Consider the following 108,182-nt stretch of genomic DNA (forward strand, 5'->3'; position numbering starts at 1 on the left):
GGGGCTTTGCCGATCTGGCGCAGCACATTGGTGGCGCCAGTGGAGCCGGAGCCCAGGCTGCGGATGTCGACACCCTTGAGCCAGCGGCCCGCCAGATAGCCACTGGGGATCGAGCCCAGCAAGTAGCCCGCCAAGAGGCAGAACAGGGGTGTTTGCAGCAGCGGATTCAAAGCAGGTCGTCCTCGAGGGCCAGTTCGGTGGGGCTGCCGGCAAAGGCCAGCCACACGGGGAATTGAAGGATCGGGATCTCCACGGCCGGTTCGGCCGCATCCACCACGATGAAGGGCAGCTCACCGCGTTCTTCGAGCCGATCGGCTCGTTCGATCAGGGCATCGGGCCGCTCGAACAGCACAATGCCGCTGTTGGGGCCGAAGTCTTCGCGGCTGAGGCCCAGGCAGTCCTGCAGGCCGCGGCGCCACTCACCCAGCCGTTCGGGGCTGCTCGCCAGCACCAGGGTTTGGAAACGCTCGCCGTAGAGATCCCCAAGGATCGAGACGGCTGCCGCGGTGATCAGGGCGTTGCGGTTGCGGCTGCCGCTGCTGGGCTGGGCGCCGCGGCCGCCTTGGCTCAGGAACCAGTCATCGAGTAGGGCGGCGCCCGATGTTTCCAGGCTGCGGCGCAGCTTCCAGGGGTCAGCATAGAAATCGGGCTGGCCCTGAAAGCTCTGCAGCTGCTCCCGGATCAGGGCTTCATCGGCACTGAACAACCCCGCAGCAGCGGCAGCTCCAGCGGCGGCAACAGGAGCAGCCTCCGTGGCTGCCTTCGTCGCGGCTTCCAGATCAAGCGGCGAGGGCTGCACCACGAGCGGTTGCACCACCAGCTCCATTTGCTCGGCCGATACGGCCAGCTCCTGAAGAGCACCCACCAGATAGTCCTGGAAGCCCTTCACCCGCCGCGCAATCGAATCGGATTGGCCAGCGAAGCTGCTGTTGATCTCCTTCTGGAGTTGATCGCGGCGGCTGCTCAGCTCGCTGATCTCCGCTTCCAGCGCTTGGCGCTGCTGCTCAAGTTCGCGTAGGGCCAGGCTTTGCCAGCTGGCCTGCTCGGCGGCGGCGGCGGCGGCAGCGGCAGCTGGGCTCGGCGATGGGTTTGGGGTGTGGTCAGTCATCACGGGGCGCTCACGTGGCGGTTGAGCTCTTCGCGCAGGCTGGTGGCATCAAACAACACAGGCAGAAAGTGAATGCTGCGCTGTTCACGGAAATAGAACAGCACCGGCACCGGGCCCCAGAACAGCGACCAAGTCAGCCATTCGCTGTAGGGGAAGCGGCGCAGCACCGTGGCGCCTCGCCACACCAGCAGCGCATCGGTGGTGAACTGAAGGCGCAGGATCTGGCTCTGAATCAGCAGAAACAGCCCAAACAGACTCACCACCAGCGCTAGCCAGACCGTGAGCAGAAGGGCTGCTACGCCCAGCGCGATCACCGCCAGGGGCAGCCAAATGCGCGGCGCCAGGATCACGCCTTGATCAGGATCGGGCTGCGGGGTTTGGGAGGAGGTCATTCGCCGAAGAGCAGCTGGGTGAGCACCACATCGACCAACGACACGGTGACCAGAATCATCACAACAGCCCCTGTGGTGCTGGTGCCCACTTCCTTGGGGCCACCACGGGTAGTGAGGCCCCAGCCGCAGGAGATCACGGCGATCTGCAGGCCGAACACCACAGCCTTGAGCAGCATCGCCGGGAGATCCGATGGCTCCATCCAGGTGCGCACGGAGTTCCAGAACACAGCGGGCGGGATCTGGTAGATCATCGTGCTGCTCACCTGTCCCGACCACACCGCCACGGCGAAGAACACCAGGCATTGCACCGGCGTCATGATCAACATCGCCAGCACCCTGGGCACCACCAAGTACTGCACCGGATCGGTGCGCAGCATGGTGATCGCATCGATCTGCTCGGTCACCTTCATGGTGCCCAGCTGCGCGGCATAGGCCGTGGCCACCTTGCCCGTGACCAATGTGGCCGTGAGGATCGGGGCGATCTCCCGTGAGAGGCCTAGGGCCAAAATGCCGCCCACGGTGGCGCCGGCCCCCTGGTTGGTGAGCTCAGCTGCCACCTGAATGTTGAACACAGTGCCGGCGGCTAGGCCCGTGATGATCACGATCAGGAAGCTGCCAGGCCCGGCCTCCATCATTTCGGCCATTAGATCGTTGATGCCCACCCGGCCCTGAGCTAGAGCCGCCATGGCCTGACCACCGATCAGGCAGCTCTCCCCAAGTCGGGTCAGCCAGCGGGGGCGTAGCCAGGTGGGAAGACGGCGGCGGGGCATCAGAGACATCGGAAGGGGTTCAGCTGGCGCTGGGGTGGTGCTGCAGATGCAGAGTCTTCTCAGGCCAGCGGCGCATCACCACAAGCCCCAGAACCACCAGAACTGCAGGAATGATGCCCATGCAGAGGCGAATGGCCACCAGGGCGCTATCGGGTTGCAGCATGCCGCGCGAGGCCACATAGCCGCTGAGGCTCATCAGGTTGCCGAAGAAGAAGAGGGCGAAGCTGATGCAGATCTTCTGGGTGAACACCATCCAGGCGCTGTATTGGCCGGCTGGTTTCTCGGGGTCGGCGTCGATCGCGTCGGGCAAGAGCGCCCAGGGGATCAAATAGGCCGTGGAGGCGCCCAGGCCCACCACCATGATCGTGATCAGCAGCAGCGATAGCCGCACCCCATTGCCGAGCGACCCCAACGGTGTGATGGCGGCATCGAGCGGAGCCAGCACCATGGCGCCCAGGCAGCCAGCCACCCACAGGCCGCTGCCCAAGAGCAGGGCGCGGATCCGTCCTCGCTGGTGGGACACAGCCGTCCACACTTGCAGGCCAACGAGGGTGCTGATCTGGAAGGGCAGCAGGATCCAGTTGCTCCAACCCTCCGGCACCCGCATCACCACAGGCAGGTAGATCAGCGCAGCGGTCTGCATGATCTGGAGTGCACACCAGAGCAGCAGGTAAAGGCCCAGCACCCGCATGAAGCGGCCGTTGCTGCGGACCCGCTTCAGCAGGCGCCGGGTGGTGCCGCTCTGGGCCGTCGGTTGCTGGCAGTGGCGGGCGGCGGGCGCGATGCCCCAGGCACAGAGCAACGTGCACACCGTGATGATCAAGCCGGAGAGCACGCCCACCTGCCAGTAGCTCTCTGGGTTCTGGTGGTCGCGCAGCAGCACGCCTCCCAGCACGATCCCCACGAGCCCGGCGGTGATCGAGCCGGTGAATCGGGCCATGTTGAGCCGCGTGCGCAGCGACACCTCGGTGGTGAGCTCCGCCGCTAGGGCCGCGTAGGGAAGATTCACGCAGGTGTAAAGGCTGTTCGCCAGCACCGACACGGCCACGAACACCCAGAAGCGCACCCAGTCGCTTCCAGGCGGCAGCCACCACATCAGAGCCATCGCGATCCCGAGCGGCAGAGCGCTGCCCACCAGCCAGGGCAGGCGGGGCCCCCAGCGGCTTTGGGTTTTGTCGCTCAGCCAGCCCACGATCGGGTCGTTCACGGCATCCCAGAGCCGGGCCAGCATCAGCACCAGGCCCGCCATCCAGGCCGGTAGGCCCGCTGCTGCGGTGTAAAAAATGAAGAGGTAGAAGCCAATCAGCGAGGCGGCCATGCCTGTGCCGGCATCGCCGAGGCCGTAGGCCATCAGCAGCCTCAGACGGCTGGCCCCCCTGAGGCTGGCAGCATCGAACGGAGCTGCTGGGGCTTCAGAAGGGACGGCAGGCAAGGACACTGTTCCGAACGCAGGTCATAATGCTGCAACCGGCGTGAAACCAAGAACACGCCAGTCCAGCGACGAGCGCATGGTGCGTTTGTACTGCTGCGGGCTTAGTTTAGTGGTAAAACCTCAGCCTTCCAAGCTGATGATGCGGGTTCGATTCCCGCAGCCCGCTTCTCCTCGTTTACAGCTGATGGCCCTCCATCAGCGGCTTCGCAGCCAGCAGCACCAGGCTGCGGCTGCCGATTGGAATGCTGCTGCCCACCGCATCCGGTGGGTGTGCTGGTAGGTCGTCACCCGGAAGCTGATGGGTGTCGATCACGCGGCACCAGCCGCTCGGGCTGGTCGGAATCTCGAAGCTCAGGTCCTGGTGGTAGGCGTTCATGCCGCACCAGAGCAGGGGGCCGCGGTCGCGGTCGTTCAGGCTCCAGGCCAGGGTGTGTGACCAGTTGGCCCAGTCGGGCTGACCCAGCTTCACGCCATCCCATTGGCGCAGCAGGTGTCCGGGTTGATCGAATCGCAGCGCTTTGCCGGCTTCCGCGTGGGGAATCTCCGGGTTGAGCAGATCCGCCAGGTGATGGCGCAGGTGGATTAACCGCCGCACAAACAGCTTCAGGGCCAGATCGCCCTCATCGGGCTGCCAGTGCATCCAGCCGAGCAAGTTGTTCTGGCACCAGGCGTTGTTGTTGCCTCCCTGGCTGCGGCGCACCTCATCACCCATCAGCAGCATCGGCACGCCAGGGCTGAGCAACAGGGTGCTGAGCAGGTTGCGCAGCTGGCGGTTGCGGAGGGCCTGCACGGCTGGATCGCTACTGGGACCCTCCGCTCCGTGATTCCAGTTGTTGTTGTGGTTGTCGCCGTCGCGGTTGTCTTCGCCATTGGCCAGGTTGTGTTTCCGGCTGTAGCTCACCAGATCAGCCAGGGTGAAGCCGTCGTGGGCAGTGAGGAAGGTGATGCTGCGGCCCAGTAGGGCCGGGATCCCTCCAAAGAGATCCGGGCTGCCGGCGATGCGCTGCCCCATGGGCCAGCAGCTGCGCTCATCTCCTTTCCAGAAGCGGCGCACATCGTCGCGGAAGCGGCCGTTCCAGGCGCCGATGCGCCGGGCGGGGAAGTCGGCCAGGCGGTAAAGGCCTCCGCAATCCCAGGGTTCGCTTACCAGCTTCAGATCGGAGAGTTCCGGATCGGCCTCGATCTCTTCAAACAGCGGTGGCTGATCGAGGGGGGCTAGGTCCTCGCCTCGGCTCAGGGCGATGCCGAGATCGAATCGGAAGCCATCCACCCCCAGCTCCAGTGCCCAGCAGCGCATCGATTCGAGGATCAGGCGGCGGGCATGCGGGCGGTTGGCGGCGATCGAGTTGCCGCAGCCGCTCACATCCAAGTAGTCGCCCTTGGCGTTCTGGTGGTAGTAATTGCGGTCATCGATGCCGCGCCAGCTGAGGGTTGGACCCGCCTGGTTGCCCTCACAGGTGTGGTTGTACACCACATCCACGAGCACCTCTAAACCCGCCTGGTGGCATGCCGTGACCAGCTGTCGCACCTGCTGGCGGATCTCTAGGGGGTTGTTGCCCTGCTGATAGGCGTGGTGGGGCGCCATCCAGCTCAAGGGGCTGTAGCCCCAGTAGTTGAGTCGCCCCGCCGGCGCATCGTGGGGGTCGAAGGCCATCACCGGCAGCAGCTCCACCGTGGTGATGCCCAGCTCCTTGAGATAGGGGATGGTTTCGATCAGGCCTAGATAGGTTCCGCGAGCGCTTTCGCTCACTGGGCTGCCGGTACCGCGGCTGAAGCCCCCCACGTGCAGCTCGTAGATCACCGTGCGCTGCCAGCTGTGGCGGGGTCGGGGTGCGGCGCTGAAATCGAAGCGGTCGCGCTCGGTAACCACCCCCTTCAGGCAGCTCGCAGTGTTGGGTATTGCACCGATGGCATCCATCCGCCGGTAGACATCCCAGCCCGTGATGGCACGGGCGCAGGGATCGAGCAGCAGCTTGGACGGATTGAAGCCGTGGCGTCCTGGCTGCAGGGGGCCGAACACCCGATAGGCGTAGCAGCAGCCAATGCCGATCCCTTCAACTTCGGCGTGCCAGATGTCGCCGGATCGGTGCCGGTGATCCAGCTCCACCACCTGTTCGGGCTCAGGGGCATTGCCGTTGGCAAACAGCAGCAGCTCAACCCGTGTGGCCATCGGGGCAACAAGGGCGAAGTTCACCCCATGGCCCGTGGCGATCGACCCGAGGGGCCAGGGTTGTCCCAGTCGGATCGTGCGCAACGGATCCCGGTGGCCTCTGCCACAAGCTAGGTGGAGTTGGTGCGTTCTGCCCTGCATGTCACGGCTCCAAGCACAAGCCACCCCGGCAGGGCGTTCGCCCCGGCAAGTGCAGACCGGGCTTTGGTTGTTCGCTCCCAGTCGCGAAAGCCAGGGGGGCAGTGCCTGGTGGCTTGAGCCGGCCAGCGGCCACGGTGCCGGTGTGTTGATCGATTGCCCCGCCTTCAACGAAGCCAACCTGGCGTTTTTGCAGGCGCGCCCCGCTGGACGGATTGTGCTGACCGGTCGGGAAGGCCATGGCCGCCTGCGCCGGTTTCAAGAGGCGCTGGGCTGGCCGGTGCATGTGCAGGAGCAGGAGGCCTACCTGTTGCCTGGGGTGCAGCAGTTAATCCACTTTTCTGCTGAGTCAGAGCTTGAGGCTGGCCTGAGGTTGCTGTGGACGCCGGGCCCCAGTCCTGGTTCGGCGGTGTTGCTGGCAGCAGAGGAGCAAGAACGGCCCTCGCTGCTCTTCTGCGGCCGCTTGCTGAGCCCGGTTGCTCCGGGGTGTGCGGCGCCGCTGCGCACCCGCCGCAGTTTTCATTGGGGGCGCTGGTTGCGCAGTCTCGAGCGGCTCCGAGTTTGGCTGCCGCCTGATCAGCCCGATTGGCTGGCCAGTGGCGCCGGTCTCGGGGCCCTCAGGGGTGAGGCATTGGTGCCCTCAGCCCGGCGGTTGATCGATCAGATCAACCTTCAGGCGTTGGAGGCGGAGGAAGCCGTTTAGGCGGCGACTGATCCTCGATCGAGGGCCGTCACGGTCGTCAAAGTGGCAAAACCTTGGCGCTAGAAGGGGTTCGATGGTTGCCGGGCCTTGCGAACCCCCATACCATTGGCGCGCTGAACCCAGTGGCGGTCGGTGTTCCCGAGCCGCCCGGCTGCTACTGACCCAGAGGCTTCCCACTCCGATGAACAAAGCTGACCTCGTCAACCTCGTTGCTGCCCGCACCGAGCTGACCAAGACCGACGTGGCCCAAGTGGTTGATGCCGCTATCGACACCATCATTGATTCGGTGGTGGAAGGTAAGAAGGTGTCGATCCTGGGCTTCGGTTCCTTCGAACCTCGCGAGCGCTCCGCCCGTCAGGGTCTGAACCCCAAGACCGGCGACAAGATCAAGATTCCCGCCAAGCGTGTGCCTGCCTTCACTGCCGGCAAGATGTTCAAGGACCGCGTGCAGGGCTGATCGCCCCTTGGCGATCTCTGCAGCATTCGACCTCACAAGCGGCCGGCAGGCCGCTTTTTTGTTGCCCTGCCTTCGCGGCATGGGCCCGTGAAGGATGCTGAACGGGCCCATGCATGCCCAACTTGCTGTGTTGCCTGAGCATCTGCAGCGCCAGTTGTCTGCTCCCAGGGGATGCCGCGGGCGCTATGCCCCATCCCCAACGGGGCGGTTGCACCTCGGCAACCTGCGCACCGCCCTGGTGTCATGGCTGATCACGCGCCTGCAGGGTGGAGAGTGGCTCCTGCGCATCGATGATCTCGATACCCCGCGCAACCGACCCGGGGCTGAGGCCTCCATCCTGCGTGATCTCACCTGGCTGGGGCTGGGCTGGGATGGTCCGCTCATTCGCCAGAGTGAGCGGCGGGGGCTTTATTCCTCCGTGCTCTCCAGCTTGCGCCGCACTGGGCAGCTCTACCCCTGCCGCTGCAGCCGCCGCATGCTGGCGGATATTTCGGCCCCGCATGGCATCACGCCCGTGTATCCGGGCTGGTGCCGTTACGGCGGCGCTGATTGGGGGCTTCGGGATGGGCGACTACCCAGCTGGCGTTTGCAGCTCAATCCAGGCTCGCTCTGCTGGCCGGAGCCGCTTGCCACGGCCACGGGTGGGCAGTGCTGCCTCGATGCCCAATCGCAGGTGGGTGATGTTGTGCTGCGCAGAGCCGATGGCTTCATCGCCTACCACCTAGCCACGGCCGTTGATGAACTAGCCCTAGGCATCAGTGATGTTGTGCGTGGCGATGATCTTGTCCAGGCCACAGCGCCGCAGCTGGCTGTGATGCAGGCCTTGGAAGGGCAGTCACCCCGTTACTGGCATTTGCCCCTTTGGCGCGACGGAAACGGGCAGCGACTCTCCAAGCGCGATGGGGGGCTTGATCTCGATGGCCTGCGTGCTCAAGGGTTGGATGCGGCGGCCGTGGTGGGGCGTATGGCCGCCACTCTGACGCTCGTGAATCCCGGCAGCCGCCTCAGCAGCGCGGAACTGCTGCAGGCGCTCAGCCTCGATCAGTTGCTGGCTGCGCTTGCCGGCTGCTCGCCCTGAAGCCTTAAGGAAGGCTTTGGGATCAAACGGGTGAAAACTCCCCAGAGTGATCCCACTGATCGCAACCCACCATGAACAGCCCTCAGCGAGGAGCGCAGCCGCCAAGGGGCGAATCCTGTCCCTGCTGCGGAGGGAGCGGAGTGCTGCGCACCGAATCGGCTGGTTACCGCACCTGCTTGTCGTGTCTTGGGCAGGGGCAGCCCCCAGTGTTTGAGAGGGTGTTTGGCGTATCGGATCCTGCCCTGTCGCCGGAGCTAGACCTCTGTCAGCGCCTGCCCAAAGGGCTCCGCAGCGACATCAGCGCTTCGACTTCTGGCGCCAGATGAAAAAGGCGGCGGTGGCTACGACCACCAACAAGGGGGCCGCGGTCAGCAGCAGCAGTGCAACGGCGGTCCAATCGGTGTACATCGCTGTCAGGCTGAGAAGCGCCAGCCATCATCTCAGGTGCAGCCGCATGCCCACCATGCTCCGCGTCCTGTTGTCGCTCACGGTGCTCCTTGCGGCCTGGCCTGGCTATGCCGGGGTGGAATTCACGGATTGTCAGCCGGCCCCCGGTGGTGGCGTCACGTGCAACACAGAGCCCACCGGCAACACGTTGATGGACGATGAGGACGCCCGCTACGGCCTGTTCAACGAGGCCAGCCCAGGCTGGTCCGAGTACGACCCCTACGAGGGCTACGACGACATGTTTGGCGGCAACTGGACCTGATTCAGCTCAGGCGGGTGACCGCCTGGAAGAACACCAGGCACACCAGCCAGGCCAGCAAGAGCGACCATCCCACGCTGAGCAAGGTGAAGCTCAGCCGTTTGGATTCGCTTCGGATCACCGCCACCGTGGAGAGGCAGGGGGTGTACAGCAGGGTGAACAGCATGAAGCTCAACGCCTGAGGCCAGCTCACATCAGCGGCGATGGCCAGACCCAGCGCCCCAGGATCACCTTGCCCATAAATCACGGCCAGCCCCCCCAGCACAATCTCTTTGGCGATGAAGCCAAACAGCAGGGCTACCGCCAGCTTGGGGTTGATGCCGATTGGCGCCAGCACTGGCTGGGTGAAGCTGCCAAGCCGGCCGGCCAGGCTTGCGTTCGATGCGGGATCGACGCCCACCGGCAGATTGTTGAGTAGCCACACCGCCACCACGCCCAGGACGATGAAGCGGCGTGACCACAGCCAGAAGTGCTTCACTTCGCTCCAGGCGCGGCTGGCCATCTGGCCGGCTGTGGGTAAGCGGTAGGGAGGAAGTTCCAGAACAAGCGGTTCGTTATTTGGGAACCGGCCGCGAAAGAGCAGGGCTGTGAGCAGCGCTGCCGCGAAGCTGATCAAATACAGCCCAAAGATCACCAGGCCGCCAAGGCGGGGCGGGAAGAAAACCGCCGACATGAAGAGGAAAACGTTGAGGCGCGCCGAGCAAAGCGAGAAGGGAATCACCAGCATCGAGAGCAGCCGCAGGCCCCGATCGCGCATCACCCGCGTGCCGAGGATGGCCGGCACGTTGCAGCCGAAGCCCATCAGCGAGAGCACGAAGCTGCGGCCATCGAGGCCGAGCCGCTCCATGAAGGCGTCCATGAGATAGGCCGCTCGCGAGAGGTAGCCGCTGTCTTCGACCACGCCCATGGCCAGAAAAAAGAGCGCGATCACCGGCAGGAAGGCCATCACCGTGCCCAGGCCCTGATACAGCCCTTCCAGCAGGAATCCCTGCACCAGGGTGGGCAGGGGCGCCAGTAGGGGCTTGAGCACCAGTTGCCCGAACTGATCGAGCAGAGCTGCCAGGCCTTCCTGCGCGGGCACTCCAACGGCATAGATGACCTGGAACATCAAGGCCATGGCCAGGAAGAACAGCGGCAGCCCCAGCACTGGGTGAAGCAGCACGGCGTCAAGGCGTCGGCTGCGGCTGTCGCGCCATCGTCCCGGCAGGGTGACGCAGCGCTCAACCAGCTGAGCCATGGCGCCATCAAGCGCGGCGTCGGCGGCGGCCAGACGTTCCTCCAGCTGTTCAGGCACGGCGGCTTCCCTCCCATGCCCCGCCTCCAACTGCGTCAGCAGGGTGTGTTGCAGGGCGTCGAGGCCTTGTCGATATTTCGCGCTCAGGGTCAGCACCGGTTGTGCGAGTGCCTCGCCCAGCAGTGGGGCGTTGATATGGACCCCGAAGCGGGCCGCTTCGTCCGCCATGTTGAGGGCCAGCACCGCGGGCAAGCCCAGCTGTTGCACCTGCAACGCCAGCCTCAGCTGCCGGTCGAGTTGGCTGGCGTTGAGCACCACCAACACCAAATCCACGGGGGTGCGCTCGAGGAAGCGGCGCACTACCGCCTCGTCGTCACTGTGGCCGCGTAGGTCGTAGATGCCTGGTAAATCGACCAGCTGGAGGGTGCGCCCCGCCAGCTGCAGATCGGCTTGCATCAGATCAACTGTGAGGCCGGGCCAGTTGCCGATCTGTGCGTGGTGGCCGGTGAGCCGGTTGAACAGGGTCGACTTGCCCGTGTTGGGCATGCCGAGTACGGCAATGGTGCTCATGCGGCCAGGCTCACCCGAGCGGCTTCGCGGCGGCGCAGCATCAGTTCGGTCATGCCCACGCGGACGTGCAACGGGCCCGACCACCAGCCCCGCCGGAGCACCTGCACCGCTTGCCCTGGCCGTAAGCCAAGCGCTTCGAGTCGCTGCCTCAATCCCGCATCCGCTGCGAGCGACTCCACCGTGGCGGTTGCGCCTGTGGGCAGATCCACCAGCCAGGCCGATGCAGCCATGGCACCTCGCTATTGCGAATGAGTTGCAATATCCTATGTGTGAAGAGGGCGGCCGACTTGCCGGAATTGACTACCGTGTGACAACCATGCTTTCTGTGTGAGCCGGTGCTCCATTTCTGGTAGCCTCACCTCGATCCGGCCCACCCCCACGACTGCACCCAGCCAGAGCGCTACGTGATTCAGGTGCAGGCCAGTGGGGCCTTCCTTGCGATTGCGGCGGATGGCCAGGCGCTGGTGGAGGTGGCAGAGCCGGAGCTGGCTCATCTGTTTCACGCCCATGAAGCGGCCCTGCGCGCCGCCAAGGAGCTCAACGCCGAGGGACGTGGCCCTGTGGATGTGATGAAGGTGGAGCTGGATGTGAGTTGATCGCCAGGCTCCGTAGGATCCGCCCCTGCTTGCCGACCCTGCGTCTGCCCTGATGGAGCTCACCTACCGCCCCCGTCGTCTCCGCCGTTCGCCTGCTTTGCGGGCGATGGTGCGTGAGACCTCCCTTAGCGCGGCCGACTTCATCTACCCGCTGTTCGTGCACGAGGGGGCTAGCAACGAGCCCATCGGCGCCATGCCCGGTTGCCAGCGCTGGAGCCTCGAGGGGCTGGTGCAGGAAGTAGGCCGCGCCTGGGATCTGGGCATCCGCTGCGTGGTGCTGTTCCCGAAGGTGGCGGACGGACTGAAAACCGAAGACGGCGCCGAGTGCTTCAACGAGGGCGGTTTGATCCCCCGGGCGATCCGCCGTCTCAAGGAAGTGCATCCCGGCATGGCGATCATGACCGACGTGGCCCTTGATCCCTATTCCTGCGACGGCCACGACGGCATCGTGAGCGGTGAGGGCGTGGTTCTCAACGATGAAACGGTGGCGATCCTCTGCAAGCAGGCCGTGGCTCAAGCCCGCGCCGGTGCGGATCTGATCGGCCCCAGCGACATGATGGATGGCCGCGTCGGCGCCATCCGCGAAGCCCTCGATGAGGAGGGCTTCGAGCACGTTGGGATCATCAGCTATACGGCCAAATACGCCTCTGCTTATTACGGGCCCTTCCGTGAAGCCCTGGATTCAGCGCCTCGTGCCACGGCTAGCAAGCCGATCCCCAAAGACAAATCCACCTATCAGATGGATCCGGCTAACGCCCGCGAAGCCATCACCGAGGCCCAGCTCGATGAGCAAGAAGGCGCCGACATCATGATGGTGAAGCCTGGACTGGCTTACCTCGACATCATTCACCGCTTGCGCGAGGAGAGCGAGCTGCCGATCGCGGCTTATAACGTGAGCGGCGAATACGCGATGGTGAAAGCAGCCGCTGAAAAAGGCTGGATCGATGAGCGTGCCGTGGTGCTGGAAACCCTGCTCTGCTTCAAGCGCGCCGGCGCCGATCTGATCCTCACGTATCACGCCTGCGATGCGGCCGAATGGTTGCGTCAGGGTTGAGCTGAGTTCTGCGGCAGCACGGTTGGCGTGGAGCCCTGGGAGTGCGATCCTCCTGGGGCACCGGCAGCCGTGTGAGGTTCGATGGCCCGTTATCTGCTGCTGTGGGTGCACGGCCCCTGGGTGGCGGCGACTCTGATGGCGCTCTTGGCCCTGCGCCTGCTGTTGGCCGAGGATTTCAGCTTGCATGGCCATGGCTGGGGCCTGCTCGGCAGCGCCGCGATCTGTTTTTCGATCGGCTGCGTTTGCAAAGTGTCGTGGGTGCTGGCGCAGCTCAACCGCCGCCGCACAGCGGCTGAGCAACAGCTTGAGCACCTGGTGCTGCACTGAGCGCTGCTGAGATGAGTCGCTCCTCGGTGCTGTTGATCATCGGCATTCCCTGGGCCACGGCGGTGGCGGTGGTGCTGATGGTCACCAAGATCCATGCCAACAGCGGCCGGGTTCACTGGGGCCTGCTGGGCAGCGCCTGCATCTGCTTTTCGATTGGCTGCCTGGCGCGCACCAGCGTGGGGCTCCACGATCTGGCCCAGGCGGCCCGGCGGGAGGCTGCCCCGCCGGTGACTGAGCAAGGCCCCGCAAAGTGATGGTGCGCGTCCGCTGGGCTGGGCTGCTCTGGGCCGCTCTGATGCCGATGGGGCCTCTGGTGGATCCAGCCAGGGCGTCACCTCCCACGGCCTCAAGCGGCCTGCCACCGTCGCCGGGTTTGCTGCGTTCGCTGGCCGCCTTTGAGCGCGATCTCCAGGCGTTGGATGGGGCGCTCAGTCCTGGTGCCGTTGCGCCTGAGCGTGCCTTCGATTTGGCGGATCCAGCCCTGCGCGCTCCCGACCCGGCTGCCTTGCCCCTCTCGGCCTCAGCTGTCGATCAGGTTCAAGAACGGGTGCTCTCCTTGGCGCAGGCCCTGGAGGTGGCGGTGGCTAACAATCCAGAGCTGGCTGAGCGGCGCGCCCAGATCGCCCAGATGCGTGGCCTCAAACGCTCGGTGCTAGGGCGCTTCTGGCCGCGGCTCGGGCTCAACCTGGGTGGCGCGTTCTCCCAGCGCAGCGACACCAACCTGGTGCTGCAGGACAACGCGGGTCTGTATCCCCCCACGTCGCCGTTTCTGGTGGAGCCGGACGGCTGGAGCCGCATCCAGACCAACCGCGGCAGCGGCTGGGGCAGCCTCGATATGGATTGGGAGCTGATCAGCTTCGAGCGGGGGGCCGCCCTGGCTGAACAGGATCAGCGCCTCTCGGCAGCCCTGCGCCAGTACGGCGATGCCCTGCGGGAGTTGCAACTGAAGGTGAGCGAGGCGTACTACGGCCTGCAGCTCGCTGAGCAGTTGCTCCGCATCCGTGAGGCGGTGGTGCGCAATGACAGCCTGGTGCGCGACCAGGTGGCGGCGCTCAAAGGTGCTGGCCTGGTGCCGAGGCTGGATCTGTTGCGGGCGGAGGCGGCGCTGCAGCAAAGCCGCTTCCGCCAGGAGCAGGCCGAGGCCATGCGCCTCAGCCGCCGCCAGGCCCTCACCAATTTGCTCAACGTGGCCTTTGGCACGCTGCTGCTGGCTGAAACGCAGGTGGAGCTGCAGCCGGCCTGGCCCTTGCCGCTGGATGCAACGGTGCTGGCCGGCCTGCGCGACAACCCTTCGCTGGAGCAGCTCGCGGCGGAGCGCAATGCGCTGATGCGTCAGGCCGATCGCCGCCAGGCACAGTTGCTGCCGAGTTTGAACCTGTTTGCCGCCGGAGGCGGTGGCACGGATGTGATCACCAAGCCGGTGATTGACCTCGAGGGCTGTTGCTCCGCGACGAACATCCCCCAGCTCTCCGGTCAGAGCGCCGATTGGGTGGCCGGCCTGCGTTTGCACTGGCGTTTGTTTGATGCCGGGGTGTCGAGCGGAGCCGCCCAGGCGAGTCGCGCCGCCGCCGAGGCGGTGCTGCAGCGGCTGGCCCGCCAACGCAACCAGATCCGCCAGGAGCTCGAAACTGCCTTCTACGACTACCGCGCGTCGCTCAGCCAGCTGGCCGCCGCGGAGGCCTCTTACCGCGCCTCCCGGGAAGCCTTCCGTGATGCCCGCGCCCGCTACCAGCTGGGCCTGGCTGATTACACCGACGTGAGTGAAACGATCACCCTGCTCACCCGATCGATGGAGGGCATCGCCGAATCCACCACCCTCGCCAACCTCAGCTACGCCCGCATGCTGCGGCAACTGCAGCCGGTGCCCGATCAGCCGCAGCAGGATCTCACCCTGCCGATCACGCTGCCGGCGGCTCTGGTGCAGCAGCTGCAGCCTCAGCCGTAGCGCGGCGTTGGATCAGCCGCTGGCGCAGAGCGAGGCTGCGCCAGCCGAGCAGCACCAGCAGGGCGATGAACCAAAACCACACCTCCGGGGCGTTGCTCTGCAGCAGCACCACCAGAAACAGCACCTCCAAGGCGAGAAAGGGCCATTCCCGTTTCATGGCAGCGTGCCCTCCTGGCGCCGGCTGGGTTGATCCTGCTGCCGGTCGAGCCGGGGGGTGCGGTAGGTGCCGGTGAGATCGCGCAGGATCGGCAGCAGATAGCTCACCGGTGTGCGCCATTCCACGTAGGCGTGCGCCTTGAGGGTGAGGCCTTCGCGAATGGGAAACACGCTGCTGCCGTTGGAGAGGGTCCAGCGGTAGCCGTCGTCGCTGTTGGGCTTGGGGCGCAGCTTGATGCTGCTGCGGATCACCGGGCCACTGGCCACCAGCGACTGGGCCAGGGGCGGGTTGCCCATGGTGGTGTTGATGTCTTCCGGGGTGGCCGGCAGCAGGCTCACCCGTTCCACCACACCCTGAATCCCACCGAAGCGACCGCGCTGCTGCCAGTCGGGCACCACCTCAATGCCCTGGCCGTGCTGCAGACGTCGGGCATCGGCGGGGTGGAAGTAGGCGATGGCCTGGAGGGCTGGGGGTGGTTCGTTGGTGTCTGTGGCGGCGGATGAGCCCAGGGTGCCCAGGCGCTGCCCCGGTTTCACCGTTTGGCCGCGGATCACCTGCAGATCGAGGATGCTGCCGTCGCGTTTGGCGGTGAGGTTGCCCTCGTATTGGAGGCGGGCCTCGCTCACGCGCACTTCACGGCGGGTGTTGTCGATGCGGAAGCGCCGCTGCTGCTGCTCGGTGTCGATGTCGAGCTTCACCTTGGTGTAAGCGCTGATCACATCCTTTTCGCGGATGGTGAGCTCATCGAGCTCCACTTGCAGCTGGGTGTTGCGATCGGAGGTGGCCACCACCTCCTGGCCCAGGGGGGCCACCACGTCCGTTTTGGCGAGGTGGGCGAAGTCGGCCACTTTCTGGGCATAGGTGCCCTGCAGGCTGCGCACCCGTTGCCGCTCCCGTTCCAGCTTCCGTAGGGCTGTGTCGCGCACCTCGCGGGCTGCCGCCAGCCGGATCGCGTCGCGGCGGTTCAGGTCGCTGTTGATCTGCTCGAGTTCGCGCAGGTCGCGCTCCTGGCGTTCCAACTGCTTTTCCAGCGCCGGCTGATCGAGCACGATCAGCAACTGGCCTTTGCGCACTCGATCGCCCACCTTCACGTTGAGCTCGCGGATCTGACCTTCAGCGCGGCTGTCGAGCACGGTGGCGCCGCCAGGCACGATCACCACCCCGCGGCCGACCACCTCGGTGGGCACCGGCCAGAACAGAGCCCAGAGCGCGGTGAGGCCGCCGACGCTGATCAGGCTGAGCAGCACCTGACCATCGGGATCGGCGGCCTGCTGCTGCGCCCAGCCCCGCAGGCTCAGGAGGGATGGCTTGAGGTTCAACGCTGGCATCGCACCCGCACCATCATTCCGGCCCACCCGCGATTGCGCACGACGGCGTTGACAATGGAAGGATCGTTGACGTCTGTCATGTCCTCCACCCACCGACTCGGCCATGTCGCCCTGCGGGTGCAGGACATGGACCGCGCCAAGGCTTTCTATCTGGGGCTGGGGTTAAGGCTCACCTGGGATGCCCACGACTGGTGCTATCTGCAGTGGCCCCACAGCGGGGAAGGCATCGCCCTGCTGAGCCCGGACTACCGCGCCGCTGGCCCCCACTTCGCCTTCCACTTCCAGGAGCGGGGCGAGGTGGATCGGATCCGCGAGCAGCTGGTGCAGCAGGGGCACAGCTGCGGTCCGGTTCACGACCACCGCGATGGAACCGCCTCCTTCTACATGCAGGATCCGGAAGGCAACTGGCTCGAGATGCTCTACGAGCCAGCTGAGGGGCTGCCCTCCAATGTGGGCGTGGAACCGATCGCCGTGGGTCGCGCGTGACGGTTGGGGGTTCTGTGCACGCGCCAGCTGCTCTCCTTGGAGATCCAGAGCCTGCCGCCGCTGCGAAGTCGCAACGCCTCCCTTCCCTCACCCTGAGCCCGATCCAGCTCGAGGCTCTGGAGCTGCTCGAGTGGCGCCGGCTCGGTGAGCACGTGGCGGGCTTTGCCGGCACCACGGCTGGGCGCAGCCTCTGCCGGGAGTTGCCCTTGGCCCCCAGCCTTCAGGTCAGCCAGCAGTGGCTAGCCCAAACCGGTGAACTGTTGGCCCTCGATGGCCTCACCGAAGGTGGCCTCAGCTTTCAGGGGGTGGCAGACCTGCAGCGCACCGTGCAGCTCTGCGCCAAAGGTGGCGTGGCTGGGGCTGATGAACTGCTGGATGTGGCCACCACCCTGGCGGCGGCCCGGCGCCTGCGCCGCCAGATCGATGATGCGGAGCTGCGCCCCGTCACCACAGCGATGGTGGAGGGATTGCGCACGCTGCCGGAGCTCGAGCAGCGCCTGCGCTTCTGCATCGAAGACGGCGGCCGTGTGGCGGATCGAGCCAGCCCGCCTCTGGCCCAGCTGCGCCGTCAGATCGCCTCCGCTCGCCAGGAGCGCCGCGATCGCCTGAATGATCTGCTGCGCCGTTACGCGGCCGTGTTGCAGGACAACGTGATCGCCGAGCGCAATGGCCGGCCGGTGTTGGCGGTGAAGGCGGGCTTGGCCGGACAGTTGCCTGGCCTTGTGCACGACAGCTCCGCCTCCGGCAGCACGGTGTTTATCGAGCCCCAGGCCGTGATTCCCCTGGGCAATCGGCTGCGGCAGCTCGAAGGAGAAGAGCGCGAAGCCGAGCGCGCGGTGCTCCAAGAGCTCAGTGCGCTGGTGGGCGACGAGCAAGCGGCGCTGGAGCATCTCCAGCAGGTGCTGCTCCAGTTGGATGCAGCCTTGGCCCGGGCCCGCTACGGCGCCTGGTTGGGGGCGGTGCGGCCGGAGCTGGTCGCCGATCCGCTGGCACCGTTGCGGCTGGAGGGGCTGCGACACCCCCTGCTGCTCTGGCAGGAGCGCCGCGACGGTACCCACCCTGTGGTGCCGGTGAGCGTGCGGGTGCATGAGGGCTTGCGGGTGGTCGCGATCACAGGCCCCAACACCGGCGGCAAAACCGTGACCCTGAAAAGCGTGGGCCTGGCGGCCCTGATGGCCCGTGCCGGTTTGTTCTTGCCTTGCAGCGGCACACCGCAGCTGCCCTGGTGCGCTCAGGTGCTGGCCGATATCGGTGATGAGCAGTCGTTGCAGCAAAACCTCTCCACCTTCAGCGGCCATGTGCGCCGCATTGCCCGGATCCTGGAGGCCTTGCCCCCAGCCGCTGCTGATCTCGGGGCTGCTTCAGGTGCCTCACTGGTGTTGCTCGATGAGGTGGGGGCCGGTACCGATCCCACCGAAGGCACGGCCCTGGCCATTGCCCTGTTGCGCCAATTGGCGGAGCGGGCGCGGCTCACCATCGCCACCACTCACTTCGGTGAGCTCAAGGCCCTCAAATACAACGACGCCCGCTTTGAAAACGCCTCCGTGGCCTTCGATGTGGAGACCCTCTCGCCCACCTATCGCCTGCAATGGGGTATCCCAGGGCGCAGCAACGCCCTGGCGATCGCCAGCCGCCTGGGGCTTGATGGCCAGGTGCTGGAGGAAGCCCAACAGCTGTTGGCTCCCCGTGGTGAAGGAGAGGTGAATCAGGTGATTGCCGGCCTGGAAAACCAGCGGCAGCGCCAGCAGGAGGCGGCCGAGGAGGCCGCGGCGCTTCTAGCCCGCACTGAGTTGCTGCACGAAGAGCTGCTGCAGCGCTGGCAGCAGCAGAAGGAGCAAAGCGCCGAACTGCAAGAGCAGCGCCGTCAGCAGTTGGAGCGCTCGATCCGCGATGGCCAGAAGGAGGTGCGGCGCACCATCCGGCGCCTCCGCCAAGGCCGCGATCTGGATACCGCCAGCCTCGGCGAAACGGCCCGCCGCGCCGGCCAGCGGCTCAAATCCCTGGAGCAGCAGCACCGGCCTCAGCCCGAACGGCGTGATCACAAGGGTTGGCGTCCGGCGCTGGGGGATCGGGTGCGGGTTCTCTCGCTGGGCAAGGCGGGGGAGGTGCTGGCGCTCTCCGCTGATGGCCGCGAACTCACCGTGCGCTGCGGCGTGATGCGCCTCAACCTCGAGCTCTCGGCGATTGAGGGCCTCAACGGCGAAAAGCCCGCTCCGCCGGAGGTCAGCAAGCCTCAGGTGCAGGTGCGTAGCCGTCAATCCTTTGGTGGTCGCAGTCCGGATGTGCGCACCGAGCGCAACACGGTGGATGTGCGCGGCATGCGGGTGCATGAAGCCGAGGCGGCGGTGGAGGAGGTGCTGCGCAGCGCCAACGGCCCCACTTGGGTGATCCATGGCATCGGCACGGGCAAGCTCAAGCGGGGCCTACGGGCTTGGCTCGATGGGCTGCCTTATGTGGAGCGGGTCAGCGATGCCGAGCAGGGTGATGGCGGCCAGGGCTGCAGTGTGATCTGGCTGAAATGAGCTGGCAGTGATGGCCCGCCCCTGGGCTCAACCCAGCTCAGGCAGCACCGGCTCCCGCCTAGGCGCAGCAGCCGGCTTCGGCCTGGGGATGGCCTCGCCGGCTTGATCAAACAGGCGCCAGCCCTGAGGATCCACCTCCAGGTGAATGCTCTGGCCGGGCACAAGCTGTTGATCGGGCTCGGCCCGTAGCTGCACCAAGTGATCCCCCTCCAGCAGGCGCGCGGTGAGCAGTTGCTCGTTGCCCAGCCCCTCCACATGGCAGATCTCGGCCGCCAGATTGCGGTTAGTGGCAGGCGCCAGCTTCAGGTGCTCGGCCCGCAGGCCGCCGCTGAGCAGTTCGCTTCCACCCTTGTGCTGCCATTCCAACAGCGCCTCCGCCATCGGCCCCTCCGGTGTAAAGCGGCGGCTGCCAAGTTGGAGTTGGCCGGCTCCCACACTGATCATCGGCAGCAGGTTCATCGGCGGGCTGCCGATGAACTGGGCCACAAACAGGTTGCTGGGCCATTGGTAGAGCTCGGCGGGAGTGCCGAGCTGCTGGAGATGGCCGCGGTTGAGCACGGCGATGCGGTGGCCCATCGTCATCGCTTCCACCTGGTCGTGGGTCACGTAAACCGTGGTGGTCCCCAGCCGCCGCTGCAGCTCCACGATCTGGGCGCGGGTGCCGGTGCGCAGCTTGGCGTCGAGGTTGCTGAGCGGTTCATCCATCAGGAACACCGCGGGCTGGCGAGCGATGGCCCGGCCCAGGGCCACGCGCTGCTTCTGGCCGCCAGAGAGCTCCTTGGGCAGGCGATCGAGCAGATGGTCGAGCTCGAGCGTGGCGGCCACGTCCTGGATCCGCGCTTCGATGCGGGCTTCGCGGCTGGAGGCGATCTGCAGAGGGTGGGGCAGGCCGCGGCTGGCCTGGTGCAGGCCGTCTTGCAGTTGCTGCAGGGGGGTGCGCCGGCGTTGACGGCGCAGGCCGAAGCCGATGTTGCCTGCCACGTTCAAGTGGGGATAGAGCGCGTAGCTCTGGAACACCATCGCCACATCCCGCTGGGCGGGCCGCAGCCCGGTCACGCAGCGATCCCCTACGAAAATGTCGCCGTCCGTCGGGGCCTCCAGCCCTGCCAACAGGCGCAGCAGGGTGCTTTTACCGCAGCCGGAGGGGCCCACTAGCACCAGGAACTCACCATCGGCGATCTGTAGATCCACCTGGCGGAGCACCTGCACGGGCGCACTGCCCCGCCGTGGTGGGTAGGTCTTGCTGACCTGCTGGAAGCGAACCTCTGCCAAGACCAGGCCACACGGCGGCTCGATCCTAGGGTTGGTCAAATGCAGTTCATTGATCAGGCCCGCATTGCGGTGCGGGCTGGCCGCGGCGGCGACGGCATTGCGGCCTTCCGCCGGGAGAAATATGTGCCGGCCGGCGGCCCTTCCGGCGGCGATGGCGGTCGTGGTGGCGACGTGTGGCTGGAGGCCGATCCCAACCTCCAGACCTTGCTCGACTTCAAATACAAGCGCCTGTTTGAAGCTGTGGATGGCCGTCGCGGCGGCCCAAACAAGAGCACTGGGGCCAGCGGCGATGGGCTCACGATCAAGGTGCCCTGCGGCACCGAGGTGCGTGATCTGCGCACGGGCATCCTGCTGGGCGATCTCACCGAACCGGGCGAGAAGCTGTTGGTGGCGGTGGGCGGCCGGGCCGGCCTTGGCAATGCCCATTACCTGAGCAACCGCAATCGCGCTCCTGAGAAGTTCACCGAGGGCCGCGATGGCGAGGAGTGGAATCTGCAGCTTGAGCTCAAGCTGCTGGCCGAGGTGGGGATTATCGGCTTGCCTAATGCCGGCAAGAGCACACTGATCTCCGTTCTCTCAGCGGCCCGGCCAAAGATTGCCGACTACCCCTTCACCACCTTGGTGCCCAACCTCGGCGTGGTGCGCCGTCCCACGGGCGATGGCACCGTGTTTGCCGACATTCCCGGGCTGATTGCCGGTGCCGCCCAGGGGGCTGGGCTGGGCCATGATTTCTTGCGCCACATCCAGCGAACGCGCCTGCTGATCCACCTCGTGGATGCGAGCTCGGAGGATGTGGTGCGTGACCTGCAGGTGGTCGAGCAGGAGCTCGCCGCCTATGGCAATGGGCTTGATGAGCGGCCATGCCTGGTGGCGCTCAACAAAACAGAGCTGCTGCTCGACGACGAACTGGAAGAGCGGGTCAAACAGGTCAGCGACCACTGCGGCCAACCTGTGATGGCGATTTCCGCCGCCACGTCACACAATCTCGACACATTGCTGGCTGCAACCTGGAAGGAGCTCGGGATCTGAGGCTCGTTCCAGGTGCGTGCCACTGGGGAACGACTCAGTCGTCGTAGACGAGGCACTCAGGCGCGTCGGGATTGAGGTCGCAGAACACCTCGAGCGGAGAGGGGTCTTTCTTCTCCTCAGGGTGATGCGTCTTGTATTCCTCAAGGCTCTTCACCTCTTCTTCGAGGTGGCGAACCTTGCCCTGATCGCCGGCAGCGCGCGCCGCTTCGATCTCGGTTTTGTCCTTGGCGATGTGGTCGTCGATCGTGGTCATGGAGGAGGCCGGATTGTTCAGGCCGCTCGACGTCCCGCACACCATACGGGCTATGCGCCATGCCGGTCGCGCTTTGTGGTGGGCTTCTGATTTCGGCCTGTTGGTGTGCTCCGCGGCGCCATCAGTGTGGTTTTGCTAGGGAAGGATCACAAGGCTCCTGGGGCCATGACACGCATCCGCCAACGCCGCGATCGCCATTTCATCGACGATCAGAGCCGTCTCTATTGGATCAATGGTCCGGAGCATCACTGCTACCTCTCCGAGCAACGCCAATGGCGATCCGGCCTGACCTTTGAAGAGGTGCTCGAGTGGAAGCAGTGTGCTCCGAGCGGCCTGGTTAGCCAGCGGTTCCCTTCGCTCCAGGCGGCCTGTGAAGCTTTTGAACACCACCAGGTGCAGTGGTCGCTAGATCTCTACCTCCGCCGCATGGGCGATGAGATGGCCCTGCAGCGCGGCGTTGACGACTACAAACCAACTGCCCTTCAAGACGAAGAGCAGCGCACGGGCTGTCTGCGCCGCCAACCCTGGCTCGGTGCCGAACCCAGTCGCCCCCCCCGCTGTGAACTCAGCGCCCGGCCTGCCTCCTGCCGGCCTGCGACGCCGGAGCTCCCCCATCAGCTGCGCCGGCGCCGCAGCAGTGCGCTCAACCCGCCAGTTCGCTGAGCTCCAGCCAGCGCTCCTCGCCGCGGACGATGCGCTCCAGGAGTTCGGAGAGTTCGCCGCTCAGGGCTTCCAGGGCGGCGTAATCGCTGCCGCCAGCAGCTAGCTGGGCTTCTAGAGCGCCCCGCTGTTTCTCCCAGCGCGGCAGCTCTGCATCGAGCTTCTCCAGTTCACGGGATTCTTTGAAGCTGCGGCGGCGGTTCTTGGTTGGGGCCGCGGCGGCTGGGGGCGGTTCGGCCGTGGGGGCGGCGGTGGTGGCTGAGCCGCCGCTTGTTGTGCTGCTCAGGGTCTGCTGCCGCTCGAGATAGCTGCTGTAGTTGCCTTCAAAACGTTGCAGCCTGCTCCGCTCGAAGCAGAACAGCCGATCCACGGTGCGATCGAGGAAGTAGCGGTCGTGGGACACCACCACGACACAGCCTCGGAAGTCTTCGAGGAAGTCTTCCAGCACGGTGAGGGTCTGTACGTCGAGGTCGTTGGTGGGCTCATCCAGCAGCAGCACATTGGGGGCTTCGATCAGCAGCCGGCAGAGGTGCAGCCGCCGCCGCTCGCCGCCGGAGAGCTTGCTCACTGGCTGGTGTTGCTGCGCCGGAGGGAACAGGAAGCGCTCCAGCAGCTGGGATGCACTGAGGCTGGAGCCTTCCAGTTCCACTGTGCTGGCTGCCTCTTTCACAACATCGATCACCTTGCGCTGACGGCCGGCCGCATCGGTGCTTTCGAGCACGTTGTGGCTGTGTTGATCGAAGTAGGCGAGTTTCACCGTGCTGCCCAGCTCGATCCTGCCGGCCTGGGCCGTGCGTCGCCCGGCGATCAGATCGAGCAAGGTGGATTTCCCGGAACCGTTGGGGCCAATGATTCCCACCCGATCTTCCGGGCTGAAGTCGTAGCTGAACTCCCTGAGCAACGGGTCGGCACCGCTGGCCTGGTGGGCATCGGTGGCCCACACCGAGAGCCCGTCGGCTTCGATGGCGCGCTTGCCCAGGCGTCGTTGATTGGTGGCCAGGCTCAGCTGACCTTTGGCCTGCCGCTTGGGTTGCTCTTGCATGGCCTCGATCCGCTGGATACGGGCCTTCTGTTTGGTGCTACGTGCTTTCGGGCCGCGCTTGAGCCATTCCAATTCCCGGCGCAACACGTTGCGCAGCTTGGCTTCGCTCGCTGCTTCGGAGGCATCCTCTTCCGCCTTGCGAGCCAGGTAGTAGGCGTAGTTGCCGCTGTAGCTGCGGGCCTCGCCCCGGTCGACTTCCACGATCCGGTTCGTCACCTGATCCAGCACATAGCGGTCATGGGTGATCAGCACCAGGGCGCCGCGGAAGCGTTGCAGGTAACCCTGCAGCCACTGGATGCAGTCGGCATCGAGGTGGTTGGTGGGTTCATCGAGCAGCAGCACATCCGGATCCGCCACCAAAGCCGCCGCTAGCGCCAGGCGTTTGCGGTAACCCCCGGAGAGATCACCCACGCGGCGCTTGGTGTCGCCGATGCCGAGCCGCTGCAGCACTTCACGGATCTGCTGCTCCAGATCCCAGGCTTGGCTCTGATCCATCCGAGCGTTGAGATCGCCCAACTCCGCCAGCAGGGCCGTGTCGTCGTCGCCCTTGGCGTGGGCGAGGGCGAGGGCGTCGCTCACGGCGGTGTACCGCCGCAGCAGCTGCATCTTTTCGCCGCTTTCGGCGAACACCTGCTCGAGCACACTGCGCTCCGGATCCATCTCCGGCTCCTGGCTCACCAACACAATGCGGGCCTGGGGCAGCACGCGCCGTTCGCCTGACCCGGGCGGCTCTAGCCCAGCCAGCACCCGCATCAAGGTTGACTTGCCAGCTCCATTGGGGCCGATCAGCCCGAGACGCTCCCGCTCGCCCACATGCAGGCTGAGGCCATCAAAGAGGGTGCGAATGCCGTAGTCCTTGCGGACATCCACCAGGCTGATCAAACTCACGAACCGGGCTGCTGCCGCTGAGCGTCCAGATAAGCAAACACGCTCTTGTCGCCCACATCCGCCGCTGCCGGCATCGGGAACTTGCGCAGGGTGAGCACTAGTAGCAGCGCTGCTTCAAGCCCCATCAAGCTGCCGCTCACTGCCGTTGGCAGTAGCCCCATGAGGCTGCCCAGTAGAGCCAGGGGCAACAGCAGTGTCACCCCGATGGCTTCCGGCCTGCGGAAGCAAAAGAATTCCTTGAAGCCGATCCCGGCAAGTGCTGCGAAAAAGGGCCCGATCGCCCAGATCCAGCGGGGATTGTTGGCTATGGCCTCGGCCATGCCGTTGGGCCCCGCGTTGAAGGCCAGCGCTGCGAAGCCCAGGCAGCCCACCAGCCAGAGCAGTTGGAGGGCTCGGTGCAGTGGCCGCAGATAGATGTGGATCCAGCGCAGGGCCAAGCCCACCCCGATTAGCAGGGGAGGCAGCCAGGGCCAGAGCGAGGCCCCGCCGAGTTGGCGCCACTGCAGCAGCAGCCCTACCTGGGCCAGCGCTGCGGTGAACAACGCCAGCCTGTAGCTGAACACCTCTCGTTCGTCATCGGCCGTGATGCTGTACGGCCCGTACGCCCCTTCAAAGTTGGTCATCCCTGCACCTGCCCCTGCACCAGTGTGGCTAGCGCGGGCCCCGCCGGCACGATCCCTGATGGGTGCAAGGGAAAAAGCGCCCCGAAATAATCCTGCCGCCAGGCCTGATCGCAGCAGGTGGCAGCAACGCCAGGCAGAGCGAAAAAGCGCTGGCGCCAGCGCCACAACGCCGGGAATTGCCACAGCGGCCGGCGCGAGACGCCGAACAACGGCGCATAAACCAGCTCCAGCCGGATCAGTGTGGGGAAGAGCTGCACATCCGCCAGGCTCACGTCGCCCCCCGCGAGCCAGGACTGTGCACCCGCACCCTGCAACGCTGCTTCGGCTTGATCGAGGGCCGCAAACAAGGCGGTTTCAGCCCGGTCGTAGGCGTTTTGGTTGCGGGCAAAGCCGCAGCGATACACCCCGTCGTTGACGGCGCCTTGAAACAGATCACGCCAGGGCTGGATGGTCCTGATGCGCTCAGGTGGCGCCAGATCCACGCTCCCATCAGGCGCGGGCCACTGGTTGAGCAGCTCGATTAGCCGAGCGCTCTCGCTTAACACCACCTGAGCGCTGGGGCGATGCACGAGCACCGGTACCGTTGCCCGCTGCTGCGTTGCGGCCCCTGAGCGGCGGTAGAGGTCTTGCAGGGTGCTGCAGCCCAGAAAGGGCGTTTGGAAGCGCCAGCGTCCTGCTTCGGGATCCGGCTCCACCACCAGCAGTTCGATGGAGTCCTGCAGCTGGCGGAGGGTCCACACCAGCCAGGCCCGATGGGCCCAAGGGCAGCTGCGACCCACGATTAACACGTGTTGAGACGGCTGGGCAGCGTCGGTCGGGAGGGGAGGCAGGGCGGTAAAGGCAGCCTTGGGTCGGGTGTAGTTGCCGTTGGCATCGGCGGGGCCCAGGCCTCCCATCAGCCGCTGCCATTGCCAGTGCCAGCTGGCGCGCGCCGCTGCCACCACGGCCGGGGGAATCGCCATCGCCCTCATCGCTGCATCACTGCCAGGCTGACGCAGTGAGCAAGAGGCATCCAGCGATGGGCCAGGCACGCGTGCTGGTGGTAGCAGCCACCCATGGCAATGAGCGCAATGCCCCTTGGCTGATGGAGCAGTGGCGCCGCCAACCGCAGCTGTTGGATCGAGCAGGCCTTGATCTGCAGCTGGAGATCGGCAATCCCGAGGCTTTCGTCGCTAATCGCCGTTACATCGAGCGGGATCTGAACCGCTCCTTTGCTGCCGAGCTGCTGGCCGATTCCTCCCGCACCGAGCTGGAAATTCAGCGAGCCCGAACGCTGCTGGCAGCGTTCGGGCCTGAGGGCCGCCAGCCCTGCACGGTGGCACTGGATCTGCACAGCACCACCAGTGCCATGGGGAACTCCCTGGTGCTCTACGGGCGGCGTCCGGCTGATCTGGCGCTGGCGGCGGGGATGCAGGCGCGGCTCGGTTTGCCGGTTTATCTGCATGAGGCCGATGCGGCCCAAACCGGCTTTTTGGTGGAGCGTTGGCCGGCTGGCCTGGTGGTTGAGGTGGGGCCGGTGCCGCAGGGTTTGGTGAGCGCCACGATCTGCCGTCAGACCCAGCTGGCCCTGGAAGCGGCTTGCGACACCCTGGCGGCCGCGGCGGCCGGGCGGCTTCGATTACCCCAGGGCCTGCAGGTTCACTTGCATCAAGGCAGCCTCGACCTACCGCGTCTCACTGATGGCACACCATTGGCTGCTTTGCATCCCCAGCGACAACACCGCGACTGGCTGCCGCTGCAGCCGGGTGATCCGCTGTTCTGGCAGCTGGATGGGGCCGGGGAGCGCTACAGGCCCGAGGTCTTGGAGTTGGGCTCAGAGGCCCGTTGGCCAGTCTTTATTAATGAGGCGGCCTATGGGGAAAAAGGGATCGCCCTAAGCCTCTGCCGGCGCGAGCGTTGGAGTTGTGATCGCAGCTGGGTAGAGGCCCTAGGCAGCCTGGTTCAAACGGCAGGGCCGTTGTAGACAACTTCAGTCACCGTGCGGCCATCGGGACTGATCAGGATCTCAGTGGTGAAGCTTGGGGGCTTGCCCAGTTGCTGCCAGCCCGGTGCGCCGCCGTTGAAGCGAAAGAGAAAGCCCGCGCTGTTGTTTTCCACCAGGCAACTGCCACCACTGCCACCGGAGCTGAACATGCAGGCCGCGGGCACATAGACGCTCAGTCCGCCATTGAGAGTGATGGCGGTGTTGCGAGCCAGGTTCATCGCGCGCTGCCGGGCAGGTGCCTGCTGCTCCAGTTGATCGATGCGCTCAAGGCTTGCTCCCACGCCCTGCGCGAGGGAAGCGGTGGTCCCAACACTGCTGAAGCCGAGGAGCAAGCAGGCGAGTGGAGAGAGGAGTTTCATGGTTGTGGTGGTGTTGAGTGCTCAGCCGCAGGCCCAGGTGCCCTGTTCTTTGGTGCAGGGCAGATCGCTGCTGGTGCCGTCGGCCCAGTAGATCCGCAGGCGGTCATCGTCGCTGCCCATGCGGAAGGTGAGTGACTTCACTGGCCCCGCCGGAGGTTTGCCGGCTTGATCGGCAGTGTTGCGGGCTCCGGGACTGGCCTGCCGTTGCTCCAGCTGCTGCAGGCGCAGTTCAACCCGATCCAGCCGCTCGCTCTCGGCGGATGGACCGCTCTGGCAGCCCGCCAGCAGCAGCGCGGCAGCCAGGGAAACAGCGGGAAGGCGCATGGCCCTGAATGAAGAGAGGCAACTCCTAGCAGCGATCTGGAGGAAAAACCAGGCGCCTCATCACCGCGGCTGATGGCACCGATCAGCACTGCTGTGGATCTGCTGCCGGGTTCAAGCCTTAAGAGCGCGTCACACGGCGCAAACATCCGTTACATTGGAGTTTGGCAGGACGGGTTACCGCCCTGTCCTTCCTTCCCGCTCGACAGCGGGTCCGATTTCGGGCCTTGCCGCTGAGCATTACGTATCCCGTACTCATGACCACCACTCTCCAGCAGCGCCAAGGCGCTTCTGCGTGGAACCAGTTCTGCGAGTGGGTCACCAGCACCGACAACCGCCTCTATGTGGGTTGGTTCGGCGTTCTGATGATCCCCTGCCTGCTGGCAGCCACCATCTGCTTCATCGTTGCTTTCATCGCAGCTCCCCCCGTCGACATCGACGGCATCCGTGAGCCTGTGGCCGGCAGCCTGATGTATGGCAACAACATCATCTCCGGCGCTGTGATCCCCAGCAGCAACGCCATCGGCCTTCACTTCTATCCCATCTGGGAAGCCGCCAGCCTCGACGAGTGGCTGTACAACGGCGGTCCTTTCCAGCTGGTTGTTTTCCACTTCCTCATCGGCATCTACGCCTACATGGGTCGTGAGTGGGAACTCTCCTACCGCCTGGGTATGCGCCCCTGGATCTGCGTTGCTTACAGCGCACCCGTGGCTGCTGCCTCTGCTGTGTTCCTGGTGTATCCCTTCGGTCAGGGCTCCTTCTCGGACGCCATGCCCCTGGGTATCTCCGGCACCTTCAACTACATGCTGGTGTTCCAGGCTGAGCACAACATCCTGATGCACCCCTTCCACATGCTTGGTGTGGCTGGTGTGTTCGGTGGCTCCCTGTTCTCCGCCATGCACGGTTCGCTGGTGACCTCCTCCCTGGTGCGTGAAACCACCGAGAGCGAGAGCCAGAACTACGGCTACAAGTTCGGCCAAGAGGAAGAGACCTACAACATCGTGGCTGCCCACGGTTACTTCGGTCGCCTGATCTTCCAATACGCCTCCTTCAACAACAGCCGCAGCCTGCACTTCTTCCTGGCTGCCTGGCCTGTGGTCGGCATCTGGTTCACCGCCCTGGGCGTGAGCACGATGGCCTTCAACCTGAACGGTTTCAACTTCAACCAGTCCATCCTGGATTCCCAGGGCCGTGTTCTGAACACCTGGGCTGACGTGCTGAACCGTGCAGGTCTGGGTATGGAAGTGATGCACGAGCGCAACGCTCACAACTTCCCCCTCGACCTGGCTGCTGCAGAAGCCACCCCCGTGGCACTGACTGCACCTGCCATCGGCTGAGGTTGAACCTCAATCAGATTCAACCTTGGTTGAATCGGAAGGCCCCCGCGTAAGCGGGGGCTTTTTGTTGGTTGGCTTGGTTGATCAGCGAGGCAAGGCCTGGGCCAGCACGGTGGTGAGGGCTGTATCCACACTCAAGGTGCGTACGCCAAGGTGCACAGGGTTTGCAATCACCGACAGCGCCAACTGCACCTCAAAGGGCACAAAGCCGCCTTCCGGGCCGATCATCACCACGGCACGCTCGGCTGGTGTGTCTGCCAGCGATCGCGTGGCCCCCATCTCCGCAATCCAACAGGGGCGGCCGGCGCAGATGCTGCTCAGCTCGTCTTCCACGAATGGGCGAAAGCGTTTGTGTAGATGAACCTGCGGGGCAAGAGTGTCTCTGGAGCGCTCCAGCCCGGCTTGCAGGGCTTCCGCCACCTTGCTCGGCCGTAGCAGTGGGCTCTGCCAAAAGCTCTTTTCCACTCTGGCGCTGTTGATCAAGTGGAGATGCTCCACGCCAAATTCTGCGCACTGCCGCAGGATGCGGCGCAGCATCTTCGGCCGGGGTAAGGCCATCACCAAATCGAAGCGATGGCGCGGTGGCGGCGGATCTGAAAGCTGAATCCGCAGCGTCACGCTGCTTAGGTCCAAGCTTTCGATCACCCCAGTGCCGCACTCTCCTCCCAGCAGGCCCACGTGGAGTGCGTCTCCCACCTGCGCTTTGAGAACCGTGCGGATATGGGTCGCGCGGTGATCGCTCACCATGGCCAGTTCAGCGTCGAGCCAGTCGTCTGCGCGCAGAAGAATGATGTTCATCGGTGGTGCAGCTCAGAGGCCGATGTCTTCAGCCCACAGCTCAGGTTTTTGCTGTTGAAGCCGCTGCATCAGCTGCTCGCACAATGGATCATCCAGGCAGTTCACACCGATCCCGGCTTCGAGCAGCCAGGCTTCCGCGCCCTGGAAACTGTGCCGTTCTCCGATCAGCACGCGCCGAAAACCAAGCAACACCGCTGTCCCCGCACACATCGGGCAAGGGGAGAGGGTGGTTACCAGCGTGAGCTCGCGCCAGTCGCGCCGCCGGCCCGCATTGCGGATGCACTGGGTTTCGCCATGGCTCGTGGGATCGCCCATTTGCACCCGCTGGTTGTGCCCACGCGCCACGATCGTGCCGTCTTCTTGAGCCAGCACTGCACCGATCGGAATACCTCCCTCCTGCCAGCTTTGTTCTGCTTCCTCGCGGGCCTCCCGCATCAGCATCTGCATCGTGCTGTGATTCATGGCTCGAAGCGGATGGTGATGCTCGTGTTGTAGCAACGCCTTCGCTCTCAATCAGCTGATCGAGAGAATTGGGGTCTGCCGCAACCGAAACGAAAGGCTCAGCTTTCAATGCTTACAAGCTGTTTGCCAATGAATTCTGTTGAAAAAGCCGGTGACTGGATTTGAACCTGCGACCTACTGATTACGAATCAGTTGCTCTACCACTGAGCTACACCGGCAGCCGCATCAAATTAGCATTCAGGCTGTTGCGCCCATCGGGCTCACTGCATGGCACCAGAGTCCCGTGAGCCCCTTGATCCAGCGCTGCGAGCCCGCTTGCTTCAGGAGGCGAAAACACCATGGCGTGGCTTGCGGCGCGCCCTCTGGCTCGCGTTCACAGCCTCTGCGGCTGTGGGGCTCGCCACCATGGCCCTACGTGCTTCTTCGGGTGATGCCGTGCCGTTGAGCGATCTAGGAATCCAGGTCGGAGCTCTTGTGCTCTTCGGCGGATTGCTCTGGCGTGATCGCAACCCCAGCATCGACGACGGTGGTGTCTGAAGCAGCATCCCCGCCCTGGACATCGATGGCATCCTGCTCGGGTTCGGCAGGATCGGGTTGATCGACGGCGACATCCCCGAGATCTGCATGTGGGAGGTTTGACGCTTCGTTGATATCGCTGCTCTCGTCGCTCGCAATCGGCTCTGGGCTTGGCTCAGGTTCGATCTCTGCTGCGGGGGCTTCCTGCGGCGTGGGCGGCACTTCAAGCGTGAGCGGCGGCAAGAGCAGTAGTGGAAGTCCAGCATTGAGGCGTGTTTCGCCAGCATCAACCTGGGTGAGCGGCAGGGTTTGCTCCACCAACAACGCTGGTCTGGTGAGCATCCACACCGCCTGGATGAGTTGCTGCCATTGCCACAGCATCAGCGCCAGCAGTGGCACGCTCACCAGCAGCACCACCAGGCGCGGGCTGGCGGAAAGGGGGGACCAAGCCCAGGCCAAGCCTGCGTTGGCGTCGGCCCACCACAGCATTGGCAGAAGCAATGGCGCCCCAGCAACCGCCAGGAGCTTGAGCGGCAGAGCCCCTTGCAGGGCGCTGAGGCGGAGCTGTTCGGGCCGGCGGCCCCGCATGGGCACTTGGGCGAGCAGCAGCGACCAGAGATCGGGTGGCAACCTCCAGAACAGGGCCGCCGGTGCCAGTGCCCCCAAGGCCCAGGCGAGCACCCGTTCAAATCCCGGGAAGGGGCCAGGGTCGGCACCTGCCAGAACCAACAGCAGGAGCAGCGCCTCGAGCGGCAAGGCGGCGAGCCCCAGGAGCTGGAGCCACAGCAGGGGTTCGCGTCTTGCCGGATTCACGGGGTGCGGCTGCAGATCAGGTGCTTAGTGTGCGGCGCTGTGTGACCAGTTTGTAGGCCTCAACGCGATCGCCTTCTTGCCAGTTGGCGAAGCGATCACAGCCGATGCCGCACTCGAAGCCGGTGGCCACTTCCTTCTGGTCGTCTTTGCCGCGGCGCAGGGAGTCGAGGTCGCCCTCGTAAACCTTTTCCTTGCCACGCCAGACGCGCACCTTGCAGTTGCGTTGCAGCTTGCCGTTGGTGACGTAGCAGCCAGCCACGGCGCTCTTGCCGATGGTGAACACCGCGCGCACTTCGGCTTCGCCGAGGCCCTCCTCTACCAGCTCGGGTTCCAGTAGGCCTTCCATGGCCATCTGGATGTCTTCGAGCAGCTTGTAGATCACGTCGTAATCGCGCACATCCACGCCGGTGGCATCAGCGGCGCGCTTGGCGCCCGGTGCCATCGAAGTGTTGAAGCCAACAATCACAGCGCCGGATGCAGCCGCCAGGTCCACGTCGGTCTCGGTGACTTCGCCCGGTGCCGAGAGCAGCACCCGCACCTGCACCTCTTCTCGAGGCAGCTGCTCGAGCGAGCCCAGGATGGCTTCCACCGATCCCTGCACGTCGGCCTTGAGGATCAAGTTGAGCTCCTTGAGTTCGCCTTCGCTGGCCTGGCCTGACATCGACGCCAGCGACACACGGCGCGAGGCCATCTGCTGGGCCAGACGGGTGGCGCGGGCTTCGGTGGCGCGATCGCCCACCACGGCGCGGGCCGATTTCTCGTCGGGGTAGACCTCGAACTCATCACCGGCGGTAGGCACTTCGCTGAAGCCCAGAGCCTCAACGGCGTAGGAGGGGCCGGCTTCTTTGACGCGCTTGCCGTTGTCGTCGACCATGGCGCGCACCTTGCCCAGGATCGGGCCAGCGGCGAGGACGTCGCCGGTGTGCAGGGTGCCGTTCTGGATCAGCAGGGTGGCGACGGGTCCCTTGGCCTTGTCGAGATGGGCCTCGATCACGGTGCCCTTGGCCATGCGGTCGGGGTTGGCCTGCAGGTCTTCCACTTCGGTGACGAGCAGGATCATCTCGAGCAGCTTGTCGATGTTCTCGCCCTTGATGGCGCTCACCGGCACCATCACGGTGTTGCCGCCCCAGTCTTCGGCCACGAGTTCGTGGGAGGAGAGCTCCTGCTTCACCCGATCCGCTGAGGCGCCTTCCTTATCGATCTTGTTGATCGCCACCACGATCGGCACCTTGGCGGCGCGGGCGTGGCTGATGGCTTCCAGGGTCTGGGGGCGCACGCCGTCATCGGCGGCCACCACGAGCACGGCCACGTCGGTGACCTTGGTGCCTCGGGCACGCATGGCGGTAAACGCTTCGTGGCCCGGGGTGTCGAGGAAGGTGATCTTGCGCTGCTCACCAGCGTGGGGCACTGCCACTTGGTAGGCACCGATGTGCTGGGTGATGCCTCCGGCCTCGCCGGCGGTGACCCGGGTTTTGCGGATGGAGTCCAGCAGGCTGGTTTTGCCGTGGTCCACGTGGCCCATCACGGTCACCACGGGTGGGCGGCGGATCAGGTGAGCCAGGTCGCTCTCCTCGATCATGTCCACTGTCTTGGCGGCAGCGGCCTCCACGTCGTCTTCGAGCACCGGCACGCCGAACTCATCCGACACCGTCTCGATCGCGGAGAGATCGAGGGTCTGGGTGACGGTGGCGATGATGCCCTTGAAGAAGAGGCTCTTAATGATCTCGGAGCTGTCGACGCCGAGGCGATCGGCCAGCTCTTGCACCGTGAGGTTGCCCTCCGGTACCACGAGCATTTCTGGACGCTGTTGCTTGGCCTCGCGGGCTGCGCGCAGCTCCATGGCGCGGCGGCGCTGGCGCTGACGGGTGGTTTCTTTCTTGCGCTTGCGGGTAACCGCGGTGGGCTTGCGGTGGGTGGGGGTGGCGCTCTTCGGTTTGGCTGGGCGGGCCAGGGAGGCCTGCAGCACCATCGCTTCTTGTCCGCCGGCGTAACCGCCGGTTTCCGCCGTCAGCGCATCGTCGTTTTCACCAATGATGTGAACTTTCTGGCGCTGCTTCTGCGGAGAGCGGCTGCGCAGTGCCTCCAGCTTGGCGCTGTCATCCCAGTCCGGACGGCGGGGACGCCCACCGGCAGGAGGCTGTGGAGCACGGAAGTTTGGACGGCGTGGTGCCGAGGGTGGTGTGGCCGTTGGGCGTGCAGCATCGGTGCTGCCGGGAGCGCCGGCGGCTGCCGGTGCGCCGGGCCCACCCGGACGGCGCGGCGGTGCTGCAGCCGGGCGTGCACCGGGCTTTTGGAGCTGCATCAGCTCGCCAGGCGCCACCGGCTTGCGCATGCCTGGCATGCCGGGTCTTGTGGGAGGTGCGGGGCGGTTGCCACCGCTGGGACCGCTCACATCGCGGCGGATCGGTTTGCCAACCAGTTCCACCTGAGGCCGTGCCGGTGGTGCGCCGGGCTTGGCGCCCCGCACGGGGGCCGGGGCCCCGGGGCGTGTGGGCATGCCAGGTCGTTGGCTCAGGGACGGACGACCGGACGGAGGAGCGGGGCGACCACCCCCCTGACCGCTTTGGGGGCGACCCACCAGCTGAGGCTTGTTGCCGCCACCGGCGCCGGGGCGGGTGGGCGCTGGCGCGCCAGGACGCTGGGGTGCAGCTGCAGGCCGCGGTGGCGGCGCTGCAGGACGTGCCGGCGCAGCAGCGCTTGGGGGAGCAGGCTTGCGGGCCGGCGGGGCACCTGCGGGAGTCTTGGAAACAATCGCCGGGGCGGGCCGGGCAGGAGCCGGAGCGCTGGGGCGGGCTGGTGCACCCGCGGCCGGCTTGGCTGCCACGGGGCGTGCAGGAGGGGCTGAAGGAGCAGCAGGCCGCGCTGGGGGCGCCACGGGCTTGGCTGCCTTGGCTGCTGGGGCTGCAGGACGAGGCACTGGAGCCGCGGGGGCAGCCGGGCGTGACGGTGCTGCTACCGGCTTGGCTGCTGCAGGTTTGGTTGCTGCAGGTTTGGCCGGGGCCGCCGGTGCGCTGGCGACCGGTTTGGGTGCCTGGGGAGCCGCGGGGCTGGCGGCGGGTGCTGTGGGCGCTTTCTTCACGGAGAGGATGGCCTTCTGCGGCGGAGCTGCAGGCGAGGGCGCGCTCGCTGCCTGGGAGCCATTGCCGCCACTCTTAATCAGGTTGCGGATGCGGGCTGCTTCGTCGTCGCTGATGGAGCTGCTATGGCTCTTCGCGGCGATCGCGAGCTTCTCGGCGGCATCGAGCACGTCCTTGTTCTCAAGGCCCAAGTCCTTGGACAGCTCGTAAATCCTGACTTTGCCGCTGCTGGTCATTCAGTGCTCCAAAGGGTCGGTGCCAACGGGTGCCACCGGGCCTCCACACACGGTGAGGCCAACATTCATCTTGCCTCAGAGCCTGCGGATGAGGTGGCGTGCAGGCGCTGCTCCAATGCCGCGTAGATGGAATCTGCAACGTGGCAACGGAGGCCCTTCTGCAGTTTCTTGCGGCGTTTGGCTTCCTCAAGGCAGCTCTCGCTGGGGCAGAGGTAGGCCGACCGGCCCATGCCCTGATCGAGAGCGAGGCCTCCGTCCGCCAGGCGAATGACCCGCCAGAGCTGCTGTCGATCGAGCAGCTGCCGGCAGGTCACGCAGCGCCTGAGGACGCTGCGCTCACTCACCGGGCTCCTTCCTCGTCGTCGTTCGATACCGCCTCCACCGTCTCGGCGGCGGGTTGTTCGCTGCTCTCCTCAGTGCTCTCCTCAGCGACCTCTTCAGCCACGCTGTTCGCGTAGTCCGCCTCGTTGTAGCCAGCGTCTGCGCTGTAGTCCTCCTCGTCTTCCGGCAGGGGATAGAGCTCACGCAGGCGCGCATCTTCCTCGGCGCGGAGGGCCTGTTCGGCCTCCAGCCGCGCCTCGGCTTCGGCCTGCAGGGCTTCCTCCTCCTGGCGCTGGGCGATCAGCTCTGAGACCTTCTCGTCTTCGGAGGATTGGTCGTATTCGGTGCTGTTCTTGATGTCGATCTTCCAGCCGGTCAGGCGTGCGGCCAGGCGCACGTTCTGGCCCTCGCGGCCGATGGCCAGGCTGAGCTGATCGGGTGGCACAAGCACGTGGGCGTGCTGGCCTTCAGGGTCCACCAGACGAACAGCTTCCACGCGCGCCGGGCTGAGGGAGTTGGCGATGTATTGGCCGGGATCTTGTGACCAGCGGATCACGTCGATCTTCTCGCCGCGCAGCTCGTTGACCACCTGCTGGATGCGGGAGCCGCGGGCGCCGATGCAGGCACCCACCGGATCCACTTCGCGCTCCACAGAATCCACGGCCACCTTGGTGCGTGGTCCCACCGAGCGGCTGGGGGGATTGGCCTCGCGGGCCACGGCCACGATCCGCACCGAACCCTCCTGGATCTCGGGCACCTCGTTTTCAAACAGGTACACCACCAGGCCGGCATTGGCGCGGCTCACGAACAGCTGAGGACCGCGGCGGGGCACCTCGCTCACCTCCTTGAGGAACACCTTGAAGGTGGCGTTGGCCCGGTAGTTGTCGTTGGGGAGCTGATCACGGCGGGGTAGCTCGGCCTCTACCTCGGGGCGACCTAGGCCGCTGCTCACGGCCATGATCACGCTTTGGCGCTCGAAGCGGATCACGCGGGCGGTGAGCACCGGATCCTCCAGATCCGCGAACTCCTCCTGAATCATGCGGCGCTGCTGATCTCGCAGCTTCTGGGCCAGCACCTGTTTGGTGGTGGCGGCGGCCATTCGGCCGAAATCTTCTTTCTCCGGGGTGACATCGAGCACCACCGTGTCGCCCACCTGAGCATCCTCGGCCACCTGCATCACCTCAGCCAGGGCGATCTGGTGGTCTTCGCTCTCCACGTCCTCCACGATGATCTTGGAGGCGAGCACCCGATAGCCCTCCTCATCGAGATCCAGGGCTACATCGAAGTTGGAGAAGTAGTCCTCCTCGAAGGGGTCTTCGCTGATGCCCAGGTACAACGTGCGGCGATACCGCTCGTAGCCCTTGAGCAGCGCCTCGCGCAGGGCCGATTCCACCACCTGGGCGGGCAGCTTTTTCTCTTCGCTGATGTCCTCGATCAGGTTCGACAGACCGGGGAGCAGAACCAGGGCCATGGGGTGAGGGAGAAACGGGTGAGTCGGGGAGGGGCGGGTTAGCCCTCAGTGGGGGTGGTCAGGCGCACGGCAATCACGTCGGCGCGAGGGATGCGAACCGTGCGGCCGCGCACATTGATCTGCACGCTGTCGTCGGTCCGCTCGAGCAGAAGGCCTTCCCGTTCGGCCTCGGCCCCGGTTTTGGCATCGCGGCAGCGAACACAGACCGGAAATCCGCGAAAACTGCGGAAGTCACGGTCATCGTTCAGTGTTTCAGCAATGCCTGGGCTGCTGATCTCCAGAACATAAGCCTCCTCAATCAGTCCCGCAGCTTCGAGCGCATCGTCCAGCAGGCGACTGAAGCTGGCGCAGTTGTCGAGGTTCACATCACCGCCATCGGCCAGACGCAGCTGCACTTGCAACGTCATCGGAATGCGGTGGGTGAGCAGCTGCACGCCACACACCTGAAACCCGGCTTCGGCGGCAGCCTGGCTGGCCAGGCGCTCTAGATCGGGAATGAGGGGATGAGGCAAGCCAGATCGCTGTTGGGGGACGGGGCGACCCGTCCGGCACCTGCAGGGATCTGCAACCTGACTGGTCGCTGGTTCGAAAACCGACGAGCAGTGAGGGGTGCCCGCCGGGCACGCACTGACCCTAGAGGATCAGGGTCTGATTCTCTGGCGCTGCCTCAGCCGCCCAGTGAACTGAGGTCGACTGCAGGCGGCTCCATGTAGGCATCACCAGGCTTCTGTTCGCCGCGCAGGGTCGGGTCTTGGTTGAGGCACTGGGCTTTCTGCTCATCCGTGCGCAGGTATTGGCACACACGCGCCCAGAGCTTCGAGCGGGTGGAGGGCCCGCCCTGGCTGAAGTGCACCAAGTCGATGCCGCCCGCCATGCCCTGGATCTCCACCTGGCAGAGGGAGCAGCGTTGGCGGGTGCCTGGAGGGATTGCAGCCATGCCAGCCATGCGCAGAGCAGGCAACTTAGATCCATCGCTGCGGCACCAGGTTGTTGATCCGCGTTCTTCAGCTCAGTGATCCCCATCTGCTGGCCGACCCATCCGGCCGATGCCGCGGCCGGATGGCTCTGGCTGGGCTGCGCCATGGCTGGCAGCAGGCTTGCGCGCAGCTGGAGCGCCCCCCCGACTGGCTGCTGATCAGCGGAGATCTCTGCCAGGACGAAAGCTTTGGCGGCTATGTGCGCCTGCGGGAGTTGCTGGAGGAGTGGGGCGTGCCGGTGGCCTTGCTGCCCGGAAATCACGACCACCCGTTGCTGCTGCGGGCTGCCCTGGGGCGTTGGGCTTCGGTCGCTCCGTCCATGGTGCCGCTGGGCGCCTGGCAGCTGCTCTTGCTCAAGAGCCATCGCCCCGGATCGGTGGGGGGCTGGATCGATGCCGCGCAGCTGGACTGGCTGCAGCACCAGCTCGAGGCGGCCCGTAGGCCTGTGCTGGTGGCCCTGCATCACCCGCCGCTGCCCATCGGCAGCGCAGATCTGGATCCGATTGCCTTGCAACAGCCCGAGCGGTTGCTGGAAGTCCTTCAGGCGGCTCCCTGGGTGCGCGGGGTGGTGTTTGGCCATGTCCATCAGCACTGGCAGGGCAGGGCAGGTGTGCTCCCGCTCTGGGCCTGTCCCTCCACGCTCGCTGCCTTCAAGGCTGTGCAGCCCTGTCCGCTTGGCCATGCCGATTGGCCCGGAGGGCGTCTGCTTGAGCTGAGGCGTGATGGGGGCATCACCACTGAGCTGTTGCGTTGGCCGCCCCATGAGCCTGCCTAGCCTGCGGCGCAACCGCCTGGGCCTTGTGCGTCGCCTTCTCGCTCTGCCGCTGGTGCTGCTGTTGAGCCTCTGGCTAGCGGCGCCGGCCTGGGCGGATCGCTCCTCATCCGGTCACAGCTTTGTGTCCGCGGCGGTGAAGCGGGTGGCTCCGGCTGTGGTGCGCATCGATACCGAGCGCACCGTGCCGCGTGTGGGTCTCGATCCCTCTTTCAACGACCCGCTGCTGCGGGAGCTGTTCGGCGATCAGATGCCCCATGCGCGCGAGCGGGGCCAGGGCTCAGGAATCGTGATCGACAGCAAGGGCCTGGTGCTCACCAACGCGCATGTGGTGGATGGGGCAAGCCGAGTAGAGGTGAGCTTCGCCGATGGCCGTGAGCTCGAGGGGCAGGTGCTCGGCGCGGATTCGATCACCGACCTTGCGGTGGTGAGCATTCCTGGTGGATCTGGCTTCAAAGCCGCTCCTCTGGGGGATTCCGAGGCCCTTGAGGTGGGCGACTGGGCGATCGCCCTTGGCACGCCCTACGGACTGGAGCGCACGGTGACCCTTGGCATCGTGAGCAGCTTGCATCGCAGCATCACCAGCCTCGGCTTTTCCGATAAACGGCTCGAGCTGATCCAAACCGACGCCGCCATCAATCCGGGCAACTCCGGCGGCCCGCTGATCAACGCTGATGGCCAGGTGGTGGGCATCAACACCCTGGTGCGCTCTGGGCCAGGCGCGGGCCTTGGCTTTGCCATCCCCATCAATCTGGCGAAAGGCGTGGCGGCTCAGTTGGGGAATGGTGCATCAGTGGTGCACCCCTATCTGGGGTTGCAACTGGTGCCACTCAATGCACGCCTGGCCCGTGACAACAACAGCGATCCCAATGCGTTGGTGCAGCTGCCGGAGCGCGATGGCGCACTTGTGCAGCGTGTTCTGCCGGAGAGCCCGGCCGAGAAGGCCGGCCTTCGCCGCGGTGATCTGGTGGTGGGCGCAGCCGATCAGACCGTGCTCGATCCCGGCACCCTGCTGCGCTTGGTGGAGGGTTCCACGGTCGGTGAACTGTTGCCGCTCACAGTGTTGCGCGGCAACCAGGAGCTGCAGCTCTCGATCCGGCCGGAGGCGCTTCCCAGCGCCTGAGCTACGGTCACCGGCCAGAGTGAACGGCGTGATGGCAGATCTGCAGGATCAGATGAAGCATGCGGTGGCGGCAGCGGCCACCGAGCAGATCCAAAGCGGCATGGTCGTGGGTCTGGGCTCTGGCTCGACGGCAGCCTTGATGATCAAAGCCCTCGGAGCCAAGCTCAACAGCGGCGAGCTCACCGACATCGTGGGTGTCACCACCTCCTTCCAGGGAGAGGTGCTGGCGGCCGAGCTGGGCATTCCTCTGCAGAGCCTCAATGCGGTGGATCGCATCGATCTGGCCATTGATGGTGCCGATGAGGTGGATCCCTCGTTCCAGCTGATCAAGGGCGGGGGCGCATGCCACGTGCAGGAAAAGCTGGTGGCTGTGCGGGCTCAGCGATTTGTGGTGGTGGTGGATTCCACCAAGCTGGTGGATACCCTCAACCTGGGCTTCCTGCTGCCAGTTGAGGTGATGCCCGGTGCCTGGCGACAGGTGCAGGGGCAACTGGCTGCCATGGGTGGAGATGCGCAGCTGCGCATGGCTGTGAAGAAGGCCGGTCCTGTGGTGACCGATCAGGGCAACCTGGTGCTCGATGTGAAATTCGCCGGCGGCATCGGCGATCCGGTGGGCCTCGAGAAGGAGATCAACAACCTTCCCGGTGTGCTCGAGAACGGCCTATTTGTGAACATCACCGACCAGGTGTTGGTGGGTGAGATCAACGATGGCGTTGCGTCTGTGCGTGACCTGCTGAAGCGTTGAGCTGTGCCTCGGCTCTCATCAGCTGAGCCGCAGGCGCACTGATTCGGCGTGGCTGTGCAGCCCCTCGCTGTCGGCGAGAGTGCCCACAGCCGGCCCGGTGGCTTCCAGGGCCTGGCGGTTGAACTGAATCAGGCTCGTGTGGCGCAGGAAGGTTTCCACGCAGAGGGCGCCGGCAAAACGGGCTGTACCTGAGGTGGGCAGGGTGTGATTCGGGCCCGCCAGGTAGTCGCCCACGGCTTCCGGTGTCCAGGCGCCCATAAAGATGGCGCCGGCGTGCTGGATCTGATCCGCCAGGGGCTCGGGTCGCTCTACTTGCAGCTCAAGGTGCTCCGGCGCGAAGCGATCGCTCAATCGGGCGGCTTGATCGAGGCTGTCGCACACCACGATCAGGCCCCAGTCGTTGAGGGCTTGGCGGGTGATTGCAGCGCGGGGGTGCCCGGCGAGCTGCTCTTCAAGGGCAGCCGGCACAGCGGCCGCCAGCTCGGCGCTGGTTGTCAGCAGGATCGCGGCGGCGAGGGGGTCGTGCTCAGCCTGGGCCAAAAGATCGGCGGCCACATGTTCGGCGTTGGCGTTGTGGTCAGCGATCACCAGCACCTCGCTGGGGCCCGCCAGTGAATCGATCGAGACCCTGCCATAGACGGCTTTTTTGGCGAGGGTCACATAAAGGTTGCCGGGGCCGGTGATCACATCCACCCGCGGGATGGATTCGGTGCCATAGGCCAGGGCCGCGACGGCCTGGGCTCCCCCCACCCGGTAGATCTCTTCGATCCCGGCCAAATGGGCGGCAGCGAGCACGGTCTGGTTGACGCGGCCATCGGGGCCGGGCGGGGTGACCATCACCAACCGCTGCACTCCGGCCACCTTGGCCGGAACGGCATTCATCAGAACAGTGCTCGGGTAGCTAGCCCGGCCGCCCGGCACGTAGAGGCCAGCACGCTCTACCGGCCGCCAGCGGCGGCCCAGACGCTCACCATGCACGCCGGTCACCATCAGATCAGCCGGCTTCTGGCGCTGGTGGAAATCCACGATGCGGCGGTGGGCCAAATGCAGGGCTTCCTGCAGTGGTTTGGCGGTGGCCTGCCAGGCCGCGGCCAGATCCTCGGCCGGCACGCGCAGAGGATCCGGCCGCACACCGTCAAAGCGTTCGGTCAGCTCCATCAGAGCCACATCACCCTGCTGGCGCACCTGCTCGATGATGGCGTCCACTCGCTGTGCCGCCTCCCGGCTTTGGCTGCCGCCGGTGCGTTCAGCGATTGCCTCGAGTCGTTCGCCTGCCGCTTGAACGTCGTGCAGCACGTCGATCTGCAGTGGGGCGATGTCGCCGGGGGTAGGCGCGGCGGCGGTGGCGCTGGCAGCAGTCGTGCTCATGACAGCGGGCGTTCTCCGGTCAAGCTAGTGGTCAGCCTTGCTAGAGCCGGTGGGGCTGAGGGGTAGAGTCTCTGTTTGCTGAGCCAGCGCCGTACAGCCTGTGGCCAATAACAAGTCGTCGAAGAAGCGCGTTCTGATTGCCGAGCGCAACCGTCTGCACAACCGCAGCTACAAATCCGCTGTGCGCACTCTGATGAAGCGCTGCTTCGCCGCCTGTGCCGCCTACAGCCAGGAGCCCGGCGATGCCGCAAAGGCTTCCGTGCAGACCACGCTCAACGCGGCTGTCAGCAAGATCGACAAAGCTGTGAAAGTGGGTGTGCTGCATCGCAATAACGGTGCCCATCAGAAGTCGCGCCTGAGCGCTGCGGTGAAGCAGGCTGTTGAGCCCGCTGCCAAGGCCTGATTGCACCACTGTGCGCGTCTAGGGTTCGGCTGAAGCGTTGAATCTTGATGCCATGGCTGTGGCTGTCGCGTTGGAGAGCCTTGAGGCTCCGTTAATCGACAGTCATTGCCACATCGTCTTTCGCAATTTCGATGACGACCTCGAGGAGGTGGCTCAACGCTGGCGCGATGCTGGTGTTGGCCGCCTCCTTCATGCTTGCGTTGAGCCCTCGGAGATCCCTGCTATCCGGGCTTTGGCGGATCGCTTTCCTGAGCTCCGCTATGCCGTGGGCGTTCATCCGCTCGATCCGGAGCACTGGCAGGGCGATACGCCTGCCGTACTGCGCGCTGCCGCTTTAGCCGATTCCCGCGTTGTGGCGATCGGCGAACTGGGCCTGGATCTTTTCCGTGTGAAGAACCTGGAGGAGCAGTTGGCAATGCTGCGCCCTCAGCTGGATCTGGCCGTGGAGCTGAATCTGCCGGTGATCATTCACTGCCGCGATGCCGCCGAAGCCATGCTCACTGAGCTGCGCGGGCGGGCTGGTCGGGGTGCTTGTCCGCGTGGGGTGATGCATTGCTGGAGTGGCACTCCAGCGGAGATGGCGGGCTTTCTGGAGCTGGGTCTGTACATCAGCTTCAGTGGCAATGTGACCTTTCCCAAGGCCACCGATACCCACGCCTGCGCCCAGTTGGTGCCTGCTGAGCGCTATTTGGTGGAAACCGATTGCCCGTTTCTGGCGCCGGTGCCGCGACGGGGAAAACGCAACGAACCGGCGTTTGTGGCGGCGGTCGCCGAGCGGGTGGCGTTGCTGCGCGGTGAAACGCTGCAGGCGGTGGCTCGTCAGAGCACCAGCAATGCCTGTGCGCTGTTTGGGCCAGCTCTTCACAATGTATGATGTTTCATTGGCCTGGCAGCGGGTTGTGGTTTATCCGAGCCCTCTGCAGCCTGAAAGCGCTCGCCAGAGTTCTGGTGCGCCTGCCCATCCCTTTGGTGCTGTTGTCTTTCCGGTGCGAGTTGTCGTTGCCTCCTGGGTTGAAGCGAGCTGAATAGGTCTGCCGGCGGGCCAGCCCCTCCTCCCCGGAGAGGTTGGCCCTGTCGTCTGTCAATGCCGTCCGTCGCCGCGAGCGCCGGGCCGTGCTCATCGCTCGCTTCAACACCCATCAGGCTCTGCTCGCTTCAGGCCCCGTCGTTCCGTCCAACCCGTTCCTGCAGGTTCCCCGCATGAGCAGCGCGATCCAGGTCGCCAAGACCGCCACTTACCTGCCCGATCTGGTGGAGGTACAGCGCGCGAGCTTCAAATGGTTTCTGGAGAAGGGCCTGATCGAGGAGCTGGAGAGCTTCTCGCCGATCACCGATTACACCGGCAAGCTGGAGCTGCACTTCATCGGTAGCGAGTACCGCCTGAAGCGCCCCCGCCACGATGTGGAAGAGGCCAAGCGTCGTGACGCGACCTTCGCCTCGCAGATGTATGTCACCTGCCGTCTGGTCAACAAGGAGACCGGCGAGATCAAGGAGCAGGAAGTGTTCATCGGGGAACTCCCCCTGATGACCGAGCGCGGCACGTTCATCATCAACGGCGCTGAGCGCGTGATCGTGAACCAGATCGTGCGTTCCCCCGGTGTCTATTTCAAAGACGAGCAGGACAAGAACGGCCGTAAAACCTTCAACGCCAGCCTGATCCCCAACCGCGGCGCCTGGCTGAAGTTTGAAACCGACAAGAACGACCTCCTGCACGTTCGCGTCGATAAGACCCGCAAGATCAATGCCCACGTGTTGATGCGGGCCATCGGCCTGTCGGACAACGACGTGCTCGACAAGCTGCGGCACCCCGAGTACTACCAGAAGTCGATCGAGGCCGCCAACGACGAAGGCATTGCCTCGGAAGACCAGGCCCTGCTGGAGCTCTACAAGAAGCTGCGTCCGGGTGAACCGCCCTCGGTGAGCGGTGGTCAGACCCTGCTGCACAGCCGCTTCTTCGATCCCAAGCGCTACGACCTGGGTCGGGTTGGTCGCTACAAGATCAACAAGAAGCTGCGTCTCACCATCCCCGACGCCACCCGCACCCTCACCCCTGAGGACGTGCTGAGCACGATCGATTACCTGATCAACCTCGAGCTCGATGTGGGCGGCGCCACCCTCGATGACATCGACCACCTCGGCAACCGCCGCGTTCGCTCCGTGGGCGAACTGCTGCAGAACCAGGTGCGCGTGGGCCTGAACCGCCTCGAGCGGATCATCAAGGAGCGCATGACCGTTGGTGAGACCGAGAGCCTCACCCCGGCCCAGCTGGTGAACCCCAAGCCCCTGGTGGCAGCGATCAAGGAGTTCTTCGGCTCCAGCCAGCTGAGCCAGTTCATGGATCAGACCAATCCCCTGGCTGAGCTCACCCACAAGCGCCGCATCAGCGCCCTGGGCCCAGGTGGTCTCACCCGTGAGCGCGCCGGCTTCGCCGTGCGCGACATCCACCCCTCTCACTACGGCCGGATCTGCCCGATCGAGACCCCGGAAGGTCCGAATGCTGGTCTGATCGGTTCGCTGGCGACCCACGCCCGCGTGAACGAGTACGGCTTCATCGAGACCCCCTTCTGGAAGGTGGAGAACGGCATCGTTCTCAAGCAGGGCGATCCCCTCTACCTCTCCGCCGACCTCGAAGACGAGTGCCGCGTGGCCCCCGGTGACGTGGCCACCGATGCCGACGGCCGCATCAAGGCGGATCTGGTTCCGGTGCGTTACCGCCAAGACTTCGAGACCGTGCCGCCCGAGCAGGTCGACTACGTGCAGCTCTCACCGGTGCAGGTGATCTCCGTGGCCACCTCGCTGATCCCCTTCCTCGAGCACGACGACGCCAACCGCGCCCTGATGGGCTCGAACATGCAGCGCCAGGCTGTGCCGCTGCTGCGTCCCGAGCGTCCGCTGGTGGGCACCGGCCTGGAAACCCAGGTCGCCCGCGACTCCGGCATGGTGCCGATCACAACCGTGAACGGCACGGTGGCCTATGTGGACGCCACCGCCATCGTCATTCGCGATGAAGAGGGCAACGACCACACCCACTACCTGCAGAAGTACCAGCGCTCCAATCAGGACACCTGCCTCAACCACCGTCCGATCGTGAAGCTGGGCGACCCGGTGATCGCCGGTCAGGTGCTGGCAAATGGTTCGGCCTGCGAGGGCGGAGAAATCGCCCTGGGTCAGAACGTGCTGATCGCCTACATGCCCTGGGAGGGCTACAACTACGAGGATGCGATCCTGGTGAGCGAGCGCTTGGTGCGCGACGACCTCTACACCTCGGTGCACATCGAGAAGTACGAGATCGAAGCTCGTCAGACCAAGCTCGGCCCTGAAGAGATCACCCGCGAGATCCCCAACGTTGCCGAGGAGAGCCTGGGCAACCTCGATGAGATGGGCATCATCCGCGTGGGCGCCTACGTGGAGAGCGGCGACATCCTGGTGGGCAAGGTGACGCCCAAGGGCGAATCCGACCAGCCCCCTGAAGAGAAGCTGCTGCGCGCGATCTTTGGCGAAAAAGCCCGCGATGTGCGTGATAACTCTCTGCGGGTGCCCAGCACCGAGCGCGGCCGCGTCGTTGACGTGCGCATCTACACCCGCGAACAGGGTGATGAGCTGCCGCCCGGCGCGAACATGGTTGTGCGGGTCTATGTGGCGCAGCGCCGCAAGATCCAGGTGGGCGACAAGATGGCCGGCCGCCACGGCAACAAGGGCATCATCAGCCGCATTCTTCCCCTGGAGGACATGCCCTATCTGCCCGACGGCAGCCCCATCGACATCGTGCTCAACCCCCTGGGTGTGCCGAGCCGGATGAACGTGGGTCAGGTGTTCGAGTGCCTAATGGGTTGGGCCGCCTCGCACCTGGATTGCCGCGTGAAGGTGGTGCCGTTCGATGAAATGCACGGCCCCGAAACCTCCAAGAACACCGTTCAGGCTTACCTCGAGGCAGCCAAGGCGCAGCCGGGTAAAGACTGGGTGTACAACCCCGATAACCCCGGCAAGATCCAGCTGATCGATGGCCGTACCGGCGAAGCGTTCGACCAGCCTGTGACTGTGGGCTATGCCCACATCCTCAAGCTGGTGCACCTGGTGGACGACAAGATCCACGCCCGTTCCACCGGTCCTTACTCCCTGGTGACCCAGCAGCCTCTCGGTGGTAAGGCCCAGCAGGGCGGCCAGCGCTTGGGTGAGATGGAGGTGTGGGCTCTCGAGGCCTACGGCGCCGCCTACACCCTGCAGGAACTGCTCACGGTCAAATCCGATGACATGCAGCGCCGCAACGAGGCGCTCAACGCGATCGTGAAGGGCAAGCCCATCCCGCGCCCCGGCACACCGGAGTCGTTCAAGGTGCTGATGCGCGAGCTGCAGTCCCTGGGTCTCGACATCGCGGTGTACACCGATGCCGGCGAGGAAGTGGACCTGATGCAGGACGTCAACCCCCGCCGCAGCACTCCCAACCGGCCCACCTACGAATCCCTCGGCGTCGCGGATTACGACGACGACTGAATCCTTTCCGTTCTCTCCGACCAATCCGCGCCCGCTAACCGTCCATGACCAACAGCAATCTCCGCACCGAGAACCACTTCGACTACGTCAAGATCACCCTTGCTTCTCCGGAGCGGGTGATGCAGTGGGGGCAGCGCACGCTGCCCAATGGTCAGGTGGTGGGCGAGGTGACCAAGCCCGAAACCATCAACTACCGCACGCTCAAGCCGGAAATGGACGGCTTGTTCTGCGAGAAGATCTTCGGACCCTCCAAGGATTGGGAGTGCCACTGCGGTAAGTACAAGCGCGTGCGGCACCGCGGCATTGTCTGCGAGCGCTGCGGCGTGGAGGTCACGGAAAGCCGGGTGCGGCGTCACCGCATGGGCTTCATCAAGCTTGCGGCCCCTGTGTCGCACGTTTGGTATCTGAAGGGTATCCCCAGCTATGTGGCGATCCTGCTTGATATGCCCCTGCGGGATGTTGAGCAGATTGTGTATTTCAACTGCTATGTGGTGCTCGATGCTGGCGACCACAAAGACCTCAAATACAAGCAACTGCTCACCGAAGACGAGTGGCTGGAGATCGAAGATGAGATCTATGCCGAGGATTCCGAGATCGAGAATGAGCCTACGGTTGGAATCGGCGCTGAAGCGCTGAAGCAGCTGCTAGAAGATCTCGATCTGCCGGTTGTGGCCGAGCAGCTGCGCGAGGATATCGCCGGCTCCAAGGGGCAGAAGCGCGCCAAGTTGATCAAGCGCCTGCGCGTGATCGACAACTTCATCGCCACCGGTGCCCGTCCTGAGTGGATGGTCCTGGACGTGATTCCGGTGATCCCGCCCGATCTGCGTCCGATGGTGCAGCTCGATGGCGGCCGTTTCGCCACCTCCGACCTCAACGATCTCTATCGCCGTGTGATCAACCGGAACAACCGGTTGGCCCGTCTGCAGGAAATCCTCGCCCCTGAAATCATCGTCCGCAACGAGAAGCGGATGCTGCAGGAGGCCGTGGATGCGCTGATCGATAACGGTCGCCGCGGCCGCACCGTGGTGGGCGCCAACAACCGGCCCCTCAAATCACTGAGCGACATCATTGAAGGCAAGCAGGGGCGCTTCCGTCAGAACCTGCTGGGTAAGCGTGTCGACTACTCCGGTCGTTCCGTGATCGTTGTGGGTCCCAAACTGAAGATGCACCAGTGCGGTCTGCCTAAGGAGATGGCGATCGAACTGTTCCAGCCGTTCGTGATCCATCGCCTGATCCGTCAGAACATCGTCAACAACATCAAGGCCGCCAAGAAGCTGATTCAGCGTGCCGATGATGAGGTGATGCAGGTGCTCCAAGAGGTGATCGAAGGTCACCCGATCCTGCTCAACCGTGCTCCGACGCTGCACCGTTTAGGTATCCAGGCCTTCGAACCCAAGCTGGTTGCTGGCCGGGCCATTCAGCTTCACCCGCTGGTCTGCCCCGCCTTCAACGCCGACTTCGACGGTGACCAGATGGCCGTGCACGTGCCCCTGGCGATCGAGGCGCAGACGGAGGCCCGCATGCTGATGCTGGCCAGCAACAACATCCTCTCGCCGGCTACGGGCGACCCGATCATCACGCCCTCCCAGGACATGGTGCTTGGCTCCTACTACCTCACCGCTGTTCAGCCCGGCAACGCCAAGCCCGAGTTCGGCGATCGCAGCCGCACCTTTGCTGGCCTGCGCGACGTCTTGGCCGCCTTTGACGAGAAACACCTCACCATGCACGACTGGGTGTGGGTGCGCTTCAACGGTGAAGTGGATAGCGAAGACGAGGCCAAGGAACCGATCAAGGAAGAAACCCTCAGCGATGGCACCCGGATTGAGCAGTGGAACTACCGCCGCGATCGCCTGGATGAAGACGGTGCCTTGATCAGCCGCTATGTGCTTACCACCGTCGGCCGCGTGGTGATGAACAGCACGATCATCGACGCGGTGGCCGCCGCCTGAGACCCCGGACGTTTCCCCCCTTCCTTATTCCTCTTCGCGTGCAGCCATGACCGCCACTCCCTCCAAGAAGTCCAAGAAGTCCAGCAAGAAGGCCGCAGCCGAAGCTCCGGCACCCGTGCTCGGGGCCTCCGCGCCCTTGAGCAAGGCCGCTCCGGTGTTCCGCAACCGCACCATCGATAAAAAGCAGCTGCGGAATCTGATGGCGTGGGCCTACAAGAACCACGGCACTGCCTCCACCGCTTCTTTGGCCGATGAGCTGAAGGATCTGGGCTTCCATTACGCCACCCAAGCTGCTGTGTCGATTTCGGTCGACGACCTGCGCATTCCTGGAGAAAAAGCGCGTTTGCTGGAGGAAGCAGAGCAGCAGATCACCGATACCGAAGAGCGTTATCGCCTTGGTGAAATCACCGAGGTGGAGCGGCACACCAAGGTGATCGACACCTGGACGGAGACCAACGAGCGTCTGGTTGAAGAAGTCAAAAAGAACTTCAACGAGAACGATCCGCTCAACTCGGTGTGGATGATGGCCAACTCTGGCGCCCGGGGCAACATGTCCCAGGTGCGTCAGCTGGTGGGAATGCGTGGCCTGATGGCCAACCCCCAGGGCGAGATCATCGACCTTCCGATTCGCACCAATTTCCGCGAGGGGCTCACGGTCACCGAATATGTGATCTCCTCCTACGGCGCCCGCAAGGGTCTGGTGGACACCGCTCTGCGTACCGCCGACTCGGGTTACCTCACCCGCCGTCTGGTGGACGTGGCCCAGGACGTGATCGTGCGCGAGGATGACTGCGGCACCACCCGCGGCATCCCCATCAATGCTGATGACAAGGGCCGTTATGCCGCCAAGCTCGTCGGCCGTCTGGCCGCTGAGCCGGTGCTCGATGGCGAGGGCAACTTGATCGTGGATCGCGATGGCGAGATCGATGCCCCCCTCACCGCCCGCATCGAAGCGGCCGGTGTGAAGACCGTGGTGGTGCGCTCACCACTCACCTGCGAAGCCGCGCGTTCGGTCTGCCGGAAGTGCTACGGCTGGGCTCTCGCTCACAACGAGCTGGTCGACCTGGGTGAAGCCGTGGGCATCGTGGCCGCCCAGTCGATCGGTGAGCCCGGGACCCAGCTCACCATGCGGACCTTCCATACCGGTGGTGTGTCCACCGCCGAAACGGGGGTGGTTCGCTCCACCGTGGCCGGCACGATCGAATTCGACGCCAAGGCCCGCGTGCGTCCTTACCGCACCCCCCACGGTGTGGAAGCCCAGATCGCGGAAACAGACTTCACCCTCACCGTGAAGCCCAGTGGTACTGGCAAGGCCCAGAAGCTCGGCATCACCTCAGGTTCGATCCTGTTTGTGGAGGCGGGTGCTGAGACTCCCTCCGACGTGATGCTGGCCCAGATCTCTTCCGGCGCCGCCGTGAAGAAGAGCGTGGAGAAGGCCACCAAGGATGTGATTTGTGACCTGGCTGGTCAGGTGCGTTTTGAAGATGTGATCCAGCCCAAAGAGGTCACCGACCGTCAGGGCAACATCACCCTCAAGGCTCAGCGTCTGGGCCGGATGTGGGTGTACAGCGGCGACGTGTACAACCTCCCGCCCAATGCCCAGCCTGTGGTGAGTGGCAACAAGGCCGTCACGACTGGTGAAGTGCTCGCCGAAAGCCGCCTGGTCAGCGAGTACGGAGGCGCCGTGCGCCTGCGCGATAGCGCCGGTGACTCCCGCGAGGTGCAAATCGTCACCACCAGTCTCACCCTCAAGGATTGCAAGTTGGTGGGCGAATCCACCCACTCCGGTGAGCTGTGGCATCTGGAAGGCAAGGACAGCATTCGTTATCGCCTCAACACGCACCCCGGCACCAAGATCGCCGGCGGTGAAGTGATTGCTGAACTGGCCGACGATCGCTTCCGCACCCAGACCGGTGGCATCGTGAAGTTCGCGCCCGGACTGGCCATCAAAAAGGCTCGCAGTGCCAAGAACGGCTACGAGGTGAGCAAGGGCGGAACCTTGCTCTGGATCCCGCAGGAAACCCACGAGATCAACAAGGACATCTCCCTGTTGATGATTGAGGACGGCCAGTGGATCGAGGCCGGTACCGAGGTGGTCAAGGACATTTTCAGTCAGACCGCCGGCATCGTGACGGTGACGCAGAAAAACGACATTCTGCGCGAAATCATCGTGCGCTCCGGTCAGCTGCACCATGTTTCCGATGCCAAGGCGATCAGCCGCTTTAGCGACGGCAAGATGGTCAACCCGGGTGAAGAGATTGCCAAGGGTCTCAAGGCTGAGGCCATGGTGTTTGTGGAAGCTGTGGACACCGCAGACGGCGGTGCTCTGCTGCTGCGTCCAGTGGAGGAATACCGCATCCCTGATGAAGCGCACCTGCCCGAACAGGGAACCGTTGTTCAGAAGAACGGCCCCAGCCTGGGCCTCAAGGCCACCCAGCGCCTCGCCTTCAAGGACGGTGAACTGATCAAGAGCGTGGACGGCGTTGAGCTGCTGCGCACCCAGTTGATTCTGGAAACCTTCGACACCACCCCCCAGATGACGGTGGATGTGGAGTCGGTGCCCGACAAGCGCGCCAAGACGATCGATCGTCTGCAGTTGGTGATCCTCGAGAGCCTGCTGGTGCGTCGCGACACCCTCTCCGATGCGAGCCACGGTTCCACGCACACCGAGCTCTCGATTAACGATGGCGACTCCGTGAAGGCTGGTGATGTGGTGGCTACCACCCAGATCCTCTGCAAGGAAGACGGTGTGCTGGCCCTGCCCGACAACCTCGACGGTGATCCGGTTCGCCGCCTGATCGTGGAGCGCGCCAGCGACACCCGCAACATCGATCTGGGTTCCGCTACGCCTGTGGTGTCAGTGGGACAGCGCCTGGTGGATGGCGACCTGCTGGCTAACAGTGTTGAAGCCCCTTGCTGCGGCCAGGTGGAGGCCGTCTCCGGCAGCATCGTCACCATCCGCATCGGTCGGCCCTACATGGTGTCACCCGATTCCGTGCTGCATGTGCGCGACGGTGAACTGGTTCAACGGGGCGACTCCCTGGCTCTGCTCGTGTTCGAGCGTCAGAAGACCGGCGACATCGTGCAGGGTCTGCCTCGTATTGAAGAGCTCCTGGAAGCCCGTCGTCCGCGGGAATCAGCGGTGCTTTGCCGCAAGGCCGGCACCGTGGAGATCAAGCAGGGTGAAGACGACGACTCCGTCAATGTCACGGTGATCGAAGGCGATGACGCCATCACTGATTACCCGATCTTGCTGGGTCGCAACGTGATGGTGAGCGACGCGCAGCAGGTGACCGCCGGTGAGCTGCTCACCGATGGCCCGATCAACCCCCACGAGTTGCTGGAGTGCTATTTCGAAGATCTCCGCAGCCGCAAGCCCACCATGGAGGCGGCCATGGAGGCCATCTCCAAGCTGCAGTTCCGCTTGGTGCAGGAAGTGCAAAACGTCTACAAGTCGCAGGGCGTCACCATCGATGACAAGCACATCGAAGTGATCGTGCGCCAGATGACCAGCAAGGTGCGCATCGAGGACGCGGGTGACACCACCCTGCTGCCCGGTGAGCTGATCGAGCTGCGTCAGGTGGAGCAGGTGAACAGCGCCATGGCGATCACTGGCGGCGCTCCCGCCGAGTTCACCCCAGTGCTGCTGGGTATCACCAAGGCCTCGCTCAACACCGACAGCTTCATCTCCGCGGCCTCCTTCCAGGAGACCACCCGCGTGCTCACCGAGGCTGCCATCGAAGGCAAGAGCGACTGGCTGCGCGGTCTCAAGGAGAACGTGATTATCGGTCGCTTGATCCCGGCTGGTACGGGCTTCAGCGGCTTCGAGGAGGAACTGCGCGCCGAGGCGGGACCCCACCCCGACATCCTCGATGAGGATGCAATGAACTACCGCCGCATGCAGAACCTACGGCCTGATTACACCGTGGAGATGCCGGCGGCACCGGCTGCCACCACCGCCGGTGCTCTGCTCGACGATCCCTCCGACGCGGATCTGGAAGCCACCCGCAGCCGCCACGGCATCGAAGCCTCGGCCAGCAACCTTGCTGCCTTCACTCGCCCCGCGGTGGAAGAAGGCCTTGAGGAGGAGCTGATCGCCGATCCTGCAGCCCTTGAGGGTCTTCAGGAAGAAGGCCTGCTCACCGACGAGTCATGATTAAGCCCAAGCTCGTGCCCCAGCGGCGTCTGCCGCGCTATGGCTTCCACACCCACACCGAGCGGCTGAATGGCCGGATCGCGATGCTGGGTTTCATTGCCCTGGTGGCGGTGGAGGCTCAGCTGGGCCATGGCCTGCTGATCTGGTGAGTCAGCCCCTGCTGGGGATGGGCCTCCCTGCACTGGAGGCCTGGGCCAAGGATCATGGCCAGGCCGCTTTCCGCGGCCGGCAACTGCACGATTGGCTGTATGCCAAAGGAGCTCGGCAGCTTGCCGAGGTGTCGGTGCTGCCCAAGCTGTTCCGGGAACAGCTGTCGGCCCAGCCGCCTGAAGGGGCGTTCGACTGGATGGGTCGTTCGCGCGAGCTGCACCGCAGCATTGCCAGTGACGGCACGACCAAATTGCTGCTCGGTACCCGTGATGGGCTGAGCATCGAAACGGTGGGGATCCCGGCTGAGGGCCGGCTGACCGTTTGCGTGAGCTCCCAGGTGGGGTGCTCAATGGCCTGCCGCTTCTGCGCCACCGGGAAGGGTGGTCTGCAGCGCTCGCTGGCGGTGCATGAAATCGTTGATCAGGTGCTGAGCGTTCGCGAGGTGATGGAGCAGCGCCCCAGCCATGTGGTGTTCATGGGTATGGGTGAGCCCCTCCTCAACATCGAGGTTGTGTTGGCGGCGATGCATTGCCTCTGCACCGATCTCGGCATGGCTCAACGGCAGATCACCGTGAGCACGGTGGGCGTACCCCGCACTCTGCCCCGCCTGGCGGAATTGGCGCTTGAGCGGCTGGGCCGGGCTCAGTTCACCCTGGCAGTGAGCCTGCATGCGCCAGATCAGCGTTTGCGTGAGGAGCTGATCCCCACTGCTCACGCCTACCCCCTCGAAGCCCTGCTTGAGGATTGCCGCCGCTACGTGGCGATCACCGGGCGGCGGGTGAGCTTCGAATACATCCTGCTTGGGGGGCTCAACGATCAGCCCCGCCATGCCGCTGCTCTGGCCCAGCTGTTGCGGGGGTTTCAGAGCCACGTGAATCTGATTCCTTACAACCCGATCGCTGAAGAGGAGTTCCAGCGCCCCACGCCTGCTGCGGTGGAGGGGTTCCGCCGGGCCTTACAGGAGCGGCATGTTGCCGTGAGTGTGCGGGCAAGCCGCGGCCTTGATGCCGATGCGGCCTGCGGTCAGTTGCGCCGGCGCCTGGAGGGCAGCCTCGAACCCGTCCCTGCGCGCTAAGTGGCGTCGCGCCTGGGATCAAAGGCGCCGCGCGCTTCCTGTTCACCCCATGGGGCGACGCGCAGCAGCAGCAGAAAGGCCGGCGCTGCGGCCACCACCGTGAACAGGAAGAACCCGGGCCATCCCGCCCGCTCGGCCACCACCCCAGCCGGGGCCGCCAGGATCGAGCGGCTCAGGGCATAAATGCCAGAGAGCAGGGCGTATTGGGTGGCAGAGAACCGCGGGTTGCACAGGCTCATCAGCAATGCCACGAACACCGCGCCGACCATGCCGCCGCTGATGTTCTCCAGGCTTACGGCTGTGATCAGACCAGCCACCCCACCACCAAAGCTGGCCAGTGCCCAGTAGCTGAGGTTGCCGATCACGCCGCTGATGGCGAAGAGCCAAAGCGAGCGGTTCATGCCTAGCCAGGCGAACAGCATGCCCCCGATCACCGTGCCCAGCATCGTGGCGCCGATGGCCCAGCCCCCCTGCACCAGGCCGATATCGGCGTCGCTGAACCCTTGCAGTTTCAGAAAGGGGATCGCCATCGCATTGAGCAGGCCATCGGGCCAGCGGTAGAGCAGCACCAGAAGCAGCAGTTGCCAGGTGTGGTTGGGCCCGGCCCGGTGCAGGAATTCCCGGGCCGGCCCAAGCACCGCCTGCCGCAGGCTGCTCACCGCATGGTCCACAGGCGGCAGCTTCGGTGCGGTGAGCGTGAAGGGCAGCACAGCCGCTACCAGGCCAGCGGCACTGAGAAAAGCCGCTGGCCAGCCGAAGCGATCGGCCATCAGGAACCCGCCCGCCCCGACGCTGAGCATCGCGGCCCGGTAGCCCAGTGCTGCTGCTGCGGCGCCGGGGCCACGCTCGGGCTCCGGCAGCAGATCCGTGCGGTAGGCATCCACGGCGATGTCTTGTGTGGCACTGCACACCGCCAACACCAGCGCCGCTAATCCGATCGCGGTGAGGTGGGCTGGATCACTGCTCGGCCGCAGCAGGGCCATCGCCGCGATCACCACCACCAGCATCAGCTGCATCAGCAGCAGCCAGCCGCGGCGCCGATCGGGCCAGGGGATCGGCCATCGATCCAGCAATGGCGCCCAAAACAGCTTGAGGGTGTAGGGGAGTTCCGCCAGGGGGATCAGCCCGATGAGGGCCAGGGGCACCCCGCTGGCGGTGAGCCAGCCTTGCAACAAGCGGCTACCCACCATCAAGGGGGCGCCACTGGCGACGCCTTCCGCGCTTACCGCTACCAAACGCCGCAGCGTGCCGCTAGAGCGAAACGACGCTGGATCCGAGGCGGCCATGCTGCGCTGCTGGGTTGGCGGAACCCTAGGTGCGGTCTCTGGTGGGGAGAATGGATGCACCTTGGCTAAGCCCCGTGCAGTTCCTTCGCTCCACCTTGTTGCCGGCCGCGATCGTGGTGCTATTCGGCCTGGCCTTGTTTGCTGTGAGCGCTCGCATCTGGCTGCCTGGCGACATGGTCGCTCCAGCACCGATCAGCTGAACAAGTCCCTTGTGCCCGGGCCCCTACGATCCCCGGCATGACAGGCCCCTATCCTGAGTTTCCCCAGAGTCCGGCCGACCTGGCGCTGGATCCGGAGTTGCTTGCGCGCGAGCTGGCGGAGGAGCTGCTGGGTGATCCGCTCGACGAGCTCGATGACCCCGCTGTGGGGTTGGCCGATGTGGCGGCCGAGTGTGATCTGGGCCTTGACCTGTTGCGCGGTGGTCACGATGCGCGCATGCAGGGTCTGCGGATCTTTTGTGAGCATCGCGACCCCAGGGCTCCGGCTCTGTTGGTGCCTCTGCTTGAGGCCAGCTGCCCGATTCTGCGCATGAGCGCTGTATACGCGCTGGGCCGTAATCCCGATTTGCAGGCGGTGAGTCCGCTGTTGGCGTTGCTTCAGAACGACAGCAACGGTTACGTGCGTAAAGCCGTTGCCTGGAGCCTCAGCAGCTACCCCGATGCCCCGGTGATGAACCCGCTGATCCGGGCGCTCCAAACCGACATCGCAGCGGTGCGCCTGTGGGCCGCCAGTTCCCTGGCGGATGCCGGCTCGACCGGGTTGGCCAAGGCGGATCAAGCAGCCGGCCAGCTGCTGCAGGCTCTCCGCATCGATAGCGAACCGGCTGTGCGCAGCAACAGCGCCTGGTCGCTCGGGCGGTTGTATGGCGATCTGGTGGAGCCGCGGCAACAAGAGGTGGTGGAAGCGCTGCTCGGCGCGATGTTGCACGATGGCGATCTGGCGGTGCGGGATGAAGCGCGCCTGGCTCTGGAGCAACTGGAAGATCCCCTCGTGCTTGAACGCTTGCAGATCCTTGTGGATGAAGGGCTGTTGCATTGAGCCATGTGGATGCATTGATGAAGCGCTTCACCGCGCCGCCAGCACCAGTGCAACGCGGCTAGCATCCGCACACCCACGCCCGTTTGCCCGGCATGGCCCAGCACACCATCCGCTTTCGGATCCGGCCGGACGGCCGCGTCGAAGAGCTGGTGGAAGGCGTGACGGGCAGCGGATGCGAGCAGCTCACCGAGCGCATTGAAGCCAGACTTGGCAGCGTGCAGCAGCGCCAGGCCACTGCCGAGGCTTTTCAGGCTTCCGGCGCAGCGCTGACACCCGAGCAGACCCTTTCCACCCCGCTCACCTGATGTCGCACTTCAGCACCGTTAAAACGGAATTGCGCGATCGCGCCGCCCTGATCGACGCGCTGCGCGATCTCGGTCACGACCCCACGGAGGGTGAGCGTCCTGTGCGGGGTTACCGCGGCCAAACTGTTCAGGCCGACTTGGCAGTGCTGGCAGAGCAGGGCGGAGACATCGGCTTCCGCTGGAATGAATCCAGCGGAAGCTACGAGCTGGTGACTGATCTCGACCTGTGGCGCCAGCCCATTCCGGTGGAGCGTTTCCTCGCCAAGCTCACTCAGCGCTACGCCTTACGCAGCATTCTTGCTGCCTCCAGCGATGAAGGCTTCCAGGTGAGCGAACAGAACCAATCTGCCGATGGTTCGATCGAATTGGTGGTGACCCGCTGGGAGTGAGCGTCGATCCTGGTGTTGCCTTTGCCGCTGCGGCGGCTCCCGCTCCTACGGCAACGGGCAAAGAGCCTGTGCTCGGAGGCGTTCTGCGCCAGAAAGCGGTCTGGGTCGATGAAGCCGTGTGCATCGGCTGTCGCTATTGCACCCACGTCGCCGCTAACACCTTCCTAGTGGAAGAAGACTGGGGCCGATCCCGTGCCCTGCGTCAGGACGGTGACAGCACCGAGCGCATCCAGGAAGCGATCGACACCTGTCCGGTGGATTGCATCCATTGGGTTAGCTACGAAGAGCTACCCGCCCTTGAGGAGCAAACCCGCCATCAGGAGCTGCAGCCCCTCGGCTTACCCACGCCATCGCGCCCTAGGCGAACGCTGCCCCGCGCCACTGCCTAATGATGCTGCCGCTTCGTCGTTTCGGCCGCACCGAGCTGCCGATGCCTGTGTTGTCGCTGGGCGGCATGCGCTTCCAGCAGAGCTGGAGCGACCTGCCTGCTGATCGCATCACTGCCGAAAGTCAAATCAATCTGCGCGTCACGCTCGAGCGGGCCGTGACGGCAGGTTTCCACCATGTGGAAACGGCACGCCACTACGGCAGCTCAGAGCGTCAACTGGGTTGGCTGTTGCCTCAGGTGCCTGATCCGGCGCGCATTCTGCAGACCAAGGTGCCACCTCAGGCGGATGGGGCCGCCTTTGAAGCGGAGTTGCGACTGAGCTTCGAGCGGCTGGGGGTGGATCGTGTGGATCTGCTGGCGATCCATGGCCTCAACCTGCCGGAGCACCTGGAGCAGACCTTGGGCCCAGGGGGATGCATGGACGTGGTGCATCGCTGGCAGGCGGAGGGCCGGATTGGGGCGGTGGGCTTCTCCACCCATGGCCCCCTGGCGTTAATCCTGCAGGCGATCGAAAGCGACGCCTTTGATTACATCAACTTGCACTGGTATTTCATCCGGCAAGACAACCGCCCCGCGATAGAGGCGGCGATCGCCCGCGATATGGGTGTGTTTGTGATTAGCCCCACCGATAAGGGAGGCCACCTGCATACGCCCGCTCCGCGCTTGCTGGAGCTGTGTGCCCCCCTACATCCCATCGTCTTCAACGATCTCTTTTGCCTGAGCGCTCCGGGCATCCACACCATCAGCGTGGGTGCCGCCCGGCCGGAAGATTTGGATCTGCACCTCGAAGCGGTGCGGCTGTTGCCTCGAGCGGCCGCGTTGCTGCCGCCGATCGTGGCCAGGCTTGAGCAGGCGCGCCGCGATGCTCTCGGGGAGGCGTGGCTGAGTAGTTGGCAGGACGGTCTGCCGGCCTGGCAGCACACTCCAGGGGGGATCAACCTCCCCACCCTGCTGTGGCTGCACAACTTGGTGGAGGCCTGGGGCCTCGAGGGCTATGCCCGCGCCCGCTATGGCCTTCTGGGGGCAGGCAGCCATTGGTTTCCAGGTTCCAATGCTGATGCTCTCGATCAGTCTGTAAGCGAGGCAGATTTGCGCCGGGTCCTGGCCGCGAGTCCCTGGGCCGAGCAGATCCCCGGCTTGCTGCGCGGGCTGCGTGAGCGGGTGGGCGGCAGCGCCAGTCAGCGGTTGATGAGCAGCTGAGGCGTCCTCGGCTCAGCTGCCGCTCTGGCCCAGGGGGAATTTGCCTGGTAGCCCCACCGCCCGCGGGTAGTTCTTGGGGCATGGACCCATGGCCCGCACCACAAGAGCCGTGCGCTGGCCACGCCCGGCAGGGAGCTCCCGCTGCTCGCAGCTGTGGATCTCAGCATTGAGCAATTGCAGTGCCTGCTCGAGCTCCCGCTGATCCTGCGCCCCCCACTGACCGCGATAGAGCAGCGCATGACCGCCTGGCTGGATCAGGGGGACTAGGTATTCCGCGACCACCGGTGCGGATGCCACGGCCCGGGCCATCGCGAGATCGAATTGGCCGCGGCAATGGCCGTGGCGTCCGGTGAGTTCTACCCGCTCGCAGCGCAGCTGCACTCGCTTGGCCAATCCCAGCGCTGCTGCCATCGCTTGAACCGCCTGGGTTTTGCGACCGACTGAATCCACCAGTGTGAGCTGGGCTTGCGGCAGCGCGATGGCCACCGCCAGCCCAGGGAATCCGCCGCCGGTGCCGACATCAATGCAGCGCAGTGGGGAGTCGGGCTGCGTTTGCAGCCGTTGGCGGAGGGGCCAGAGGCTGTCGAACACTTGGGCAATCCAAAAGTCGTCGCCTTCCACCAGTCGCGTGAGGTTCACGCGACTGTTCCAGCTGCGCAGTTCTTCCTGCAAGTGCTGCAGCTGCGCCAGCTGATCGGCGTTCGGCTGCCAGCCCAGCTCTTGCCAGAGCGCGGTGTCGGGTGTGGCGGCGGGCATCCCCTCAGGCGGCGTTGTCTCGTGATCTCTAGGATCCCTCACACACGATGCGCCGCGGGTGGCAGCTCTTAATCACTACGAGCTGCTGGAGATTGCGTCGAATGCGTCGCCGCAAGACTTGCGTCAGGCATTCCGCCGGCTCAGCAAGCGCTACCACCCCGATACAACCACGCTGCCTTCTGCCCAGGCCGCTGAAGGGTTCCGCCAGCTGCAACTCGCGTACCTCACCCTCAGCGATCCAGAGCGTCGCCGTGTCTACGACACGAGCCTGAGCCAAGCCCAAGCACCTCCTGCTCCGCCGCACTGGCGCGTGGCCCCTGTCAAGCCTGCGCCAGTGCGGCGCGCCCTCTCCGGCGGGGAATGGTTTGCCCTGCTGCTGCTGGGCTTGGCTGTGGTGTTCAGCTTGGTGTTGGGTGTTGGCTTGGCCTGGGCCCGCGGCACCGAGTTGTTGCGGGAGCCCAGCTGGTGGCCCGGCAACGAGCAGACTGCAGGCACCCTGCCGTCCACAGCTGCGGATGTCGTCTCTGCCGCCCCCCCAGGCGCCGCTGTACAACCATCCGCTGCCGGCGCTTGAGCAGTGGCTGCGAGATCTTGGTGCCCTGCAGCAAGGCCCCCATTCCTGTCTCTGGAGCCTGCAGCTGGGCAGTTGGACCGCTGAACTCGAGCTGGAGGTGGAGGAGTTGAGCGTGCGATGGGCAGCAGCAGCCGGGCCTGTGGAGCGCCACTTCCCCTATGGCTTGAGCCGTGCCGATGTGGAGGCTGCCATTCTGGCCGGTCCCTGATGCAGGGCGGCCACAAGCGGGCATCGCGCCATCACCCGGGTCCCAACCGCTTTCTCAAACGCGATGACGTGGCCGGTCCCGGCGGGGCGGTCGTGATCAACGGCCAACGCCTGCTCAGAGCTTGCGCTTGCACACTTCGCTCTGCTCTTCGCTCGGGGTGGAGAAGGGGCCGCAACTGAACCAGCGCACCATCGACACTTCAATGTCGGTGAACAACACCAGGATGCCGGCGCAGAGGGCTGCCACGGCGGCACTGATCGCAACGGTTGAACCTTTCATGCACGCATCCTGTTCACGCCTGGAGCTTATGGGAGAGCTCAAGCTCCTGCCATTGCTGGGCCAGGTTGGCACTGTTGATGGCCTCCAGGGGCTGTAGGCAGCCCAAGATCGGCACCCCTGCGAGAGCCTCCAGCGTTTGCTGGTTGTTGGCGTGGGGTGGACCGTTGAGCAGCACCCCAAGCACCGGAATCTGCCGCAGCCGCAGTGCCTCTAGTGAAAGCAACGTGTGATTGAGGGTGCCTAGGCCGCTGCGGGCTACCAGCAGCACCGGCAGTTGCCAGCGCTGCAACTGCTCGATTTGGAGCAGATCCAGCCGCAAGGGCACGAGTAGCCCACCGGCGGTTTCCACCACCAACGGGCCCGGGTGGGCTGGCAGCTCCAGGCGCGCCGGATCGATCGGCGCCTGGCCTTCCAGGCTGGTGGCCCAGTGGGGTGAGACGGGGGCCTGCAGTCGATAGGCCTCTGGAAGGATCCGCTCAGGCGGCACTCCCAGCCAGCGCTGCACCCGGTCGCGATCGCCTTCGCCGTCATCGAGGCCGCATTGCACCGGTTTCCAGTAGTGGGCCCCCAGTCCCTGCACCAGTAGGGCGCTCACCACGGTTTTGCCCACATCGGTGTCGGTGCCGCATACCACCAGACGGTTGGTCATCGCTTTTGCCCCATCAGCACGAGCACGTGCCACACGATGGACTGCTCTGGCCCCGGCCAGTGGCGGATCAGTCGCCGCAGCTCACCAGGCGTCAGGCGCTGGGCGCGGCTGGCCTGGGCGCCAATGGCCTTGATCTGTTGCAGAAAGGCCACAGCGCCGGGGTTTGGGCGGCTGAAGCGCAGCACCCGGCCTTGATGCAGCTGCAGGGATGGCTGGGTGGCCTCGATCAGCTGTGTGGCCTCTGGTAGTGCCAGGGCGGTGCAGGGCACATCGGCCTGCTCGGCTGCTTGATGCCAGAGGCCAAAACTGCCCTGGCAGGGCACCGCCAGGAGCAAGGCTCCACCCCTTCGCAAGGCATCGCACCAGTGGCGTAGCTGGACAACTGGTTGTTCCAGCCACTGCAGCGCAAAGCTGGAGGCGAGCAAGGCAGAGTTCTGCAGATCCTCTGGCAGGCCGCGATTGAGATCCCATTGGCGCCGCAGGACCGGATCCGCCAGGGGGTCCTGCTCGAGCAGCGGCAGGCACGCGTCGAGCCTGAGCAATGCCTGGCCGGGGGCTTGGGCCTCGATGGCGCGGGCCAGCAGACCATTCCCTGCGCCGAGATCGACGCGGGTGCCGTCTGGGAGCGGTGGGGTGAGCCGCGCCAGCCTTGCGGCAACGGCGGCTTGCAGGGTGGCTCCACGTTCGTAGGCCGGGGCGCTGCGGCTGAAGCAGTGCTCCACGTGGGTGCTGAAGGATTGCTCAGCAGGATTCATGGTTGATCCAGCCGATCACGCGTGCCGGCAGCTCGGGATCCAGCAGGCAGTGGCCCGCGCCAGGCAGCACCCACACCTCTGCAGCGGGGAGCGCCTCGCGCAGGGCAGCGCGGCTGCTGGGCTGCACGATCCGATCCTCCTCGGCCTCCACAATCAATGCTCGTGCGCCGCTTGGGAAGCCGTGCGGGAGCCCTGTGGTGTGGCTGAGCTTGTCTAGGTCTTGGCGCAGTCGGAGCAGCCCCTCGCTGCCGATGCCCTGCTCCAGCGGTCCTGGGGGCAAGGCCCCCGGCGGTTGCGGTGCTGCCGCCTCGCGAAAAAACTCCCGTAGCAGCGCTGTGGCCTCGCCTGCCTCGAGGCGAGCGTCCATGGCCCGCAGGGCGGCTTGGGTGGCGCGGCCCTCGCGGCCGGGAGGCACGAAGGCCGCAAAGCTGGCCAGCAGCACCGCATCGGTGGCCTGCTCCCAGAGGACGGCGGGCAGCAGGTGAGGGCCCATGGAGTGTCCGATCACCACGCGCCGCGTTGCCTGGGGATCCCACGACGGTTGCTGCGGCTCCAGGCTCCCGTAGCCCCGCTCCGCACGGCTGAATTGCCACCCCCGACCTTCTGCCAGAGCAGCCCAGGGTTGCCAGGAGCGGCTGTCGCCAGCCCAGCCGTGCAGCCCGATCAGATGGGTTTGAACCATTGGGTTAGGGCTCATGGCAGTCCCAGGGCGCTGACCAGCTGTTCGAGGCTGCCGTTTGGAAGATCGTGGCGCAGCACCAGCCTCAGCCTGGCCTGACCTTCCGGCACGGTGGGAGGGCGGATCGCCACGCTCAGCAGCCCGGCTTGCTCCAGCTGCTGCTGCAGGGCCAGGGCGCGGAGGTCGCTCCCCACCAGCAGCGGCAGGATCGGCCCCCGCCCCGGTGGCCGCGACCAGCCGGCAGCCTCCAGCCGATGGCGCCAGCGCTCGGCTCGCTCCAACAGAGCGGCTCCACGGCTGGGATGCTGCTGGATCTGCTCCAGGGCTGCCAGCGCCGCGGCAGCCAGGGGCGGGGCCAGGGCCGTGGTGTAGCGGAAGGGGCCTGAGTGCTGCAGCAGCCATTCGCCCACCAGCGCATCGCCGGCCAGAAAAGCGCCGCCGCTGCCGAAGGCCTTGCCGAAGGTGCCGCTGATCAGGCTGACCCCCTCCACGCCATGGCCCAGGCCGCGGCCGCCGGGGCCCAGCACCCCAAGGGCGTGGGCTTCATCCAGAAGCAGGGCGGCGTTGTGGCGCTGGCAGAGGGCGCTGAGGGCAACCAGATCCGGTGAGGTGCCCTCCATCGAGAAGAGGCTTTCACTGATCACCAGTAGCCGGCGCTGGGGTGCATCACGGCGGGCGTGCTCGAGTCGCCGTTGCAGATCGGTGAGGTTGTTGTGGGCGAAGCGCTGCAGCCGGGCGCCGCTGGCTTGCACCCCCACCAGCAGGGAGTGGTGGATCAGTCGGTCGGCCAGCACCAGGGTGCGGCGATCCGCCAGGGCCTGCACCGCGGCCAGGTTGGCTTGGAAACCGCTGGGGAAGAGGAGCACCCGAGCACGGCCCAGCCACTGGGCTAGGGCCGCTTCGAGTTGCTCATGCACCGGTCGGTTGCCGCTCACCAGGCGCGAGGCGCCGGCTCCCACCCCTTCGCTGGCCATGCAGCGGCTGGCGGCTTCGATCAAGGCCGGGTGGCAGGCGAGGCCTAGATAGTCGTTGCTGGCTAGGTCAAGGAGAGGTTGTTCGCCGTGATCGCAGTTGCGCAGGCCCGCTTCGGGTGCTGGCTGCCAACTGCGCAGCTGGCGCCGCCGCTCCGCAGGCAGCTGCTCGAGCGCCTGGGCCAAGGGAGCGCTCCAGGGAGCCTCTGAGCCGGGGGCATCCGCCTGAACCAAGCCCGCTGCTGCGTTGAAGTGACTATCTCAGTCTGCCCGCCGGACTGCTGCCCATAGGATCTGCTAATGCCCAGCAGCTCCCCGGCCTCCGCCGCCGCGTCCAGCTCCGATGGCGCTTCGGCCGCCGTGCCGCCGCTTGGGCAGCTGTTTCCCTTCCCGCTCGACGGGTTTCAGCTCGATGCCATTGATGCCCTCAATCAGGGGCATTCGGTGGTGGTGAGTGCCCCCACCGGTTCGGGAAAAACCTTGGTGGGTGAGTACGCCATTCACCGCGCGCTGGCCCACGGGCGCAAAGTTTTCTACACAACTCCGCTCAAGGCGCTCTCCAACCAGAAGCTCCGCGATTTCCGCGAGCAGTTCGGCGCTGAGCGGGTGGGGTTGATGACGGGTGATCTCACGGTGAATCGTGAGGCTTCCGTGGTGGTGATGACCACCGAGATCTTCCGCAACATGCTTTACGCGGAGGCCGATCAGGGCGACGACCCCCTAGAGGGTGTGGAAGCGGTGGTGCTCGATGAGTGCCACTACATGAACGACTCCCAGCGCGGCACCGTCTGGGAAGAGTCGATCATTCACTGCCCGCCGGTGGTGCAGCTGGTGGCCCTCTCGGCCACGGTGGCCAACGCCGGGCAGCTCACTGATTGGATCGAGCGGGTGCATGGCCCTACCCGGTTGGTGCTCAGCGATTACCGGCCGGTGCCGTTGCAGTTCAGCTTCTGCAGCGCCAAGGGTCTGCATCCGCTGCTTAACGACGAGGGCACGGACCTGCACCCCAACTGCAAGGTGTGGCGGGCCCCCAAGGGCGCCAAGCGCAAGGGCCCGAAAACGCCCAAACCTCCCCAGCCGGAGGCACCGCCCCTGAGCTTCGTGGTGGCCCAGATGGCGGAGCGAGAGATGCTGCCCGCTATCTATTTCATCTTTAGCCGCCGCAGCTGCGATAAGGCGGTGCGCGATCTGGGCAAGGTGTGCCTGGTGTCAGCTGAGGAACAGGTCCGCATCCGGGCACGGCTCGAGACCTTCATCGCCGCCACCCCTGAGGCCGTGCGCGATGGCGGCCACGACGATGCTCTCCTGCGCGGCATCGCGGCCCACCATGCCGGGGTGCTGCCTGCCTGGAAGGAATTGATCGAAGAGTTATTCCAGCAGGGGCTGGTCAAGGTGGTGTTTGCCACTGAAACCCTCGCTGCCGGGATCAACATGCCGGCCCGCAGCACGGTGATCTCTGCCCTCTCCAAGCGCACCGAGCGCGGGCATCGCCCGCTGATGGGCAGTGAATTTCTGCAGATGGCCGGCCGTGCCGGTCGCCGCGGGCTCGATAACCAGGGCTACGTCGTCACCGTGCAGAGCCGCTTTGAGGGTGTGCGCGAGGCAGGCCAGCTTGCTACGAGCCCGGCTGATCCACTGGTGAGCCAGTTCACCCCCAGCTACGGCATGGTGCTCAACCTGCTGCAGCGCTACGACTTGGCCAAGGCCAAGGAGTTGGTGGAGCGCAGCTTCGGTCGCTACCTGGCCACGCTTGATCTGGTGGAGGATGAGTCGCGCATCGCCGAGCTGCGCGAGCAGCTCAGCCATCTCAGTGGTGAGGCGGTGGAGGTGGCCTGGGACGATTTCGAGGACTACGAGAAGCAGCGCGGCCGCTTGCGTGAAGAGCGACGTTTGCAGCGAATCCTGCAGCAGCAGGCTGAGGAAACCCTGGCCCATGAGCTCACTCTGGCGCTGCGCTTTGCGAGCGAAGGTGCCCTGGTGAGCCTGAAGGCGCCGGTGCTGCGCGGTCGCGTGACACCGGCGGTGATTGTGAAGAAGGTGGAGGGACCGGGCCAGTTTCCGCTGTTGCTCTGTTTGAGCGATGACAACGTGTGGGTGCTGCTCCCCTGCACGGCTGTGGTGAGCCTGCATGCTGAGCTGAGCTGCCTGCAGGTGAAGGAGATTGCAGCCCCCGAGCTGCACCGATCCGGTGAGTTGCGCCATGGCGATCAGGCCAGCGGCGGACTGGCTCTGGCGGTGGCCCACATGGCGCGCCGTCACGACATGACGACCCCTCAGTACGACCTGGCCGGTGAAGTGCAAGCCCAGGCTCATCTGGTGCGAGAACTCGAGCTGGCGTTGGAGCTGCATCCGGCTCACCGTGCCGGCGATCGCAAGAAACTGCGCAAGCAGCGCTTCCGTATCGAGGAGCTTGAGGCGGAGATCGAGGAGCGGCAACGGATCTTGCACTTCCGCGCCAATCGCCACTGGGACACGTTCCTGGCTCTGATCGACATCCTGCGCCACTTCGGTTGTTTGGCCGGCGAGGAGGGCCTAGATCCCACCGAGATCGGTCGCACTGTGGCGGCTTTGCGGGGAGATAACGAACTTTGGCTTGGTTTGGCGCTGATGAGCGGCCACCTTGATGAGCTCGAGCCGGCTGATCTGGCTTCGGTGCTGGAGGGAATCTCCACGGAGGTGAACCGACCGGATTTGTGGAGCGGCTTTCCACCGTCGCCCGCCTCCGAGGAGGCTCTGCATGATCTACGCGGTATCCGCCGTGAGCTGCAGCGTCAGCAGGAGCAAGCCTCGGTGGTGATGCCGTTGTGGTTCGAGCCGGAGCTGATGGGTCTGGTGCACGCGTGGGCCAAGGGCGTGAGCTGGAACGATCTGATCGCCAATACCTCACTGGATGAGGGTGATGTGGTGCGAATCATGCGCCGCACTGTGGATTTGTTGGCTCAGATCCCCTACTGCGAAGCGATCAGCGACCAGCTGCGCAGCCATGCCCGGGCTGCCCTCAAGGCGATTAATCGTTTCCCGGTATGCGAACCGATCGATCTCCTCGCTGGCGGCTCCGGGCCCAACCCGGCGACAGAGCGCTCGGCGGCTTAACGCGGCCTCAGCACCAACCACACGATCAGCAGCAGACCTGTCGTGCTGCCAACGGTGTAAATCCAGTCGGCGTAAGGCGTCCAGAACACGGCCAGCACGTCAAGGGCAGCGAGAGGGTGGAGCATGAGCTGCAGTGTGGCTGTGGTTAGCGTGCCAGCAGAGCGGCGGACGTTTTGATCAATCCCTCCCGCATCCGCATCCTGGCTGTGGGCAAGGTGCGCAAGGGCTGGGTGTTGGAGGGGATCGCCACCTACCTGAAGCGGCTGCCTGGTCTGCAGGTTGTAGAACTTCGCGACGCTGGCAAGGTTCGGGAGACCGAGGCGATCTTGGCGGCCCTGCGTCCCGATGAGCAGCTGGTGGTGCTGGCGGAGGAGGGGCAGACCTTCAACTCCCCGGCCTTTGCCAAGCGACTGGAGGGCTCGGGCTCCGAACGCCTGGCGTTGGTGATCGGTGGGGCTGAAGGCCTCGATCCAGCCCTCAAGGCCCGAGCCAGCTGGACACTCAGCCTTTCACCGATGACCTTTCCCCACGAGTTGGCCCGCCTCTTGCTGCTGGAGCAGCTCTACCGGGCACTCACGATTCAGCAGGGCGGGCCTTATCACAAATGAGCCTGCGGCCTTAGATACCCAGTCGCTCCCAGATCACGCCCAGGTTGGCCTGATGCAGATCGGTTGAGAAGCAGTCGGCCAGTTGCTCGGCCGTAAGGCGTGAGGTCACGTCTGCGTCGGCCTCAAGGTTGGCGCGGAAATCACCGCCTTCGGTGTTCCAGGCGGTGTGGGCGTTGCGCTGCACGATGCGGTAAGCGTCTTCGCGGTTGATGCCGCTCTCCACCAGAGCCAGAAGCACCCGCTGGCTGAACACCACGCCGCCGTACACATTCATGTTGCGGGCCATGTTGCCTGGGTAGACCCCCAGTCCCTGCACCACCGAGGTCATTTCCCGCAGCATGAAGTGCAGGGTCACCGAGCAGTCGGGCAGCATCATGCGCTCCACGGAGCTATGGCTGATGTCGCGCTCATGCCAGAGGGCGCAGTTTTCTAGGGCCGCCACCACGTAGCTGCGCAGCACCCGGGCCAGGCCGCTGATGCGCTCGCTGCGGATCGGGTTGCGCTTGTGGGGCATGGCTGAGCTGCCCTTCTGGCCTTTGGCGAAGTTCTCCTCCACCTCCAGCACATCGGTGCGCTGCATGTTGCGGATCTCGGTGGAGAAGCGCTCCAGGGCCGCACCCACCAGGGCCAGTGTTTGGATGAATTCCGCGTGGCGATCGCGGGAGATCACCTGGGTGCTGGCGGTGTCGGGCACCAGGCCGAGCTTGGCGCAGGCGATGTCCTCCACCCGGGGATCGGTGTTGGCGTAGGTGCCCATGGCACCTGAGATCTGGCCCACGCTCACGGCGGTTTCCAGGCGCTCGAGGCGCTCCTGGTTGCGCACCACCTCCGCCAGCCAGCCAGCCACCTTGAAACCGAAGGTGATCGGTTCACCGTGGATGGCGTGGGAGCGGCCGATCATCACGGTGCCCTTGTGCTCGCGGGCCAGAACGCGCAGCGCCTCCGCCAGCTTGTCGAGCTCGGTGCGCAGCAGCTGCACCGAGGCTTTCATCTGCAGGGCCACGCCGGTATCCAGCACATCGGAGCTGGTCATGCCCACGTGGATGTAGCGGCCGGCATCCCCCACGTGTTCGTTCACGTTGGTGAGGAAGGCGATCACGTCATGGCGCACCTCAGCCTCGATTTCGAGGATGCGCTCAACGCTGAAGGAAGCCTTCTCTTTGATCGTGGCAACGGCCTCGGCGGGCACGCGTCCCAGTTCGCAGTTGGCTTCGGTGGCGGCGATCTCCACATCGAGCCAGCTCTGGAACTTCGCCTGCTCGCTCCAGATGGCGCCCATCTCGGGCAGGGTGTAACGCTCGATCAAGGCCGCCGCGGGCTCACATCGAGACCAATGTATGGAACGGCGCTCAATCCGCCCTTAGGCCACTGCCGTGAGCTTGCGGTGCTCCACCTCCCACTGCACCAGTTGGCCCCAGGCTTGTTGGCGCACCCAGCAGCGGCCGCCGCGGCACTGGATCAGTTGAAAAGGGGGGAGGTCCTCGGGCTGGTTGCGCAGCTTCACGAAGCTGCCGGGCCGGAGCAGTTCCACAACGTTGGATTGCATGCTCGCCATGGGGTCTCCCCTGTGCTGAACGCCATCCTCTGGAGTGTTCCCCTGATTCCGGGTTCAGCCCCCGCTTTTGTTCCGTTTCCCCTGTGCTTTTGTGACAGCACATCAGCACATCGCCGTTGATGGGCCGCAAGCAACGTCTTGATTTGCAGCTGGTGGAGCTTGGCCTGGCCACGAGTCGCCAGCAAGCGCAGCAGCTCATCCGGGCTGGCAAGGTGCGCAGCGGTGATCGCGTGCTGGATAAGCCCGGTATGGAGGTGGCGGCGGATCTCCCCTTTGTGGTGGAGCAGCCGCCGCGTTTCGTGTCGCGCGGCGGTGAGAAGCTGCTGGGCGCCCTGTCCACCTTCCCGCTCGAGCTCGCAGGGCGGGTGTGCCTCGATGGCGGCATCTCCACCGGTGGCTTCACCGATTGCCTGCTGCAGCACGGCGCGCAGCGGGTGTACGGCGTGGATGTTGGCTACGGCCAGACGGCCTGGAGCTTGCGCACCGATCCGCGTTTGGTGTTGAAGGAACGCACCAACCTGCGCCACCTGCAGCCAGAAGACCTCTACGGCGATGCCGATCCCTGGCCGGATCTGGCGGTGGCGGATGTGTCGTTCATCCGGCTGGCTTTAGTGCTGCCAGCGATTGGCCGATTGCTGCAGCCCGATCGGCGCGAAGCCCTGCTGCTCGTGAAGCCGCAGTTTGAAGTGGGCAAAGAGCGTGTGGGCAAAGGCGGCGTGGTGCGCGATCCCGCCGCCCATGTGGATGCAATCGAGGGGGTGATCGCCGCAGCGGCGGGGGAGGGCTGGCACCCCTGCGGCGTGACCGCCTCGCCGATCACCGGCCCGGCGGGGAACCACGAATATTTGCTGTGGCTGCGCAGCGGTGCGTGGCCTGTTGTGGCCGAGGGGAACCCAGCTGCTGATCAGCACAAAGCCGCCGGATCGGTTCCCGATGGGGATGCAATCCGGCGGCTCGTGGAGGCCACCCTCAAGGTCTGAGGGTGGTTGTGTAGGCGTGAAGCCCGCTCAGATCGCGCTGCTGTCGCGGTCGCCGGTGCGGATGCGGATCACCGAATCCACGGGGCTGATGAAGATCTTGCCGTCGCCGATTTCTCCGGTACGGGCGGCTTCCTGGATGGCGCTCACCACGGTGTCCACCTGGGGATCGTCCACCACGATCTCGAGCTTGAGCTTCTGCAGAAACTCCACGGTGAACTCGGAGCCGCGGTAGCGCTCCACCTGGCCCTTTTGACGCCCGAAGCCCCGGACCTCGCTCACCGTCATGCCGACAATGCCAGCATTGACCAGGGCCAGCTTCACGTCTTCGAGTTTGAACGGACGAATGATGGCCTCAACTTTTTTCATGGCTGCGGGAGTGGCAGGGGAAGCGCGGTCGGAGACAGTCTCTCAGGAATTCTGGGAGTGCAAGCGGGCCGTTGGGCCCCCTCGCAACGCCATTAGGCCGCAGCTTTCGGGGCAGAGGTGTTGCTTTTGCTACCGCTGCGGGTGCCCGTGGGTCGCTGCTTAGCATCCAGGCCTCAGTTCCCCCTACCGATGAGCGCTGATCAGACCCGCACGCCCCTCTACGGAGAGCGGGCTATCGACGAAGCGGAGCTGATCTGCTTCGAGAATCCACGCCCAGGCCGGGCCTATGAAGTGGCCATCACCCTGCCGGAATTCACTTGCAAGTGCCCGTTTTCGGGGTATCCAGATTTCGCCACGTTGCGCCTGCTGTATCAGCCCGGCCCCCGTGTGATGGAGCTCAAGGCGATCAAGCTTTATGTGAACAGCTACCGCGATCAATCCATCTCCCATGAGGAGGTGACCAACCGAATCCTCGATCACTTCGTGGCCGCCTGCGAGCCGGTGTGGATGCAGCTCGAGGCTGATTTCAACCCCCGCGGCAACGTGCACACGGTGATCCGCGCCACCCACGGCACCCGTCAGCCCTGCTGAAGCTCGGTCAGGAGAGCGGGCAGTTCGCGCGAGAAAGCGGCCAGGTTGCGGTTGCATAGGCCGGCTACGTGCAGCTTGTGCTGCTTGGGTTCAGCGATGGCCCACAGCTGGCGGGTGGCAATCAGGCTCAGCGCACCGCCTGCCAGGGCGATGGCAAAGCCGGCGTACACCAACGGCACGCCGGGATCGCGTTTGAGCAGCAGACCGCTCGCCGGCACAACCCCGGCGATACGCAGCGGGATGCCGGCGATCTCCGCCGGTCCGCCGCCGGGAACCAGGGTGCCGAGAATCTCGGCCTCAGCGGAATAAGCCGTGACAGGGCCCTGTTCGCTGGAGAGCGCGAGCAGCACCGGGTTGCTGCCGTCGGGCCGGGTGGGCAGCACGATGCCCCACACCTGATCGCCCAGCTGCGGAAAGCTCTGTAGCGGCAGCTCCAGGATCGGGCTCTGGCCCAACTGCACCTGGATGGCCGCCAGGGCCCAATCTGCCTGATACACGGTCATCCCCTGGAAGCGCAGAGGATGGTTCACGCTGATGGTCTCGGTGCTTGCCGGCAGGGGGACTGCTGCGTTGGGGTCGCCGGGCTGGAGGCGCAGCTGTGAGCGGAACTGTTCAGGTCGCCCGGCGGGATCGCGTTCGATGCCGAAGCCCTCGAGAGCCACGGTGAGCTGGGTTTCGCCGCGGCGGTTGACCAGTTCGAGTTCATTGCCGGGGGCAAGGAATCGCTCCAGCCGCTGGCCGGCCAGGGCGCCCCAGGCGGCGCCCACCATCAACACCACTAAACCTGCATGCACCAGTAGCGGTCCCACGCGACCGCTGGCCCCGCGCCGGGCAGCCAGACGATCTGGATGGGGCTGTACCTGCCAGCCACGCTGGCTGAGCAGATCCTCAAGTCGCTGCAGCTCCTGGCTGGCATCGCTGCAGCTCAGGGTTTCCGCCAGGTTGAGTTTGCTGAGCTGGCGCGGGCTGCTGTAGTCGATCCAGCGCAGGGCTGCCTGCAGCGCTGGCCACTGGCGTCGCCAGCTGCAAAGGATCAGCGACAGCCCCAACCAGGCCAGTAGGCCCAGAAACCAACTGCTCGAATACACATGATCAAGCTGGAGGCGCAGGATGGCGTTGCCGTTGAGCAGACCCAGCCAGGGCTGGGCGTCATAGACGCGGTGATAGAGCTCTGCGCTCTCCTGCTGGGGCACCAGCGTGCCCAGGCCGCTGGCGATGGCGATCAGGATGAGCAGGCCAATGGCCAGCCGCAGGTCGGAGATCCAGGCGATCAGGCGTTTCATCAACAGGTGCGGGGATGGCTCAGCCCCAGCGGGCCAGAAGGGTGAGTGTGCCTGCTGCCAGCAGCACAACGCCGCTGATGGGGGGAACCCATTGGCCCACCGCCCGCAGGGCCAGAAGGCGCGGCACCCAGGCTGCGGCGGTGCCGGCCAGGAGCAACGGCATCACCTGCCCGGCAGCAAAGGCGGTGAGCAACACCACCCCCGCCAGGGGATCGCCGGCCTGGGCAATCCAGGCCAGCAACACAGCCAGCACCGGGGTGGTGCAAGGCGAAGCTGCTAAGCCGAAGGCCAGGCCAGCCGCCAGTGGCGCCAAGGCTTTGGGCACCCGCTGGCGCCATTGCTCCGGGTCCGGGCCATTGGGCAGTTGCAGGGGCAGTAGACCCAGCAGGTTGAGCCCCATCACGACAGCGAGCACTGCTACCAGGGTTGGAATCAACCCGGGCACTTGGCCGTAGATCCGTCCCAGGGCGCCGCTGGCGAGGCCCAGCAGTACCAGGGAGCTCACGATGCCGCCGCAGAAGCTCAGGCTGCGCTGCCAGGGTCGCTCCTGCTGATCATCGAAGCCGGCCAAGTAGGCCAGAGTGATGGGCAGCAGCGATAGCGAGCAGGGGCCGAGGCTCGTGAGCAACCCACCAGCGAACACCAGCACCAGCGTGAAGGCTCCGGGATGGGCTAAGGAGCTGCTGAGCAGCTGCTCTCCGGTGCGGGCCCAATCGGCTAGGGCCGGAGCCACCATCGCGGTTCTTGATTCGGCAGGGGCATCAGCCTATCGAGAGGCTCTCGGGGGCTGAGCGCAGCCGCTCTTCGCGCCGGTGGGGCCGGCCCGGCTCCAGGCCAGCTCCCTCAAGGGCGCAGCGCAGCAGCAGGCCGGCGGTGAGCAAGCTGGAGAGGAGAGAGTTGCCGCCGTAGCTGATCATCGGCAGCGGCAGCCCAGTGGTGGGCATGGCGCCGCTGGCGACGGCGATGTTGAGGATGGATTGACCCACCAGCAAGGTGGTGCAACCGATGGCCACCAGGCGTTGTTGATTGCTGCGGCAGCTCAGGGCCACCCGCAGACCCACAAAGCCGAACAGCAACAGAAACAGCAGCAGCAGCACGGATCCCACGTAGCCGAACTCTTCGGCGAACACGGCGAAGATGAAATCAGTGCTCTGGATCGGCAGGTACTGCAGCTTTTGGGTGGAGAGGCCAAACCCCTCTCCCCAGAGGCCCCCCGAGCCGATCGCCAGCAGGCTCTGCACCAATTGATAGCCATCGCCCTGGGCGTCTTTCCAGGGGTTGAGGAACGACGTGACGCGGATGCGCTGGTAGGTGTTGATGGAGATGCTTCCGATCGCCACCGTGAGCCCCAGGCCCGCGCTGCCGAGCATGGCCCAGAGCGGCAGGCCCGAGGCCAGGGCCATCAGCCAGAGAAGGATCCCGCAGAGCGCGGCGGTGCTGAGGTTTGGCTGCTTGAGGATGAGCCCCAGGGTCAGCGCAAACACACCCATCCAGATCAGTTTCTGATCGGCGGCGATGCGGCCCCAGTGGGAGAAGAGCGCCGCCCCCTGCAACACCAGGAAGGGTTTGATCAGCTCGGTGGGCTGGATCTGCACCGGACCGATCACCAACCAGCGGCTGGCTCCGTTCACAGTGCTCCCGATCACCAGGGTGAGAGCCACCAGCACCATGCCCACAAGCAGGGCCGGCCCGGCCATGCGCAACCAGCGCCGCAGGTTGATGCGGAGGCCGAGGTAAAGCAGCCCCCAACTGGCCACCATCCAGATTGCTTGGCGTTTGAGGTAGTAGGTGGGATCGCCCATCTCTCGGGCTGCTACCCACCAGCTGGCTGAGCCAAGCACGACGAGCCCCAGCGCACACCAGAGCCCCACCATGCCCAGCAGCAGCCGCGCTTCGGCGGGCCAATGCCGAAAGGGCACCGGCAGCAGGCCGGATGGAGAGGCTGACTGGCCCAAGGTTGCGCCGGAATGAGATACCGACTATCCCGTATTCCCCGTCAGCTTGCCAATGAAAAAGCCCGGCAGAGCCGGGCCAATCGTGTGAGGCATCAGCCTCCTATGGGTCTGATGATCAGTTGCCCACGTTCACCTGACGGCGGCCTGAGACAAGCTCAACCTTCAGGATCTTGCCGCCCTGCTTCATGATCCGCTGCTGTTCAGCGAACCAGCTTTCGTAGGGCACCCACTTGGTGAAAAACGTGTTCTGCAGCTCGCGCTGAGAACGGGTCTTCTCCGGGGAAGGAATGCAGGCTGTGATTTTGAACAGGCGCATAGGTGGATCCTCGAGATGTGCCGAAGGCGGGGATCAGTTACCCAGGCCGGAGCTGATGTAATCGAAGTACACGCCCATTTCACGGCCGGCGTCGGGGCCCACCAGAGCAGCGGTCACTTCCTTCATGGCTTGGATCGACTGCACAGTGGCACCGATGGGTACACCCAGGGAGTTGTAGGTCTCCTTGAGACCGTTCAACACGCGCTCATCGAGGATCGAGGTATCACCAGCCAACATGGCGTAGGTGGCGTAGCGCAGGTAATAGTCAAGGTCGCGAATGCATGCCGCATAGCGACGGCAGGTGTACATGTTGCCGCCGGGACGGGTGATGTCCGAATACAGCAGCGACTTGGCCACGGCTTCCTTGATGATGGCGGAAGCGTTGGAGCTGATGGTGGCAGCGGCACGAACGCGCAGCTCACCGCTGGCGAAGTACTGCTCCAGGCGACCCATGGAGGAAGTGTCCAGGTAAAGGCCCTGGACGTCGGCCTGGTTGATGACGTTGGTGATGGCGTCTTGCATGGAACCTGATCGAAGAGGCGGTGTGGTGGAGAGGAAAGGGCCTCAGGAGAGGGCGCCGACGACGTAGTCGAAGTAGAAGCCAGCCTCTTCGGCATCAGCGCCGGTGAGCAGGCTCATGGCGGCGTTCTTCATCTCGCGCACGGCTTCAGCCATGGCTTCGAGGGGGGTGCCCAGGGAGCGATACATCTCCTTGGCGCCAATGATGCCGATCTCTTCAATCGGGGTCACATCGCCAGCGACGATGCCGTAAGACACCAAGCGCAGGTAGTAATCCATGTCGCGCAGGCATGACGCCGTCATCTCCTCGCCGTAGGCGTTGCCGCCGGGGGAGATCACGTCAGGGCGCTTCTGGAACAGGGCGCCGCCGGCGGTCTTGACGATGCGCTCACGGCTTTCGGCCAGGACCTGGGCTACGCGAAGACGACGCTGACCGCCGCTCACGAAGGCCTTGATCTGGTCGAGTTCGCCAGGGCTGAGGTAGCGGGCTTCGGCGTCCGCGTTGATGATCGAGTTGGAGACGATGCTCATGCAGTTCTGCCTCGAAACAAGCGGTCGCCTGAACGGTGACCGATATCCGGTGGGTAAGGGGAGGGTCTTCAGGGGAATGCTCCTCCCGCAGCAGGCTGCGTCGGGGGCGAACAACTGAAGGCGCGGCAGCAGTGCTGTCCGCCGAGTCATTCTGTGGCAAGGCCCTGCAGGCTCCCGAGTCCCGGTAACAGTTCTTCACGGCGGGTTCTGTCCTTCAAAACGCTTGCGCCGCCTGGGGTCTTGGCGTGCAGCTGTGAGATGAGCTCTGTGTTGGTTGTTAATAATTAAGCGCGCTTCGCTGGCTGCTCCGTTGCTTCGAGCGTGCCTTAATTGCGGCGCATTTTGTAACAAAAAACTCTGCGCAGTAAAAACCCCCTGCCGCGGGGCAGGGGGACTGGCGGCTGAGCGGATCAGCCGATCTTGTGCGCTCAGGCTCTGGGATTAAGGGCCGCGTTGCCGCCGTAAAGGGCAGCTGTGCGGTTCACGGTGCTCAGGGGGATGCCGTCACTGGTGCCCATACCCTTGAGGAACGGCACGGTGTCGCGCCCGAAGCTGCTGGCGTACTCGTTGGAGTTGAGCACGGCTTCGATGGCGCTGCGTAGACCTTCATCGCAGCGAGTGGCGAGAAACCGACTGGTTTCATCCGGTTGGGCGGCACGGCCAAGCAGGGCCAGATAGGCAGCGGCGGCAGCCTTGAAGGGTGCCATGCGGTTTAGGCGGCTCACGAACAAATCGTTTGCGGCCACGCGTGCCACGAATTCAGCCACGCAAAGCTCACCCTTGCGCAGCTGCGACTCGGCATCACCCAGGGCTTCAGAGGCCAACGGTTGGCGGCCGAGCAGCTGGCGATACACAGCCTCGATCGCTTCGCCAACTTCAGCGCTGGTGGGGCGCATCGAGAGTTTGACGGTTGTGCCGAGGCTCCGGCGCTTGCTGAAGCCTTGCAAATTGCCAGGCCTCAGAGCCTTGGCCATGGCAGCGCCGGGTTGTTGCGCAGAGGTGGCAGCACCTCCGCTGGACACCGCTGCATTCCAGCCACCCGTCACCCCAATGGACGGGGTCCCAATGGCGTTAGGAGTCTGGGTAAAGCTGGTGGCACCGGCACTCCAGATCGGCGCTGCGCCACCTCCGGGCTGCCAGCGGGGCGCACTCCAGCTGCGGGTGGGGGCTGGGCGGGTTTGCACGGAGCCGGGGCCATTGGATGTGGTGGCGCTTGGCGCCAACTGCTCGCCGCCGGTGAGGGTGGCGCTCCAGCTGCCGCGCACCACACCGCTGCGGCCGGTCAGGTTCCGCTCGGTGAGACTGCCGGTGCCACGGAAGTCGGCGGGTGGAGTCACCTCAGGCCGAATGCGTGGGGTGGTGTCGGCGTAAGCGGCGGCGTTAAACGCCCGCTTGAGCGCAGGTACCCGGCGCGTGCTCAGGTCGGTGGGCGTAATAAAGCGCTCGTAAGGAACGGTGTCTTCCCCGAAGGCTTCGCTGTACTCAGGGCTGTTAAGCATGGCGTCCACAACGCCGTAGAAGCCCTTGCGAGCGGCCACGTCGAAGTAGGCGTCGATCTCCCAGCGGCCAAAGGTGGGGCGGCCCAGCAGGCGGCGGTGCATCACCTCGATTGCTTTGCAGATGTAGAGCCCGCTCCAGTAGCGGCGGCGGAAGGCATCGCTGCGGGCCACCTGGCGCACGAATTCGCGCAAGCTCAGATCGCCGTTTTCGAGCTTGATCTCCTCCACTTTGTTTTGCTCGCCGGCGTAGCCGGTGTTGCCCAGCACCTGCACGTACACCGCGCGGATCACTGCCTGGGTGCTGGCTTCGGTGTTGCGGATGCTGGGCTGACCGCCGCGGCGGGGCACCGAATTGCCACCGGTGGAGATCTGCTGAAGGCGCACCACCTTGGGGCCAAGTTTGCGCGGTGTGGAGGCGCGGAACTGTGGGCTGTTCATCTGCCCGGGCTGGCGCATGCCATTGCCCACAAGGATCCGGCGTGTGTCGTAGCGGATCGGTGCGGGGCGCGTTCCCACCTTGGCGGTGCCGGAGGGGAAGATGGCGCCGTAGGTCAGACCCAGTGGATCATTGCCTCCGCCGTAGGGGTGCTGATCGGCGTAGGGCTGGCGGTAGCTGGCGTAGAGGGTGACGTACTGGGGTGCACCCTCAAACGGTGCACTGAAGCGGAACAGCTTGCGGTTAGAACCCCAGCCGGCGCTCTCCTGCGCTTCCTCGCCGATGTCGCGCAGGTAGGGAACGGTTTCCTCCCCAAACACCTGGGCGTATTCCATGCTGTTGACCAGCGCATCCACCAGGCCTTTGAGGCCTTGGGCTGACACGATGTCGAAATAGCGGGTGAACTCCTCGCGAGAGCTGATGCCGCGGCCGAGGAAGTGGCGGAAGGCCAGCTCCACCACACGGCTGTTGACGAACCGGCCGTAGAACTGCTGCTGGTATTCCTTGCTGTGGCCCAGCGAGCGGATGAATTCCCGCATGGAGATGTCGCCCTGGCGCACCTGGGTGGCCTCCACCGGGCAGGGCATCTGGCTGTAAGCCTTGGCAATGTCGCGCTCAAACACCTGGCGATACGCGGCCCGCACCACCTCGGCTTTCTGAGCGCCACTCATCCCCGGCCTCATGTTGAAGCGCTGAGCCTTGCCCTGGGCGGCCAGGGCATAGATCGCAGGCAGCTGCAGACCTTGGTTTTCAGGGCTTCCCAAGCGCTGACGCGGCGAGGGGGTGGCAACGGCGAGCTCCTCGAGCAGCACGTTGAAGCTGTCGATCAGCAGTTGGCGGGCTTCAGGGAGATCTTTGAGTAGCTCGGCGGCACCGGCGCGCATCTCCTGGAGGGCCACGTTGGTGGCGGCAAGGGAGCAGCCTTTCTCCAACACATCGCGCAGGCCGCGGGTATTGACCCGCAGGATGCTGGGATCACCGGCCACCACGGCGTAACCCACGTAGCGCAGGAACCAGGCCAGGTCACGGATCGACTTCTTCATCCGCTCCGTGCCATAGCGGGCCACGGAGATCGTGCTGAAGCCAGCGGGGAGTACGACGCGCACATCAGCGTCGCCACCTGCGCCCTCGAGCAGGCGGGTGAGGGCATTGCCGCGCTTGTTGGCAGCGCTGGCGCCGGCGAAGGTCTGCACCGATCGCTGGAAGGCCACTTGATCGGTGGCGAGCGGCGTCTCACCCGCTGCAACCACAGGATTCAGGGGCGCGTCGAGATAGGAGAGCGGCGTGCCGCCGGTAAAGATGCGACTGGCTGCGCGCGCCACGATCGACTCGGCGTTCGCGGAGACGCGGCGTGCTGCCTCGACCCGCAGCTGGCCGCTCTGGAAGAACGTGATCAGGGTGTTCAGCTCCCCGCCATCGAGGAAGCGATCCTGCTGTTCCGCCTCGCGGACGCTGGAGAGCGGCAGGGTGTCGTAACGCTGAGGAGCAACCCTGCTGCTGCCGCTGCTGGCGGTCACAGTCATGGAGGAGAGCGAACCGGGCGAAGGCACGTTACGGCTGGCCCTCTGGCCTCTCGGCCGCCCATGAACAAATGTTTGCAGCCGGGCTCGATCTCTGGCCTGATGGCCCCCTGAGCCATGAAAAGCTCGCTCGGTTGCAGAGCTGCCTCCTGCGCCATGACCCACGCCCCGGCTGATGCCGCCACCCCAGTGGTGAGCGCCTTTTACGACCGATTCCCTTACCCCGGCGATCCTCTGCAGGACGGCCCACCGCCTGGATACAACTGGCGCTGGTGTGTGGATGCGGCCTATGCCGCTTGCACCGGTGCCATAGCCCCTCTGCCAAACGGGGGCGAGCCGTTGCGCATCCTCGATGCCGGTTGCGGCACGGGGGTGAGCACCGATTACCTCGCCCATCTCAACCCCGGTGCCGAGATCCTGGCGGTGGACATTTCCCCGGGCACCCTCGAGGTGGCCCGCGAGCGCCTACGTCGCTCCGGTGGGTACGAACAGGCCAGCGTGCGCCTCGAAAACCGCAGCCTGTTGGAGCTGGAGGGGGAGGGCCCCTTCGATTACATCAATTCTGTTGGGGTGCTGCATCACCTGCGTCAGCCGGAAGCCGGGCTGAAGGCCCTGGCCTCACTGCTCAAGCCCGGTGCGCTGCTGCATCTGTTTCTGTACGCCGATGGGGGGCGCTGGGAAATCCACCGCACCCAACGGGCGCTCACGGCCATGGGCGTGGGCACCGGAGCTGAGGGGCTGCGCCTCGGCCGCCAGTTATTGGCTGAGCTGCCGGAGTGCAACCGGTTGCGCCGTCATCACGAGCAGCGGTGGGCGATCGATTGCGCTGCGGATGCCAATTTCGCCGACATGTATCTCCACCCGCAGGAGACCAGCTACAACCTCGAGCGCCTGATGACCTTTGTGGCCTCAGCCGATCTGGAGTTTGCTGGGTTCTCCAACCCGCAGATGTGGGACCCGGCTCGGCTCCTTCAGGGCGAGCTGTTGGAGCGGGCTAGGGCGATGCCGGCTCTGCAGCAGTGGCAACTGGTGGAAGACCTGGATCCCGATCTGAGTCATTTCGAGTTTTTCCTGGCTAAGCCCCCGCTGCAGCGTTTCGCCTGGGACGACGATCAGGTGCTGCTGGCTTCAAAAGGCCGGCGCAACCCCTGCCTGTGGGGTTGGCCGGGTGCGGCGCTGCTCGATTCGGATATGGCGCCACTCGATCTTTGTGCCGAGGGGCTGGCTCTGATGCAGGCCCTGGAGCATGCACCGGCAGACACCTGCCTTGGAGCCCTCCCGTTGGGCTGGCCTGCACAAGAGATCGCAGCGGTGGCAAGGGTGTTGCTAGATCAGCGGGTGCTACTGCTTCAGGCAGGGGGGCGTGCCCCTGCGTGATAGATTCCGCGCGCCTTTTCAGAGCGCAGGAGCCCTTGCTGGCAACCCCCCCGCTCCCTCACAACAGCAGCGCTTCTTCTGAGGCGTTGGATGGTGAGGGTGAGGATCAGTCGGTGGACCCGGTTGGCTCAGTCTCTTCGACTGATTCAGCTCCTTCCGACGACTACCTGCGCCTTCAGCAGCGTCTGCTTCTGGCCACCCTGATCGTTTCCGCTATTGCGGTGCTGATCACGGCCGTGGTCTTCGACCTTCACATCGCCAGCTCCTTGCTGGTTGGTGCCATGGCTGGTCTGCTTTATCTGCGCCTTCTGGCTCGCAGTGTTGGCAAGCTCGGCAATGGGGCCAAGAAGGTGGGCAAAACACAGCTGCTTGTGCCTGTGGTGCTGGTTCTGGCCTCTGCCCGCCTGCCCCAGTTAGAGCTTTTGCCGGCCCTGCTCGGTTTTCTGCTCTACAAACCGGCCCTGATTCTTCAGGTTCTGCTCGATTCCTGAGCCGGTCTCCCCTTGAACCGTCGCCCTCGCGACACCGAACGCACAACCCGATGGGTTTTTTGCCACTCGCTCTTCCCTTTGCCGAACTGGAGGTGGGTCAGCACCTCTATTGGCAGCTGGGCAATCTCAAGATCCACGGCCAGGTGTTCCTCAGCTCCTGGGTGGTGATCGGTGCTCTGCTGGCCTTTGTGCTGGTGGGCAGCCGCAAGATGGAGCGCGATCCGCGCGGCATGCAGAACCTGCTCGAATTTCTGTGGGATTACATCCGTGATCTTGCTCGCGAGCAGATCGGCGAGAAGGCCTACCGCGATTGGCTGCCCTTTATCGGCACGCTTTTCCTGTTCATCTTTGTGTGCAACTGGGGCGGTGCCCTGTTGCCCTGGAAGCTGATCGATCTCCCCGAAGGTGAACTCGGCGCCCCGACCGCCGATATCAACACCACGGTTGCTCTGGCACTGTTGGTGTCTCTCGCCTACTTCTATGCAGGCCTGAGCCGCAAAGGATTCCGGTACTTCGAGTACTACGTGGAGCCCACTCCGATCATGCTCCCGTTCAAAATCATCGAAGACTTCACAAAGCCTCTCTCTCTGTCCTTCCGTCTGTTCGGAAACATCCTGGCGGATGAACTGGTTGTGGCTGTGTTGGCGTTCCTGGTTCCTTTGTTGGTGCCTCTGCCTGCGATGTTCCTCGGCTTGTTCACCAGTGCCATCCAGGCCCTGATCTTCGCCACTCTCGCCGGCAACTACATCGGTGAAGCGGTGCACGAAGAGCATCACTAGAGGTTGAACCTCTCCCCCGCCAGGGCGTGTCACTCGCTCTGGCAAACTCCTTGCGCGCAGGTCCGGCATGATCCGGGCCCATCTCGAGTTAATCCGAGGTGTCCCAGGCGCAGGGATAACGTCCCGGTTCCCGTCCGCGCTCTCCCAGCGCCCTACATCCTTCGTTCCCCCATGGATTCCATCACCTCTGCAGCGTCCGTGATCGCTGCTGGTCTGGCTGTCGGCCTCGGCGCTATTGGCCCTGGTATCGGTCAGGGCACCGCAGCCGGCTCCGCAGTTGAAGGCATCGCTCGCCAGCCCGAAGCTGACGGCAAGATCCGCGGCACCCTGCTGCTGTCTCTGGCCTTCATGGAAGCACTCACCATTTATGGCCTCGTGGTCGCACTGGTGCTGCTGTTCGCCAACCCCTTCGCCGGCTGATCGCGCTTGAGGTGAGAAGAGACCCGGCATCAACCGGGTCTCTTCACTCCATTCACCTCACTGCATCCGTACGCGACCGCTTTCAACCGACCGCACCCCCGCCTCATGACCAGCTGGCTTCTGCTTGGTGCCACGGAGGGAGGTCTTTTTGACCTCGATGCCACCCTGCCGCTGATGGCAGTTCAGGTGGTTCTCCTCACCTTCATTCTCAATGCCCTGTTCTTCCGCCCCGTTGGTCGGGTTGTGGAAGAGCGCGAGGGTTACATCACCACCAGCCGTGCCGAGGCCAAGCAAAAGCTGGCTCAGGTGGAGCGTCTGGAGGGGGATCTGCGCGAACAGCTCAAGGAGGCGCGTAAAGCCACCCAACAGCTGATTCAGGAAGCGGAGCAGGATTCCGACAAGCTCTATCGCGAAGCCCTGGCTATGGCCACGGCTGAAGCCAATGCCTCTCGTGAACAGGCGCGTCGTGAGATCGATGCACAACGGGAGTCGGCCCTTGGTCAGCTCAAGGGTGATGCCGAGAAGCTCGGTGACCTGATTGTCGACCGTCTGCTGGCCGCCAAATGACTATTCCTAGCCTTTTCGCCAATCACGGTGGCTTTGGTCTGAACCTCGATCTGTTCGAGACCAACATCATCAATCTGGCGATCGTCATCTTCGCTCTCTACAAGTTTCTGCCCAATTTCCTGGGCGGCATTCTTGAGCGGCGCCGGGCGATCATTCTGGCCGATCTCAAAGATGCCGAAGAGCGTCTGGCCGGTGCCACCACACAGCTCGCTCAGGCCCAGAAGGATCTTGCCGACGCGCAGCAGAAGGCTGAGCGGATCCGTGCGGATGGCAAAGCCCGTGCTGAGTCCATCCGTCTAGAGAGCGAAAGGCGCACCATCGACGAGATGGCTCGCCTCAAGCAGGGCGCAACGGCCGACATGAATGCTGAAGCCGCTCGCGTCAGCAATCAGCTCCGCCGTGAGGCCGCTCGCTTAGCGATCGAGAAGGCTCTAGCCACTCTCCCCGGCAAGCTCAGCCCTGAAGCTCAGGCACAGCTGCTCAGCCAGTCCATCAATACCCTGGGGAACGCCTGATGCCGTTGCTCAACACGATCACCACCCCCTACGCCGAAGCCTTCCTTCAGGTGGCTGAAAGCCGCAAGGAAGTCGACGAGGTGGTCGATCAGGCCAAGGCCGTTCTCGCCCTCTGGCATGAATCCCCCGAACTGCGCCAGGCCATGGCCTCGCCGGTGCTTGAGGTGGATGCCAAGAAGGCTGTTCTCGAGAAGCTGTTCAGTGATCAGCTCACGCCTTCGTTCCTCAACCTGCTGAAGCTGCTGGCCGATCGCCAGCGCATCGGTGTTCTCGATGCGGTGCTCGATCGCATGCTCGAGCTCTACCGCGAGCAGCGCAACATCGCCCTCGCCAATGTGATCTCGGCCACTGCTCTGAATGAAGAGCAGCAAGCTGAGCTCAGCAAGAAGGTTCAGGCCGTTGCCGGTACCGACAAGCTGGAGTTCAACCTCTCGGTAGATCCTGATCTGATCGGCGGTTTCGTCGTCAAGGTTGGCTCCAAGGTGATTGACGCCAGCCTCGCGGGTCAGGTGCGTCGCCTCGGACTAGCGCTGGCCAAGGTGAGCTAGCCCCGCACCCGAATCCTCTCCTCACCCCTCGTCCTCATCCTCCTCGCCTCCCATGGTTTCCATCCGCCCCGACGAGATCAGCGCGATCCTCAAGCAGCAGATCGCTGATTACGACAAGTCGGTCTCCGTCAGCAACGTCGGCACCGTGCTGCAGATCGGCGACGGCATTGCCCGCGTCTACGGCCTTGATCAGGTCATGGCCGGTGAGCTGGTGCAGTTCGAAGACGGCACCGAGGGCATCGCTCTGAACCTCGAAGACGACAACGTCGGCGCGGTGCTGATGGGTGAGGGCCGGGGTATCCAGGAAGGCAGCACCGTGAAGGCCACGGGAAAGATCGCCTCGGTCCCCGTGGGCGACGCCATGCTGGGCCGTGTGGTGAACCCACTGGGTCTGCCGATCGATGGCAAGGGTGACATCGCCACCAGCGAGACCCGCCTGATCGAGTCGATGGCGCCTGGAATCATCCAGCGCAAGTCGGTGCATGAGCCGATGCAGACCGGCATCACCGCCATCGACGCGATGATTCCCATCGGCCGCGGCCAGCGCGAGCTGATCATCGGCGACCGCCAGACTGGCAAGACTGCCATCGCGATCGACACGATCATCAACCAGAAGGGCGAAGACGTTGTCTGCGTCTACGTGGCCGTGGGCCAGAAGGCCGCTTCCGTGGCCAACGTGGTTGAAGTGCTGCGCGAAAAGGGCGCTCTCGATTACACCATCGTGGTGGCTGCTAACGCCTCCGAGTCGGCTGCTCTCCAGTACCTGGCTCCCTACACCGGCGCTGCCATCGCTGAGTCCTTCATGTACAAGGGCAAGGCCACGCTGGTGATCTATGACGACCTCACCAAGCAGGCTCAGGCCTATCGCCAGATGTCGCTGCTGCTGCGCCGTCCCCCCGGTCGTGAGGCCTACCCCGGCGACGTGTTCTATTGCCACAGCCGCTTGCTCGAGCGCGCCGCCAAGCTGAGCGATGCCATGGGCAAGGGTTCGATGACCGCCCTGCCGATCATCGAAACCCAGGCCGGCGACGTGTCGGCTTACATCCCCACCAACGTGATCTCGATCACGGACGGTCAGGTGTTCCTGAGCTCCGACCTGTTCAACTCCGGTCTGCGCCCCGCCATCAACGTGGGCATCTCGGTGAGCCGTGTGGGCGGTGCTGCCCAGACCAAGGCCATCAAGAAGATTGCCGGCACACTGAAGCTGGAACTGGCTCAGTTCGACGAACTGGCTGCCTTCTCCCAGTTTGCCTCCGACCTGGACGCCGCTACCCAGCAGCAGCTGGCCCGCGGTAAGCGTCTTCGCGAGATCCTCAAGCAGTCCCAGTTCAGCCCCCTAATCCTGGCTGAGCAGGTTGCTGTGGTCTACGCCGGCGTGAAGGGCATGATCGACGAAGTGCCTGTGGAGTCGGTGGTTCAGTTCTGCCGCGAACTGCGCGAGTACCTCAAGAGCAACAAGCCTGACTTCATCACCAAGATCCAAACCGAGAAGCAGCTCAGCGATGAAGCTGAAGCCATGCTCAAAGACGCCATCAACGAAGTGAAGTCGTCGATGCTGGCTGCGGCCTGATCCTGACGGTTAACCCGGAGAACCCCTTCCATGGCGAACCTCAAGGAGATCCGCGACAGGATCAGTTCCGTTAAGAACACCCGCAAGATCACCGAGGCCATGCGCCTGGTGGCCGCCGCCAAAGTGCGCCGAGCCCAGGAGCAGGTGCTGCGCAGCCGGCCGTTTGCCGACCGGCTGGCGCGGATTCTGGAAAATCTCCAGACCCGCATGCAGTTCGAATCGGTGGATGCTCCCCTGTTGGAGAGCCGCGAGGTGAGCACAATCACGCTGCTTGCCGTTACCGGTGATCGCGGGTTGTGCGGTGGCTACAACGCCAACATCATTAAGCGCACGGAGCAGCGTCACGCTGAACTCTCTGCTCAGGGCTTCAAGGTTGATTTGGTGTTGATTGGCCGCAAAGTGGCCACTTATTTCCAGAACCGCTCCAGCCAGTACTCCATTCGCGCCACCTTCATGGGGTTGGAGCAGGTGCCCAATGCTGCTGAAGCCGGCAAGATCTCGGAAGAAGTACTGGCTGAGTTTCTCTCTGGTACCACCGATCGCGTCGAGATCATCTTCACCAAGTTCATTAACTTGGTGAGCTCCAAGCCCGTGTCGCAGACCCTGTTGCCCCTGGATCCCCAGGGCATCGCCAGCCCGGATGACGAGATCTTCCGTCTCACCACCCGTGATGGTCAGCTCGGCGTGGAGAAGGGCTCGGTGGCCAACGAGCAACCTTCCCTGCCTTCCGATCTGGTGTTCGAACAGACCCCTGAGCAGCTGCTCAATGCTCTGTTGCCCCTCTATCTCCAGAACCAGCTGCTGCGCTCGCTCCAGGAAGCTGCTGCATCGGAGCTGGCCAGCCGGATGACGGCGATGAACAACGCCAGTGACAACGCCAAGGCGCTCGCCAAGACGTTGACCCTCGACTACAACAAGGCCCGCCAGGCCGCCATTACCCAGGAGATCCTGGAAGTGGTGGGCGGTGCGGCTGCCATGGCCTGATCGCTCGCAGCCAGCAAAAAACCTCGTCGGTCGGTCGCCGCCGCTTTGCGGATGCGACCTTCCCGGCGGGGTTTTTTGCTGGCTGGGCGTGGGGGTGTGTCGGCGGGGAGGATGAATGCAGCGGCGATTGAGCGTGGAACTGCTGGGCTTGTTTCCGTTGGCGTTGGGGCGGGTGCCGTTGCGTCTGGATCCTTGGGATCTGGCGTTGTTGATTCAGGAGGTGTTGGCCTTGCGCGGCGATGCTGAGGGCAATCCCACGCCTGGCTGCGCCTGGACAGGTGACATCAACGGCATCTGGCAGGTGCATCGGTTGGAGGCTTTTACGGCGATCACGGCGGAGGTGGAGCGCCAGGCCTGGGCGTATCTGAAGGAACTCGGTTTTCGTGAAGGCAGTGTGGCGCTGCATGTGCAGCGGGCCTGGCCGGTGGTGAGTGAGGTGGGCCAGGTGGTGGGCCGGCATCACCACCCCAACGCCCATCTCAGTGCGGTGCTGTATCTCAACGGCGATGGCAGCGGGCGCAGCGGCTGCCTGCGCTTGTTTCCCCGCCAGCACAGCAACGAGCTGGTAACGGGTTTGGCGGTCGGCCATGGCGGCCCGATTGAAGCGGATTCAGCGGGTGGCCAGCGTTGGAATGCTCCCTGGGTGGATGTGGCGCCGCAGGCCGGCCTGCTGGTGCTGTTCCCCGCCCAGACGGATCACGCCGTGACGGCTAACGACGACGAGGAGGACGTGCGCCTCTCGCTGGCTTTTGATCTGGCGCTCACCGCTCCCTTGGCCGGCCCCGCTGATGCGGCCCCGCCGGAATACCTGGCTCCCCACCCGGCTCAATGGACTGAGCTGCAGCAGCGGGCCGGTGATCCAGGACAATGAACGGCCACGTGCCCCAGCTGCCGCTGCGCCCCATGAGCGACACCTACACCGTTGTTTGCGAGATCAACGGCACCAGCCACAGTTTCAGCTGCAGCGCTGAGCAGACCGTGTTGGCTGCAGCCGAAGCGGCCGGGGTCGACCTGCCTAGCTCCTGCTGCTCCGGCGTATGCACCACTTGTGCTGCCCGTATCCATGAGGGAACCGTGCACCAGCCCGACGCCATGGGCGTGAAGGCCGAGCTACAGGAGCAGGGTTATGCGCTGCTGTGTGTGGCTTTCCCCCGCAGCGACCTCAAGCTCACCGCAGGCCAGGAAGACGCGCTCTACGAAGCCCAGTTCGGTCAGTACCAGAAGTGAGCAGGGGCCAGCTGCGGCCACTGCTGTTGCAGCTGGAACGCCAGAGCGGCTCGCTGCGCAGCCAGATCGAAGCAGCGGTGGCCGCTCACGGCACCCCTCTGCGCTGGGCGATCACCGCTGTGCAGCAGCGCGCTGATCAGCCAGCGCTGCTGCAGATCGAGGCCGTGGTGCTCAGCGCTGGCGATTGTCAGCAGGAGGATGCCTGATGAGCACGGCGCTTCCGCTCCCCACCCTGTTGGTGATTCCCACCGGCATTGGCTGCGCCGTGGGCGGCTACGCCGGTGATGCGCTGCCGGCGGCTCGCTTGTTGGCGGCGGCGAGTGGCTGCCTGATCACCCATCCGAATGTGATGAATGGCGCGGCGCTCTATTGGAGTGATTCGCGGATTCACTACGTGGAGGGCTCCAGCCTCGATCGTTTTGCGGCAGGCGCCTTGGCGTTGCAGCCGGTGCGGCAGCAACGGGTGGGGCTGCTGTTGGATGCTGGTATCGAGCCAGAGCTGCGCCAACGGCATCTGCAGGTGGCCGATGGCTGCCGCGCCACGCTTGGCCTGGATGTGGGTCCGGTGGTGACCACCGATCGCCCGCTGGAGGTGAGCCTCAGCCTGGGTGCCAGCGGGGTGAGCTGGGGGCAGTTGGGCCAGCCGGAGGCGCTGCTGCGGGCGGGCCTGGAGCTGAAAGCCGCTGGTGCCACGGCGATTGCCGTGGTGGCCCGCTTTCCCGATGATCCTGAAAGCGAAGCCCTGGCGGCCTATCGCCAGGGCAGTGGTGTGGATGCCCTCGCCGGCGCGGAAGCGGTGATCAGCCACCTGCTCAGCCGTGAGCTGGGCTTGCCCTGTGCCCATGCCCCGGCCCTTAGTCCGCTGCCCCTGGATCCCGATCTTGATCCCCGGGCCGCAGGTGAGGAGCTGGGCTTCACGTTCCTGCCCTGCGTGCTGGTGGGCTTGAGCCGGGCTCCGGATCTGGTGCCTGCGGCAGCAGGGGCTGCGGCGATACGGATCGAATCGGTGGGCGCGGTGATTGCTCCGGCCGGTGCCTTGGGAGGTGCAGCCGTGTTGGCCTGCGCTGAACGCGGCATTCCGGTGATTGCCGTGGAGAACCCCTGCCTGCTGGAGGTGACAGCCGAGGCTTTGGGGTTGGAGGTGATCCCGGCTGCCAGCTACAGCGAGGCCGCTGGCTTGGTGCTGGCCCTGCGCGAGGGGATTGCGCCGGGGGCTCTGCGCCGGCCGTTAGCTGCGTTGCAGCCGCAACCCTGATGGCAGGGTTTGGCACCAAAGGGCTGGCTCCTGAGCAGCCGTGCCCTTGCGGGGGGGCAACCTATGGCACCTGTTGCCGCCCACTGCACCGCCAGGAGCGTGCCGCAGCCACGGCAGAACAGCTGATGCGTTCGCGCTACAGCGCCTATGCCCTGGCGGAGATCGATCACCTGCTGCGCACTCAGCCCTCAGACCAACCGCTCCGGGATCGCCGCCGCTCCTTGGAGACCAACTGCCGCCAGTTGCGCTGGCGTGACTTGGAGATTCTCGCCACCGAGGCCGGTGGGCTGGATGATCTGCACGGCACCGTGACCTTCGCGGCCCACTACAGCGCCAGCGGTGAGCCTGGTGTGTTGCGGGAACGTTCGCGCTTTGGCCGCGAAGGCGGACGATGCAATGGAGCCTGGCTCTACCTCGAGGCGCTCGAGCTCAACGATTGAGACCGGAGCAAATGCGGTCGAGCACGGAGGCGCAGCGGGTGCTCGAGTGTGCCATGCATTCACCGCTGAGGGTTTCGAGCCAGAGCTCGCCGGTGCTGGCGATGTCGCTCCAGTCGGCCCACACGCGCACATAGTCGTTCACGCGGCGGCCGGCGCAGGGCCGCTCGAAGGCCATCAGGGTGCGCTGATCGGGCTGTTCCACCTCCAGGCCAAGTTGCTCCAGTAGCGGCCTGAGCAACTCGCCAGGGGAGTTGGAGCTGCGAAAGGGAACGAGCGCGCGGCAGTAGGCCATGGCGATGGTGAAGCCGTCCTCTCTACCTATGGACACCGGCCGGACTGGATCAGCCCTAGCTCACAATCTCTTCAGCTCAGGCAGGCCATCGGATGGCGCGTGGGTAGCCCCAGGGCCTTGGCCACCCCTGGATGGCAAACGGCACCACGCACGGTGTTGAGGCCCGATACCAGCTCCGGTCGATCGGTGACGGCTTCCACCAGGCCACGGCCGGCCACGGCGAGGATGTAGGGGAGGGTGACGCTCACCAAGGCCTCTGTGGAGGTAAATGGCACGGCGCCGGGCATGTTGCCCACGGCGTAGTGCTGTACGCCGTGAATGGTCACCACTGGATCGGTGTGGGTGGTTTCGCGGCTGGTGGCAATGCAGCCGCCCTGGTCGATGGCCACATCCACGATCACCGAGCCCGTTTGCATCTGAGCCACGAGCTCCTCGCTCACCAGGGTGGGTGCACGATCGCCAGGGAGCAGCACCGCGCCAATGAGCAGATCGGCGCTGGGCACCAGCCGCTCCAGCAAGCCGCGGCTGCTAACCAGGCTCACCAGGCGCCCCTGCCGCTGACCCTCCAACCGCCGCAACCGCTCGGGCGAGAGATCCAGCAGAAGCACCTCTGCGTCCATGGCGGCGGCCAGCCGCGCCGCATTCCAGCCCACGCTGCCGGCCCCCAGCACGACCACCCGCGCTGGCCGCACGCCGGTGCAGCCGCCGATCAAGACGCCACGGCCGCCCTGGGGTTTCTCCAGCAGCCTGGCGCCCACCTGCGCCGCGAGGCGGCCAGCGATTTCGCTCATCGGTGCCAGCAGCGGCAGGCTGCCGTCGTCGAGCTGCACGGTTTCATAGGCGATGGCCGTGGTGCCGGCATCGAGCAGGGCACGGCCTACGGCGGGATAGGCGGCAAGGTGCAGATAGGTGAACAGCACCAGATCACGCCGCAGAAAGCCGAATTCCTCTGGCTGTGGCTCCTTCACCTTCACCACCAGGTGCGCACCCCAGGCTTCCGCTTGATCCACCACGGCCGCCCCTGCGGTTTCAAACGCCGCATCGCTGATGCCAGCGCCTTCGCCGGCTCCCTGCTCGATGCGCACCTGCAGGCCATGGCTCACCAGCTCCCGCACCGCATCGGGTGTGAGGGCAACCCGCCGTTCATCGGGTTTGATTTCCCGCGGCACGCCGATGCTGGCGATCGGGGCGATGGAGCCGGCCATGGGGCACCCGCGGGGCTGGTCAGCCTTCAGCTTGGCGCTGCTGGCAGGGGTTGGCCACTGCACGCGTTTGAGCATCGGCTCACGCCGCGCGATGCGTTGGGTGCCGCACCGTTGATCAGGCCGCTGCGATCGGCATCCGCCAGCCGCTACCGAAGGAGCGTTGGCCGAGCTTGAGCACCGGTGGCGCTTGTCGGCGTTTGAACTCCGCGCGTCGTAGCAGCTGCATCACGCGATCGGCCATAGCCCGATCGACACCACTGGTGACAAGCTCTTCCGGGCTTTGGTGCTCTTCGAGCAGCGCCTGGAGAACAGGGTCGAGCACCGCGTAGTCGGGCAGCGAATCGCTGTCTTGTTGGTCGGGCCGTAATTCGGCGCTCGGCGGTTTGTCGCGAATCGCGAGGCCGATCAGTTCACCGTTAGGCGGAAAACCCAGATCCTGGCGGCAGTGTGTGGCTTGCGGCGAATCCAGCCAGGCGCAGAGGCTGAACACGCCGGTTTTGTAGAGGTCGCCGATCACGGCCAGGCCGCCATTCATGTCGCCATAGAGGGTGCAGTAGCCCACCGCCAGTTCCGACTTATTGCCGGTGGCGAGCAGCAGTTGGCCCTGCTGGTTGGCCACCGCCATCAGCAAGGTCCCGCGGATCCGCGATTGCAAGTTTTCAGCCGTGAGCCCTTCGGGTACCGCGCTCAGTGGCGGTGTGAGGGCGGTGTCGAAGCTCGTCATCAGCGCCTCGATCGGCACGGTGTGGGTGGCGATCCCCAACCGATTGGCCAGGGCAAGGGAGTCGTTGATCGATCCGGGCGAGCTCCAGGGCGAGGGCATCAACAAAGCCTTCACATTGTCTGGACCCAAAGCCGCTGCGGCAATCGCTGCCACCAGGGCTGAATCGATGCCGCCGCTGAGCCCCAGCAACGCCTTGCCGAAGCCGCACTTACGCGCGTAATCACGCACCCCCAGCACCAAGGTGCGTAGCAGCAGTTCGTTGGGGTCCGGCAGGGCGGCGGCTCTATCACAGCTCCCACGGGCTGGCGTTGTGGTGTCCCAAATGCCCAGATCAGGTGTGGCGAAGGCCAGCTGGCATTGGATCCTTCCGCTCGCTGCTGCCACAAAACTGCCGCCGTCGAACACCAGTTCGTCGTTGCCGCCCACCTGGTTCACGTACACCACCGGGCAGTGCAGGCGCCGCGCCGCCGCCGCCGCCAGTTCGCGCCGCAGCTGCGCTTTGCCGTCACCAAAGGGTGATGCCGAGAGGTTGATCAGCAGATCGGGCTGGAGCGTCTGCAACTCCGCCACGGGGTCGGCGCCCAGCAGCCGCTGCGGGTACAGCTCCTCCTCCACCCAGAGGTCTTCGCAGATGGTGAGGCCAAGGCGCCAGCACTGTCCGCCCCGCTCCAGCTCCAGCAAGTAGGGCTCATCGGCGGGGCGGAAATAGCGCTGCTCGTCGAACACGTCGTAGCTGGGCAGTAGCCGTTTGCGCGCCACGATCCGCCAGTCACCGTGCTCCACCAGGGCAGCGCTGTTGAACAGATCAGGCTGTTGGCCATCGCCGGCGGGCTCGCTCACGCCAAGCAGCAACGCCAGCCCCTCAGGGAGGTCAGAGGCCAGTCGCTCCAGCACCTCTTGTTGCCGCTGCCGCAGGGCTGGCCGCAGCAGCAGATCGCGGGGGGGATAGCCCCAGAGGGCCAGCTCCGGCGCCACCACCAGATCGGCTCCCTGGAGAGCGGCGGCTTGGCAGGCCGCCAGAAGCTGGGCACCATTGCCGGCCAAATCGCCCACCAGCGGATTGATCTGGGCGAGGGCGAGGCGCATCGGTTAACGGGGCGTGTGGGAGGGCTGCTGCCCCAGGCCATAGAGATTGTGACGAACCAGTTCAGCCCACAACGCCGCCGGCACCTGTTCGGGGCTGGGATGGCGGCGGATTGCCGAGCTCGCGGTGGCTGGCACCGGCAGGTGCACGAGCTCTGGCTGCCCGCCTAGCGATCGAATCGCATCCAGCGCTGCCGGATCGAGCACAAACCCCTGGCGAGGCACCACTGCCAGCCGGCAGCGCTGCAGCAGCTCGTCGGCCTTCCACCAGCTCGGCACCTGAGCGGCCAGATCGCCCCCCACCACAAACACCAGCTCTTGACTCGGCCAGCGCTCGGCTGCCCGCTCCAGTGTGATCAACGCCCGTGGGTGGCTGAGCGCCTGAACGTGGTGGATGCGTGGATCGCCGAGGGCTTCCACCAAGGCGCCCAGCAGCTGCGCCCGCAGCTCTAAAGGTGCACCGTGCTGTTTGAACGGGTTATCGCTGGCCCAGGTGGCCACCTGGCCGTAGTGCTCGGCCAACCCCTCCAGCAGCGCCCGGTGGCCTTCGGTGGGGGGGTCGGCGCTGGTGCCGAGCAGGGCCAGGGCGGGCGTGGCGCTCATGGCAGCAGCGGTTTCAGGGCTGCAGGCCGGCTGCTTTTCTCCTGCCATTGCTGCAGCCAGGCCCGGGCCTGAGGGTCTTGGTGGGCCAGTCGCCGCAGCAGCGACGCGGGGCGCAGCCGGCCCCGTTCGGCGCTCCGCAGCAGTTCGGCGGCGGCTAGTCGGCCGGTGAGCCGGGTGGTGTGCACGGCTAGCGCCGCCTGGGCCAGGGCCACCGGCGCCGCTGGCGCCAGGCTCAGGCCCCCGCTCAGGGGAGCGGCGAGCAGCAACACCTGGCGCAGGCCACCCAGCAGCAGTTGGATGCCCACCTGGGTGCCTCCAAGCAGGGCGTTCTGGGCTGACAGCCGCGTGAGCAGGGTGCGGGCACCGCCGCCACCCAGCTCCAGGCCGTAGAGCTCGCAGAGCTGCACCACCAGGGCGGTGTCGAGCGCAATGCCGCCGGCGAGATCCAACAGCAGTAAGGGATTGGCGGCCACACCCGTGGCCTTGAGCGCGGCGTAGCGGCCGATCAGAGCCTGGGCGCCGTCTTTGCCACGCCGCAGCCGCCACTGGTGCAGCCGCTGGGCGAAGCGATCAGCCGCCCGCAGACCGTTGAGCCCCAGGAGCAGCGCGCCGTGATGACCAAGCAGCTGGAGCAGGGCCCGGCGCAGCGGCGCCACCTGGGGCGGCATCGGTTCACTGCGCACGCGGCCATCGGCTAACACCGTGGCCCGCCGCGGCGCCGAGGCCACCGGCAAAAGATCCAGATCGCGGTGGGCTGGTGGGAGGCGCCGGCGGATGCTGCTGATCAGGGTGTCGCGTTGATCCTCTGGCCAGCAATCGATCCGGTTGAGCACTAGCAGCACCGGCTTGCCCGCAGCCAACAATGGCTCCAGAGCCTCAGCTTCCGGTGTCGTGAGGTCGCTGTCGAGCACCAGCAGCACCAGATCCGCTCCCATGGCCACCCGGGCCGCTAGACGCTGCCGGGCCCGGGCAGCGATCTCATCGATGCCGGGGGTGTCCACCAGATCCACCCCCGCCAGGCCTGGGATGCGAACGCCCCAGGGGCGCCTCTGCTGACGTCGGGTGCAGCCATGGGCCACATCGGTGGCAAAGGCTTGCTCCTCCATCAGTGCGTTCAGCAGGCTGGATTTGCCCACACCCACCCGGCCAAACACCGCCACGCGCAGGCGCCGCTGTTGCAACGCCAGCAACTGCTGATCAAGCCCTTGGAGGTCTGGGCCCAGAGCGCTGCGCTCGCGGTCGCTCAGCCGCAGCCCACTGCGCCACTCGCCCAGCAGCAGCTCACAGCGCTCAGCGGTGGAGGGGGAACGCAAAGGCGGCGGTGGTAACGCCATGCATTGAAGCGGTTGTGCCATCGTCGCGCTCAGCCCCGCTCGCTTCCATGCTGATCAGCCCAGCCGTGTACGCCGAGCGCCGCGCCCGTTTCTTCCAGGCTCTCGGTGGTGCCGCCGCGGTGCTGCCCGCGGCCCCGCTGGTGACCCACCATGCCGATTGCGAGTGGCCGTTCCGCCAGAACAGCGACTTCTGGTATCTCACCGGCTTCGATGAGCCCGATGCAGTGGCGTTGTTCCTGCCGCACAGGCCTGAAGGGGAGCGCTTTGTGCTGTTCGTGAACCCCAAGGAGCCGAGCGCCGAGGTGTGGAACGGTTTTCGCTGGGGGTGTGAAGGCGCGGTGGCGCAGTTTGGCGCGGATCTGGCCCATCCCCGCAGCGAGCTGGCCCAGCGCCTGCCGGAGTACCTGAGCGGTGCTGAAGGCATCGCCTTTCGGGTGGGCAAGCATGCAGCGGTGGAGCCGCTGGTGCTGCAGGCTTGGGCCGGCCAGCTAGATCGCGCGCCCCGCAGCGGGGCTGCTGCTTTGGGGCTGGTGGCTCCCTGCCCACTGCTGCACGCGCTGCGGCTGCGCAAGAGTCCCGAGGAGCTGGATCGCATGCGCGAGGCGGCTCGCATCTCGGCGGAGGCCCATGAGCTCGCGCGCCAGGTGGCGCGGCCTGGATTGAACGAGCGCCAGGTGCAGGCGGTGATCGAGCAGCACTTCCTGGAGCAGGGCGCCCGCGGCGCGGCGTACAACTCGATCGTGGCCGGAGGCGATAACGCTTGCGTGTTGCACTACACCTCGAATAACGCCCAGTTGCGCGATGGCGACCTGCTCCTGATCGATGCCGGCTGCTCCCTGAACGACTACTACAACGGAGACATCACCCGCACCTTCCCGATTAACGGCCACTTCACTGGCGAGCAGCGGGCCCTCTACGAGCTGGTGCTCGCGGCCCAAGAGGCCGCCGTGGCCGCTGTGGCACCGGGACAAACCGCTGAAGGCGTGCATGAGACAGCCGTACGCGTGCTGGTGCAGGGCCTTGTGGATCTAGGGCTTCTGGCCGGCGAGATCGACGGAATCATCGAGCAGGGTGCCTACCGCCACCTCTACATGCATCGCACCGGCCATTGGCTAGGCCTCGATGTGCACGATGTGGGCGCCTATCGCCTCGGTGAGCACCACAACGCGCTCGAGCCCGGCATGGTGCTCACCGTTGAACCGGGTTTGTATGTGAGCGATCGCCTGGCGGTACCTGAGGGGCAGCCTGCGATTGAGGACCGCTGGAAGGGCATTGGGATCCGCATCGAAGATGACGTAGCGGTGACCGAGCACAGCCACGAAAACCTCACGGCTTCGGCACTCAAGGCCCCGGCAGCGATGGAGCGCTAGCCGAGCACTGGCTCCAAGGCCGCCAGCACCGCAAGGGTGGTTGGGATCACCGCATCGGCGCCCGCCTCGAGGAGCTGCGCTTCGTAGAGGCCGCGCCGTTCACGCTCGTCGGGGCTGTGCAGGTGGGGTGGTGCCACCGCCAGGCTCAGGAAGCGCTGCTGCGGTTGCTCCTGGCGAGCGCGCTGCACGGTGAGCACATCGGCCACGGTGTCGCCTAGGTAGGCCACCGGGGTGGTGCTGGTGTCCAGGGGGCCGCACAGCTCGCTGGCCAGGTGCAGAAAGCCTGTGGGATCGGGTTTGTCGGGGGCATCTCCCATGGCGATCAGGGGTGGGTGGCTCAGCCCCAGCCGCTGTTCGAGCACAAACCGGGCCGAGGGTGGTTCGGCACCGCTCACAAAGCCCCAGGCCACGCCGGCGGCGCTCAGCTGCTCAAAAAACTCTCGCTCCACCAGCAGCGGCTCGCTGCCGATGAAGCCCTGCCAGGCGCTCGGATCTCCCTCGGGGTCGCCGCCGAAATAGAAGCTGTTGAACACCTCCACCAGAGCTTCGAAGCTCGGTAGATGGCCGAGGCCGCCCCGGCGCAGCAGCTCTAGTGATGCCTCCCAATCGTTGTTCCAGCAGCCCTCCGCCTTGAGCGCGTCGATGCTGGCTGCGTGCGGCCGCACACCGCTGTAGTGGTGCACCGTTTCCACGATCGCTCGGCGGTAGCTGCCGCCGACATCCCGGATCACGCCGTCGATATCGAACAGCAGGACGGCGCGGGGAGTCAGGTGGTTGGCCACAGGGACTGGTAGATTAATTGTTTGTGATTAAGCCTTGAGCGCTGACACCATGAGCACAGAGAGCGCTGAAAGCGCCGTGGCGACGGCCGCCCCTGAGGTTGCCTCAGAGGACACCACAGAAGGCCGTCCCGTGCTGCGTGGTGCCAGTGCTGTTCTGGCCGCCGCCACCATCGACGAGAACGGCGTTCCCTCCGGCCGCACTCCCAAGGCCGATGAAGGCCGCTTCCTGCTGAAGATCCTCTGGTTGCCCGACAACGTGGCCCTGGCCGTTGACCAGATCGTGGGTGGCGGCCCCAGCCCCCTCACGTCCTACTTCTTCTGGCCTCGCGAAGACGCCTGGGAAACTCTCAAGACCGAGCTGGAAGGCAAGAGCTGGATCACCGATAACGAGCGCGTTGAAATCCTCAACAAGGCCACCGAGGTGATCAACTACTGGCAGGAAGAGGGCAAAGGCAAGAGCCTTGAAGAGGCCAAGCTCAAGTTCCCCGACGTCACCTTCTGCGGTACCGCCTGATCAGCCACCCGCTTGTTTGTTTCCCAAGCCCCCGCAAGGGGGCTTTTTCATGAGTGTCGCGTCTTATTGGCGTCGGCGTGTGATCTGGCCAAAGTTGCTGGCGGTGATCAAGGCCGGATCGGTGGCGGTTTCCACGGTGAAGCTGCGCGATTCGCTCTGGCTGGTGCCATCGGGATACACAAAGGTCACGAGCCCCTCGAGAGTTATCAGAGAGCCATCGCGGCTGAGTTTGCGCAGATTGTCCACGCTCACCCGCTGAAATTGGCTGAAGAAGGCGGGATCGAACTGATCTGCTGCTTCCCCACCGAAGCGTTGGCGGGCGGCCTGGATGTTGCCAAGCGAGAGGTCGTTGTAGAGCTGCTCCACGCTGGCCACTGCTTGGGCGGTGGAGGCCGCCTCCCTGCGGATGGCCTCAAGATCTGGCTCTGGCGCCGTGGGAGGCTCCGCAGCCGATGGCGCCGGATCTTGGCGGGCTGGGCTGCCGCTGAGATCGCCGACGTCCGGGTTCCTTACCGGGGAGCTTTGCAGCAGCAGCCACGCCAGGCCCCCCCCTACTCCCACCACCAGCACACCGGCGATGAAGCTCAGCACGGCCACCAGGCCGCGGCTGCCACCGCTGGGGGGGATGGCGTTCAGTTCGAAGGTCTCCCCTTCAGCCTCTGCGTCCAGATCGGGTTCGCGTTCTGGTGGTTCCTCTGGAGCCATTCCCTCGCTGTTGACGGCCGCCAGGCCCATCAGCCCGCGTAGCACAGCCTCCATCCGCGCACTGATCGCTGCAGCGAACACCTCGTTGAGCTCCTGCTGCAGCCGTAGTTGCAGGCGGGGATCGGCCGGGAGCGGTGGGTGCTGGGCTACGGCGTTGTTAAAGCCTGGCGTCATCACCAAATATTTCAGCGCAGGCAGCAGCGGTCGCTGCTCCTGGCCGCAGAGATCGCCAACCAGGGCCTGAAGCCGGCGGCCATCGCTGGGTAGCCCACGCTCCAGATCGCTAAGGATCTGGCAGCGCAGCCTGCCTCCGAGCTCGTGATCGTTCAAGGGTTCACCGGCGCCGCGCCGGGTATCGCAGCTGCAGGCATCTTGCCGTTTGCTGGTGGCTGCGGCGTGCGCGCCCGCTGCCATTGCCAGGCCAGCTCGCGGCTGAGCTCCGGACAGCCCGGCACCGCTGCGTTTTGGCTGGTGGCGATTAACGCCCCCAGCGGATCCACCGCCACCCGCTCGCGCAGCTGGGTGGCGGCCAGCGGCTGCTCCAGCAGCATTCGGAACTGGGCACGGCGCTGGCTGAGGTTGGAGCGGATCTGATCGGGCTGGGCGCATAGCTCCCGGGCTATGGCCCGCAGGGGGGTGTCGCGTCTGCTCAGCAGCCAGCTCCCCAGTGCCAGAGCAGCCGCAGCCAGCAGCAAACCGCCCCCCCAGGCCCTGCGGCGGTCTGGGGCCTGCCCGCGCCTGGCGATCGCTAGCGACACATCGTCGCCGCTGCCCTCGGCGGTGATCCGGGCCAGCCCCTCCTCCAGCTCATCGCTGTTGTGCAGGTCCACAACGCCGGCGCAGAGGTGCAGGTAGTCGGCATCCGTGGCGCAGGATTTGCGGACCCCATCGGTGCTGAGCACAAGGGCCCGCAGCGGGCTGCCCAGCTCCAGCCGGGCTCGTTGTTGCCAGTGCTGCTGCTCCGGCGGCTGGCAGAGGCTCCCGGTGGCCTCACTGCCTCTGTGTCCGAGCTCTTCGCTCAGCAGTTCGGCGGTGCCCTGGCGTGTCACCCCCACCAAGTCCCAATCGCCGATGCCGGTGCAGCCCCACCACTCTGGTGCCAGCAGCACCAGGCCCAAGGTGGTGCCGTAGCTGAGCGGTGAAAAGGCTTGATCGTTGCCCTGGGAGTGCTCGAACCAGTCGGCTTTGATCGCGTGTCGCCATTGCTGTTGGATGCTTGCGGCCAGCTCTCGCTCCAAAAGTTGCAGCCAGCGCTGGTGATCCGCTAGAGGCGTTTGAACCAGAGCTGTCTCCACGGCCTGCTGCGCCACCTGGCAGGCCAGGGCGCTGCCCCGGTGGCTGAGCCCGTACAGGGCGCTGCCATGGCCGTCGGCGACCGCCATTAGTTGCAGCCTGCCGTGGCGACTGCGCAGGCTCACGCTCAAGCTGGCGTCCTGGCAGGGTTGCCCGCGGCGCTGATGTGCTGCGCCGATCACGCTGCAGGCCCTTGGCTGCTGCCAGGGGGTCACCACACCAGCGGACCCACGTCGTCGCTGGGATCCAACAAGGTGGGTGGCAGATCCGGCAAGGGGATGTTGCTGCCGCTGCTCGGCAGCGGCGCTTCAGCGGGTGTCACGCGGCTGGCGGGCATAGAGGCGGCTCCCACCACGGCGGTGGAGGCCCATTGGATGTACTGGGCCAGGGTGGTGGCGTTACTGGCCTGTAGCGGCCGCCGCGGTGATTTGTTGTGGCTGGTGGGTTCCGGCCCGATGAATTGCTGCAGCACGTCCAGATCGGCGTCGTGGCCCATGGCGATCGCCAGGCGCACCGCCTTCTGGGCCCAGGGCCGCCGCATCAGATTGGCCAGGCCTGCATCGAAATCATCGGTGGGCTGGCCATCGGAGATCAGCACTAGCACCGGCGGGAGGGCTCGCTCCTCCATCGGTGGCGACTGCAGGGCATCGGCCACCAAATTGAGGGCCTCGCCCATGGATGTGATGCCGCCGGCCTCGAGGTCGCGCCACTGCAGCTGCTGCACCGGCGTGGGTTCTGGCAGGTGCCAAACAGCCTGATCGGCAAAGCGCACGGCGCGCACCAGCACCCGCGCTTCCGGGTTCTCGCGAGCCACCTCCGCCATCCCTGGTAGCGACTGTCGGATGGCCTGGTTGAGGGCCTGCATCTTCCCCTGGGCCGCCATCGAGCCGGAGCAGTCGCAGAGATAGATGAAGTGCAGCGGCCGGTTGCTGAGCCGAACGTTGGGGAAGGGCATGGCTTAAGGGCGCAGCACCAGGATTGATCCGGCACTGCTTTGAAGCTGCTGCAGGGCCGCGAGATTACAGGTTTTGCCAGGGTCCAGCTCGATGCTCTGGCCAGCCTGCGTTTGGCCGTGCCAGCGGCTTTGGCTCAGGTTCTGTAGGCCCAGCAGGCTCGGTTCGCTCGGGTGTGCCACCAGGCGCGCCAGCGGCGTGTTGATCGCTTCACTGTTCAAAGGATCGAAGTGGTGGGGCTGGAGCTCATTGCCGTCGGTGGCGCTGACGCGCCCGTGGGGGAGCTGCAGCTGCACCGGTGGTGCCAGAGCGGAGCTGCAGCTCCAGCAGCGGCTGGGGGCATCGGCGGTTGGGAAGGTCTCCTGGCCGCAGTGCTGGCACAGCTGCCGTTGATCCAGGCAATGGCTGATCGCCTGCTTCCACTGGCCGGTGAGGGTGCGTTGGTTGGGTTGGTGCAGCCCTGGCCCGAAGCTCTGTACAAACAGACGCTGCAGCGCATCCGGATAGATCGGCCAGGTAATCAGCGCAGCACTGTGCTCGATCGGATCGGGGCGGTTGGCGCTGTTGTGGGGATCAAAAATGAAGAGGGCTTCCTCGCCGTAGACCCGCCGCCGCGCCGGTTCATCCAGGCAGCGGATGGCCAGTTCTTGCTGGCCGCGGAAGGGATCGTGACGCGTCAGCAACCGGAAGAGCAGCACCGCCAGCGAGAACAGGTCGCTACCAGCGCTTGGCCGGGCCAGGCCTAGCAACACCTCTGGGGCCATGAAGCCCGGCGTGCCGAGCACGCTGCCGCTGCCGCGCCCATCCACATCCACGTTGTCGTTGTCGCAGATCAGGATGCGGCCGCTGCCGGGCTGCAGGAAGAGATTGCCCAGCGAAATGTCCTTGTAACAGAGGCCCTTGAGATGCAGCTGGTGGAAGGCCTCCGCCAGGTGGAAGCAGGCCTTGATCACGTTTTGCAGGCTGATCTCGATCGCACCGCCTGCGTGCTGGTGGGCGCCGAGGAAATCGCCGGGGCGGAGGGCCATTAGGTAGCCGAAACCGGCAGGGGATGCCCGGATCCGGCTGCGGCTGGTGGTGGTGGGCTCCAGCACCGCCAGCGGCCAGAGGAAATCCTCATTTGGCGCTCCTAGCCGGATGCTCTGCTGCAGACGCTCCTGCAGCTGAGGGTCGCGGGCGATGCAGGCGGGGAAGTACCACTTCAACGCCAGTCGCTCGTTCCCCAGCTGCACGGCAAAGACTTGGCCCTGGCTGCCGCCCCCCAGAGCCCGCTCGATCTGTAGCGGTTGCTCTAGGCCCTCAAAACGCAGGTTTTCGCCTTCCGGTAGCAACCCGTTCATGGCAGGGCTGGGTCCTGGCCGATGGCCTGGCGGATGCCATTGCGGTGGGCCAGCGCCGTGCGGCGGTTGGCGAAGCCATGGCGCAGAGCCCGGCCATCGCGCAGCACCAGCGTGAGCTTGTGCTGCTTGCGGGAGCCCAGCAGGATCCAGCCAGTTAGAGCTCCTGCCTGCAACGGCCAGAACAGCAGCGGGAATGGCAGCAGGAGTAACCCGCCCAGGCACAACAGCAGCCACCAGCTGAAGATGTGAGGGTGCTGGGGCTCGCTCTGCACGGAGGCGGTGCGGATCTCGGCCACAGCCACGTGCTTGTTGCCCACGCTGATGCTTTGCGGCGCCGGGCTGGATGACTGGGCTGGGGTGACGGCGCATTCGAACACCAGCACCGGGCCGCTACGCCCAAGGCGGATTTCATCGCCGTCGTCAAGGCGCCGGCATTGGTGCACCTGACGGCCCTCCAGAAACGTGCCATCGCTGCTTTGCCAATCGCACACCAGCCAGCCTTGGCTACTGGAGAAACGCACCACGGCGTGGTGATCTGACACCCCCTCCTGGTTGGCCAGGCAGAGCCGATTGGCCGCGGCGCGGCCGATGGTGAGCGGTTCAGCGGGATCCAGCGGTGCCACCTTGCGGCGGTCGGCGGCCAGCAGCAGCTTTGCGGTGGGGGCGCTCATGGCTCACCGCGCCTTCGGCGCCACCAGAGTTGCCAGTCGTCGCGCAGGTCGTTCCACCAGCCGCCGTCGCGCTCTCGATAGGGCACCACCCGCCCGGGGAAGAGCAGGGCCTTGCTGGCCAGGGCTAGGGCGAAAAGCACCATCACCAGCAGCACCCAGCCGGGAAGTGCACCCACCCAGGTGGCGGCGAAGAAGGCCCGGATGGCATACAACCCGATCGTGAATGCCAGCCATAGCCGGAAGGGTTCCCAGGGGTCCCGCTGGCGCAGCAACGAATCGCTTCAAGGCTGGCCGTAGCCTATGGCCGGGCTGCAACACCTGCCTGGCATCGCCATCTCAGCTGGAACTTTGGCGCGAGCTGGCGCGAGCAGCTCTGCGTGGCCCCTGGCGCGAACGGCCTGCAGCCATCACCCAGGCCTGGCAGCCGCTGCTGGCCCGCGAGGCCAGCGTGGAGCTATGGAGCGGCGGCCAGCAGCTCAGCGAGCGCGTGCTCGCGAATGAGCGATACCGGCTAGGCCGCGATCCAGCCTGTGAGCTGCCCCTGGAGGAACCGGGCCTGAGCCGGGTGCACGCCATCCTCGAGAAACAGCGCCCCAGCGACCGCGACTTTGCCCTGGAGGATTTCAACTCCGCCAATGGGCTGTTTCACCGCGACCGCCGCATCCGCTGGATTCAGCTGCGCGACGGCGATGCGGTGCGCCTGGGCTCGCCCCTGAAGGGCCAGGCGCCGGAGCTGCGTTATCGCCATCCCCGTAGTCCGCTGGAGCAGGCGGTGCACCTGATCGGTGTAGCGGCCCTGGCTGGCTCCACCCTGGTTGTGAGCGGCATGCTGCTCGCCTCCAGCATCGGTGGCGGCTCGAAGATCCGATCCATCTCTGGCCCGGTGAAAATCTTTGCCGCCGATGGCCGCCAGATCGATGCGAAGGAGGGGGCCTCCACGGCGCTTCCTTCGCTTCAGAGCTATCCCCTGCATCTGCGTCAGGCGCTGATGGCTTCGGAGGAGGCGCGCTTCGGCTGGAACAGCGGGATCGATCTGTTTGGCACGTTGCGCTCAGCTCTGCTGGGTACTGGCGGCGGCAGCGGCCTCACCCAGCAGGTGGCCCGCATGGTGTACCCAGAGGTGGGCCGAGATCTGAGCCTCACCCGCAAGCTGCGCGAGCTGTGGGTGGCGCTGCAGCTTGAGGTGGGTTTCAGCAAGAACCAGATCCTCAAGCTTTATCTGGATCGGGCTTATCTGGGGTTCGGCACCGAAGGCTTTGAGCAGGCCGCGCAGCTCTATTTCCGCAAGTCGGCCAGCGATCTCGATGTGAGCCAGGCGGCCTTCCTGGTGGGATTGCTACCCAGCCCCAATGGCTATAGCCCCTGCAATCTCGACGATCCCGGCGCCGGCCTGGAGCGCCGCAATCTCGTGCTCAAGCTGATGCATGAACAGGGTTGGCTCAGCGACCAGGCTCTGATCGATGCGCAACGGCGCCCGCTCAATATCGATCCCTCCGCCTGCCGGGAATCCACGTTCAGCAGCTATCCCTTCTTCAGCGATTACGTGCTCGGTGAGCTGGGGGGGACCCGCTTCGGCCTTGATCTGAGCAGCGCCGATGCCGATGGCAATTACGCCGTGGTGAGCACGATCAATCCCCGCTTGCAGCAGATCGCTCAGGATCAGCTCAAGCGTTTCTTGGAGGGGCCCGCCGCTGCAGCAGGCCTTAGCCAGGGGGCCCTGATCACGGTTAACACCGAAACCGGCGACATCCTTGCTTACGTGGGTGGTGGCGATTACAGCCGCTCCAGCTTTGATCGCGTGCAGGCCCTGCGCCAGCCGGGCTCCACCTTCAAGCTCTTCCCCTTTCTGGCAGCCCTGGCCGCGGGCGTTTCATCGCTCGATCGGATCTCCTGCGCCCCCCTCGATTACGTGGCGGGCTGCCGCAGCGGAGGGGGCAGCATCAGCGTGGCGGATGGTTTTGCCCGCTCGGAAAACGTGGTGGCCCTGCGCTTGGCAGAACGGGCCGGGTTGCCGGCGGTGCTCAAGCTGGCCCGCCGCCTGGGCTTGTCCACGCCCCTCGATGCCGATTACAACACCATCCTTGGCGGCCGAGAAACCTATCTCTACGAGCTGGCCCGCGCCTATGCGGTGGTGGCTAATGGTGGCCGCTCCGTTCCCATCCATGGCGTCAGCCGTATCTACGACTTGGGCGTTTGCGGTTCGATCAAGAGCCTCGAGCAGTGCCCGCAGCGGGGCGTCACCGTGCCGATCGGCGAGCAGATGCGGCAGCTGCTGCCCCCAGACCTGGCGGCCAAGATGGATCAACTGCTGGTTGGCGTGGTGCAGGGCGGCACGGGTCGGGCCGCGGGCCTGGTGGCCGACGCCCGTGGCAAAACCGGCACCACCAACAACGGTGTGGACGTGCTGTTTGTGGGCTACTCCCCCTCCAGCAAGCTGCTTACCGCCATCTGGATGGGGAACGACGACAACACCCCGGCCCAGGCTGCCAGCGGTGCCCAGGTGGCCGAGTTGTGGGGCCGTTACATGCAGCAGGCCACTACAGCAATTCCCGGATCCGGGTAACCACGGCCCAGAGCAAGCCGAGCAGCAAACCCCAGCCCCAGCTGCTGGATAACAGCCGCTGCGCGGCCGTGCTGGTCTCAGCGGAATGTTGCCGCGGCAGCTGCCAGCCCAGTTGCAAAGCGCCATACACCAGCAGCAGCACCCATGCGGGGATTGTGAGCCCGGCGCTTTCGAAGTTGAGCACGCGCCACTGCAACAGGCTCAGCCCCGCTGCCAGGCCGATCAGGGCGCTAATGGCACCTGACGCACCGCTCCACAGCCGCGTGACCTGCCATCGCCCAGCGCAGAAGGCGGCCAGAACGAGGCAGGCCAGGGCGGTTAAGCAGTAGCGCAGAATCACATCGCTCAGTTGCAGCGGCGAGTTCCCCAGCAGGATCAGCAGCAGGATCAAGTTGAGGCCAGCTTCGAGGCCGCTGCTGTGGATCCAAGCCTGGCTCAGCCAGCGCCAGGCTTGGCGTGGCTGGCTGGCCTGCTCGCTGGAGAGGGGCCAGCGGCGCCGCAACGGCTTGAGCGGCCCAAGGCTCAGGGCTTGCAGCAGGGCGAGCACGAGCACCAGTACCACTCCGCTGCTCCAGTTCCACACGTCGAACAAGGCCTGATCCAGCTCGGCGCCAGCCCAGGCGAACACCAGGGCGCCTGCGGCCGCCAGGGCTAGCCCTGGGGCCAAGCGTTCAAGATCGCGCCAGAGCTGAGGGGCCGCTGCTGGAATGCCCGGGGCTAGCGCATCTGATACGGGTGCTGATGCTGGGTGCGTCTCCTCATCCGAAGCGGTTTGCCCAGTGGCGGCCTGCAGCAGATCGAGCAGTTCCTGCAGCACTGCTGGTGCGTAGGTGCCGCTGAGTTGGGCTTTTAGGCTGGCCAGGGCTGATTGCTGCGTGGCTCCCCGGTTGTGTAGAGCCTGCAGGAGTAGCGGTTGACCAGCGAGATCGCGTACAGGTCCGCGCAGGCTCTCGTTGGCGCCCAATGCATCCATCAGCCGGTTGGTGAGCGCACGCGACTGCAGCAGGCTGGCGGGTTCCGCGGCCAACCATTGATGCAGCTGAACTCCCAGATCATGGCCAACGCCCATCAGTGCGATCTCACTGGCTGAGACGAAAAAAGCGCCCCGCTGGGGGCGCTAGGAATCGAATGGCGACGCAAGCTGGTCAGGCCTTGGCAGCCTGCACGCGAGCACGGGCGCGGGCCAGCTCCTGCTGGGCTTTGATCTTGTCGGCACTAGCCGGTTGGCCTTCGAACTTGGCCAGGGCCGCCGTGGCCGCATCCAGCTCCTTGCCGGCAGCATCAGCGTTGATGCTGTTGCCGAGTTCGGCCGCATTCACCAGCACGGTGACTTCGTCGGCATCCACTTCGGCAAAGCCGCCCTGGAGGGCAATCGCCTGCCATCCATTGCCTTCACGAACCCGCAGCACACCGAAATCGAGGGCGGTGAGGAGGGAAACGTGACCGGGAAGGATGCCGAGCTGGCCGGTGGTGCTGGGAAGGATCACTTCGTCGGCGTTGCCGTCGAAGACGCTCTGGTCAGGTGCCAGAACGCGAAGGGTGAGAGACATCAGTTAAGCCTCCGGATCAGCCTTTGGCTTCAGCTTGGATCTTGGCGGCCTTGGCTTTCACTTCATCGATGTTGCCTACCAGGTAGAAGGCCGCTTCGGGAAGATGATCCAGCTCGCCTGCCAGGATCATGTTGAAGCCACTGATGGTGTCCGCCAGCTTCACGTACTTGCCGGGCATGCCGGTGAAGATCTCAGCCACGAAGAAGGGCTGAGAGAGGAACTTCTCAATTTTGCGAGCGCGGTCCACAGTGCGGCGGTCGTCTTCAGACAGTTCGTCCAGACCCAGAATCGCAATGATGTCCTGGAGCTCTTTGTAGCGCTGCAGGGTGGACTGCACGGCACGGGCGGTGCGGTAGTGCTCGTCGCCCACAACGGCAGGCTGGAGCATGGTGCTGGTGGAATCCAGGGGATCCACAGCGGGGTAGATGCCCTTGGAGGCCAGGCCGCGGCTGAGCACGGTGGTGGCATCCAGGTGGGCGAAGGTGGTTGCGGGAGCCGGGTCGGTCAGGTCGTCCGCAGGCACGTAGACGGCCTGAATCGAGGTGATCGAACCTTCCAGCGTGGAGGTGATGCGCTCCTGCAGAGCGCCCACATCAGTGCCAAGGGTGGGCTGGTAGCCCACAGCCGACGGCATGCGGCCCAGCAGTGCTGACACCTCAGAACCGGCCTGCACAAAGCGGAAGATGTTGTCCACGAACAGCAGCACGTCCTGCTTGTTCACGTCGCGGAAGTGCTCAGCCATGGTGAGAGCCGACAGACCCACGCGCATGCGGGCGCCCGGGGGCTCGTTCATCTGGCCGTAGCAGAGGGCCACCTTCGACTTGGATAGGTCGTCGGGGTTGATCACGCCCGATTCCTTGAATTCCTCGTAGAGATCGTTGCCCTCACGGGTGCGCTCACCCACGCCGGCGAACACAGACACACCGCCGTGCTCTTTGGCGATGTTGTTGATCAGCTCCTGGATCAACACGGTTTTGCCGACACCGGCGCCACCGAACAGGCCAACCTTGCCGCCTTGGCGGTAGGGAGCCAGGAGGTCGATCACCTTGATACCGGTCTCGAACACCTGGGGCTTGGTTTCGAGATCGGTGAGCTTGGGAGCTTCGCGATGGATCGGAGCAGTGGCGGTGGTGGTCACCGGGCCTTGCTCATCAACGGGCTCTCCGAGCACATTGAAGATGCGGCCGAGAGTGGCTTCACCAACGGGCACAGAGATGGCAGCGCCGGTGTCGACGGCTTCCATGCCGCGCACCAGACCATCGGTGGTGCTCATGGCCACGGCGCGCACGCGGTGGTCACCCAGGAGCTGTTGCACTTCAGCGGTCAGAGCCACGTCTTGACCGGCTGAGTTTTTGCCCGTCACGCGGAGGGCGTTGTAGATCTTTGGCAGCTTGCCGGCCGGGAATTCAACGTCGATCACCGGGCCGATCACCTGCCGGATGATGCCTTTGGTGCCGGTGGCAGTAGCAGCAGCCATTTATGGGGAGAAGTCGCTGGGGACGCGCAGCGGGCTCAAACCCGCTCCGAAGCGGCGCAACCTTACCACCGCGTGCCATCCGCCTAGGGGCTGTTCGGTCGAGTCGCCACCACTGTTCGGTCAACCGCCCAGGCCAGCGCTTGAACCCCAGTAGCTCTCCCCAATAGCTTGGCACTCAAGGCAGGTGAGTGCTAACTCGCTTTGCCCGGCGTTTCGACGCCGCGACCCTGGCAGCGTCTCTGGCGCCATGCCAATGGTTTCGCTTTCTTCATCGCATTCCATCCATGGCTGCTGTTTCTCTCAGCGTTTCCACCGTCAAGCCCCTGGGCGACCGCATCTTTATCAAGGTGTCGGAGTCTGAGGAAAAAACCGCCGGCGGCATCCTTCTGCCTGACACCGCCAAGGAAAAGCCCCAGGTGGGTGAAGTGGTGCAGGTGGGGCCGGGTAAGTGCAACGACGATGGCTCTCGTCAGACCCCTGAAGTGAGCATCGGCGACAAGGTGCTTTACAGCAAGTACGCGGGTACCGACATCAAGCTCGGCTCCGATGAGTATGTGCTGCTGTCCGAAAAGGACATCCTGGCTGTCGTCAACTGAGCGATCAGCTCATTCCGACCCACTCCAAGTTTTTAACCGTTTCAATCGCGAGATCCGCCTTCCATGGCTAAGCGCATTATTTACAACGAGCAGGCCCGCCGCGCCCTCGAGAAAGGCATTGACATCCTGGCCGAATCCGTTGCCGTCACCCTTGGACCCAAGGGTCGCAATGTGGTGCTGGAGAAGAAGTTTGGTGCTCCTCAAATCATTAACGATGGCGTCACCATCGCTAAAGAGATTGAGCTTGAGGACCACATCGAGAACACCGGTGTTGCTCTGATTCGTCAGGCCGCCTCAAAGACCAACGACGCTGCCGGCGACGGCACCACCACCGCCACCGTGCTGGCCCACGCCATGGTGAAGGCCGGGCTGCGCAACGTG

The 108,182-nt window shown here is 65.2% G+C and carries 116 protein-coding genes and 2 tRNA genes (2 of these 118 only partly in view); 58 read left to right on the forward strand and 60 right to left on the reverse strand.

The window, feature by feature from the left end; translation table 11 throughout:
• The 5 genes in view from plsY to KJJ24_RS13900 are tightly spaced (at most 19 nt apart) and all read right to left on the reverse strand, a layout consistent with a single transcriptional unit that may run on beyond the window.
• Positions 1-170, reverse strand: partial view of a glycerol-3-phosphate 1-O-acyltransferase PlsY gene (plsY, locus tag KJJ24_RS13880; protein WP_214339602.1) — the beginning only. The gene continues 454 nt to the left of window position 1, outside the view; 170 of the gene's 624 nt are visible here — the first part of the coding sequence; its start codon is at positions 168-170; its stop codon lies beyond the left edge, outside the window.
• Positions 167-1,108 (reverse strand): DUF3086 domain-containing protein, encoded by a 942-nt coding sequence (locus tag KJJ24_RS13885; protein ID WP_214339604.1) that lies wholly within the window; start codon positions 1,106-1,108, stop codon positions 167-169. The genes plsY and KJJ24_RS13885 overlap by 4 nt, the downstream gene beginning before the upstream one ends.
• The gene (locus KJJ24_RS13890; RefSeq protein ID WP_214339606.1) at positions 1,108-1,500 is read right to left on the reverse strand and encodes a DUF3119 family protein; all 393 of its coding nucleotides are present in this window, start codon (positions 1,498-1,500) and stop codon (positions 1,108-1,110) included. The genes KJJ24_RS13885 and KJJ24_RS13890 overlap by 1 nt, the downstream gene beginning before the upstream one ends.
• Entirely contained in the window at positions 1,497-2,270 is a 774-nt protein-coding gene (locus KJJ24_RS13895) for an ABC transporter permease (protein WP_214343736.1), read from the reverse strand. The genes KJJ24_RS13890 and KJJ24_RS13895 overlap by 4 nt, the downstream gene beginning before the upstream one ends.
• 19 nt (positions 2,271-2,289) lie before the next feature.
• Positions 2,290-3,621: an MFS transporter gene (locus tag KJJ24_RS13900; RefSeq protein WP_250544799.1), complete on the reverse strand. Its 1,332-nt coding sequence runs from the start codon at positions 3,619-3,621 to the stop codon at positions 2,290-2,292.
• Positions 3,622-3,797: 176 nt separating this feature from the next.
• Here KJJ24_RS13900 and KJJ24_RS13905 point away from each other — a divergent pair.
• Positions 3,798-3,868: transfer RNA gene (locus tag KJJ24_RS13905), tRNA-Gly, on the forward strand.
• Between the two features lie 9 nt (positions 3,869-3,877).
• On the opposite strand, the gene KJJ24_RS13910 is transcribed toward KJJ24_RS13905, so the two are convergent.
• On the reverse strand, positions 3,878-5,956 hold the full coding sequence (locus KJJ24_RS13910; RefSeq protein ID WP_371811743.1) for a glycogen-debranching protein: 2,079 nt from the start codon (positions 5,954-5,956) through the stop codon (positions 3,878-3,880).
• A gap of 55 nt (positions 5,957-6,011) precedes the next feature.
• Between KJJ24_RS13910 and KJJ24_RS13915 the strand changes: the two genes are divergently transcribed.
• From KJJ24_RS13915 to KJJ24_RS13930, 4 genes are all read left to right on the forward strand, one after another.
• Complete coding sequence (locus tag KJJ24_RS13915) at positions 6,012-6,713, forward strand: MBL fold metallo-hydrolase (RefSeq protein WP_214339613.1); 702 nt, start codon at positions 6,012-6,014, stop codon at positions 6,711-6,713.
• Between the two features lie 181 nt (positions 6,714-6,894).
• On the forward strand, positions 6,895-7,170 hold the full coding sequence (locus KJJ24_RS13920; RefSeq protein WP_214339615.1) for an HU family DNA-binding protein: 276 nt from the start codon (positions 6,895-6,897) through the stop codon (positions 7,168-7,170).
• Between the two features lie 109 nt (positions 7,171-7,279).
• Positions 7,280-8,248 (forward strand): tRNA glutamyl-Q(34) synthetase GluQRS, encoded by a 969-nt coding sequence (gene gluQRS, locus KJJ24_RS13925; RefSeq protein WP_250544800.1) that lies wholly within the window; start codon positions 7,280-7,282, stop codon positions 8,246-8,248.
• 463 nt (positions 8,249-8,711) lie between these two features.
• Entirely contained in the window at positions 8,712-8,957 is a 246-nt protein-coding gene (locus KJJ24_RS13930; protein ID WP_214343738.1) for a hypothetical protein, read from the forward strand.
• Position 8,958: 1 nt separating this feature from the next.
• Here the strand turns inward: KJJ24_RS13930 and feoB are convergent, their stop codons facing one another.
• Entirely contained in the window at positions 8,959-10,758 is a 1,800-nt protein-coding gene (gene feoB, locus KJJ24_RS13935; protein WP_214339619.1) for a ferrous iron transport protein B, read from the reverse strand.
• Positions 10,755-10,988, reverse strand: coding sequence for a FeoA family protein (locus KJJ24_RS13940; protein ID WP_214339621.1), 234 nt, complete (start codon positions 10,986-10,988; stop codon positions 10,755-10,757). Before KJJ24_RS13940 ends, feoB begins: the two co-directional genes overlap by 4 nt.
• A 174-nt stretch (positions 10,989-11,162) precedes the next feature.
• Between KJJ24_RS13940 and KJJ24_RS13945 the strand changes: the two genes are divergently transcribed.
• From KJJ24_RS13945 to KJJ24_RS13965, 5 genes are all read left to right on the forward strand, one after another.
• The gene (locus KJJ24_RS13945) at positions 11,163-11,354 is read left to right on the forward strand and encodes a hypothetical protein (protein WP_214339623.1); all 192 of its coding nucleotides are present in this window, start codon (positions 11,163-11,165) and stop codon (positions 11,352-11,354) included.
• Positions 11,355-11,406: 52 nt separating this feature from the next.
• The gene (gene hemB, locus KJJ24_RS13950) at positions 11,407-12,408 is read left to right on the forward strand and encodes a porphobilinogen synthase (protein ID WP_214339625.1); all 1,002 of its coding nucleotides are present in this window, start codon (positions 11,407-11,409) and stop codon (positions 12,406-12,408) included.
• 81 nt (positions 12,409-12,489) lie between these two features.
• On the forward strand, positions 12,490-12,735 hold the full coding sequence (locus KJJ24_RS13955; protein WP_214339627.1) for a hypothetical protein: 246 nt from the start codon (positions 12,490-12,492) through the stop codon (positions 12,733-12,735).
• An 11-nt stretch (positions 12,736-12,746) separates the two neighbouring features.
• Positions 12,747-12,989 (forward strand): hypothetical protein, encoded by a 243-nt coding sequence (locus KJJ24_RS13960; RefSeq protein ID WP_214339628.1) that lies wholly within the window; start codon positions 12,747-12,749, stop codon positions 12,987-12,989.
• Positions 12,989-14,680: a TolC family protein gene (locus KJJ24_RS13965; protein WP_214339629.1), complete on the forward strand. Its 1,692-nt coding sequence runs from the start codon at positions 12,989-12,991 to the stop codon at positions 14,678-14,680. Before KJJ24_RS13960 ends, KJJ24_RS13965 begins: the two co-directional genes overlap by 1 nt.
• Here KJJ24_RS13965 and KJJ24_RS13970 read toward each other — a convergent pair.
• Both KJJ24_RS13970 and KJJ24_RS13975 read right to left on the reverse strand, forming a co-directional pair.
• On the reverse strand, positions 14,634-14,837 hold the full coding sequence (locus tag KJJ24_RS13970; RefSeq protein ID WP_214339630.1) for a hypothetical protein: 204 nt from the start codon (positions 14,835-14,837) through the stop codon (positions 14,634-14,636). The two genes, KJJ24_RS13965 and KJJ24_RS13970, sit on opposite strands and share 47 nt — an antisense overlap.
• Positions 14,834-16,165: an NHLP bacteriocin system secretion protein gene (locus KJJ24_RS13975; RefSeq protein WP_214339631.1), complete on the reverse strand. Its 1,332-nt coding sequence runs from the start codon at positions 16,163-16,165 to the stop codon at positions 14,834-14,836. Before KJJ24_RS13975 ends, KJJ24_RS13970 begins: the two co-directional genes overlap by 4 nt.
• 78 nt (positions 16,166-16,243) lie before the next feature.
• Here KJJ24_RS13975 and KJJ24_RS13980 point away from each other — a divergent pair, with 78 nt between their 5' ends.
• Entirely contained in the window at positions 16,244-16,651 is a 408-nt protein-coding gene (locus KJJ24_RS13980; protein ID WP_214339632.1) for a VOC family protein, read from the forward strand.
• A 92-nt stretch (positions 16,652-16,743) separates the two neighbouring features.
• On the forward strand, positions 16,744-19,173 hold the full coding sequence (locus KJJ24_RS13985) for an endonuclease MutS2 (RefSeq protein WP_214343740.1): 2,430 nt from the start codon (positions 16,744-16,746) through the stop codon (positions 19,171-19,173).
• 27 nt (positions 19,174-19,200) lie between these two features.
• Here the strand turns inward: KJJ24_RS13985 and KJJ24_RS13990 are convergent, their stop codons facing one another.
• A complete protein-coding gene (locus KJJ24_RS13990) occupies positions 19,201-20,445 on the reverse strand; it encodes an ABC transporter ATP-binding protein (RefSeq protein ID WP_214339633.1) in 1,245 nt (414 codons plus the stop codon).
• Between the two features lie 39 nt (positions 20,446-20,484).
• On the opposite strand from KJJ24_RS13990, the gene cgtA reads away from it, so the two are divergent.
• On the forward strand, positions 20,485-21,474 hold the full coding sequence (gene cgtA / locus KJJ24_RS13995; RefSeq protein ID WP_214339635.1) for an Obg family GTPase CgtA: 990 nt from the start codon (positions 20,485-20,487) through the stop codon (positions 21,472-21,474).
• Between the two features lie 34 nt (positions 21,475-21,508).
• On the opposite strand, the gene KJJ24_RS14000 is transcribed toward cgtA, so the two are convergent.
• Positions 21,509-21,727: a Calvin cycle protein CP12 gene (locus KJJ24_RS14000; RefSeq protein WP_214339637.1), complete on the reverse strand. Its 219-nt coding sequence runs from the start codon at positions 21,725-21,727 to the stop codon at positions 21,509-21,511.
• 165 nt (positions 21,728-21,892) lie between these two features.
• Here KJJ24_RS14000 and KJJ24_RS14005 point away from each other — a divergent pair, with 165 nt between their 5' ends.
• Positions 21,893-22,390: a hypothetical protein gene (locus tag KJJ24_RS14005; protein WP_214339639.1), complete on the forward strand. Its 498-nt coding sequence runs from the start codon at positions 21,893-21,895 to the stop codon at positions 22,388-22,390.
• Here the strand turns inward: KJJ24_RS14005 and KJJ24_RS14010 are convergent.
• The 3 genes from KJJ24_RS14010 to KJJ24_RS14020 are packed head-to-tail and all read right to left on the reverse strand — an operon-like array spanning position 22,371 to position 25,902.
• A complete protein-coding gene (locus tag KJJ24_RS14010) occupies positions 22,371-24,317 on the reverse strand; it encodes an ABC-F family ATP-binding cassette domain-containing protein (RefSeq protein ID WP_214339641.1) in 1,947 nt (648 codons plus the stop codon). The genes KJJ24_RS14005 and KJJ24_RS14010 overlap by 20 nt on opposite strands.
• Positions 24,314-24,940 carry a DUF2301 domain-containing membrane protein gene (locus tag KJJ24_RS14015; RefSeq protein ID WP_214339643.1) on the reverse strand — a complete coding sequence of 209 codons (627 nt, stop codon included), beginning with the start codon at positions 24,938-24,940 and terminating at the stop codon, positions 24,314-24,316. Before KJJ24_RS14015 ends, KJJ24_RS14010 begins: the two co-directional genes overlap by 4 nt.
• A complete protein-coding gene (locus tag KJJ24_RS14020; RefSeq protein ID WP_214339645.1) occupies positions 24,937-25,902 on the reverse strand; it encodes a glutathione S-transferase C-terminal domain-containing protein in 966 nt (321 codons plus the stop codon). Before KJJ24_RS14020 ends, KJJ24_RS14015 begins: the two co-directional genes overlap by 4 nt.
• 56 nt (positions 25,903-25,958) lie before the next feature.
• Here KJJ24_RS14020 and KJJ24_RS14025 point away from each other — a divergent pair, with 56 nt between their 5' ends.
• Positions 25,959-26,903: an aspartoacylase gene (locus tag KJJ24_RS14025; RefSeq protein ID WP_214339647.1), complete on the forward strand. Its 945-nt coding sequence runs from the start codon at positions 25,959-25,961 to the stop codon at positions 26,901-26,903.
• On the opposite strand, the gene KJJ24_RS14030 is transcribed toward KJJ24_RS14025, so the two are convergent.
• The gene (locus tag KJJ24_RS14030) at positions 26,882-27,283 is read right to left on the reverse strand and encodes a hypothetical protein (protein WP_214339649.1); all 402 of its coding nucleotides are present in this window, start codon (positions 27,281-27,283) and stop codon (positions 26,882-26,884) included. The two genes, KJJ24_RS14025 and KJJ24_RS14030, sit on opposite strands and share 22 nt — an antisense overlap.
• 21 nt (positions 27,284-27,304) lie before the next feature.
• The gene (locus KJJ24_RS14035) at positions 27,305-27,607 is read right to left on the reverse strand and encodes a hypothetical protein (protein WP_214339651.1); all 303 of its coding nucleotides are present in this window, start codon (positions 27,605-27,607) and stop codon (positions 27,305-27,307) included.
• Between the two features lie 254 nt (positions 27,608-27,861).
• On the opposite strand from KJJ24_RS14035, the gene psbA reads away from it, so the two are divergent.
• Positions 27,862-28,941, forward strand: coding sequence for a photosystem II q(b) protein (gene psbA, locus KJJ24_RS14040; protein WP_214338452.1), 1,080 nt, complete (start codon positions 27,862-27,864; stop codon positions 28,939-28,941).
• A gap of 84 nt (positions 28,942-29,025) precedes the next feature.
• On the opposite strand, the gene KJJ24_RS14045 is transcribed toward psbA, so the two are convergent.
• From KJJ24_RS14045 to KJJ24_RS14055, 3 genes are all read right to left on the reverse strand, one after another.
• Positions 29,026-29,739 carry a 16S rRNA (uracil(1498)-N(3))-methyltransferase gene (locus tag KJJ24_RS14045; protein ID WP_214339653.1) on the reverse strand — a complete coding sequence of 238 codons (714 nt, stop codon included), beginning with the start codon at positions 29,737-29,739 and terminating at the stop codon, positions 29,026-29,028.
• A gap of 12 nt (positions 29,740-29,751) precedes the next feature.
• A complete protein-coding gene (locus tag KJJ24_RS14050) occupies positions 29,752-30,201 on the reverse strand; it encodes a nucleoside deaminase (RefSeq protein ID WP_250544801.1) in 450 nt (149 codons plus the stop codon).
• 146 nt (positions 30,202-30,347) lie between these two features.
• Positions 30,348-30,419 (reverse strand) — tRNA-Thr (locus KJJ24_RS14055).
• 49 nt (positions 30,420-30,468) lie between these two features.
• On the opposite strand from KJJ24_RS14055, the gene KJJ24_RS14060 reads away from it, so the two are divergent.
• Positions 30,469-30,738 (forward strand): DUF3493 domain-containing protein, encoded by a 270-nt coding sequence (locus KJJ24_RS14060; protein WP_214339655.1) that lies wholly within the window; start codon positions 30,469-30,471, stop codon positions 30,736-30,738.
• On the opposite strand, the gene KJJ24_RS14065 is transcribed toward KJJ24_RS14060, so the two are convergent.
• From KJJ24_RS14065 to KJJ24_RS14090, 6 genes are all read right to left on the reverse strand, one after another.
• Positions 30,652-31,530, reverse strand: coding sequence for a low-complexity tail membrane protein (locus tag KJJ24_RS14065; protein ID WP_214339657.1), 879 nt, complete (start codon positions 31,528-31,530; stop codon positions 30,652-30,654). The genes KJJ24_RS14060 and KJJ24_RS14065 overlap by 87 nt on opposite strands.
• A gap of 16 nt (positions 31,531-31,546) precedes the next feature.
• Positions 31,547-34,843: a translation initiation factor IF-2 gene (gene infB / locus KJJ24_RS14070; protein WP_214339659.1), complete on the reverse strand. Its 3,297-nt coding sequence runs from the start codon at positions 34,841-34,843 to the stop codon at positions 31,547-31,549.
• 65 nt (positions 34,844-34,908) lie between these two features.
• Positions 34,909-35,187, reverse strand: a complete 279-nt coding sequence (locus KJJ24_RS14075) for a YlxR family protein (protein WP_214339661.1) — start codon at positions 35,185-35,187, stop codon at positions 34,909-34,911.
• Positions 35,184-36,635 carry a transcription termination factor NusA gene (gene nusA / locus KJJ24_RS14080; protein WP_214339663.1) on the reverse strand — a complete coding sequence of 484 codons (1,452 nt, stop codon included), beginning with the start codon at positions 36,633-36,635 and terminating at the stop codon, positions 35,184-35,186. Before nusA ends, KJJ24_RS14075 begins: the two co-directional genes overlap by 4 nt.
• 38 nt (positions 36,636-36,673) lie before the next feature.
• Positions 36,674-37,147 carry a ribosome maturation factor RimP gene (rimP, locus tag KJJ24_RS14085; RefSeq protein WP_214339664.1) on the reverse strand — a complete coding sequence of 158 codons (474 nt, stop codon included), beginning with the start codon at positions 37,145-37,147 and terminating at the stop codon, positions 36,674-36,676.
• A 155-nt stretch (positions 37,148-37,302) separates the two neighbouring features.
• Positions 37,303-37,572: a hypothetical protein gene (locus tag KJJ24_RS14090; RefSeq protein WP_214343744.1), complete on the reverse strand. Its 270-nt coding sequence runs from the start codon at positions 37,570-37,572 to the stop codon at positions 37,303-37,305.
• Positions 37,573-37,628: 56 nt separating this feature from the next.
• Here KJJ24_RS14090 and KJJ24_RS14095 point away from each other — a divergent pair, with 56 nt between their 5' ends.
• From KJJ24_RS14095 to rpiA, 3 genes are read left to right on the forward strand one after another with little or no spacing between them, the layout of a single operon-like run.
• A complete protein-coding gene (locus tag KJJ24_RS14095; RefSeq protein WP_214343746.1) occupies positions 37,629-38,387 on the forward strand; it encodes a metallophosphoesterase in 759 nt (252 codons plus the stop codon).
• Complete coding sequence (locus KJJ24_RS14100; RefSeq protein ID WP_250544802.1) at positions 38,374-39,507, forward strand: trypsin-like peptidase domain-containing protein; 1,134 nt, start codon at positions 38,374-38,376, stop codon at positions 39,505-39,507. Before KJJ24_RS14095 ends, KJJ24_RS14100 begins: the two co-directional genes overlap by 14 nt.
• Before the next feature lie 31 nt (positions 39,508-39,538).
• Positions 39,539-40,252: a ribose-5-phosphate isomerase RpiA gene (gene rpiA / locus KJJ24_RS14105; protein WP_214339666.1), complete on the forward strand. Its 714-nt coding sequence runs from the start codon at positions 39,539-39,541 to the stop codon at positions 40,250-40,252.
• Between the two features lie 18 nt (positions 40,253-40,270).
• On the opposite strand, the gene hisD is transcribed toward rpiA, so the two are convergent.
• Positions 40,271-41,620 (reverse strand): histidinol dehydrogenase, encoded by a 1,350-nt coding sequence (gene hisD / locus KJJ24_RS14110; protein WP_214339668.1) that lies wholly within the window; start codon positions 41,618-41,620, stop codon positions 40,271-40,273.
• A gap of 100 nt (positions 41,621-41,720) precedes the next feature.
• On the opposite strand from hisD, the gene rpsT reads away from it, so the two are divergent.
• The 7 genes from rpsT (at position 41,721) to rlmN (ending at position 53,844) form a co-directional block, all read left to right on the forward strand.
• On the forward strand, positions 41,721-42,023 hold the full coding sequence (gene rpsT, locus KJJ24_RS14115) for a 30S ribosomal protein S20 (protein ID WP_214339669.1): 303 nt from the start codon (positions 41,721-41,723) through the stop codon (positions 42,021-42,023).
• A gap of 52 nt (positions 42,024-42,075) precedes the next feature.
• Positions 42,076-42,897, forward strand: a complete 822-nt coding sequence (locus KJJ24_RS14120; RefSeq protein ID WP_214339670.1) for a TatD family hydrolase — start codon at positions 42,076-42,078, stop codon at positions 42,895-42,897.
• A gap of 326 nt (positions 42,898-43,223) precedes the next feature.
• Positions 43,224-46,514, forward strand: coding sequence for a DNA-directed RNA polymerase subunit beta (gene rpoB / locus KJJ24_RS14125; RefSeq protein WP_214343750.1), 3,291 nt, complete (start codon positions 43,224-43,226; stop codon positions 46,512-46,514).
• A 44-nt stretch (positions 46,515-46,558) separates the two neighbouring features.
• A complete protein-coding gene (locus tag KJJ24_RS14130) occupies positions 46,559-48,463 on the forward strand; it encodes a DNA-directed RNA polymerase subunit gamma (RefSeq protein WP_214339671.1) in 1,905 nt (634 codons plus the stop codon).
• 46 nt (positions 48,464-48,509) lie between these two features.
• Positions 48,510-52,619 carry a DNA-directed RNA polymerase subunit beta' gene (locus tag KJJ24_RS14135; RefSeq protein ID WP_214339672.1) on the forward strand — a complete coding sequence of 1,370 codons (4,110 nt, stop codon included), beginning with the start codon at positions 48,510-48,512 and terminating at the stop codon, positions 52,617-52,619.
• A complete protein-coding gene (locus KJJ24_RS14140) occupies positions 52,616-52,768 on the forward strand; it encodes a high light inducible protein (protein WP_214339673.1) in 153 nt (50 codons plus the stop codon). Before KJJ24_RS14135 ends, KJJ24_RS14140 begins: the two co-directional genes overlap by 4 nt.
• A gap of 17 nt (positions 52,769-52,785) precedes the next feature.
• A complete protein-coding gene (gene rlmN / locus KJJ24_RS14145; RefSeq protein ID WP_250545039.1) occupies positions 52,786-53,844 on the forward strand; it encodes a 23S rRNA (adenine(2503)-C(2))-methyltransferase RlmN in 1,059 nt (352 codons plus the stop codon).
• Here rlmN and KJJ24_RS14150 read toward each other — a convergent pair.
• Positions 53,841-55,130: an MFS transporter gene (locus KJJ24_RS14150; RefSeq protein ID WP_214339675.1), complete on the reverse strand. Its 1,290-nt coding sequence runs from the start codon at positions 55,128-55,130 to the stop codon at positions 53,841-53,843. The two genes, rlmN and KJJ24_RS14150, sit on opposite strands and share 4 nt — an antisense overlap.
• Before the next feature lie 74 nt (positions 55,131-55,204).
• Between KJJ24_RS14150 and KJJ24_RS15055 the strand changes: the two genes are divergently transcribed.
• The 6 genes from KJJ24_RS15055 (at position 55,205) to KJJ24_RS14175 (ending at position 58,450) form a co-directional block, all read left to right on the forward strand.
• The gene (locus KJJ24_RS15055) at positions 55,205-55,330 is read left to right on the forward strand and encodes a hypothetical protein (protein WP_256437233.1); all 126 of its coding nucleotides are present in this window, start codon (positions 55,205-55,207) and stop codon (positions 55,328-55,330) included.
• Between the two features lie 37 nt (positions 55,331-55,367).
• Positions 55,368-56,168 carry a HEAT repeat domain-containing protein gene (locus KJJ24_RS14155; RefSeq protein ID WP_214339676.1) on the forward strand — a complete coding sequence of 267 codons (801 nt, stop codon included), beginning with the start codon at positions 55,368-55,370 and terminating at the stop codon, positions 56,166-56,168.
• A gap of 92 nt (positions 56,169-56,260) precedes the next feature.
• Positions 56,261-56,473, forward strand: coding sequence for a DUF2997 domain-containing protein (locus tag KJJ24_RS14160; RefSeq protein WP_214339677.1), 213 nt, complete (start codon positions 56,261-56,263; stop codon positions 56,471-56,473).
• Complete coding sequence (locus tag KJJ24_RS14165; protein ID WP_214339678.1) at positions 56,473-56,862, forward strand: DUF1257 domain-containing protein; 390 nt, start codon at positions 56,473-56,475, stop codon at positions 56,860-56,862. Before KJJ24_RS14160 ends, KJJ24_RS14165 begins: the two co-directional genes overlap by 1 nt.
• On the forward strand, positions 56,859-57,251 hold the full coding sequence (locus KJJ24_RS14170; protein ID WP_214339679.1) for a ferredoxin: 393 nt from the start codon (positions 56,859-56,861) through the stop codon (positions 57,249-57,251). The genes KJJ24_RS14165 and KJJ24_RS14170 overlap by 4 nt, the downstream gene beginning before the upstream one ends.
• A gap of 2 nt (positions 57,252-57,253) precedes the next feature.
• Positions 57,254-58,450, forward strand: coding sequence for an aldo/keto reductase (locus KJJ24_RS14175; RefSeq protein WP_214339680.1), 1,197 nt, complete (start codon positions 57,254-57,256; stop codon positions 58,448-58,450).
• A 12-nt stretch (positions 58,451-58,462) separates the two neighbouring features.
• Here KJJ24_RS14175 and rsmG read toward each other — a convergent pair whose 3' ends face one another.
• A complete protein-coding gene (gene rsmG / locus KJJ24_RS14180) occupies positions 58,463-59,206 on the reverse strand; it encodes a 16S rRNA (guanine(527)-N(7))-methyltransferase RsmG (protein WP_214339681.1) in 744 nt (247 codons plus the stop codon).
• Positions 59,207-59,264: 58 nt separating this feature from the next.
• On the opposite strand from rsmG, the gene KJJ24_RS14185 reads away from it, so the two are divergent.
• Together KJJ24_RS14185 and KJJ24_RS14190 are read left to right on the forward strand one after the other, a co-directional pair.
• The gene (locus tag KJJ24_RS14185) at positions 59,265-59,780 is read left to right on the forward strand and encodes a J domain-containing protein (RefSeq protein ID WP_214339683.1); all 516 of its coding nucleotides are present in this window, start codon (positions 59,265-59,267) and stop codon (positions 59,778-59,780) included.
• Positions 59,722-59,988 (forward strand): DUF3143 domain-containing protein, encoded by a 267-nt coding sequence (locus KJJ24_RS14190; RefSeq protein ID WP_214339685.1) that lies wholly within the window; start codon positions 59,722-59,724, stop codon positions 59,986-59,988. Before KJJ24_RS14185 ends, KJJ24_RS14190 begins: the two co-directional genes overlap by 59 nt.
• A gap of 114 nt (positions 59,989-60,102) precedes the next feature.
• On the opposite strand, the gene KJJ24_RS14195 is transcribed toward KJJ24_RS14190, so the two are convergent.
• The 5 genes from KJJ24_RS14195 to KJJ24_RS14215 are packed head-to-tail and all read right to left on the reverse strand — an operon-like array spanning position 60,103 to position 63,555.
• The gene (locus KJJ24_RS14195) at positions 60,103-60,267 is read right to left on the reverse strand and encodes a hypothetical protein (protein WP_214339686.1); all 165 of its coding nucleotides are present in this window, start codon (positions 60,265-60,267) and stop codon (positions 60,103-60,105) included.
• Between the two features lie 13 nt (positions 60,268-60,280).
• Positions 60,281-60,916 (reverse strand): dethiobiotin synthase, encoded by a 636-nt coding sequence (bioD, locus tag KJJ24_RS14200; RefSeq protein WP_214339687.1) that lies wholly within the window; start codon positions 60,914-60,916, stop codon positions 60,281-60,283.
• The gene (locus KJJ24_RS14205; protein ID WP_214339688.1) at positions 60,913-61,671 is read right to left on the reverse strand and encodes an SAM-dependent methyltransferase; all 759 of its coding nucleotides are present in this window, start codon (positions 61,669-61,671) and stop codon (positions 60,913-60,915) included. Before KJJ24_RS14205 ends, bioD begins: the two co-directional genes overlap by 4 nt.
• The gene (locus KJJ24_RS14210) at positions 61,658-62,368 is read right to left on the reverse strand and encodes an alpha/beta fold hydrolase (RefSeq protein ID WP_214339689.1); all 711 of its coding nucleotides are present in this window, start codon (positions 62,366-62,368) and stop codon (positions 61,658-61,660) included. Before KJJ24_RS14210 ends, KJJ24_RS14205 begins: the two co-directional genes overlap by 14 nt.
• Entirely contained in the window at positions 62,365-63,555 is a 1,191-nt protein-coding gene (locus tag KJJ24_RS14215) for an aminotransferase class I/II-fold pyridoxal phosphate-dependent enzyme (RefSeq protein WP_250544803.1), read from the reverse strand. The genes KJJ24_RS14210 and KJJ24_RS14215 overlap by 4 nt, the downstream gene beginning before the upstream one ends.
• Before the next feature lie 66 nt (positions 63,556-63,621).
• Between KJJ24_RS14215 and KJJ24_RS14220 the strand changes: the two genes are divergently transcribed.
• Positions 63,622-66,414, forward strand: a complete 2,793-nt coding sequence (locus tag KJJ24_RS14220) for an RNA helicase (protein WP_214339690.1) — start codon at positions 63,622-63,624, stop codon at positions 66,412-66,414.
• Here KJJ24_RS14220 and KJJ24_RS15060 read toward each other — a convergent pair.
• On the reverse strand, positions 66,411-66,539 hold the full coding sequence (locus tag KJJ24_RS15060; RefSeq protein ID WP_256437234.1) for a hypothetical protein: 129 nt from the start codon (positions 66,537-66,539) through the stop codon (positions 66,411-66,413). The two genes, KJJ24_RS14220 and KJJ24_RS15060, sit on opposite strands and share 4 nt — an antisense overlap.
• Before the next feature lie 51 nt (positions 66,540-66,590).
• Between KJJ24_RS15060 and KJJ24_RS14225 the strand changes: the two genes are divergently transcribed.
• Entirely contained in the window at positions 66,591-67,022 is a 432-nt protein-coding gene (locus KJJ24_RS14225; RefSeq protein ID WP_214343754.1) for a 23S rRNA (pseudouridine(1915)-N(3))-methyltransferase RlmH, read from the forward strand.
• Positions 67,023-67,032: 10 nt separating this feature from the next.
• Here the strand turns inward: KJJ24_RS14225 and purB are convergent, their stop codons facing one another.
• Both purB and KJJ24_RS14235 read right to left on the reverse strand, forming a co-directional pair.
• The gene (gene purB, locus KJJ24_RS14230; protein WP_214339691.1) at positions 67,033-68,328 is read right to left on the reverse strand and encodes an adenylosuccinate lyase; all 1,296 of its coding nucleotides are present in this window, start codon (positions 68,326-68,328) and stop codon (positions 67,033-67,035) included.
• A 54-nt stretch (positions 68,329-68,382) separates the two neighbouring features.
• On the reverse strand, positions 68,383-68,577 hold the full coding sequence (locus KJJ24_RS14235) for a hypothetical protein (protein ID WP_214339693.1): 195 nt from the start codon (positions 68,575-68,577) through the stop codon (positions 68,383-68,385).
• Positions 68,578-68,696: 119 nt separating this feature from the next.
• Between KJJ24_RS14235 and KJJ24_RS14240 the strand changes: the two genes are divergently transcribed.
• Entirely contained in the window at positions 68,697-69,557 is an 861-nt protein-coding gene (locus tag KJJ24_RS14240; RefSeq protein ID WP_214339695.1) for a TlyA family RNA methyltransferase, read from the forward strand.
• A gap of 27 nt (positions 69,558-69,584) precedes the next feature.
• Here the strand turns inward: KJJ24_RS14240 and KJJ24_RS14245 are convergent, their stop codons facing one another.
• The gene (locus KJJ24_RS14245) at positions 69,585-69,923 is read right to left on the reverse strand and encodes a P-II family nitrogen regulator (RefSeq protein WP_214339697.1); all 339 of its coding nucleotides are present in this window, start codon (positions 69,921-69,923) and stop codon (positions 69,585-69,587) included.
• A 189-nt stretch (positions 69,924-70,112) separates the two neighbouring features.
• Here KJJ24_RS14245 and queF point away from each other — a divergent pair, with 189 nt between their 5' ends.
• A complete protein-coding gene (gene queF / locus KJJ24_RS14250) occupies positions 70,113-70,514 on the forward strand; it encodes a preQ(1) synthase (RefSeq protein ID WP_214339698.1) in 402 nt (133 codons plus the stop codon).
• Here the strand turns inward: queF and KJJ24_RS14255 are convergent.
• The 7 genes from KJJ24_RS14255 to KJJ24_RS14285 form a co-directional block, all read right to left on the reverse strand.
• Positions 70,502-71,797 (reverse strand): cytochrome c biogenesis protein ResB, encoded by a 1,296-nt coding sequence (locus KJJ24_RS14255; RefSeq protein WP_214339700.1) that lies wholly within the window; start codon positions 71,795-71,797, stop codon positions 70,502-70,504. The genes queF and KJJ24_RS14255 overlap by 13 nt on opposite strands.
• 19 nt (positions 71,798-71,816) lie before the next feature.
• Positions 71,817-72,533 (reverse strand): cytochrome c biogenesis CcdA family protein, encoded by a 717-nt coding sequence (locus tag KJJ24_RS14260; protein WP_214339702.1) that lies wholly within the window; start codon positions 72,531-72,533, stop codon positions 71,817-71,819.
• Between the two features lie 25 nt (positions 72,534-72,558).
• Entirely contained in the window at positions 72,559-73,752 is a 1,194-nt protein-coding gene (locus KJJ24_RS14265) for an FtsW/RodA/SpoVE family cell cycle protein (protein ID WP_214339704.1), read from the reverse strand.
• A gap of 115 nt (positions 73,753-73,867) precedes the next feature.
• Entirely contained in the window at positions 73,868-74,068 is a 201-nt protein-coding gene (locus tag KJJ24_RS14270) for a phycobilisome linker polypeptide (protein WP_214339705.1), read from the reverse strand.
• A 33-nt stretch (positions 74,069-74,101) separates the two neighbouring features.
• Positions 74,102-74,590 carry an allophycocyanin subunit beta gene (apcB, locus tag KJJ24_RS14275; RefSeq protein WP_214339706.1) on the reverse strand — a complete coding sequence of 163 codons (489 nt, stop codon included), beginning with the start codon at positions 74,588-74,590 and terminating at the stop codon, positions 74,102-74,104.
• A gap of 42 nt (positions 74,591-74,632) precedes the next feature.
• Positions 74,633-75,118 carry an allophycocyanin gene (locus tag KJJ24_RS14280; RefSeq protein ID WP_214339707.1) on the reverse strand — a complete coding sequence of 162 codons (486 nt, stop codon included), beginning with the start codon at positions 75,116-75,118 and terminating at the stop codon, positions 74,633-74,635.
• 428 nt (positions 75,119-75,546) lie between these two features.
• The gene (locus tag KJJ24_RS14285) at positions 75,547-78,576 is read right to left on the reverse strand and encodes a phycobilisome rod-core linker polypeptide (protein ID WP_214339708.1); all 3,030 of its coding nucleotides are present in this window, start codon (positions 78,574-78,576) and stop codon (positions 75,547-75,549) included.
• Positions 78,577-78,729: 153 nt separating this feature from the next.
• Between KJJ24_RS14285 and KJJ24_RS14290 the strand changes: the two genes are divergently transcribed.
• The 14 genes from KJJ24_RS14290 to KJJ24_RS14355 all read left to right on the forward strand — a co-directional run bounded on the left by KJJ24_RS14290 (position 78,730) and on the right by KJJ24_RS14355 (position 88,746).
• A complete protein-coding gene (locus KJJ24_RS14290) occupies positions 78,730-79,950 on the forward strand; it encodes a methyltransferase (protein ID WP_214339709.1) in 1,221 nt (406 codons plus the stop codon).
• A gap of 35 nt (positions 79,951-79,985) precedes the next feature.
• The gene (locus KJJ24_RS14295) at positions 79,986-80,441 is read left to right on the forward strand and encodes an ATP synthase (protein WP_214339710.1); all 456 of its coding nucleotides are present in this window, start codon (positions 79,986-79,988) and stop codon (positions 80,439-80,441) included.
• 50 nt (positions 80,442-80,491) lie between these two features.
• Positions 80,492-81,220, forward strand: coding sequence for a F0F1 ATP synthase subunit A (atpB, locus tag KJJ24_RS14300; protein ID WP_214339711.1), 729 nt, complete (start codon positions 80,492-80,494; stop codon positions 81,218-81,220).
• Positions 81,221-81,391: 171 nt separating this feature from the next.
• Complete coding sequence (gene atpE / locus KJJ24_RS14305) at positions 81,392-81,640, forward strand: ATP synthase F0 subunit C (protein ID WP_010310940.1); 249 nt, start codon at positions 81,392-81,394, stop codon at positions 81,638-81,640.
• A gap of 105 nt (positions 81,641-81,745) precedes the next feature.
• Entirely contained in the window at positions 81,746-82,207 is a 462-nt protein-coding gene (locus KJJ24_RS14310; RefSeq protein WP_214339713.1) for a F0F1 ATP synthase subunit B', read from the forward strand.
• A complete protein-coding gene (locus KJJ24_RS14315) occupies positions 82,204-82,722 on the forward strand; it encodes a F0F1 ATP synthase subunit B (RefSeq protein ID WP_214339715.1) in 519 nt (172 codons plus the stop codon). Before KJJ24_RS14310 ends, KJJ24_RS14315 begins: the two co-directional genes overlap by 4 nt.
• Entirely contained in the window at positions 82,722-83,270 is a 549-nt protein-coding gene (gene atpH, locus KJJ24_RS14320; protein WP_214339717.1) for an ATP synthase F1 subunit delta, read from the forward strand. Before KJJ24_RS14315 ends, atpH begins: the two co-directional genes overlap by 1 nt.
• A gap of 52 nt (positions 83,271-83,322) precedes the next feature.
• Entirely contained in the window at positions 83,323-84,840 is a 1,518-nt protein-coding gene (gene atpA, locus KJJ24_RS14325) for a F0F1 ATP synthase subunit alpha (protein WP_214339719.1), read from the forward strand.
• Positions 84,841-84,870: 30 nt separating this feature from the next.
• Positions 84,871-85,824, forward strand: a complete 954-nt coding sequence (locus tag KJJ24_RS14330; RefSeq protein ID WP_214339721.1) for a F0F1 ATP synthase subunit gamma — start codon at positions 84,871-84,873, stop codon at positions 85,822-85,824.
• Positions 85,825-85,939: 115 nt separating this feature from the next.
• Positions 85,940-86,695, forward strand: coding sequence for a putative 2OG-Fe(II) oxygenase (locus tag KJJ24_RS14335; RefSeq protein ID WP_214339723.1), 756 nt, complete (start codon positions 85,940-85,942; stop codon positions 86,693-86,695).
• Positions 86,696-86,727: 32 nt separating this feature from the next.
• Complete coding sequence (locus KJJ24_RS14340; RefSeq protein ID WP_214343757.1) at positions 86,728-87,051, forward strand: 2Fe-2S iron-sulfur cluster-binding protein; 324 nt, start codon at positions 86,728-86,730, stop codon at positions 87,049-87,051.
• 26 nt (positions 87,052-87,077) lie between these two features.
• A complete protein-coding gene (locus KJJ24_RS14345) occupies positions 87,078-87,257 on the forward strand; it encodes a hypothetical protein (RefSeq protein WP_214343795.1) in 180 nt (59 codons plus the stop codon).
• Positions 87,257-88,306, forward strand: a complete 1,050-nt coding sequence (locus tag KJJ24_RS14350; RefSeq protein ID WP_214339725.1) for a DUF3326 domain-containing protein — start codon at positions 87,257-87,259, stop codon at positions 88,304-88,306. The genes KJJ24_RS14345 and KJJ24_RS14350 overlap by 1 nt, the downstream gene beginning before the upstream one ends.
• 125 nt (positions 88,307-88,431) lie before the next feature.
• A complete protein-coding gene (locus KJJ24_RS14355; protein ID WP_371811744.1) occupies positions 88,432-88,746 on the forward strand; it encodes a YchJ family protein in 315 nt (104 codons plus the stop codon).
• Here the strand turns inward: KJJ24_RS14355 and KJJ24_RS14360 are convergent.
• The 5 genes from KJJ24_RS14360 to KJJ24_RS14380 all read right to left on the reverse strand — a co-directional run bounded on the left by KJJ24_RS14360 (position 88,736) and on the right by KJJ24_RS14380 (position 94,008).
• Complete coding sequence (locus KJJ24_RS14360) at positions 88,736-89,074, reverse strand: hypothetical protein (protein ID WP_214339729.1); 339 nt, start codon at positions 89,072-89,074, stop codon at positions 88,736-88,738. The genes KJJ24_RS14355 and KJJ24_RS14360 overlap by 11 nt on opposite strands.
• Positions 89,075-89,109: 35 nt before the next feature.
• Positions 89,110-90,243 (reverse strand): alanine dehydrogenase, encoded by a 1,134-nt coding sequence (gene ald, locus KJJ24_RS14365; RefSeq protein ID WP_214339731.1) that lies wholly within the window; start codon positions 90,241-90,243, stop codon positions 89,110-89,112.
• Between the two features lie 115 nt (positions 90,244-90,358).
• Positions 90,359-92,053, reverse strand: coding sequence for an NAD+ synthase (locus KJJ24_RS14370; protein ID WP_214339733.1), 1,695 nt, complete (start codon positions 92,051-92,053; stop codon positions 90,359-90,361).
• 3 nt (positions 92,054-92,056) lie between these two features.
• Entirely contained in the window at positions 92,057-92,653 is a 597-nt protein-coding gene (locus KJJ24_RS14375) for a nicotinate-nucleotide adenylyltransferase (protein WP_214339734.1), read from the reverse strand.
• The gene (locus KJJ24_RS14380; RefSeq protein WP_250544804.1) at positions 92,650-94,008 is read right to left on the reverse strand and encodes a DUF697 domain-containing protein; all 1,359 of its coding nucleotides are present in this window, start codon (positions 94,006-94,008) and stop codon (positions 92,650-92,652) included. Before KJJ24_RS14380 ends, KJJ24_RS14375 begins: the two co-directional genes overlap by 4 nt.
• 26 nt (positions 94,009-94,034) lie before the next feature.
• Between KJJ24_RS14380 and KJJ24_RS14385 the strand changes: the two genes are divergently transcribed.
• Complete coding sequence (locus KJJ24_RS14385) at positions 94,035-95,357, forward strand: aminopeptidase P N-terminal domain-containing protein (protein WP_214339735.1); 1,323 nt, start codon at positions 94,035-94,037, stop codon at positions 95,355-95,357.
• Here KJJ24_RS14385 and KJJ24_RS14390 read toward each other — a convergent pair.
• Positions 95,354-96,088: a TIGR01548 family HAD-type hydrolase gene (locus tag KJJ24_RS14390; RefSeq protein WP_250545040.1), complete on the reverse strand. Its 735-nt coding sequence runs from the start codon at positions 96,086-96,088 to the stop codon at positions 95,354-95,356. The two genes, KJJ24_RS14385 and KJJ24_RS14390, sit on opposite strands and share 4 nt — an antisense overlap.
• A 100-nt stretch (positions 96,089-96,188) precedes the next feature.
• Here KJJ24_RS14390 and KJJ24_RS14395 point away from each other — a divergent pair, with 100 nt between their 5' ends.
• Entirely contained in the window at positions 96,189-96,653 is a 465-nt protein-coding gene (locus KJJ24_RS14395) for a 30S ribosomal protein PSRP-3 (protein WP_371811811.1), read from the forward strand.
• Positions 96,654-96,716: 63 nt separating this feature from the next.
• On the opposite strand, the gene KJJ24_RS14400 is transcribed toward KJJ24_RS14395, so the two are convergent.
• From KJJ24_RS14400 to KJJ24_RS14425, 6 genes are read right to left on the reverse strand one after another with little or no spacing between them, the layout of a single operon-like run.
• Positions 96,717-97,688, reverse strand: a complete 972-nt coding sequence (locus KJJ24_RS14400) for a hypothetical protein (RefSeq protein WP_214339737.1) — start codon at positions 97,686-97,688, stop codon at positions 96,717-96,719.
• Entirely contained in the window at positions 97,685-98,866 is a 1,182-nt protein-coding gene (locus KJJ24_RS14405; protein ID WP_214339738.1) for a protein phosphatase 2C domain-containing protein, read from the reverse strand. The genes KJJ24_RS14400 and KJJ24_RS14405 overlap by 4 nt, the downstream gene beginning before the upstream one ends.
• Complete coding sequence (locus tag KJJ24_RS14410; RefSeq protein WP_214339739.1) at positions 98,863-99,606, reverse strand: VWA domain-containing protein; 744 nt, start codon at positions 99,604-99,606, stop codon at positions 98,863-98,865. The genes KJJ24_RS14405 and KJJ24_RS14410 overlap by 4 nt, the downstream gene beginning before the upstream one ends.
• Positions 99,607-99,609: 3 nt before the next feature.
• A complete protein-coding gene (locus KJJ24_RS14415; RefSeq protein WP_214339741.1) occupies positions 99,610-100,944 on the reverse strand; it encodes a protein kinase in 1,335 nt (444 codons plus the stop codon).
• A complete protein-coding gene (locus KJJ24_RS14420) occupies positions 100,941-101,615 on the reverse strand; it encodes an FHA domain-containing protein (protein ID WP_214339743.1) in 675 nt (224 codons plus the stop codon). Before KJJ24_RS14420 ends, KJJ24_RS14415 begins: the two co-directional genes overlap by 4 nt.
• Positions 101,612-101,887, reverse strand: coding sequence for a hypothetical protein (locus tag KJJ24_RS14425; RefSeq protein ID WP_214339745.1), 276 nt, complete (start codon positions 101,885-101,887; stop codon positions 101,612-101,614). Before KJJ24_RS14425 ends, KJJ24_RS14420 begins: the two co-directional genes overlap by 4 nt.
• 101 nt (positions 101,888-101,988) lie before the next feature.
• Here KJJ24_RS14425 and KJJ24_RS14430 point away from each other — a divergent pair, with 101 nt between their 5' ends.
• Entirely contained in the window at positions 101,989-104,178 is a 2,190-nt protein-coding gene (locus tag KJJ24_RS14430; RefSeq protein ID WP_371811812.1) for a transglycosylase domain-containing protein, read from the forward strand.
• Here KJJ24_RS14430 and KJJ24_RS14435 read toward each other — a convergent pair.
• The 3 genes from KJJ24_RS14435 to atpD all read right to left on the reverse strand — a co-directional run bounded on the left by KJJ24_RS14435 (position 104,153) and on the right by atpD (position 107,205).
• Positions 104,153-105,247: a rhomboid family intramembrane serine protease gene (locus KJJ24_RS14435; RefSeq protein WP_214339747.1), complete on the reverse strand. Its 1,095-nt coding sequence runs from the start codon at positions 105,245-105,247 to the stop codon at positions 104,153-104,155. The two genes, KJJ24_RS14430 and KJJ24_RS14435, sit on opposite strands and share 26 nt — an antisense overlap.
• A 76-nt stretch (positions 105,248-105,323) precedes the next feature.
• Positions 105,324-105,728 (reverse strand): ATP synthase F1 subunit epsilon, encoded by a 405-nt coding sequence (gene atpC / locus KJJ24_RS14440; protein WP_214339748.1) that lies wholly within the window; start codon positions 105,726-105,728, stop codon positions 105,324-105,326.
• 16 nt (positions 105,729-105,744) lie between these two features.
• Entirely contained in the window at positions 105,745-107,205 is a 1,461-nt protein-coding gene (gene atpD / locus KJJ24_RS14445) for a F0F1 ATP synthase subunit beta (RefSeq protein WP_214339749.1), read from the reverse strand.
• Between the two features lie 284 nt (positions 107,206-107,489).
• Here atpD and groES point away from each other — a divergent pair, with 284 nt between their 5' ends.
• Both groES and groL read left to right on the forward strand, forming a co-directional pair.
• The gene (gene groES, locus KJJ24_RS14450; protein WP_214339750.1) at positions 107,490-107,801 is read left to right on the forward strand and encodes a co-chaperone GroES; all 312 of its coding nucleotides are present in this window, start codon (positions 107,490-107,492) and stop codon (positions 107,799-107,801) included.
• Positions 107,802-107,864: 63 nt separating this feature from the next.
• A protein-coding gene (groL, locus tag KJJ24_RS14455) for a chaperonin GroEL (RefSeq protein WP_214339751.1) crosses the window boundary here: on the forward strand, positions 107,865-108,182 show its 5' end (the start). The gene runs 1,314 nt beyond the window's last position; the window shows 318 of its 1,632 coding nt (coding positions 1-318); its start codon is at positions 107,865-107,867; its stop codon lies off the right edge, out of view.

The sequence above is a fragment of the Synechococcus sp. LA31 genome (genome assembly GCF_018502385.1).
Classification (GTDB): domain Bacteria; phylum Cyanobacteriota; class Cyanobacteriia; order PCC-6307; family Cyanobiaceae; genus Vulcanococcus.

Excerpts from the sequence above, each read along its gene's own strand:
- KJJ24_RS13960 (WP_214339628.1), top strand. The coding sequence starts at position 12,747 with ATGAGTCGCTCCTCGGTGCTGTTGATCATCGGCATTCCCTGGGCCACG.
- rsmG (WP_214339681.1), bottom strand. The coding sequence starts at position 59,206 with ATGCCCGCCGCCACACCCGACACCGCGCTCTGGCAAGAGCTGGGCTGG.
- atpD (WP_214339749.1), bottom strand. The coding sequence starts at position 107,205 with ATGGCTGCTGCTACTGCCACCGGCACCAAAGGCATCATCCGGCAGGTG.
- infB (WP_214339659.1), bottom strand. The coding sequence starts at position 34,843 with ATGACCAGCAGCGGCAAAGTCAGGATTTACGAGCTGTCCAAGGACTTG.
- bioD (WP_214339687.1), bottom strand. The coding sequence starts at position 60,916 with ATGACCAACCGTCTGGTGGTATGCGGCACCGACACCGATGTGGGCAAA.
- KJJ24_RS14135 (WP_214339672.1), top strand. The coding sequence starts at position 48,510 with ATGACCGCCACTCCCTCCAAGAAGTCCAAGAAGTCCAGCAAGAAGGCC.
- hemB (WP_214339625.1), top strand. The coding sequence starts at position 11,407 with ATGGAGCTCACCTACCGCCCCCGTCGTCTCCGCCGTTCGCCTGCTTTG.
- KJJ24_RS13895 (WP_214343736.1), bottom strand. The coding sequence starts at position 2,270 with ATGCCCCGCCGCCGTCTTCCCACCTGGCTACGCCCCCGCTGGCTGACC.
- nusA (WP_214339663.1), bottom strand. The coding sequence starts at position 36,635 with ATGGCCCTGGTTCTGCTCCCCGGTCTGTCGAACCTGATCGAGGACATC.
- KJJ24_RS14395 (WP_371811811.1), top strand. The coding sequence starts at position 96,189 with ATGAGCACAGAGAGCGCTGAAAGCGCCGTGGCGACGGCCGCCCCTGAG.
- KJJ24_RS14130 (WP_214339671.1), top strand. The coding sequence starts at position 46,559 with ATGACCAACAGCAATCTCCGCACCGAGAACCACTTCGACTACGTCAAG.
- KJJ24_RS14245 (WP_214339697.1), bottom strand. The coding sequence starts at position 69,923 with ATGAAAAAAGTTGAGGCCATCATTCGTCCGTTCAAACTCGAAGACGTG.
- atpC (WP_214339748.1), bottom strand. The coding sequence starts at position 105,728 with ATGTCTCTCACCCTTCGCGTTCTGGCACCTGACCAGAGCGTCTTCGAC.
- KJJ24_RS14355 (WP_371811744.1), top strand. The coding sequence starts at position 88,432 with ATGCGTTCGCGCTACAGCGCCTATGCCCTGGCGGAGATCGATCACCTG.
- rpoB (WP_214343750.1), top strand. The coding sequence starts at position 43,224 with ATGAGCAGCGCGATCCAGGTCGCCAAGACCGCCACTTACCTGCCCGAT.
- KJJ24_RS14015 (WP_214339643.1), bottom strand. The coding sequence starts at position 24,940 with ATGACCAACTTTGAAGGGGCGTACGGGCCGTACAGCATCACGGCCGAT.
- KJJ24_RS14420 (WP_214339743.1), bottom strand. The coding sequence starts at position 101,615 with ATGAGCGCCCCCACCGCAAAGCTGCTGCTGGCCGCCGACCGCCGCAAG.
- KJJ24_RS14370 (WP_214339733.1), bottom strand. The coding sequence starts at position 92,053 with ATGCGCCTCGCCCTCGCCCAGATCAATCCGCTGGTGGGCGATTTGGCC.
- groES (WP_214339750.1), top strand. The coding sequence starts at position 107,490 with ATGGCTGCTGTTTCTCTCAGCGTTTCCACCGTCAAGCCCCTGGGCGAC.
- KJJ24_RS14220 (WP_214339690.1), top strand. The coding sequence starts at position 63,622 with ATGCCCAGCAGCTCCCCGGCCTCCGCCGCCGCGTCCAGCTCCGATGGC.
- rlmN (WP_250545039.1), top strand. The coding sequence starts at position 52,786 with ATGGGCCTCCCTGCACTGGAGGCCTGGGCCAAGGATCATGGCCAGGCC.
- KJJ24_RS13970 (WP_214339630.1), bottom strand. The coding sequence starts at position 14,837 with ATGAAACGGGAATGGCCCTTTCTCGCCTTGGAGGTGCTGTTTCTGGTG.
- KJJ24_RS14235 (WP_214339693.1), bottom strand. The coding sequence starts at position 68,577 with ATGGCGAGCATGCAATCCAACGTTGTGGAACTGCTCCGGCCCGGCAGC.
- KJJ24_RS14435 (WP_214339747.1), bottom strand. The coding sequence starts at position 105,247 with ATGGGCGTTGGCCATGATCTGGGAGTTCAGCTGCATCAATGGTTGGCC.
- KJJ24_RS14240 (WP_214339695.1), top strand. The coding sequence starts at position 68,697 with ATGGGCCGCAAGCAACGTCTTGATTTGCAGCTGGTGGAGCTTGGCCTG.
- ald (WP_214339731.1), bottom strand. The coding sequence starts at position 90,243 with ATGGCCGGCTCCATCGCCCCGATCGCCAGCATCGGCGTGCCGCGGGAA.
- KJJ24_RS14025 (WP_214339647.1), top strand. The coding sequence starts at position 25,959 with ATGGGCCAGGCACGCGTGCTGGTGGTAGCAGCCACCCATGGCAATGAG.
- KJJ24_RS14035 (WP_214339651.1), bottom strand. The coding sequence starts at position 27,607 with ATGCGCCTTCCCGCTGTTTCCCTGGCTGCCGCGCTGCTGCTGGCGGGC.
- KJJ24_RS14315 (WP_214339715.1), top strand. The coding sequence starts at position 82,204 with ATGACTATTCCTAGCCTTTTCGCCAATCACGGTGGCTTTGGTCTGAAC.
- KJJ24_RS14280 (WP_214339707.1), bottom strand. The coding sequence starts at position 75,118 with ATGAGCATCGTCTCCAACTCGATCATCAACGCGGACGCCGAAGCCCGC.
- KJJ24_RS13980 (WP_214339632.1), top strand. The coding sequence starts at position 16,244 with ATGTCCTCCACCCACCGACTCGGCCATGTCGCCCTGCGGGTGCAGGAC.
- hisD (WP_214339668.1), bottom strand. The coding sequence starts at position 41,620 with ATGAGCACGACTGCTGCCAGCGCCACCGCCGCCGCGCCTACCCCCGGC.
- KJJ24_RS13885 (WP_214339604.1), bottom strand. The coding sequence starts at position 1,108 with ATGACTGACCACACCCCAAACCCATCGCCGAGCCCAGCTGCCGCTGCC.
- cgtA (WP_214339635.1), top strand. The coding sequence starts at position 20,485 with ATGCAGTTCATTGATCAGGCCCGCATTGCGGTGCGGGCTGGCCGCGGC.
- KJJ24_RS14090 (WP_214343744.1), bottom strand. The coding sequence starts at position 37,572 with ATGGCTGCAATCCCTCCAGGCACCCGCCAACGCTGCTCCCTCTGCCAG.
- KJJ24_RS13920 (WP_214339615.1), top strand. The coding sequence starts at position 6,895 with ATGAACAAAGCTGACCTCGTCAACCTCGTTGCTGCCCGCACCGAGCTG.
- KJJ24_RS14140 (WP_214339673.1), top strand. The coding sequence starts at position 52,616 with ATGATTAAGCCCAAGCTCGTGCCCCAGCGGCGTCTGCCGCGCTATGGC.
- KJJ24_RS14415 (WP_214339741.1), bottom strand. The coding sequence starts at position 100,944 with ATGAACGGGTTGCTACCGGAAGGCGAAAACCTGCGTTTTGAGGGCCTA.
- gluQRS (WP_250544800.1), top strand. The coding sequence starts at position 7,280 with ATGCATGCCCAACTTGCTGTGTTGCCTGAGCATCTGCAGCGCCAGTTG.
- KJJ24_RS13915 (WP_214339613.1), top strand. The coding sequence starts at position 6,012 with ATGTCACGGCTCCAAGCACAAGCCACCCCGGCAGGGCGTTCGCCCCGG.
- apcB (WP_214339706.1), bottom strand. The coding sequence starts at position 74,590 with ATGCAAGACGCCATCACCAACGTCATCAACCAGGCCGACGTCCAGGGC.
- psbA (WP_214338452.1), top strand. The coding sequence starts at position 27,862 with ATGACCACCACTCTCCAGCAGCGCCAAGGCGCTTCTGCGTGGAACCAG.
- KJJ24_RS13890 (WP_214339606.1), bottom strand. The coding sequence starts at position 1,500 with ATGACCTCCTCCCAAACCCCGCAGCCCGATCCTGATCAAGGCGTGATC.
- KJJ24_RS14375 (WP_214339734.1), bottom strand. The coding sequence starts at position 92,653 with ATGAGCGCCACGCCCGCCCTGGCCCTGCTCGGCACCAGCGCCGACCCC.
- KJJ24_RS14385 (WP_214339735.1), top strand. The coding sequence starts at position 94,035 with ATGCTGATCAGCCCAGCCGTGTACGCCGAGCGCCGCGCCCGTTTCTTC.
- KJJ24_RS14060 (WP_214339655.1), top strand. The coding sequence starts at position 30,469 with ATGGCACCAGAGTCCCGTGAGCCCCTTGATCCAGCGCTGCGAGCCCGC.
- atpH (WP_214339717.1), top strand. The coding sequence starts at position 82,722 with ATGCCGTTGCTCAACACGATCACCACCCCCTACGCCGAAGCCTTCCTT.
- KJJ24_RS14290 (WP_214339709.1), top strand. The coding sequence starts at position 78,730 with ATGACCCACGCCCCGGCTGATGCCGCCACCCCAGTGGTGAGCGCCTTT.
- atpB (WP_214339711.1), top strand. The coding sequence starts at position 80,492 with ATGGGTTTTTTGCCACTCGCTCTTCCCTTTGCCGAACTGGAGGTGGGT.
- KJJ24_RS14205 (WP_214339688.1), bottom strand. The coding sequence starts at position 61,671 with ATGAATCCTGCTGAGCAATCCTTCAGCACCCACGTGGAGCACTGCTTC.
- KJJ24_RS14120 (WP_214339670.1), top strand. The coding sequence starts at position 42,076 with ATGGCTGTGGCTGTCGCGTTGGAGAGCCTTGAGGCTCCGTTAATCGAC.
- KJJ24_RS14165 (WP_214339678.1), top strand. The coding sequence starts at position 56,473 with ATGTCGCACTTCAGCACCGTTAAAACGGAATTGCGCGATCGCGCCGCC.
- KJJ24_RS14330 (WP_214339721.1), top strand. The coding sequence starts at position 84,871 with ATGGCGAACCTCAAGGAGATCCGCGACAGGATCAGTTCCGTTAAGAAC.
- KJJ24_RS14005 (WP_214339639.1), top strand. The coding sequence starts at position 21,893 with ATGACACGCATCCGCCAACGCCGCGATCGCCATTTCATCGACGATCAG.
- KJJ24_RS14270 (WP_214339705.1), bottom strand. The coding sequence starts at position 74,068 with ATGCGCCTGTTCAAAATCACAGCCTGCATTCCTTCCCCGGAGAAGACC.
- KJJ24_RS14020 (WP_214339645.1), bottom strand. The coding sequence starts at position 25,902 with ATGGCGATTCCCCCGGCCGTGGTGGCAGCGGCGCGCGCCAGCTGGCAC.
- KJJ24_RS14285 (WP_214339708.1), bottom strand. The coding sequence starts at position 78,576 with ATGACTGTGACCGCCAGCAGCGGCAGCAGCAGGGTTGCTCCTCAGCGT.
- KJJ24_RS14195 (WP_214339686.1), bottom strand. The coding sequence starts at position 60,267 with ATGAAAGGTTCAACCGTTGCGATCAGTGCCGCCGTGGCAGCCCTCTGC.
- KJJ24_RS14260 (WP_214339702.1), bottom strand. The coding sequence starts at position 72,533 with ATGGTGGCTCCGGCCCTAGCCGATTGGGCCCGCACCGGAGAGCAGCTG.
- KJJ24_RS13955 (WP_214339627.1), top strand. The coding sequence starts at position 12,490 with ATGGCCCGTTATCTGCTGCTGTGGGTGCACGGCCCCTGGGTGGCGGCG.
- KJJ24_RS14340 (WP_214343757.1), top strand. The coding sequence starts at position 86,728 with ATGAGCGACACCTACACCGTTGTTTGCGAGATCAACGGCACCAGCCAC.
- KJJ24_RS13930 (WP_214343738.1), top strand. The coding sequence starts at position 8,712 with ATGCTCCGCGTCCTGTTGTCGCTCACGGTGCTCCTTGCGGCCTGGCCT.
- KJJ24_RS13900 (WP_250544799.1), bottom strand. The coding sequence starts at position 3,621 with ATGGCCTACGGCCTCGGCGATGCCGGCACAGGCATGGCCGCCTCGCTG.
- KJJ24_RS14310 (WP_214339713.1), top strand. The coding sequence starts at position 81,746 with ATGACCAGCTGGCTTCTGCTTGGTGCCACGGAGGGAGGTCTTTTTGAC.
- KJJ24_RS14350 (WP_214339725.1), top strand. The coding sequence starts at position 87,257 with ATGAGCACGGCGCTTCCGCTCCCCACCCTGTTGGTGATTCCCACCGGC.
- KJJ24_RS14160 (WP_214339677.1), top strand. The coding sequence starts at position 56,261 with ATGGCCCAGCACACCATCCGCTTTCGGATCCGGCCGGACGGCCGCGTC.
- KJJ24_RS14050 (WP_250544801.1), bottom strand. The coding sequence starts at position 30,201 with ATGAATCACAGCACGATGCAGATGCTGATGCGGGAGGCCCGCGAGGAA.
- feoB (WP_214339619.1), bottom strand. The coding sequence starts at position 10,758 with ATGAGCACCATTGCCGTACTCGGCATGCCCAACACGGGCAAGTCGACC.
- KJJ24_RS13975 (WP_214339631.1), bottom strand. The coding sequence starts at position 16,165 with ATGCCAGCGTTGAACCTCAAGCCATCCCTCCTGAGCCTGCGGGGCTGG.
- KJJ24_RS14175 (WP_214339680.1), top strand. The coding sequence starts at position 57,254 with ATGCTGCCGCTTCGTCGTTTCGGCCGCACCGAGCTGCCGATGCCTGTG.
- KJJ24_RS14000 (WP_214339637.1), bottom strand. The coding sequence starts at position 21,727 with ATGACCACGATCGACGACCACATCGCCAAGGACAAAACCGAGATCGAA.
- KJJ24_RS14210 (WP_214339689.1), bottom strand. The coding sequence starts at position 62,368 with ATGAGCCCTAACCCAATGGTTCAAACCCATCTGATCGGGCTGCACGGC.
- KJJ24_RS14380 (WP_250544804.1), bottom strand. The coding sequence starts at position 94,008 with ATGGCACAACCGCTTCAATGCATGGCGTTACCACCGCCGCCTTTGCGT.
- rpiA (WP_214339666.1), top strand. The coding sequence starts at position 39,539 with ATGGCAGATCTGCAGGATCAGATGAAGCATGCGGTGGCGGCAGCGGCC.
- KJJ24_RS14255 (WP_214339700.1), bottom strand. The coding sequence starts at position 71,797 with ATGAAACGCCTGATCGCCTGGATCTCCGACCTGCGGCTGGCCATTGGC.
- atpA (WP_214339719.1), top strand. The coding sequence starts at position 83,323 with ATGGTTTCCATCCGCCCCGACGAGATCAGCGCGATCCTCAAGCAGCAG.
- KJJ24_RS14150 (WP_214339675.1), bottom strand. The coding sequence starts at position 55,130 with ATGGCCGCCTCGGATCCAGCGTCGTTTCGCTCTAGCGGCACGCTGCGG.
- KJJ24_RS15060 (WP_256437234.1), bottom strand. The coding sequence starts at position 66,539 with ATGCTCCACCCTCTCGCTGCCCTTGACGTGCTGGCCGTGTTCTGGACG.
- KJJ24_RS14335 (WP_214339723.1), top strand. The coding sequence starts at position 85,940 with ATGCAGCGGCGATTGAGCGTGGAACTGCTGGGCTTGTTTCCGTTGGCG.
- KJJ24_RS14030 (WP_214339649.1), bottom strand. The coding sequence starts at position 27,283 with ATGAAACTCCTCTCTCCACTCGCCTGCTTGCTCCTCGGCTTCAGCAGT.
- KJJ24_RS14410 (WP_214339739.1), bottom strand. The coding sequence starts at position 99,606 with ATGCCCTTCCCCAACGTTCGGCTCAGCAACCGGCCGCTGCACTTCATC.
- atpE (WP_010310940.1), top strand. The coding sequence starts at position 81,392 with ATGGATTCCATCACCTCTGCAGCGTCCGTGATCGCTGCTGGTCTGGCT.
- KJJ24_RS13940 (WP_214339621.1), bottom strand. The coding sequence starts at position 10,988 with ATGGCTGCATCGGCCTGGCTGGTGGATCTGCCCACAGGCGCAACCGCC.
- KJJ24_RS14045 (WP_214339653.1), bottom strand. The coding sequence starts at position 29,739 with ATGAACATCATTCTTCTGCGCGCAGACGACTGGCTCGACGCTGAACTG.
- KJJ24_RS14155 (WP_214339676.1), top strand. The coding sequence starts at position 55,368 with ATGACAGGCCCCTATCCTGAGTTTCCCCAGAGTCCGGCCGACCTGGCG.
- KJJ24_RS14190 (WP_214339685.1), top strand. The coding sequence starts at position 59,722 with ATGTCGTCTCTGCCGCCCCCCCAGGCGCCGCTGTACAACCATCCGCTG.
- KJJ24_RS13965 (WP_214339629.1), top strand. The coding sequence starts at position 12,989 with ATGGTGCGCGTCCGCTGGGCTGGGCTGCTCTGGGCCGCTCTGATGCCG.
- queF (WP_214339698.1), top strand. The coding sequence starts at position 70,113 with ATGAGCGCTGATCAGACCCGCACGCCCCTCTACGGAGAGCGGGCTATC.
- KJJ24_RS14100 (WP_250544802.1), top strand. The coding sequence starts at position 38,374 with ATGAGCCTGCCTAGCCTGCGGCGCAACCGCCTGGGCCTTGTGCGTCGC.